The organism is Desulfoconvexum algidum (assembly GCF_055382125.1).
This window is the reverse complement of record NZ_AP042394.1, coordinates 979995-1095337: the sequence shown is the minus strand read 5'-3', so window position 1 is coordinate 1095337 and position 115343 is coordinate 979995. Positions and strand designations below refer to the sequence as shown.

Sequence of the window (115343 nt, the reverse complement as noted above, 5' to 3'; positions counted from 1 at the left end):
TAGCAAAGGCGACTTATAATATAGATACGACCAGGGCACTAATTGACAGGTTGAAGATCAGCCCGCCTTTGCGAAGAATTTGTGGTTGGCAAAAAGCCTGTGACGTTCCTCATGAATCATCATTTTCCAGGGCGTTTAAAGAATTTTCTAAATCAGGTTTGACTCAGATCGCCCATGCCAATGTCATCAAAAAGCATATGGGGGATAAAATTACCGGCCATATATCAAGGGATTCCACATCCATTGATGCCCGAGAGAAGCCGATGAAAAAGATCAAAGCCGTGAAGCAAAAAAAGAAAAGAGGTCGCCCTAAAAAAGGCATCTCCCAATAAACCCAAAACAGGTTTTACCACAAACAAATGTGATAAAACCTGTCAACGGCCCGGATCAGGGCCTTAAAGGATAAGCCCCTGTCAGTGATTTTATTCTTCTATTTTACCTGTCTTTAGTCGTTTTTCAAAAATTGACTTTAATTTGTAAAGATCCTGCTGAACTTCAAATACACCATGCCAATGGGAAGTGCCTTAAATAAAAACCGAACAGCACTCCGATTCGCGGAACAAAAGTTTGGATGGCAAGTTTTTCGCGCAGTTTATCGCCCTCAATTTTTCCGTCGGGTATGGTAATTGCTATGTATATATTCAGATTCTAAATTTTTAGCAGATGTAAACGAGAAATTTATCATTTTTATCGGTTTCGCCATGGCACAGTCAGCAACATGTGGCCTTGGTGTTTATCAGCCACATAATCCTGGAGAAATCCCACCTTGCAAATGTGTTGAGACTCATTTTGGAAAATCGGAAGGCACTTGGGATAACGTGTGTGTCACTGCGGCTTCTGGCGGACATGTGTCATAAAACGACAAATAAATGAGTATGCTAATTATTTGAAAAGGAGTGTTATAATGGCTATTATTACTATTTCACGACAACCTTATAGTTTCGGTGATGAGATTGCGAAAGAAATCTCAAAAAAGTTAAATTACAAACTTATTGATAAGTTTATAATTAACAACAAAGTTAAAGACTTCCATTGCAATTTTTCCGATGAGCTGAAGGATTTGGCAAATGAGAAAGAACCTGGTTTTTTTAAGCATTTTTTTAAAAATCCACAGGTTTACAACTGTCTTGTACAGGCGATTCTTTTTGAAGAAGCCAGTCATGACAACATTGTTATCTTGGGACGGGGCAGTCAGTACATCCTGAACCAGCCCTATGTGTTAAACATTCGAATTATGGCCCCGTTTGATATCAGATGTTCTTATCTTGAAAAAAAAGAAGGTGTCACTCATATCCTTGCTGAAAAACTTCTTCAAAAAAAAGATCATGAGCATGATAATTTTATACGATATCTTTTTAAAACAGATATTTCAGAAGTAAAATCATATAGCCTCGTTTTTACAGGTAAAATCAGTTGTTTTGATCACTATCAGCTTGGCTCGGATCTCATTATTTCAACGATTCTTGATTATGCAAACAAAATTGAAAAAGCACAGCCTTTAACAGATGATGATAAAGATAACTTTAAACGTTTATCCCTTAAAAAAAGGGTCGAAGCAATGATAAGTAAAGAGATCTCCGAGCATATTGATCTAAAGGTTGAATGCAAAAAACTGGGTCACATAAAAATTACCGGTTCTTTTGCCAATGAAATAGAACGAAATAAAATATTCAAGTTAACTCAATTATGTCATGGTGTTAATTCCGTTGACAAATGATTATTGGATATTCATTATACATTCGCTTATTATTAAATGAAACCTTTTGGGTTCTGGCTTGTCCAGGTTAGGGTTGAAGGGGGACATCCCATTTTTTCATATATTTCCATATAGAGGCCCGGCTCAGTCCGACACGCCGTCCGACTTCCGCCTTGTTCCAGTTGCTTTCATGGAGATGATGGAGAAGGACTTCTTTGGTCAATTTCTGGTGTTGGGGCCTGGTATGTTCAGGTTCTAACCAGGGATTGTTGACACCGGATACAGCCATGGCAGATGGCGTTCGAATTTCAAAGGGCAAATCCGAAAGGTAGATCTCCCGATCGGAACATAAAACAAAGGCATGATCGATGGCATTGGCCAGCTCCCTTATATTCCCAGGCCAGGCGTAATCCATGAAGGCTTTTAATGCAGTTTTTGAAATTCCTTTTACATTGACATCTGACTTTGTATTGTTTGTTTTAATAAAATGATGGACCAAAAGCGGGATATCTTCTTTTCGTTCTCTCAGGGGTGGCAGGTAAATGGGGAAAACTTTCAACCGGTAATAAAGATCTTCCCTGAAGGTGCCGGCATCAACCATGGATTTTAGATCTTTGTTTAAAGCCGTGATCACCCGGATATCTATTTTCCGTCTTCTGGATTCGCCCACCCGTTCAATTTCTTTTTGCTGGATCACCCGCAGCAGTTTTACCTGTATATACGGGGTAATTTCTCCGATCTCGTCTAAAAAGACGGTGCCGCCGTCTGCCTGTTCAAATCGACCGACACGATCCTGGCTGGCACCGGTAAAGGCCCCTTTTACATGGCCGAACAATTCGCTTTCCAAAAGCGATTCCGGAAGTGCGCTGCAGTTGATGGTAACCATGGGCTTATCCCGCCGTTCTCCAATGGAATGAATTGCGCCGGCTACCAGCTCTTTTCCAGTACCACTTTCACCCTGTATCAATATGGTGGCATCACAGGCTGCCGAGGCTTTGATAAAGGAAAAAACGTTCTGCATGATTTGGCTTTTTGCGATAATCCCGCCCAGGTGGTTCAACTCGCCCAGGCGGCGAGTGGCTTCTTCCATTTTTAATCGGGCATTTTTTAACTCGGTGAGGTCTGTTACCGCTGCAACAATACCGATGACCTCATCGTCCTTATTCCTGATAACCCGGGCATTTTTTGTAACAGATACATTATGGCCATTTTTATGCTTTAAAAAGCATTCCGTTGGTTCAACGCGGCCCCGCTTTAGAATACCGCAGTCTTGAATCGTGGTGGGGCATTTTTTATCAAAGCATTGACTGAAATGCAAAAATTGGCAGCTCTTGTATTTTATTTCACCCGCCAGATAACCGGTGATTTTTTCCATCGCCGGATTCCAGGCAATGATGGTTCCTTGAGGGTCAAGGACAAAAATACCATCTCCGATGGATTCAAGGAGTGACTTTACAAATTCGTTGGTTTGAATTTCATATTTAATATCAGTCATGACGTCTCCCTGGTAACAGGGTAAGCGTTATAATACCATTATCTATGCTAGGTTATAACAAACCAAATGCTAAGTAAACCCTATCTTTATCCATGAAACCTTCTTTTTTATTGAAAATAACAAAAAAATGTCATATTTGGCATAAATATTGATTGTCATTATGTAAACCATTTTTTTTTGAGGAGGAGACGTGATTGATAACAAACATAACGGGTTAAACGTGTTAAAACCTGAAGATGATTTTTGTTTTGAATGCACCCGTCAACTGGACTGTTTTACACGGTGTTGCCGGAATGTTAACATATTTTTAATGCCCTATGATATTATTCAATTAAAAAATTGTCTGAACATATTGTCCGGACAATTTTTACAAAAATATACATATACCCTTATGGGGGAAAGCGGCTTGCCGGTAGTGGGATTAAAAATGAATGATGATGAACAAACGAGCTGTCCATTTGTGACTGGTTCCGGGTGTGCCGTATATGAAAGCCGTCCCTGGGCATGCCGGGTGTACCCCTTGCAGCCGGAGTCAACCAAGATCACTGAAAAGAAAGGAAAGGTTTATTATTCAATCATGGACGTGCCTTTCTGCCAGGGGTTTAAATCGGATACCTCGTCAACTGTGAAAGGATGGCTTGATCGACAAAATGTCCCGGTTTATCAGGAGATGGAATCATTATTCAAGGATATAACCACCGCTTCATTTTTAAGTGACAAGAAAATTGAAAACAAACAAATTCAAAAAATGTTTTTCATGGCCTGCTATGATATTGATCAATTCAGGAAATTTGTTTTTGAAACCAGTTTTTTAAGACAATTTGATATTGAAGAGCAGGAAATTGCCCGGATTCGTCGAGATGACACGGCTCTTTACAGGTTTGCCATGCGATGGATTGAATTTGGTTTGCTCAAGCAACAAGGGCTGAAGCTCAAGCCAAGCGTCATGCTAGCGAGAAAAGAAAAACTCGGCATTAAATAATCGTGTGGTTTAGGGCCGCAGATGAAATAAGTTGAACCAAAATTCTACGCGATTTTGTTAAGATTATAAAATTTGAGGTCCTTAGTCCATGATATTTTCTTTTAAGGCATCCTCTGACCATGCCGGCAGCGGCATATATTTGCCTGAATCCGGATCAAATTTGCACCGGTATGAGGCATAGGTTTTTTGTGTGTCCCACATATATTGCCACCCTTCTCTAAAATAGGGGCAATCTTCATTAAAACAAACATAGAAGAATTCATTTCCCCAGGTCGATGCGACAGGGACCTTCCATTTTTTCATTTCCCCTTTACAATAGGGGCAAACAGGTATTTTTTCATTTATCATGACCGACTTCCTTTTTGTGTCAGGGTTTTAAAAACTTTTTCACATGAACAGCCAAATCCTCTGGAATATGCCGAAAAATCAAATGAAGAATTTGCCAAGAATCTGTTCAAGATCTGTGCTCTAAAGATATCCCATTGAGCGGGTATGGCCTTTTCTTCAGATATGGCGGCGAGTTCTTCATAATCAGCCTCTTCATGGGCAAAGGTGACGCCATGGGCATAGCCCAGGTCATACCATTTTTGTATATTGTCTGTTGAGTTGTTTTTTTTCATCTGTTTATTATCAATAAATATCATTAGTGTTAATTACAGCCGAACAAAAAAAGGGTTTTTGTTCGGCTGTAATCTGGAGGGATACTGTGAATGGCATTACACAAGTATCTCAGGCGGAAAGAATGTATCACCCGTTTACATCCCTACCACTTTATCGATTTGAACCAAACTGTGTTTGGTTCGTTTAAAAACGCTGAATTCATCTTTTTTCTCATCATAGATTGAATTGACAAACACATCTCCCCAATTCTCCTGATCCATCTTGGGAAAATCTGTTCGATAGAAATATCCGGGCCATCGGGTTTCCTCTCTGAATAATTTATGGCGGGTATGTGCCTCAGCCAGTTGAACTCTTTGTATGTTTTCCCAACACCGCATTAGCTCATGAAGGTTCCTGGCACCAAGTTTAGACAGGTCTTCTTTGAGCCAGTTTAATTCTTTGAGCGCAATATTCAGTGTGACAGCAGAGCAATTGTACTGAGAACCGCAGCCGCCGACATATTCATCCATAATTTTATTGAGACGGAATAATGCCATTTTAGGCGTAATAAAGTTGGGGTTAACCTCTTCCACGGGCATATCATACCGTTTTTTAGCAGCCCCCAGGGTGGTATACCCGGTGTTGTCTTCGTACTGCGCCAATGGCGCTTGGATATCTGCCTTGAGTTTTTCAATAACACCCGTATCCGGTTCTGGTTTATCCCTGTTTTCAACACAAAATTTAATCGCTGCTTTGGCAGCAATTCTGCCTTCTGTAAAGGAACCGGATGAAAATTTGTGACTTGAATTGGCAACACCATCACCCGCAGCAAAAAGGCCCTTAATTGTTGTCATGCGGTTATACCCGAAGAAATAATCACCCTTGGAATCATCGGTTTGAATATCTTCCGGTCCGCTTGTCCAGGCACCTGAAGCCCCTGAATGAGACCCAATAAAATAAGGTTCCGACGGCATAATTTCAGAAGCGCTTTCTTCTGGAAAAACATCCTTTGATGCCCAGAGAACCGCCTGGCTGATGGTCATGTCCAGAAAATCCTCCCATGCTTGAGCTTCAAGCTTTTTCATTTCTTTTTTATAGGTTTTTTTATCCGGTGCTGCTTCTGCGATTTTGGCAATGGCTTTATCCGTATGAATGAATATGGGGCCATCCCCCTTTTCATACATTTCCTTCATCATCAGATGATTTCTCAGGCAGGTTGGAATGGGCTTTACCTCTCCATAAGGCGGCCAGTTATGCAGTTCTCCGCCTTCAGCAAGCCCTTCTCCCATGTAATCAAACCCGGTGGCCGAGGTGGCTGTTGCCTTGAACAATAAAAACCATGCCCCCACGGGTCCATAGCCGTCTTTATATCTCGCAGGAATAAAGACCACTTCCTGGGAACTCATTTCAGCACCGGCTGCTGTGGTGAGATAGGAACTGGACCCGGAATTCCATGGGGGATACCATGCCCGGCCCAATCCTTCGCCAGTGGATCGGGGTTTGAAGACATGTACCGCACCGCCGGCACTGACAATACAGGCATTGCACTTGAATACATAAATTTTATTTTCCCTGACACTGAATCCAATGGCACCACAGACCCGTTCTTTATCATTTTTGTCCAACAATAGTTTAATAATAAAGACACGTTCATAGATGTTATCTATGCCCACAGCTGTTTTGGCAGCTTCAGCGACAATGGCTTTGTAGGATTCCCCGTTGATCATCAACTGCCATCTGCCCTCATGCACATAATTGCCTTCTTTGTCCTTCCAGATTGGCAGACCATATTTTTCAAATAGATGGACACTGCCGTTTACATGCCTGGAAATGTCCATCACAAGGTCATCCCGGCAAAGCCCCATCAAGTCCTGACGGACATAACTTAAATAATCCACGGGTGTATTTTCGCCCTGGTACTGATTTATCGCGGAAAGTCCCATGCCGACGGCACCGCTTCTCTCCATGGCTGCTTTATCCACGACGGTTACTTTTAAATTGTTTTGTTTGGCCCAATGCGCGGCTTCCACGCATGCCCCAGATCCAGCCATACCTGGACCAATGATCAAAAGATCTGTTGATACTTCAACAGTTTCAAAATTCTTCATGATGTATCCTTTAATTTTTAAGGGTCCATAGTTTATCAGCTCTTAAAGAAGCTGGCTCCGTGAACAATAATTGGTCATCCAATGTCCCGGTACCTTCACCAAAATCACCATCGGGTACAACATTTCCCTCAGCCACTGTCCTAATTGGGAATTTAAAACGCTTTACGGTTCCCCCCCTGAAACTGACTGTCCACATAATATCATCGCTGCCTCTTAACGGCACAACATTTGCGCCCAGAGGCGTAAAGTCAGCGTATCCTCTGACTTCGATGGCCTGGGATGGGCAGATCTTAACACAATTATAGCATTCCCAGCACATGTCAGGTTCTGAATTGTAGGCTTTCATCAAGTCTACGTCTAAGGTCATGAGGTCGTTAGGGCATATGTATTCACAAGCGGTTTTATCGCCTCCCTTGCACCCGTCACATTTTTCATTAATGACATAACTTGGCATTTTACCTCCTTATCGTATTTAAACAGATTTAAAACGTTATTATCATTTCAGCTTACCTTATCATGACGCGGGTTGACCTACCTGTCGTATAGATTTTCCCCATTGTTTACTCTGAGCGTGACTGAACTCCTTGTCAAAAAAACAGCCATGGGTGTTGAGAAAGAAAAACTGCTTGCCTGGATGCCGAATGATGAAGTAAGCTGCCTGTCTTCTTTAAAATACAGCAATATACATGCCATATGGCAATGACGCCTGTGCCCCCTGATAAAGTTGATAATTCATTAAAAACAGGTAATTAGGATTGACAATCCGGGGGATCGAAACAGGGTGACTGGATAAGTAGCGCCACCAAGAATATTGTAGCGCCACCAGTTAATTATTATTTAACACTCCCTGGAATCATCTGTTTTGATCGACAGACCTGGGACGATTGAATACGATGTAGCGCTACTTTTGAGTCCTAGGACAAGGAGCCATGAAAGACCGGATAAGAACAAAAGCGATATTATTGCCATGGCACAATTATTGAAGCTCATTTATCAGAACTCATCTGTTGTTTTTCAAATGGGCAATTACAGGAGATAATTGCAACATGTTTCAATCATAAACAAAGGAGATTTAAAATGGGAAAATTAAAAAAATTCGTAATGGTTCATAATACGCCTGGAGTTGACTGCAAAGATGTGCAGGCCAATTGGAGAAAACTGGCAAGGGTGGAAACAGCCACATGGGTGAGAACTTATTTTAATGAAGATAAAGGTGTTCGTTATTGTATCTGGCTGGCCCCCGGGGAAGAAGAGTTGAAAAATATTTTTACAGAAATAGGTATTAGCTGGGATTCTATAACTCCCGTGGAAGAAACGATTCCAGATCTTTGGGGAGAAGGATGGGACGAGCACCTGAAAAAAGATGCAATTGCTGATAACCTTGGGAATTGATAAGTACACAGGCATGCCTATCTATCGGCCAATAGGGGTGCCCCGTTTTCCTGGGATTATTGTGCGTGTTATAGAGGCCTTTTCACAACCTTTCTGATTTTGCAAAGGCCTCTATATTTTTAAACACAATTTTCAATATCTTTTGCATAATTTTCAAAATCGTTTTGCAAAAGAAACCGTGATATTACCTGGCTGACTTTATCTGCAGTATCCACTCGATAAACGCCTTTTGAATTGCGTCCTGTAATTTTTTTAGCATTTTCAACGATTGCCTGAAGCGCTATTGCTGTTATTTCCACATTAACATTAATCACAAGGGTATTTTTTTCATTTGCCATAATTTTTTATCCTTTTTTTGTTTTATCAATAATTGTAAACCCTAAACTACTTGATCATATTGGGTGCTATTAAAGGGGTGTTGAACTAGGCACAAAAAAAATATCAGATTGATAATAACAAAGCAATTGGAAACTGATCATTTCGCGGCAAAAATTATGGATAAAAAAGCACATGAAAATTTTCAAGGCCACCTATTCCTATTCTTTTTTCCAGGATGATCGTTTCGATCTGGCTGCATCGGCGGGGCTTTTTGTAATCCCCATCGATTATAGTATAAAGGCAACAAACTTGCTCGAGGGACATGAAGAAGATTCCGTAACAGCGCCCCTTCCGGTGATTGGCCTTAGGGGAGATTTTGCCATCACCCCTAAACTGTTTCTTAAATCCAATATAGATTTCTTTTATCTCGAATATGATAACTATGAAGGCAGCATAATTGATATACGAATGGCCATAGAGTATAATCTGTTCAAGAATATAGGGTTTGGATTGGGGTTTGAACATCTTCAGGTGGACGTTGAGGCCAAAGGAGACAGCGATTTCCCCGGCGTGAATTTTAACGGAAATATTCTATTTAATTATTCCGGAGTTCTCCTCTATACAAAAATCTATTTTTAATAATTTGTTGAGCCCTAAACCATGGGGATTGAAAAATTCTTCTTTAATCCCCCTTATTGGTTCACGAGCACGAGTATCAGAGATATTAAATAAAAAAAGCGTTCTGTCCATCACCATGATAAGAAAGGTTTAGGAATATCGGCTGAAATCCTTATAAAACCTTACAGTTTACAAAAGAAAGGTGCCGCATGAATAGATTGTGGCGCTGGATTTTATACCTCCTTGACCGGGCCAAAGGCTTGAAATGCCGGGACGACTTCACTCTCATCGGACCCGGCATGTATGCATAATTATCTATAATACATCCCAGTTGCCTTGCTTTCGGAGTTCTTGTGTGATTTGCTTTGCCCTGTCAATAAGTTCCATGACATTGATCTTGCCTGTCTTGTTCATGGGAAACTGTTGGTCAACAGGCCAGAACTCCACATGTATGGGCCGCTTGTAAGATGCTATTCCTTTGCAGTATTCAAGTATGTCTTCTTTGGTGACGGATGAACCCGGTTTCGGCTGCACAAAGGCAAATACACCGTCAACGAAAATTTTGTGCGGCGTTCCAACAACCTGCGCCTGGGTAACTTCCGGGTGCCTGCTGATAAACTCGGTGACCTCGTCAGGGAACACCAGGTATCCCTTGGGCTTAATTACAAATTTCCTCCGGCCTGCGAAGACCAGAGCTTTGTAGGTGCCCATATCCTTCAAGGCTCCCATATCACCTGTGTAGAGGATTCCTTCTTTTGATATGACATTTGCTGTGGCTTCAGGATTGTTGTAGTAGCCAAGGAACACGACATCACCATCCACGCAAATCTCCCCCGGATCGTCCCCCTTGATCTCCTCGCCTGCTGTTCCGTCCTCATTCATGGGTTTGCGAATTGTGACTTTTGCAAGTTCAGGGTAGAACTGGCCCACCTGTCCTGCCAGTTCTTCAACCGAAATGCCCCTGGGTGTACAGGTGAAATATCCGGATGTCTCTGTCATTCCCAGTGCCGTACCGAATGTCGGTGACATCTTCGCCATTTCTTTGAGAAAAGCAGTATCTACCGCACTTCCTCCGTACAGGGAATATTTGAGGTTGCTGAGGTCAAAATCCTTGTAGTTGGGCAGTGCCCATATCATTCTGAACATGGTGGGAACTCCGCCGAAGAAGGTGGCCTTGTATTTTTGAACCGCTTCAAGTGACTTGACAGGCTCGAATATGCTGAGGCTAATAATGGCGCCGCCCTGGTACCAGGCCGTCATGGGGCCCTGGGCTGTCCCGGCAACATGGCTTGTTGGCATGATATTGAGAAAACGGTAATCGGTGCCATAGAGTCCCACTCCGCGTGAGAACACCTCGTTATTTGTCATGATACTGAGGTGAGACATCAGGGCCGGCTTAGGCTCACCTGTCGTTCCTGTAGTGAAGATAATAAGGGCCGGATCACGAGGCGTCAGTTTCTCATAGTCATCAAGGAGCTGCTTTGCAAGTGTGGTATCGGATTTCAGTTCCTCCAGCGCCTTTTCACCAAAGAGGTCGATGAAATCCTTTGCACCGTCTATGGCGCCGTCGGCTGACAACTGTACAATATGGTCAACATAGGGACATTTTTCTTTTATAGTTTGGGCAATTTCCCCAAAATCTCTGATCGGTGTTTTGCCAAGGCAAAAGAAGGCCTTGGCTTCGATCTTGTCAAGGTCTCGAACCACCTCGTGCGGCTGCTCTTTCACGTCAAGAGGAGAGATGATGGCGCCGATCTTAAGGCAGCCGTAAACGAGTAAATAGAACTGAGGAACTGCCAGGAACTGTGTAACGACGATATCTCCCTTGCCTATCCCCATTTTTTTCAAGCGCATCGCATAGAGGTCAGTCAATTCATCAAATTCCTTGTAACTTATGACCTGCCCGTTATCAGCAAACACAATGCAGTCATTATCAGGTGTGAGGTCTGCCCACCTCATGATATGATCAGGCAGGAGCGGTAGCTTATGAGGGCCTTGAAAATCAGCGTCTCTCAGTTTTGTTTTCATGAATAAAGTCTCCGGTTGAATTATCAGTATTAGACTACTGTTCATTTACCTCATAACAAAAGTACTCTATTTTGTATATATATAAGCAAATCAAAAATCCCGGTGAGATGGGTCTCCCCGATCCAGAACGCCGGTTTGCCCTACAACGAGGTCAACTCCATATCAAGCTGCTCTATTTTTTCCATGGCCCTGCCTGATCCCCTCTCGGCTTTGGAGGACAGCCCTGTTCCAATTTCCAGGGCATGCTTTTTATCTATACCGATTCCCAGGAACAAAACATTTTGATACTCTATTTTCAGGCATTTCATCAACAGCTGAACCGGAATATTATGTGTTGCAAAACTGTATCCCGGGTCTTCATCAAGATCAATGAAGTCTGCAGTGCCTTCCCCTATACCCGTTACAGCGTCGATGACCACGATAATATCCGGGGAATAAACGCGAATATTATGAAACTGGTTTTCAGGGGTATCTCCGCCATAGAAGACCTTCCATTGGGAAGCGTCTTCCATCCGTCTGCCGGTAAGGTCAGCAACTCCGTCATCACCACGAAGGGTGTTGCCCATGGTAAGAATGGCCTTTTTCATATCAATCCATCCGAAGGGTAAGAAAACCTTGTTCTAGGTGGTTAAGAAGATCCCTGAATTTTGAATCCGGAATCTCCTTTTTTATCCGTTCTGCGTGTTCCGGATATAGATCAATCTCAAAGTATTTCATAAGATTGCCAAGTTTGAATCGGGTATATTCACCGCCGGAGTTGGCGATCTCTTTATAATCTGTCTCCTCTATTTCCATTATCTGTTCTGCAAAATCAATGGTTCCAAGGCCGTGACCATTCTTCATCACATGAAGTTTTATCTGATCTACGGGATTTTTATAATCCGTATCAGGATCGATATTTCTCTGTTTTAGTCTGAATATCCGTATCATCTAAATCCTTTTTGTGGGATGGGAACAACGTTAAATTTATTCATCAAATTTATTCATCAAATTTATTCATCCATTTGAGATAAACATGCTTGTGAAGCACTTCCATGCACTCTGCAAATCTTGGATCTTCTTCTTTTTTGAGAAAATCATCCACAAGCCCCCCCACCTCTGAAATATTATCCGGCCTGGCAGACTGTCCAAGCAGGGCCATGTATTTATCGTAAAGTTTGCGGCCATGGATATATCCCATGAGTTCTCTTGCGGCAATTTTGACTTGTTTTTCAAACCGGAAATCTCCGAATATGGAAGGGAGATTAGCAGGCGGTTCGCCCTGGTCACCACCATGGGACTGATGCTTGAGCTTTTGTTCAAGGATACCAAGGGCAACACCAAAACCATCCAGAATGGTCGCCGGATGGGGGGGGCATCCGGGGATAAACATGTCCACCGGAATATGGCTGTCAATTCCAGACCATGTTCCATAGGTATCGTGGAAAATACCGCCGGTACACCCACAGGCTCCGACCGCAACAACAATTTTCGGATCTGGCATGGCCTCATAGGCCCTTAAAAGAGGATATCGCATCATTCGTGTGACCGAACCCGTGCAGACAAGGATATCCGCATGTCTCGGTGAGGCAACCAGTTTAAATCCCAGCCGTTCCGGATCCCACCAGGGGGTTAGCACTGAAAAGATCTCAATATCACATCCGTTACAAGAACCTGCATCCACACGGTATACAAAAAAGGAGCGTTTTATGTTCGCCAGGTGTTTGAGCTTTTTCTCAACACTGTTTTCCCGGCTTATCTGTTCAGGAATTTCGTATAGAGGTTTCATCTTTTTCCTCCCATATGGAAAAATTCAACGCTGTTTTCAACGGCTTGTTTTTGTTTACACCCGGGACAGAGCCCGGGATCCGGGTCTGCCTCCTGGGACGGATTAAGGGATTTCAAAAGTGCCTTCTGGTAGTTAAAGAGTCTCTGTGTGGTAAACGCTTTTCCACATTTTATACAATATTTAAGTTTGAATTGACCTTTTACCAGAAGATCCTCCTTGTTAAACAGGACCGCCATCTGAAATTCCTGGGAAAGTCTGATGGCCCCTGTTGGGCAGACTTCGTCGCATCTGCCGCAGAAGATACATCTGCCATAATCAATTTGCCACACCAGCAGATCCTTTTCTTTGTTAAGTTTCAATGATATGGCGTTGGAAGGGCAGGCCACGGAACAGGCGCCGCAACCCAGGCATTTTTCATAAATATATTCCGGTTTTCCCCTGTAATCTTCACCCGGTGTATAGGGTTCAAAGGGGTAGGCAAGTGTTGCGTTGCCTCCCTTTTTAGCAAATTCAAGAAGTTTCATTGGATATCTCCCATCCTATAAATCTTTTATTGGAGAGTTTTTAAGGGTTTTTGCGTAATTTTTCAGTTGATCTTTACCGATAATTTTTGATTTGCCATTGTTGACATTGACAACGGTTATTCTTTCAGTACAAGAATAGCAAGGATCAAGTGAGCAGACGATAAGCGGCGCATCGGATATAGAGTTGCCCCTTAATTGGAACCTCAGTGACGGCCAGTTGTTGTAGGTAGCAGCCCTCACCCTCCACCTGTAAACCTTTTGCGCATTTCCGTGCATGGTGAAGTGGATGTTGGAACCTCTGGGGGCCTCGTCGTGTCCAATTGCAAAGGTATGGGGAACGACAAAGGCCTCTTTATTTATAATAGGGCCTTTGGGCATTAACTCAAGGGTCTGGCGGATGATGGAAACGGACTGGATAAGCTCCTTTGCCCTTACGGTTTCCCTTGAGAGAACATCCCCGTCAGCCCCTACCGGGACTTCAAATTTGACCTTTTTATACCAGTCAAAGGCATGGTCATATCGTGAATCGCGCAAGATTCCAGTTCCCCGGACATTTGGTCCTACCGTAGAAAAATCCCGGGCGATCTGGGGATCAAGGATCCCTGTACCCTTCCATCTTGAAAGAAGGTTTGGCGCATCAAGTACTGCTTCCCAGCACTCTTTAAACCCCGTTTCTATCTGTTTGACAAGGGTGAGCATAATATTGCGCTCCCTGGCCGTAAGATCCCGTCTGACACCGCCCACCATTATCATCCCATAGGTTTTTCGACCTCCGGTGAGATGCTGGGCAAGCTCCATGGCGATCTCTCTGACTTTAAACATCTGGAGAAATGCGGTGAAATTACCCGTAAGCTCGGCCGCTAGACCGATATTGAGCATATGGGAATGAAGTCTCTCCATCTCAAGGCAAACGGTTCTGATGGCCTGGGCCCTCAGGGGAACTTTTACGCCTGCTGCACGTTCAGCACTTTCGATACACGCGACCGCGTGTGCAAAACCGCAGATACCTCAGACCCTTTCGGCAAGATAGCCCATCTGGTCATAATTCATTCTGTTTTCAGCCAGTTTCTCCATGCCCCGGTGGATGTAGAACATCTTATAATCGGCGTCAACAATGGTTTCTCCGTCAACATAAAGCCTGAAGTGCCCCGGTTCATCCGCCGTTATATGCAAGGGTCCCAGGGGAATATCCACAGTTCCTGACCCAATGGGATCATTAAATTTGGTGTCCGGCTCATGGTCCAGATCACAGGGGGCGAACCTTTCTCGGTAATCCATGGCATCTTTTCTCAAGGGATATATCCCTTCAGGAAAGTCATCGGGAAGAACAAGTCTTCGTTTATCGGGAAGTCCCTGGGGGATAATTCCGAACATATCCCTTGCCTCCCTCTCATACCATACGGCTGCCGGCACAAGGGGGGTCACCGAAGGAAACACCGGATCATGCGGGGGGATAAGGGCCTTTACGATTATCCAACATTTTTCGTCCTGAGCGAGTTCGTCGGTCGGATCGAGTTTCCCGCCTTCCATTGAAAGTACGTAATAGACGGCAAAGTTTCCGTTCAGATCCCTTTCATCATTGGCGACCATGGTGGAAAGCCACCCGCCCATCTCATAGTATAAACTCTTCACAACCAAAGGAAGGTCATTTCTGTCCACCAGTATTGTTATCTGGTCTTCCGGCTGGCGGCTGATCTCTTCAACTGAAAATTTCTGCCCGAGGGCATTAATAAATCTATCTCCTTTTCTCAATTTCCTGACCTCCAATATCATGGGTTTTGAAGCACTTGTGCGACGGCATTATTTAAAAGTTCTGTCCAGCAGTCCGGCGGAAAAATTCCGATGGTGCAAATAAGAATGGCAAATACGAACAAGGGCAAGTTAGCCGTTGGACTGACCTCCCCAGAATTTTTTATCTCCTCTGGGGTTTCACCAAAGGCAAGGGTGTTAAAATGGGAAACCAGTCCATAAAAGACAATACCCAGTCCCATCAGCAAGATTGCAACCTCCAGGTACTGGTGTGACCCAATTCCCGCCATGATCGCATAAAATTCACTTGTGAAAATTGCCATGGGCGGAAGACCTGCAAGTGAAAACATGGCAATGGCCAGAAAAACAGCCGAAACCGGGGCAATCTTGAACAGCCCTCCCATCCGGTCCATATCCCTTGTCCCATAAATGTGCTGAAGGTTTCCGGCTGTACAAAAAGCCAGTGCCTTGGTAAGGGAATGGTTCAGCACATGAAAAAACATGGCAAAGAGTCCCAGCTTGCCGCCAAAGGCCATGGCCACGGAGATAATACCCAGATTTTCAGTTGAACTGTATGCAAACATTCTCTTGAGATCCCGTTGTCTGAGGATGAACAGGGCACCGATAAAGATGGAAAGCAGTCCAAGGATCATCAGACAGGTCTTTACAAAGACAAGTGTTTCCGGAGAGTGAACCGCCACCGAATAAAAGCGGATGATGGCTGCAATTGCACATTTGAGTAAAACCGCCGACAGCAGTGCAGATGCAGGTGCAGGACCTTCTGCATGGGCGTCGGGGAGCCAGGTGTGCATGGGGGCAAGTCCCGCCTTGGTTCCATATCCGATGAGGAAAAAAACAAATATGATTTTCATCACCCCTGGATTTAATTGCCTCCCATGGAGTGAAAGTGATGTCCATAGCATGGCGTCGTGGGCATTTCCTATAATTCCCAGGGAAGAAGAGTAGAGAAGAATGGTTCCATAGAGTCCAAAGGCGAGCCCGATACTGCAGATCACGATATATTTCCATCCCCCTTCAACGGCACTTTTTTTCCTGTAAAGGGAGACAAGAAATACTGAGGAGAGGGTGGTTGCCTCGATGGCTATCCACATGAGCACGATGTTATTTGACATAACCGAAAGCAGCATGGTGAAAATAAACAGATGGGACAGGGCAAAAAAAAGTCTGGCGTCCATGAATTCGATCTCCTTTGATTCAAGCTCCCAGGAAATGTATTTCACAGAATAGAGGTTTGTCAAAAGCCCGACAACGGATATGACAACAATAAAAACAGCCCCCACAGGATCGATAAAGATAAAATCGTTGAGGGCCGTGATGGTCTCTTTTTTTAATGCAGACCGCACAGCGGCAAGGCCAATAAAAGAGGTTGTCACGGCTGCCAGGCAGTGGACAAAGTTGAGGATTTTTATTTTTTTCATCCCCCCCGCAAGCCATGTGACCAGTGAAAAAATAAGCGGAACTGCCAACAGTGCTATCAGTAAGAATTCTTTGTTTATATTCATGGATTTATCCTTTCAGCTCCTTTGCCTGTGATGTATCAAGTGATCCAAAAAATCTAAAAAATCTGGATCCCAGGGCCACCATGATGACAACGGCGAATATGGCGTCTGTCATAATTCCGATTTCAACCGTTTCCGGTGCATTGTATGCCGTAAGCGCAAGGGTTAAATGGGCCCCGTTTTCAAACAGACAGTAGGAGAGGATTTGTTTTATGACAGATTTTCTAAAAACCATTCCCAATATTCCCATCATAAATACGAGGATGGATACTGCCAGGGGAATGGCCAGGTTGATAAGGGAAAACTCAAGGAAAACCGGATTGAGAATAAGGGCCACCGAAAGTGCCATACCCAGGGATAAAAATGGATTGTAGACACCGATAAAAGGACCCTCTTCCTGGGTGATTTCGGTTTTTTTGATCAGCCTCAAAATAAGCCATGGCACCAGTACCACTTTTGTGACAAAGGCCGTTGCAGCCCATACAAAAAGTGAATTTATCCCATACTTCAACCCCAGCATAAGAAAAATAAAAGCCAGTGCAAAGGTCTGTAAAGAATAAAGATATGTTGCAAGTTTTAATTTCCTTGTCTCAAAAACCAGGAAAGAGAGCCCAGCCATTATAATGGAGGCGACTGTGATAGTGTTCATGGTCATTATCCTAACCTCCCGACGATTAAAAGAATCAATGCTGCACACGAGACGCTGAAGGCACCAATGGCAGAAGATTTAATTTTGAGGATGGTAAAGCGTGAGCTGAAGTGTTCAATATATGATGTCAAGACAAAGAAGAGGCAGAGCTTTACAAGAAAGAACAGCAGAGCCGCCAGTCGATTGTCAACATATGGCCACGGGCAGAAAATCGAAATAAACAGCCCTGCCATTGCGCATTGTTTTACCAGAAACCCAACCTGGGACAATGCCAGCCTTTTACCGCTGTATTCAGCCAGGAGTCCTTCCTGAAGTTCCTGCTCAGCCTCGGTTACATCGTAGGGTTTTTTCCCGGTTTCGGCATAGGTTGCCCAGAGAAAGGCTAGTCCTGCCAGAATAAAAGAGGGGGTCATTAAATTTACCCCTCCCGATTCAACAAGCATTCTTATTTCCACAAGATTGGTTGTTCCACCGGCAAGGAGCACAACGACCAGTAAAGCCAGAACAAAGGTCGGCTCAACAAACAAGGAGAGGACCTGCTCCCGGCTGGCAGAAATTCCTGCAAAAGGACTTGCGGTATCCAGTGCAGCAATCCCGAAGACAAAACGGAGAAAAGCCAGCAGGTAGACGATGACAAAAAGGTCTGAAACCATACCGTATTGGGCAGAGGTTGCCACCGCTGGAATGACGGCTGCAAGAACACCGGCAATGGCAAAAATCATCCATGGGGCAGATCGAAAAAACCAGGAGGATTGCCCGGGAAGGGTTTCTGATCTTTTAAAAAGTTTTATGATATCCCTGCAGGTCTGAAATGGGTCAGGAGGACCGCTTCTGCTCTGAAACCGGGCCGCCATCATCCTTCCAATTCCGTGGAAGATGGGGGCAACAAGAATAATACTCACTGTCTGTATGATGATGATCATTATTTCCATGCTATCCATAATACCCCCTAAAAATACATTGCTATGATTATAAAAATAGCGAAAACCACAAGAACATAGGAAGCATAAATCTGCATCCTTCCATTCTGTATGATCCCCGCTTTTTCACCGGCCCAGGAAAAGAAAATTCCCAACTTTTTGTAAATCATCTCCCACCAGATTTCCCTTGGGCTATTGCTGTATTTTACCCGGCCAAAGTATTTGTCTGTTTCTTCAAATATGACCTCGCTCTGGTAGAGCCATTTCATGAGTTGCCGGGGGGCGCCAGTAAACGAAGATGCGTTCATCTGCATTCTGGTTGAATACTTGAATCCGCATACCCACGGGTCTGTTCCCCTTGTAATGGTTCCTTTTAACAAAAGCGTCAAAATTACAGGAAGCATCAGCAGGGAAATCATGAGAATAAAAAGAAGGGACGGAGAGACAAGGGCACCCATGGGGGAAAGAACAGACACACCGGCAGTGGCGGTAAAGGATGAGGGGCAGATACTGGTTACAACCCCCATGATTTTTTGCACCACCAGGGGGGCACCCATGCCAAAAAGAACACAACAGATCACAAGAATATACATTCCGCCCACCATGCTCCAGGGAGCCTCACCGGCATTTTCCCATATTTCTTTATTTCTTGGTATTCCGGTGAAGATAATGCCGTACAACTTTACAAAACACATGACAGCAAGTGATCCTGTGAGGGCCAGGGCAAGAATGGCAATGGGAAATAGAATCATCACCGTTATTCCGCCGCCCACGGCACCTGTGACCATTGATTGGAATGTCATCCATTCACTTGCAAAACCGTTTAAGGGCGGCAGTGCACAGATGGCCATTGAGCCGATGAGAAAAGCGACGGCCGTCAGGGGCATTTTTTTTGCGAGCCCTCCCAGGACCTCCATATTATTGGAACCCGTTGAATGGATGACACTTCCGGCGCCAAGAAAAAGAAGTCCCTTGAAGGTTGCGTGGCTCAATACGTGGTAGAGGCCCCCAAGAAAACCTGCGGCCGAAATAAGTGTGTTGCCAATGGCAAGTCCATAGATGCCGGTTCCCACCCCCAGGAGAATAATGCCGATGTTCTCAACAGAGCTGTAGGCCAGAAAAGCCTTTATATCGTTTTGAACAAGGGCGTAGAGCACCCCAAGAAGGGCGGAAAGCCCCCCTATAACAATGATTAAAATTCCCCACCACTCCTGAACGGGCAGCCAGGTGCAGGTTCGGATGATGCCGTATATGGCGGTTTTGATCATTACCGCCGACATCAAAGCAGATACATGGGAGGGCGCTGCCGGGTGTGCCTCGGGCAGCCAGACATGAACAGGAAAGATACCGGCCTTTGCACCGAAACCAATGAAAAAAAGGAGAAAAATAACGGTTGCCATGAAAGGAGAGACAGAGGCGTCGGCAAAGCTTTCAAAATTTAATGACCCTGTGATGGTTGAGAGGAGAAGAAAACCCACAAGTATCAGAGCACCGCCAAGATGGGCCATGATCATGTAAAGATTGGCTGCCTGTTTGGTTTTTGCCGAGTCGTTAAACCAGATGAGAAAATATGAGGTAAGGGTCATGAGTTCCCAGAAGACCATAAACCAGAAAATTTGGGCAGCCGATACAACCAGAAGCATTGAAACGATGAAAAGATTGAAAAAAAATCCCATGGTTCCGGTACCGCCCTTCTGTTTATAGGTCTGTGAATAGTGAAATCCATACAGGGACGCTGCCATGGCAACAAGGCAGATCACAAAAGAGAAAAAGCAGGAGAGCGGGTCAAGTAAAAACCTGGCTGTCATGAGAGGGAACATCAGTTCAAGGGTGGTGCTGCCCTCCATATGGGAAATAAAAAACCAGACCCCCCATGCAGAGACTGCCGAGGGGATGAGAAAACCTGTTATGGATGAAAGCCTGGGGCTTCGGTATAAGGCCAGGGAAATCAGAGCTGCCGCAAAATACATCAGATAAAGTTCAGCCATTTTTGATCTCCCCCATGGATGAAATCAAACTTGCCACCGCCTCATTTGACTTTGACGCAATCTGTAAGGATGAAACGTCATTTGCCTTTATGTGGATGAGTGCATGGACAGGACATACATTAACGCAGGCAGGTCCCTGTTCCGACCCTTGGCACAGATCACACTTGATGGCGACGGTTTTACTGCCGTTCCTTGTTTCAAGGGGCGACACGTAGTATTCAGTGCTGTAGTCAACGGAAGGCATGGGTTCTGATGCAGGTTGAAGGCAGCCAAAGGGACAGGCAAGAATGCACATTTTGCAGCCGATGCATAGCTGTTCATTCACGGCAACCCTGTCTTCGGTGATTTCAAGGGCACCGGTCGGGCAGACCTTTGCACAGGGAGCGTCTTCACACTGGCGACATTGATTGGGCATGGTCCCCCCCATGGTTGTAACCATTGTAAGCCTCGGCTTTGCGACTTTTCCCCTCTCCTTTGCAGATTGATAGCAGGCTGCAAGGCAGGTGTGACATCCAATACATTTACCAGGGTCACAAATTACAAACCCGTTAATTTTTTTGGAAACCGGATGGTTCATTTAATTACCCCTCGGGGCATTGATTTCACCCCTTAATCTGGCATTGATGTCAGGAAAATACTTCGCTCTTTTGTCATCCAAAATGGAAAGATATTCATTTTCAGGAATCTGGGTTATTCTGACCGCAGCTATTTTCAGTTCGGGTATTTTAGAGACAGGATCAAGATGATCGGCCACCGTAAGCTCATTCACATTTGCCTCCCAGTAGTGAAAGGTTCCAAAAATCGTATGTTTGGGAATCCTTTCCATGATTCTTACACTGGTTGCAATCATTCCCCTTTTATTTTCAATCTTTACAAAATCACCCTCTGACAATCCATATTCCATTGCCATCTGCTCACCAATCTCCACGGCATGGCGATATTGGTCCGCTCCATCCATGAGCGGAGGACAGCGCCTTGTCATGGTTCCGGTATGGTATTGGTAAACATAGCGTCCCGTCGTAAGGATACAGGGGTATTCATCTGATCTTTTTTCAATGATAGAACCGGCCATGAAGGGATATCCAGGGGGCAGGCAGAGTTTGGTTTTCCAGATTTCTGCAAGATTTTCTTTTTCTGAAAATTCCGGGGTAAAAACAACCGGAACAAGTACCGCCTTTTTGTCAGGCGTATTGAAGATAGACCCCTTGTAGAGGCAGGGGGTTCCCGGATGATCGGAAGTCGGGCATGGCGCACAGAGCCCATTGGTATCTTTGAGCCGTTTAAAATCCATGCCGCCAAATTGATTCTGGTTGACAACCCTAATCTCATTCCAAACCTCTTCGGCATTTCTATAGTCAAACCCTTTGACGCCACTGTTTTTTGCCATTTGACAGATGATCTCCAGATCACCCATTGCATTCCCCGGAGGGGGGACTGCCCTGTTTACGAGTTGGACCCTTCTTGAGGTATTGACAAAGGTACCGTCTTTTTCTGCGAAACAGGCGGCAGGCAAAACAAGGTCGGCATGGGCTGCGGTTTGTGTCAGGAAGATATCCTGAACAAGCATGAAATCAAGATGCTCCAGGGAATGGAGGAAATGATCTGTCCATGGATCTGAAACAGCAGGGTTTTCGCCCATTATATAGAGAAATTTAATGTCACCTTTCTCCATTTTCTCCGGTGCTTCCGTAAGCACGAACCCCGGTTTTTCCGGTAATTTGCAATCCCAGATTTTTTCAAGCGCGCCGCGGTCTCCATCATTTGTGACGGGTTTTCCGCTTGGCAAGACAGTTGGAAGTGCTCCCAGCATACAGGCGCCCTGTACATTGTTCTGGCCCCGGAGGGGATTTACGCCGGCGCCTTCAATGCCAAGGTTTCCGGTAATTGCGGCAAGGTTTGAAACAGACCATACGTTTCCTGTTCCCGAGGAAAACTGGGTAAGCCCCATTGCATAAAGAATCGCGGATGGTGAATTTGTGGCGTAAAGCCTTGCTGCCGCTACAAAGAGTCCAGGCTCAACACCCGTAAGTTTACCTACAGCTTTGGGCGTGTAGGGTTCAACTGCCATTTTGAGATATTCAAACCCCGTTGTAAATTTTTCTACAAATGTTTTATTATAAAGATTTTCTTCAATGATGACATTCATGATGCAGTTGAGTGTGGGGATATTATACCCCGGTGGAATTTGTAAAAAAACATCTGCCTTTTGTGCCATTTCCGTTCGTTTGGGATCCACAACGATGAGTTTAGCCCCTTTTTCTATCCCCTGTTGAAGGTGCATTGCAATTATGGGGTGATTGTGGCTTGTGTTTGAACCGATGATAAAAAAACAACCGCTCTTACTGGAGAACTCGCTGAAGTCGTTTGTCATTGATCCGTTTCCAAGGCTCTTGGCCAGACCGGCCACAGTTGGCGCATGTCACAGCCTTGCGCAGTGGTCAATATTGTTGGTTCCTATCACTGTTCTGAAAAATTTTTGAAAGATATAATTCTCTTCGTTGGTGCATCTTGCCGAAGATAAGCCCATGAAAGCGTCCGGCCCGAAATCATTTTTAACGCTGGTGATCTTCTCCTTGATAAGAGCAAATGCCTCTTCCCAGGTGGATGCACTAAGCTCGCCTCCCCTTGAATACTGCCCGTTCTTTTTTCTGATAAGGGGCTGTGTAAGTCTTTCGGAAGAATGGACAAATTCCCAGCCATACAATCCTTTCAGGCATAATTCCCCATGGTTTACAGGGTGGCCTGCTGTTGGTTCTGCTTTGATAATTCTGTCGTTTTTAACGATCAGATCTATGTTGCATCCACAGCCACAATAGGGACAGGTCGTCTGGATACGTTTCATGATCCTCTCCTTGATGATTTTTTAGACATGGTCTCCCACCTTTATTCAATTTCAAGTTCACTTCACGCTTAAAATAAATTTTGCTACCCGGCTCTCCTTCGGGAAAGGGGACAATAAAATTTATGACAAAAGGCAAGTTAGCAACATGAATGCCACGCAGCTTAAGCGTTGCGAAAAAAAAGGTGAAATTTGGAGAAAAACAGAAATTTAAAACTAAAGAAATGTTCCTTAAGCCTTGAAAGACAAGGACTAAAGAAAAATATTGATGAGAACCATGGTAGATATTATTACGATTTTATACCCCATAGATAGTGTTTTTTTAAGGGCAATGTGTCAACATCTTTTTCATATTGTAAAACCGGCTGTTGCAACTCGTTTTTCGTCCCAAAAAATAAAATAATATTGGATTCCCATAAAGCGACCCTGATTTTACGCGCCATCATTTTACAGCTATTCCATCATTTCATAGCTGCTTGAGGTTACCGGTGCCCTGAGGTTGGGCAACACCTTTTCTAAAAGCACCCCTTCCCTGCTGGGGTTGCTGTAGCCGAAAGTCGACCGGATCGCCATGGATACAAACTGGACTGCCCGGTCCAGGGCTATGGGCAGACTGTCACCCTGCAGAAGGCTGCCGACAATGACACTGGCAAAGGCATCACCGGTGCCCGGGTAATAGGCCGGGATATAGGTGCAATCCACCTTCCAGAACCGGCCATCTTCCCTGTCATAGGCCACAACCGCCGAAACTTTCTTTCTTCCCGGTTCCGGCACGCTGGTCAGGATCACTTTACCCGGCCCCATTTCACTGAGTCGGATGATCCATTGCTTGACCTGTCTGGCCGTCATACTTTCGGAATAAGGCTCGTCCAGAAGAAAGGCGGCTTCGGTAAAATTAGGCGTGATGATATCGGCCATGCCGACCAATTGCCGCATTTCCCGAATCATCTCCGGTCCCATGGTCTGGTAGACCTTCCCATTATCACCCATTACCGGGTCTACGACCACATATTGCCTGGGCTGAGCAAATGTTTTGATAAAATCAATGACAATATCCACCTGTCGGGGGGATCCCAAAAAACCGCTATAAATTGCATCAAAGGTAATATCAAGGGATTTCCAGTGATCGATGATGGGAATCATCTCTTCGGTCAGGTCCACGAAGTGATAGTCATTGAAACCACCGGTATGGGTGGACAAAACCGCCGTGGGCAGGGGACAGACCTGAACTTCCAAGGTTGAAAGTATCGGTATTATGACGGTCAAGGATGCCCGGCCAAACCCGGAAAGGTCATGGATGGCAGCCACTCTTGGTATGGAATTCTGCATTTTTTCTCCCTGATTAATCTTCATTCATATGTCAACTGGCAAAGCACCCACAATTTATGAATTCATGATATCCCTGACTTTCTTTTCTGTAAGTTCTCTGAGATTTTAGTAAATTCATGGTAAAAACAGCACCACCTAAATTTAAGCTTCCCCCCTCTGATTGTCAATTGGTATCTCACGATTGAAGTTTCAACATGCAGGCCTGAGTTTATGAGCAATGTATGTCATGATGATGCTTTGCAAATACCTGGATTGCACAGATCCTCTTGACACGGGATTTATATTTGTGCAATTACAGTGTATACAAAATCCGACGAGGGTTCTGACGGCCAGTGCCGGGTATGCCTGTCTCTTCAGAAAGGATTGAAAAAACAGAAGACACACTCAACGTTTGAGAGGAGTTGGCATGGCCAAACAGAACATCCTCATTGTGGATGACAGCCAGATGATGCGCAATATCATCAAAGGATTCCTGGCTGAGTTTGACTGCGACACAATGGAAGCCAGTGATGGCAAGATTGGGCTGGAGCTAGCGCGGAACAATCATTTTGACCTGATCATAACCGATGTGGAAATGCCCCATAAAAATGGGATACAACTGTGCCAGGAGCTTAAGGAAAATCATTCCACCAGAGGCATCCCTATCCTGATTATCAGCTCCTTTGATTCTGAAGATGATATCAACAAGGGGTTCCAAAGTGGGGCATCCGCCTACCTGTCAAAAGATGAAATAACCCGTCAGTTGTACACCACTGTAAAAACCATTTTATCCAAATCAAGCTTCAACACGTCCAAACGAATCATGATTGTTGATGATTCAGCCATGATCAGGCACCTGGTGACCACGGAACTCTCCAAGTCAGGCTACCAGATACTGACTGCCAAAAACGGCTCTGATGCCCTGCAGAAAATAGAATCTTCCATCCCGGACCTGATCCTTTCTGATATTGACATGCCGATCATGAACGGGTTTGAATTCTGCGAAGCCGTTCAGAAGGATAACCGGTTCAAAACTATTCCCTTTGTTGTCATGAGTGCCAACAGTGACAGGGGGCACATGCAGAGAATGCTCCAAAGAGGGGCCCAGGCATACCTGGTCAAACCATTTAATATGGACCAGGTCACCATTCTTGTGGACAAAATGCTGTCTGATCATTTTGTCATGCTGCTCAAGGACCGGGAACGCCTTGATTCCGAACGTCGTATGATGTTGTCCACCATCACCAGCCTTGTCAACGCTCTGGAAGCAAGGGACACATACACCAAAGGGCATTCCATAGCCGTGGCAAAGATTGCAGCGGATCTGCTCAAACTTTCCGGGGCCTCCAACCAGGATGTTCAAAACATTCTCATTGGCGGTCACCTCCACGACATCGGCAAAATAGGCATCAGTGATGCCATTTTGTTAAAACCTGGCCGTCTCAATAAACAGGAATTTGACTGCATCAAACAGCACCCGGATATTGGGGCAAATATCCTTGCCCCGATTGAAAGCCTCACCGATATTGTTCCCATGGTTCGCTATCACCACGAACGTATGGACGGAAAAGGATATCCCAGTGGACTCAAAGGGTCAAATATCCCGCTATGGGCGAGAATCACAGCAGTTGCTGATACCTTCCACGCATTAACAAGCAACCGGCCCTATCGTACCGGTATGAAGATGGAAAAAGCCCTGCAGATCATTAAAGATGTCAGGGGAACCCAATTATGCCCCGAGTGTGTGGATCTGTTTTTCACATGGATTGCCCAGGACAACAAGTACCAGGAATGGATTGACGCTGGTGTATTTAACGACCAACTGATGTTTAAAGGGGACTAAATGTTGGGCACCATGATGGAATTTATTAGCGTTTGACGAAAACCACCTGGCTACCTGATTGGGCTCCCCAAAAACCCCCGGCTGCAGTGTTGCAGTTTCTGGCCAGGCCATTAAAATACCAGTGGTATGATGCCGCACCTGGCCAAAAACCATGCCTTGTCTGTTAAAATTTTAGAACAAACACTTTTGTTTATCAGGATTACTTCCCAGGGGGAAGCAATCCAAGTTTTTCAAGGGTCTTGTTGCTGGGGACACCGTTGTTATCCCATCCCTGCACCTTATAATAGTCATCGAGCATTGTCTCCAGATCACACACTTCACCCTTTGCAGGACCTGAGGGAAGGGGCTCATCGGTCAACCGTTTCGGAAGCGAATCGTCTTTCCTGTCAAAGCCGGCATTGACAATAAACATGCGCTCTGCATTGATAATGCGCTCTGCAGCATTGACCAACTCTTCAATGGAGTAATCCGCGCCTGTTGCCCTATTGAGGTATTCCAACATGCCCGTGGGGGACATGGTAGTATCTTTTTCCGCAAGCATTCTGGCGCCAAAAAAGATGCATAACCCTGCGGCATCGACAATGGCGGACAGATCCTGAATTCTCTTTGTCGGGCCTGCTTTTCCCTCGGTGGCCAGAGGATCCATGGCAAAGGTAGTTCCGAAAATCTCAAAATATGCCGGGTCACCGCGCATATGAGATCCCCCTATGGGAGAGGTGGCATAGGCAAGCCCCATGGCCTTTGCCCCACGGGGTTCATAGCCTGGGAATTCCTGTTTTTTGGAGACCATGGCAAGTTCCGGATGCCCACACCCCTCTGCAAGACGATAACTGCCATCGGCCAGTTTATCTCCAAACCCTTCACGATATGCGGTCTGACGCGTAAGTTCTACCAATGCGTCGCCCTCTCCCCATTTCAGGGATCTGCCGACTTCATCTTCGCTCAAATACCCCCGATCGACCAGTTCCATGGCACAGGCCACAGTTGCCCCCATTGTGATGGTATCAAGACCAAGCTCATTGCAAAGATAGTTGGCCTTGGTGATGGCGGCAAGATTATCGATCATGCAATTTGAGCCCATGGCATAGACAGTCTCATATTCAGGCCCTTCCCCTTCACCTTCAAAGCCCGGCTCTGTCACCTTTGTGATTCTGCCACATTTAATGGGACAGCCAAAGCACCCTTGATTCTTGACAAGATACTTTTCGGTGAGTGTTGTCCCCTGAATATCTTCCCATCCGTCAAACTCACCCTGCTGCCAGTTTTTCGTGGGGAGTATCCCCTTTGCCTGGGTAACGGCGACCACGCCTGCCGTGCCATTTATGGTCAGACCCACCGGCGTTTTTTTTGCCTCGCTTGTGTACTGATGGAGAATCTTCTGGTTGAACAACTTAAACCCTTCTGGATCTGCAAGGGGTATTTTACCCTTTCCCAAAATGACAACTGCTTTGAGATTTTTGGAGCCCATCACGGCACCAACGCCTGACCTTCCTGCTGCACGATGTTTTTCGTTCATGATCCCTGCAAAAAGAACCTTGTTTTCTCCGGCAGGCCCAATGCACGCCACGCGTGCCTTGGGATCTGTCTGGGCCAAAAGAAGATCCGTGGTCTCAGGAACGGTCTTTCCCCAGAGATGCTCAGCGTCTTTCAGCACGGCTTTGCCGTTGTCTACAAACAAAAAAACAGGTTTTTCAGATTTGCCTTTAAAAATAATCCCATCATACCCGGCACGCTTCATATCCCGTGGCATCATGCCCCCGGAATTAGAGCATGTAATGGCACCGGTCAAGGGCGACTTGGTCATCACCATATACCGTGCTCCGGTGGGCGCAGCAGTTCCGGTAAGGGGGCCGGTCATCATGACCATGAGGTTTTCTGGCGAAAAAGGATCACACGCTGGATCCATTTCCTTATTCAGGTAATAGATGCCGATCCCTCTGCCGCCAATATAATCTTTGGCAACCTGCGGGTCTATCAATTCATCTTTTATCTCTCCGGTTGTCAAATCAACACGAAGAATTTTCCCCATCCATCCTTTCACAACGTTTTCTCCTTTTTTTATGCAGTTTTGGCTGCAATTTGACCCAAAATTTTTGACAGGGTAATCTGTCTCATTTTCTCTTCTATTTCCACTTGAATTTCACCAAAAAGATCCAGAAAAAAGAAATTAACCTGCCCGGCCTGGGGCATTTCATGTTCTGGATTCTCAGTCACATCAAGATAAAAAGCCTTTCGATCTTCAAGGGCGCAATAAATATCCTGGAGATGAATATCCGAGGGATCCTTTGCCAGCATAAAGCCGCCGGAAGGGCCTTGGACGCTTTGAACAATGTTTACCGTGGCAAGATTAGAAAGCAGCTTTCTGAGCTTTGACGCATTGACACCGGTATGTCTGGAAATTTCAGCGCTATTCCGGGGATTCGGCCCGGATTGTGCCAGAAAACACAATGCTTTAACAGAATGGGAGAGTTTGGTTGATGCGGACATAAAACCGACCCTTTAACTTTATTCTTACCCCGATACACACAGACCCCTATATGTTACAGTCACCGTAGCATATATTCAGCCATAAATTCAATAATTTTTAAAAAATAACAGGTTCAGCCGCTTCATTTGAATTGTTAAACAATCAGGAAACAGATTTACTCAGGCTATTTCAATACGGTCCCTCCCGCTGGACTTTGCCTCGTAGAGCGCTTGATCTGCCCGATTAAATAAGGAAGCCGCGGTTTCATTGGGGATCATCTGGGATACGCCTATACTGATGGACCATTGAAGTTCGAGGTCCACCCGGGGCCTAAAACGAAATGCCTTGAAGCTGTTAGATATTCGACTCCCCACCATCCTGGCATCGTTAATATCTGTGCCTGGCATTATCACAACAAATTCTTCCCCGCCATAACGGCAGGCCCAATCATTATCCCGGATGGATGATAAAATGGCCTGTCCGATACCTGAAATAAGGTGGTCTCCTTCTTGGTGCCCATAGGTGTCATTGTAATGTTTCATATTATCAATGTCGATGACCAATAGGGCTAAGGGCTGCTTCATAAAATGGGATTTTTCGACCTGCCGGGGTAAGAGGCGGTCCAAATAACGACGGTTATACAAACCGCTCAACGCATCACTCGTAGACTCCCTTGACAGTTTTATTTTTTCGGTTTCCAGCAAATTCCTTTCATTTTGCAATATTCGGATTCGGTCGGCCAGGGCAATTGATAAAAGAATTGATTCCAGGGCTGATGCGATCAAAATTGAATAGAAAGTGATCGCATTCGCGGTGAGCAAGCCCAAGCCCCTTAGGGTGAAAATTGCGGCACCAATAAGCATTGTCGACCAGGCAATAATGAAATATAAGGCCGGTTTATATCCTTTCAAGGCAACCCGAATACCGGTGGAGAGCACGATTAGTATTAATAGGATGGCAATAATATGAATGAGTTTATTGGCCAGGAAAGGCAAGCCTGCCCAGGCGATTACTGCGGTTATACATGCAGCGGCCATTACTGCGTTTGACAGCCAGTAATGGACGGGGGCATTTTGTTTGGTGAAGTTAAACTCCCGGGAAAAAAGGGCGGCCATGAAAGTCATGATACTCGCTGATTGAACCAGATTATTGAGCAGCCAATCGCCCAGGCTGACATTTAACATATGGCCTGCACCGGTCAGGGAGATTTGATAAACAACCTGAAAAAACATATACAGCACATAAATGATATAATTGCGGTCTTTTAGAAACAAGCTCAAGCTAATGTTATACAAGATCATGGCTAACAAAATGCCCAGGCATAAGAATACCAGCATCATTAAAAACCAGCTGTGATGCTGAAAAGACTGCATATCGAACAATTGCAACTGAAAAGACATGGTATACGGCGTTTTGACGCGGACATAGATATCTTGGGAAAAATCAGTCGATGGCGAAATACTGAAAGCTGGCATCAGAAAACTGGCGTCCTGTTTCGGATATTTCATATTCCACCCGCCGGACATCTCCATGTAATCCCGGTCATGGTTTTTTAACGGAAGATATAGCGTAACCTCTTTGAGTGTTGCACTATCACAAACAATAATCAGGTTGTTGGATAGAACACTTTTTGCAGGTAATCGGAATCTAATCCAATAAGCCGAAGGTGTCATTCCGAGACTGATGTTGGACCCATTATTGGGCCTAAATCTTTTCTTAAAGGGTTCCTGTGCCACGTCTTCAATCGTAAATATGCCTTGTGGATCTTCCAGGATCTCCGAGTATTGCCCCAAAGAGATTTTTGAAAATCGTTCGTTGGGTTGTATGTTAGCAGATACGGGATTCGCCGAGACAGACATCAGGCAACCGGATATTGCGATGAAAACCATATTCAAAAAAAATACAATAAAAACAAGTTTGGAATGGATATGATTCATTCTTTCAATTTTTTCCTATCGAGTCTGCTTTTGATTAATTTTTTATCTATACTCTTTTATCGGTTCATAAAGGTTATGCTTGATTCAGGAATGTCCAGTTAGTTTTTTCCTTACCCCATGGTGTAAAATGAATTAAACAGGCTCCAAAGGTTGCTTTTTTTATGTCTCGGAGATGCAGAAGTCAAGAAAATTAGTTTTGTTGGTCACGAACAGACCATGGCCATTTACTGAACAAGAAAGGATGCAAAAATTAAAAAAAAATATTGCAAAAAACAGCGATTCAATTATAAACAGGGAGCGGTGACACAATACTGGGAAGAAAGGATCCCATGGACATAAATGGATAAAATAAGCCTGGCAAACTACCCTGCCCTTACATATAAAGACCAACAGGTTTCCATCGAGATAAACTGCCCGGGAGCCCGGGACTATACCAAAATGAGCTACCCCGTTAAATACGGGCTGTTCTCCCGAATAGAAACCCCTGAACTCATATTTGAGTTTAACCTGAACCACGAAATCCGGCATGCCCGCTCCAAAGAAGACGGATGGAGCCACCCGTCGGAGTGGCTCAAACGAACCATGGGCGATGACTGGGTCTATTATTCCACCGGCGGATATGCCGGCGTGGTTGAATCCATTGGTGAATATTATCTGCCCAACCTCATGTACCAGACCAATTCGCTCCTGGGGGGCAAACCCTTTGAAACCCCTGAAGTGGCGAAGATTTTAGGGGACTGGCACACCCTGTTATCCAAGATTGAGGTAAACACCCCTTCCCTGCCGGCAAAGGCTGCCCAGTGGCTTGGGAGTATAAAACAGGTTCTTCCCGAAGATCTTGCCCGAAAAGCCAAAAAGCTGTTTGCCATCTCCGGGGACAGGGCAACGGTTTTGCCGCCGGATGCCCGCCACTCGGACTATGACATCATCCCCATCACCATCCAGGACGGCTGCCTGTACAAATGCCGGTTCTGTAAAGTAAAAAATAAAAAAGTATTCCAGGAAAGAACCCGGCAGGATATACGCAATCAGATCATTGCGCTCAAAGCCTTGTACGGCAAGGACCTTATCAACTATAATGCCATTTTTCTGGGGGAGCACGATGCCCTCAACGCCCCCATGGATCTTATCCTCTATGCCGCCAGGACAGCCCATGAAGAATTGGGATTTTCCGATTCTTATATGCGAGAACCCATGCTCTATTTTTTCGGTAGTGTGGATGCCCTGCTCAACGCCGATGACCGCCTCTTTGACCGCCTGAACCGGCTGCCCTTTCACACCTGCATCAACATCGGCCTTGAATCGGCAGATGATGACACCTTGTCTCTCATCGGAAAACCCATTTCCGCCCGGAAGGTAAGAAGGGCCTTTGAAAAAATGCAGGCCATTAACCAAAAATTTGCCCGGGTTGAAATGACCGGCAACTTTGTCATGGACAGAGGACTTTCCGAGGCCCACACCTTAGCCATGCTGGATCTTGTCAGGGGCAGCATAAACCACACCAGGCCCAAGGGAAGCGTTTACCTGTCCCCTCTGAAGTTCGGTAGCCCTTCCAGGGAAGTTTTGTTTGACTTTTACCACCTTAAAACCCAGAGCCGCCTGCCCATGTTCCTGTATATCATCCAAAGATTGTGACCCCTTGATTTTACCAGGGGGTTAGTGGTAAATATGGGCCATGACATCACCATCACTTATATCCCTCCACGGAGGACATTCAGGACAATTTTGCTGCCATGCCAAGGACCGGCTGGAAGAGATCGTCTGCGCCTATATTGAAAAAGGATTCAAGAGAGTTGGCATCACCGAACACATACCGCCTGTCAGCGATCAGATGCGATACCCGGATGAAATAAAACAGGGGCTGACCGCCCGGGATCTGTACCAGCGGTTTTCCCGGTATATGACGGAAGTAAAGCGGTTAAAAGCCGCGTACCAATCTAAGATCCACATCCACGCAGGCATGGAGACAGAAACCTATACAGGATACCTTCCCCATGTAACAAAGCTGATCCAGGAGTTTAAGCCCGAGTATATTGTGGGCTCGGTGCACCATGTGGACGATATCTGTTTTGACTATTCCAGACAAGAATATGACCGGGCTGTCCGCCATTGCGGTTCCCATGAACAAATGTATCTGCATTATTTTGACCTTCAATTTGAGATGATCAATAATCTGCACCCCTTTGTGGTGGGCCATTTTGACCTGATCCGAATCCATGACCTGGAAGGATATGAACAGCGCCTGTTATCCCCTGTTATCCAGGAAAAAATCTTAAGGAACCTCCATCTTATCAAAGACTTGGGCCTGGTCATGGATTTTAATCTCAGGCCCCTGACCCGGGGGGAAAAAGAACCCTATATTACCCCCTCCCTTCTTAAAATGATCAAAACCCTGGACATCCCTGTGGTGCCGGGGGACGATTCCCACGGGCAAGACCAGGCCGGCGGCCATGTGGCCCATGCCATTGAGATTTTAGAAACCATGGGGTTTGATACCCGTTGGCCCGAACCAAGGCTCTTGCCCCTAAATATTGAATGACCCTAGGATATTTAAATGAAAGCAGTAGTGCAACGGGTAAAAAGTGCCCATGTAGCGGTTGACAACACCATTATTTCCAACATCGGAAACGGCCTGATGGTCCTTTTGGGGATCCAGGACGGAGATACGGAACGAGAAGCTGATTTTCTGGTGGAAAAAATTATTCATCTAAGAATTTTTGAAGACGACCGGGGAAAGATGAATCTTTCCCTGAAAGACCTTAAATCAGAGCTGCTGGTCATCTCCCAGTTTACCCTGGTGGGAGACTGTAAAAAGGGACGCCGCCCTTCGTTTACACGGGCAGCCGCCCCGGACAGGGCCAACGCCCTGTATGAATATTTCATCGGCCGGGCCATTGAGTCAGGCGTGGTCACCAAATCCGGACAATTCCAGGCCAACATGGATGTTTCCCTTGTCAACCAGGGACCGGTCACCCTGGTTCTGGACACCCGGGAAACCTAATGAGATCACCCATCGCCCCCGGGCTGGAACAAACTTGGAAACGAGACAAAAATGAAATTTGAAGATCTAACCATGATCCTGGTGAAACCCCAGGGCCCCCTTAATATAGGATCCGTCTGCCGGTCCATGATGAACTTTGGTTTTTCCCGCCTTCGCCTGGTAGCCCCCTGCCAGGAGTACAGATCCCTTGATGCCAAAAAAATGGCCATGGGCGCCTTTTCAATTCTGGAGCAGGCAGAACTTTTTGATGACCTGCCCTCGGCCCTCCATGACATCCAGATTGCCTTTGGCACCACACGAAGGTTCGGCAAATACCGGAAAAATTTTTACACCCCTTCCACTGCCGCCACCCAGATCAATGCCTTAGATGACGGGACCCGTGCAGCCCTTGTCATGGGAACTGAAGATTCCGGGCTTGAGACAAAGGATCTGGAACTCTGCCAGCACTTTATCACCATTCCCACCCATGCCGCTTACCCGTCCATGAACCTGAGCCATTCTCTTTCCATCCTGGTATATGAGATTGCTATGAAATCGGATGCCGGGAAAAAATTCCATGACCCCATTCCCCAGCAGCTGGCCCCGGGAAAAGAGATAGAACACATGTTTGCCCATATGCGCAGGACACTCCAGGATATTGATTTCCTGGACCCCAAAAACCCGGATCACATTTTAAGAACCTTCCGGCGGCTCTTTGGCAGCGCAGGTCTTACCCCCCGGGACATCCAAATCATCCGGGGGCTCATGAGCCGGATCGACTGGACGGAAAGTCAACGACGCAAAAACAACGACACCAATGAATAAACCAGATTAATCCAATTATCGAGAATACGCCGATTTTCACAACGCAGCAGGACAGAATGAATCGGCTACCAAAATGTGAAGTTATTTTTGAGTGAGCCCTAACCAAAGGCGACGGTTCTGAGGGTCTCCACCTCCTTTACGCTCTTGGGTTTGGGTTTGCCCAGGAGACGGTGGCCGGTTTCTGTGATGAGAAAATTTTCCTCGTTTCGGATGCCACCAAACTCCCTGTAGTCGTCAAGCTTCGCGTAGTTTATAAAGTCAGTGAATCTCTTTTCTTTTCGCCACAGGTCCATGAGTTCGGGAATAAAGTAGATGCCGGGTTCAATGGTCAACACAAAGCCTGGTTCAAGTTTCCTTGCAAGGCGAAGGGATTTGAGGCCGAACTGCTCACTCTTGGGGGATCCGTCATACCCCACCCACACCTCGCCCAGGTTTTCCATGTCGTGGACATCAAGGCCCATCATATGTCCGAGGCCTGATGGAAAAAACATGGCATGGGCCCCGGCCTCAACGGCGCTCTCCGGGTTTCCCTTCATCAGCCCTAACTCTTTCATCCCTTTGGCAATTTCAAGGCTTGCGGCAAGATGGACCTCCTTGAAGGGAATGCCCGGTGCAAGCATTTCGACCGCCTTGGCATGGGCCGTAAGAGCGATTTCGTAAACCTGGCGTTGTTTTTTGGTAAAGGTGGGGGAGACGGGAAAGGTGCTTGAAAGATCACCGGCATAGCCCATGGCGTTTTCGGCTCCGGCATCCAGAAGAAAGAGCTGTCCCTCCCTGAGGGTGTTCCCATGGTAGTGGTTGTGGAGGGTCTGGCCGTTGATGGTGGCAATGATGGGAAAGGAGAGATGGTGGTCAAAGGCTTTTGCCACCCGTTCCACCTCTGCCGCCACCCGGGCTTCGGTCATGCCCGGCATAGCCGTTGTCATGGCCATGGCGTGCATGCCAACGCTTGTGTTGACGGCCTTCTCGATTTCGGCCACCTCAAGGTTAGACTTGTATATTCGCTGGTCAACCACGGCCCGGATCAGCTCCAGGGAGGCCATGCTCTCCATTGAGCAGAGGGGAACACCCATTAACTCCATCATTCGCATCGTATGGTGATGCCGGTAGGGGGGCAGGAAATGGACCGGCCGGCCCTGGTCTTTTGCACTGTTGAGAACCTCCTTGAGGTTACCAAGGGGTTGGGCATCGGTAATGGCGCTTTGGGATGCCCGCTTGGCAATGGTGGGTTGGGGGCCCATCCAGACAATCTGGTCCATGGTGTAGTCATTGCCGAACAGGATCTCGTGGCCGGTATCGCAGTCGATCACCATGGCAAGGTCGGGATGGCTGATGCCCGAATAGTAGAGAAAGGTGCTGTCCTGGCGGAAGCGGTAGCAGTTGTCCGCAAAATTTATGGGACTCTCTGAGTGGCCCAACAGCAGGACAACTCCCCTGCCGATCCTCTGTTTCAATGTATTTCTTCGAATTTGGTAAATTTCTTTGTTGAACATAGTCGTTTTTTTATTCCTTTATTGGTTCTTCCATTCCGTGGTCTTTTTTTCAAGAAAGGCCGTGATACCGCCCTGGGCATCTTCAGAACAGTTGTTCATTACAATTGTATTTTTGGCATAGTGAAATGCCTGGGCATCCGACATGTCAGCCTGGGCATAAAACCCCTGTTTTCCCACTGAAAGGGCAAACCCGCTGGCCCCTGAATAATTAAAAACCCTTAAAGGATATTGATTTTCTGGACCACAACAACCCGGATCACACGTTAAGAACCTTCCGGTGGCTCTTTGGCAGCACATGTCTTACCCCCCCGGGACATCCAAATCATCCGGGGGCTCATGAACCGGATCGACTGGACGGAAAGTCAGCGGCGCAAAAACAGCGACAATAGATGAATAAAACTGCTTTCATACCCCAATGCGTTAAGGATGGGGCCTTGGGGTATGAAACAATTTTCCCAGAAAGTTACAGATTTCAAGGGCGTCATCCATAAAATACCGGCCGGTTGAAAAACTTTTTTTGACCATTTTTGGCAGGTCACAGCCTTCGCCCAGGACCAGAACCGGAGACCCCTGATTTTCTACGCCCAGGGCCTCAACGATAGGGGGTCGGGGCCTTTGATAGTCCACAGGGATGATATCAATCAAGCCTCTTACTTCAGGGCAATAGGCCAAAAACCCTTCCACAACGCCACAGTCCGGACAATAAAAAGGACCCTGGCCATCAGCATCCTGCCAGGGATTGAGCATATAAAGACGATGTTTTTCCATATTTTTCTCCTTTCCACAATTAAATTACAGATAGACTCTAATCGCTCAACGACACGCTGTCAAGACAGGGAGCATTGAAAAAAAGGGTAATGACACCCAAGGGTGAACCCCCTTTTTTTTTGCTTATTTTATATACTTTTGAAGGCCTTTGTTGTATTCTTTTGATCATCAACGTTCCATATACTCCAGACCAACGCTCCGATCAAGATGACGAACCAAACAAACCAGTATGAAGAATCCATACACTTTTTAAAAAGGGGGAGATTATGTTTTGTCACCAATGCCAGGAAACAATGAAAAACACAGGCTGCAACATGAAGCAGGGGATGTGCGGTAAAACCGCTGAAGTTGCCGATCTTCAGGACTTGTTTATCTGGGGGCTAAAGGGTATTTCGGTATGGGGAGTTAAGGCGAAAAACCTGGGCATCTATGATGACCAGGTCGGTTTTTTTGTCGCCAAGGGACTGTTTGCCACCATTACCAATGCCAATTTTGACCGGGAAGATTTTATCCGGGATATCAAACAAGGGGTGGCCATCAGAGACAAGCTAAAAGATCAATTCCTTGATGCCTACAAACAAAAAAACGGCAGTGCCTTTCTTTCTCCGGTCCCAGAGTGCGCCACCTGGATGCCCGGCAATGACCAGGATCTGTTGGCAAAAGCTGCCAGCGGCGCCGGGGGCTGGCTGGAGATAGCAGATGAAGATGAACGCTCGTTGAAAGCCCTGACCTTGTATGGACTCAAGGGCATGTCTGCCTATGCAGAACATGCCTACCAGATCACAAAATCCTGCCGGGAAATTTTTGAGTTTTTAATGGAAGCCCTGGATGCCCTGGTGGATGACACGAAATCCCAGGATGAGTTGTTTAATCTGGTGATAAAAACAGGAGAGATGGGGGTTAAGACCATGGCCCTTCTGGATGCGGCCAACACCAAAGGCTATGGGACCCCTGAAATCACACAGGTAAATATCGGTGTGGGAAAAAATCCCGGGATCCTTGTCACCGGCCACGACCTGGTTGATCTTGAAGATCTGCTCAAACAGACCCAAGACCAGGGGGTTGACGTGTATACCCATAGCGAAATGCTGCCGGCCCATTACTATCCCAAGCTCAAACAATATTCCCATCTTGTTGGCAATTACGGCTCTGCCTGGTGGCGCCAAAAAGAGGATATGGCAAACTTCAACGGGCCCTCCTTGTTTACCTCCAACTGCCTTGTGCCCACAAAGGCCGATTATAAGGACAAATTGTTTACCACCGGTGCGGTCGGCTTTGACGGGGTTCCCCATATTCCCGACAGAAAAGAAGGCGGACAAAAAGATTTCTCGGCCATCATTGCAATGGCCAAAACCTGTGCCCCTCCCCAGGAACTTGAAACAGGACACATCACGGGCGGATTTGGCCATAGCCAGGTCATGGCCCTTGCCGACAAAGTGATTGAAGCGGTTAAATCAGGTGCCATCAAACGCTTCATCGTCATGGGGGGATGCGACGGCCGGCACAAAACCCGTGATTATTACACCCAGGTTGCAAAAGAGTTGCCAATGGATGCGGTCATTCTGACCGCCGGCTGTGCAAAATATAAATATAACAAACTGGATATGGGTGATATCGGCGGTATCCCCAGGGTATTGGATGCCGGCCAATGCAATGATTCATATTCCCTTGCGGTGATTGCCATGGAACTTCAGAAGGCCTTTGGCCTCGATGATATCAATGACCTGCCCATTTCATTTGATATTGCATGGTATGAACAAAAAGCCGTACTGGTTCTTCTGGCACTGCTGTCATTGGGCATCAAAGGGATCCGCCTTGGGCCGACACTTCCGGGATTTTTGTCTCCGGGAATTGCCGCTGCCCTCATTGAAAAATTTGACATTAAACCCATAACAACCGCCAAAGCGGACGTGGCGGCCATGATGGCCGGCAATTAAAACAAATCTGATCTAATCTTGGACCACCCCCGGTTCATTTAAAAAGGCCCTCACAAAAGTGAGGGCCTTTTTAAATGAACCGGGGAATCCAGACAAAAAGCTAGCGGCAGATGTTCTCTATTATTTTGATCAGCGCCTCTTTTTTGATGGGTTTGGCAAGGTATTCATCCATACCCGCGGCCAGGCATATCTCCCGGTCCCCTTTCATGGCATTTGCCGTCAGGGCAACAATAGGGGTATGGGTGTTTCTGTTCGTTTCAAATGTCCTGATTTTTTGGGCGGCCTCAATTCCCCCCATTACCGGCATCTGAATATCCATCAACACCAGATCGAAGGGATTTTTTTCAAACATTTCTATTGATTGCACCCCATTGACGGCTGTGGCCACATCGTATCCCTCCTTTGAAAGCATATACAAAATAACCTTCTGGTTTACGATATTATCCTCAACCAGCAAGATACGAAGTGCTTTCTTTTGAGAACCATGGGCAGGGAGGGCCGTGTTCTTTGATCCCCCTGAAACCTGTGATTGGCTTGCCGGCCCTGAACTTTTACCAAAATCAATGCCAAGGACCCTTTCCAGGCAGTCAAAAAGCGGTTGTTTTTTAAGGGGTTTGGACAGATGTCCATCAAAGCGCATGTTTTTAAGGGTGGCCGCTTTAGCCGCCATGGCATTGGGAGAGACGAGAACAAAAGCGGTTTGTTTAAGGGTATCTGTTGAATAAATCCGTTGCGGCCAGGTTTTATCCAGGGTATCAGCCACATTTTCATCCATCAATACCAGGTGAAAGGGGTCTTTTTTCCCGTTGGCATCGTTAAGGAGTTCACACACCTGATCGGGGGTATCGGCTGCCGTATGGCGGCACGACCATTCCCGGAAATATTCCCTGTAAATTTCAAGACTTGTCGGATGGGAATCTGCAACAAGAACCTTCCTACCGTTAAACCGATCCCTGAAATTATCAGGCAGGGTGGCCGGTGGGGTCTGTTTTTGAACCCTGAGGGTGAACCAGAATCGGGACCCTTTATCCACATCACTTTCCACACCGATCTTACCCCCCATGGCCTCCACCAATTGTTTGGCAATGGCCAGCCCAAGGCCGGTCCCCCCATAGAGACGTGTGGTGGAGGCATCCACCTGGGTGAAAGAATCAAACAAGGTGTTTATTTTATCTTTCGGGATGCCGATACCGGTATCTGTCACCTCAAACAAAAGGATGGCCTCATTTCTGATTTCCTTTTCAAGGGAAACCCTGACAAAAACCTCTCCCTTTGATACAAATTTAATTGAATTTTTAATCAGATTGGTGAGAATCTGCCGAAGCCGTCCCGGGTCTGATTTTAAAAGAAGGGGCACCTCGTTTAAAATCAAACAGCCAAAGTCAACACCATTCTCGTAGGCTGCCACCGACAATGCATCGCAGATGGAATCCATGACTGCCCGGAGATTAAACTCAATGGTTTCAATTTCTATCTGCCCAGACTCGACCTTTGAGAAATCCAGAATATCGCTGATAACCCCCAGCAAAGAGGCAGAGCTCTGCCGGGCAATTTCAATAAATTCATGCTGTTCCCTGGTCAATTGGGTCTCTTTTAAAATATCCAGCATCCCAATCACCCCGTTCATGGGGGTTCGGATTTCATGGGACATATTGGCCAAAAACTCTCCCTTGGCCTTATTTGCCGCCTCTGCTTCCTTTCTGGTCTGATCAATATTTCTCATCTGCTCGGCCTGGACGCTGCGAAGGTCAAGCAAATCATTTTGAACCATTGACAGGGTTTCCGACAATTCAACCAAGGGGTTATCCTGAGAAATATGGACAGACGCCCCGTTCCCTATTTCCTCCTCCGGCCAAACCATCATTCCGCACAAGTCATTTATTTCATCGATATCTTTCTGGGTGACCAGAATCCGGGTCTCTTTTTCTATCTCATTTTCCTTTTGGGAATTAATGGCGTCAAAGGCATCGGAAACAGACGCCACAAAGCAAAATTTCTGATTCAAAACGCCGGAAAAAAGTTTAATAGCAGAGCGGGTAAATAAGCTGGCCCCACATACATAGGTTGAACTCGGATGGGCATCATAGGTATTGTACAGCCGGTTTAAGGCCAGGGCATAGGCTTGCCTTCCCCTTAGGGAAAGCTTTTTAACCCCTGTATAATCCGCAATTCTAATATAGGTTGATCCTTTCAGCACCCCGTCCTTAAAAACCTGCTCCAGAAAAGGCAGGGCTGCTTGTACATCTTCACTGTGTAATTGCGGGGTGCGGATTTGGGAATAAAAAATCTTTTGCGGAATCACTCCGCTCTTGTAGGAGAGTCCTATTGTGGGATATTCGCATTGCCATTCAGGCCTGAACTCAAGCTGTTCAAAACTCACTTTGCCAGTTTTTTCTTGCTCAATATCAGGTGGTCCGAGACGATTTTCCAGAATACCGATTGCACGGCGAACAGCCGCTTCATAATTTTTACAGACGGAAAATTGGGTGGAGACCTTATAGGTTTTAAACCCTACCTTGACGATGCCCCGCCCCCAGAAGGGCAAATCACAAAAAATGATCCCGGCCAAATCATCCTGGTTTTTCAGGATATACGCCTTTGTCTGTGCAAGCTGCAGGGGGGTTCCCCGGCCCTGTAAGTTTTCACAATCACGTATTTCAACATAGGGTTTCTTGATGTGGGTCTCTTTGACAAACCGTCGCATAAAGCCCTCATGGAGGTCCGGATCAAAATGTTTTACCATACCTGAATTTTGAACATAAACGATGGAATCACCAATTTTTGTATAGGAATAGATATACCCTTCCTTTTTGATACGGATCCACGGATCGGCCTTCAATACGGCCAATCCTGAAACAGGGCATGTGCTCAATTTTCCGGTATTTTTCATAAATGTCATCAATGTTTTTTTTAAAAAGATGATACATATTACCTCTTTCCCAGGGAAATGTAAAATAATCAAAAATATAGAGTTTTTGATCCCACAGGATATTGTGAAGGCCATGTGGACTCATTGACGATAAAGGGTTACCCCCCCCTATTGACCTGGCATGGCATCATGCGCTGATGCCTGCAACTGGCCATGCCCCATCCATTGGTGGATATCTTCGATGAACAGATACAAGCAGGGCACCAGAATCAGGGTAATCACTGTGGCAAAGAGAATACCGAACCCCAGTGACAGGGCCATGGGAATCATGAACCGAGCCTGACGGGAGGTTTCAAAAATCATCGGTGCCAGACCCCCGAAGGTGGTCAGGGTGGTCAGGATAATGGGCCGGAAACGCCGCAGGCCTGCCATGTGAATCGCTTCCGCAGGACCCGTGCCGTCACGCCGCTGCCGGTTGGCGTAATCAATGAGCACCAGAGAGTCGTTGACCACCACCCCGGCCAGTGCCACGATCCCCATCATGCTCATAAGGCTTAAATTGTATCCCATCAGCAGATGGCCCAGCACCGCCCCGACGATGCCGAAGGGAATGGCGATCATGACGATCAGGGGCTGGCTGTAGCTGCGAAAGGGAATCGCCAGCAGAAAGTAAATAGCCAGCATGGACAAGACAAATCCGCCGATCAGGCTCTGCATGCTCTCTTTCATGTCGGCCTGCCGCCCCTGGTAGCCATAGGTGAGACCGGGATACTCACGGACCAGTTCAGGCAACAGGGTGCTGTTGAGGGCAGTCTGAACCTGGCCGGTTTCCCCCATGGGTTCCACGTTGGCGCTCACCGTCACCGTGCGCCGGGCGTCCCGGCGACTGATGCTGGTGTAGGCCCGGCCCCGTTCAACCGTGGAGATCTCGGCCAGGGGCACAAATATTCCCGCCGGTGTCTGGATCATCAGATGCTCTATATGGTATTCACTCGTACGCTCATTTTCGGGCAGCCGCACGCGCACGGTCACCTCATTTCGGCCCCGCTGCTGGCTGAGGGCCTCGGCACCGGAGAAGGCGTTGCGCACCTGGCGGGCCACCTCGGCAGATGTCAGGCCCAAGCTCTGACCTTCGGGTTTGATGGAAAAGTCCAGCTGTTGTTTTCCCGGTGTGTAGCCATCGTCAATATCCTTGACGTTGGAAAACTCGGCCAGGCCTTCCGCCAGGGCAGCACTGGCTTGATCAAGCACATGGATATCAGAATGGGAGAGCTCAATGGTCAACGCCGCCCCGGAGCCGGGCCCGCCCCCGTCCGACTCAAAGCGCAAAGATTCCAGGCCGACCACAGGTCCCAGCTTTTCCCGCCACAGCCGGGTCACTTCACTGGTGTTCAACGGCCGCACCCCGACATCGGTCAGGTAGGCTCCTACCTCCACCTGGTTTTCTTCGATCTTGGTAAAGATCCCCTTGAGCAGCTGGTCACCGCCGTTTTCACTCGCCACAGTATTCATGGCAGCGGATAGTTTTTCCTGAACGGCCACCACCTTGTCCATGGGACTGCCCACGGGAAGGACAGCGGTTACATCGGCATGGTCCGACTCGACCCGTGGCATCAAAATTATGCCGATGCGGCCGCTGAGGGCGTAGCTGAGCACGACGACCAGCACCGTCAGGCAGAGGGCCACGGTCAGGATCCGCCAACGGATGCACAGGTTCAAAAAAGGACCGTAAACCCGATTGATAAATTGGGTCACCCGCCCTGTAAACGCCTGCTGCCAACGTTGCAACCGGGAAGTGGAACCGCCGGCCAGACCGCGCTTGAGGTGTGCCAGGTGGCTCGGCAGGATCAGCAACGATTCCACCCAGGAGATGAGAAAAACCGTGATGACCACCAGGGGAATGACCTTCCAGATCTTACCCATGGTCCCGGGAATAAAGGAAAGGGGCAAAAAAGCCACCACATTGGTAAGAATGGAAAAGGTGATGGGGATGGCCACATCCCGGGCGCCCAGAACCGCGGCCCGGGCAAACCCCATGCCCTGCTGCTGGTATTCGTATATATTTTCACCGGCAACAATGGCGTCGTCCACCACGATCCCCAGGGCAATGATAAAGGCAAACATGGAAATCATGTTGATGGACACCCCCACAACCGGCAGGAAGAGCAGGCTGCCGAGAAAGGCGGTGGGAATCCCCATGGTGACCCAGAAGGCCAGCTTGAACTCCAGAGACAACCCGAGCACGACCAGTACCAGGGCCAACCCCATGAAGGCGTTTTTCATCAGCAATTCCAGGCGCTGCTGGTATACTTCGGACTGGTCGCGGCTGATGTGCCAGTGGATGCCGGCGGGCAGGTCCTGTTCGATCTCTTCCATGGCGGTGCGTACGGCCCCGGCCACCCCAATGGGGGTCTGATCCCCGACCCTATAAATATCAACTCCGATGGCCCGCTGCCCGTTGTAGGTGGCGGATTGGTCCGTGTCCGCGAAACCTTCGCGCACGGTGGCAATCTCTTCGAGATATACCACGCTGCCGTCGGCCGTTGTTACAATGGGGATTCGGGCGAACTCATGGGCCCAGTCCCGGCGGTCTTTTATCCGCAGCAGGATATCCCCACCGGCCGTATCCACCGAGCCACCGGGAATCTCAGTGGAAGCGCTGTTAATGGTAGCGGCGATCCCGGCCAGGGTCAGGCCGTAGGCCCGCAATCGCTCCTGGGGCACTTCCACCAGGATTTCATAGTCCCGGATCCCGGCCAGGTCGACCTGGGTGATCTGGGACTTTTGCAGTAACCGATCCCGTACCTGGTCGGCCGTCTCCCGCAAGGCCATTTCCGTCACATCTCCGTAGAGGTCGATGGCAAGCACCTCCCGAAGATGGGTGGTAAGGGAGACCTCGGGTTCATCCGCATCTTCGGGAAAGGTGGTAATCCGATCGATCTCCTGTTTGATCTCCTGGTAGATTTTCTGCTGGTCGGCGCCTTCCGTAAGTTCTGCAGCCACCGTCCCGTTGCCCTCGGTTGCACTTGCGGTCAACTCTTTAACCCCATCAATCGACCGGATGGCTTCTTCCACCACCAGGATAATACCCTGTTCCACCTCCTCGGGGCTGGCCCCGGAATAGCTGACACTGACCGTCACAATGTCCAGGTCGAACTCGGGAAAGACCTCCTGCTTGATACGGGTGGTCATAAATAGGCCGCCCAGCAATAGAAAAATCATGAGCAGGTTGGGGGTGACCCGGTTATGCACCATCCAGGAAATGGGACCGCGTGCCTCTTGACACGGCTGGTTGGGGCTCATGACTGACCTCCCTTGCTGGCCGGTTCTCTTGTTGCCGTCTGGCCGGCGGTGTCGTCCACCGTTCTCAGGGACATCCCTTCAACCGGGGCTGCAATGTCTGTGATGATCAGTTGTTCCCCTGATGTTATCCCGCCGGTGACCAGCAGTTGCTCAGCTCCCCGGAAGGCAATCTCCACCGGGCGGATGGCAAGGTTTCCTTCAGGTGTCATGACCCAGACGCTGTTGCCGTTGCGGATGAACTCACGCTGGATGGCCGCGGCCGAGGCCACTGCATTCCCCTGAATCTCCACCCGCACATAGGAACCGATCAGCATCCGGGGCTGATCCTGGCCCGGCTCAAGGCTCAAAGGATCCTCCACCTGGATCAGCAGCCGCGCCATGCGCCCCTGGGACTCCAGGTCCGATTTCAACCGAATCACCCGGCCCTGGCGAAAAACCTTGTCGCCCCAGGCAGCCGTGTCGTAAATCCGAACCAGGGCTCCCGGGTCCTTGCCGGTCTGGGGAATTTGAATCCAACGCAATTGGCTAACCGGCACGCAGACTTCCACCCAATAGGCATCCGTATCCACCAGGGTTGCCAGTGCAGAGGATTCGCTGACCCGGGTGCCAAGGTTGACCTCCCGGGACTGAATCACTGCATTGAAGGGAGCCTTGATTTCGGTGCGCCCAAGATCAACCTGGGCCTTGTCGAACTTGGCCCGGGCCGCTTCAAGGGTGGCCTGGAGGTTTTCCAGCTGGGGCCTTCGCAGCATCAACGCCCTTTCCTGGTCGCTGACCGTTTCTCCCAGAAGGGTGTATTCTTTTTTGGCAATGAGCTGGTTGCCCTGCTCAAGCTGAAGGTCTGACTCGGCTTTGGCCACATCCGCGGCCCGCTCCCGAACTGTCAGACGGTAGTCTGTGGGGTCTATCTTAAGCAGGGTTTCACCTTTTTTGAAATGACCGCCGGGCACCAGGTTGGGATTTAATGAGATGATCTCGCCACTGACCTGGGGTTTGAGTTCCACATTACAGGCGGCGGCAACGGTCCCCATGCCTGAAATAAGGGTTTTCTGGGAACTGTAATCAACTGCTCTGACCGCAACCAGGGTCGCATTGCGTGTTATAGTGTGCGGTTTTGCCTGGGGACCGGTCTCCATCATCCAGACGGAGAGAAACCCACCTGCCAGGATTACCGCCAGGGGCAAAAGCCCACGAAAAACAACGGTTTTCCAGAGCCGCTGATGACGAATCTTTGTCCCTGCAGCAGATACGGCTGGGGTGTTGGAAATTGATATTTTTTGCTCTGACAACATCTGTTTCACCTTTTATTTTTCCTCTTTATCCCGATGTCCTGCTACCAGGTAAAAAGATATTTTTGTCTGTAATGGGGGGTGTATTGAACAAATTTTGTTCCGGTTTTGCCAAGGTCCACCCCGTGCCAAGGGCAAGGCATAGATCGATTCGGTACTGCACCAGATTTTGCCGGGCGGTCAGCAAACTGCGCTGCAGCTCCTGGAAGGAAAGCTGTGCATCGAGCACCCGCTGATAATCCACCGACCCTTGAAGGTATCTGTCCCGCAACCGTTCAATCACCTGCCCGGCCAGGGTCAGCTGTTTGTCGATGCTGACAATGAAATCGCGCTGACGATGTTCCTGAACAAGGGCGGTTTCCACCTCTCCCAGGGCCTCGAGAATGATTTGCCCGTATGCGTTCAGTGCTTCGGCAGCAGCAGCACGGGTCCGATCAACTTCGGCCTTGCGCAACCCGCCGTCAATGATGGGGGTCACCAGATTGGCGGCCAGTGTTGCCAGCCAGTTGCTGAACAGGTCTCTGGTATGAACCCCTGTGGTCGCAAGATCGGCGGAAAAGCTCAACTGGGGAAAACGATCGGCAATGGCCGCTGCCAGGTCACTGTTGGCCGACCGGACACTAAACAAAGCGCTGCGGATATCCGGACGGCCTTGTATCAATTCAGCCGGCAAACCCAATTGCGGTATGGGCGGCAGATCGATCAATTGCCCAATCCGTGGGGCCACATTCTGCTGGGGGGGATATCCGAGCAATATTGCCAGTTGCTGTTCCAAAACTCCGGCCTGGGCCAATGCCAGGTCTCTTTCTCCCTGGTTGGACTCAATCAGCTGTTGCTGCTGCAGCATGTCTGAAATGCCGACCTGGCCGGTGCGCAGCTGCAAGTTCACCAGTTCAAGCCCCTTTTTATTGTTGACCATCTGCTCGTCCAGTATATCCAATTGACCGTACTGTTCGACCAGCTGATACCAGGTACCAGCCACCTGGGCCGAGAGGGTCAGGGCTGTGGCCTGCAGGTCTTGTTCACTGGCTTGTGCTTCAAATGCGGCAGCATCGCGGCTGGATTGGATGCGGCCCCACAGGTCCAGCTCATAACTTACGGCAAGCCCCAGGGAATAGCTGTGACCTTCAGTGGTCTCACCGGATTCGAATAACCTGTTTTGTGAGGTTTCAACCTCGGCATCAAGAACAGGAAAAAGATCGGCCCCGGCACTTTTTGCCAGGGCTTTGGCCTGGCTGAGCCGGTTCCATGCGGTTTTTAAACTAAAGTTGTTCACAAGGGCCTGATCCATGAGCCCGCTGAGCACCGGATCCTCAAAGGACACCCACCATTGGTCCGGCAGGGGTGAATGGCCGGATTCGGAGAACCGGACCGGGACGGACAGCGGCGCCTTGACATCGTGATTTGCCGTGCTGCAGCCTGAGAGCAACATCGCCAATATCGCAAATAATAGCGCCCGGGATCGCGAACGTCCAGCCAACGCCTGAAAACCCTTAAATAAATTATTGTAATGAATTATCATTTTGCTTCCTCATTAAGAAGGTTTCCATTTGTCTCTTAATTTCCTTCTTCATTAATCATGGACGAAATCTAACCTAGGATGCGTGAACAGGCCGTGAAAAGGATGTGAAAAAAATGTGAAATTTCAAAAATTATGTGGAAGAGCCGGACAGACTTTCAATACCAGGCGTTGAATCTCTATATTTAAACCTGTTTTCATAACGGTCTCATCATAATTTAATGTCATTTTATCTCCAAAAAGCGAATACAAAAATATAGGGTAGGGTTCATGCTAAACAACAAAAATTATCTGAAGCATATTTTGACAATGGTATTGCTGATCTGGAGTGGTTACACCGGTACAGGGTATGCCAATTTTTTTTCCAATGCGGCTGTATCAGAAACAGATAAAAAATCGTCCGAGGGAAATTTTTCCGGTCTTATTTCCATGACCACTGAATTGCAGAACCCTTCCATTCTAATGGAAAATAAACTCATTGATTTGTTTGATATAGAGGCGGCCTCAAACTGCTTGAACTATCTGGCCAAAGAAACTAAAAAAAATACCAGGAGTCTAAACGCCTTAAACAACAACTCAAAGTACGGCTATGACCGACTTTTTGATCTCAAAGCTCAAATTGCCTTGAAAGAGGCTGTTCTAAATGAGTTAATTCAATCCATCAATGAGGCAATTTCCCAGGCTGAGTCCTGGAGAAAAGAGTGGACCGAAGAAGACGTACATTGGGAACACTTGGAATCCTTGGTTTCAAAACAGAGCTCTGCAGAATCCCTCAGGCCTACTTTTGAAAAGGTTCGACAGATCACAACCCGATCCCAGGACCTGATCTCGCTGACCATAACACCTCTAATCTCCCAGCTGCAGGCTGCAGAATTGATTCGAGCATCCCAGTTGGCACTTGAACTTGAGATAGAGGAACGCGTCACAGTTCTCAATGGCAGCCTTATGCACAAGACCGATCGCTCCATGTTTTCGTCTAAGTACTATGCCCTGCTGAAAAGAGGCTTGTTACTTGAATTGCCGAAACGCCTGCAACGCATTTCAAAACCGGATATTGAGTTTGTCTTGCAAAAGAGAGGGCTGATTATTGTCCAGGTTCTATTCTTTTTAGCCTTAAGCATCGGGATCATACAGAGACGTGAACCTCTGATGGAAATGAATCAATGGCGGTTTATTGCACGAAGGCCGTTTGAAACCGGTATTTTTTTTACGGCTATCACCACCTCTTTTTTTTATGGTGCGATTCCAGGCGTCTGGCGACTTATTGCCCAGGGGATTATTCTTATCCTCCTTGCACGTCTGGTGGACGCCTTTTTTGAGAGTGCCCATAAAAAAATAAAATGGCTTGTTTATTGGCTGCCTGTGTACTTTATCGTTACCCGTCTGTTTGGGGTGTTTAACCTGCCATTTTCACTTTTTAGATTGTATATTTTTTCTACATCCCTGATTGGACTGCCGTTATTTCTCAGTTTTTCCAAAATCAGTGTCCGCCATAAAAATTTGCCTTTATCTCCACGGATTTTTCAATTGGGTGCCCTGCTTTTTTTGATCATTCTTATCATGGAAATGGGCGGGTACAGCACCCTGTCAGCCCATTTACTTGAATCCTCCCTTAAGACAACCTTTATTTCTCTGACAGCCTGGATGTTAATGGTCATACTCAGAGGCTTTTTGTATTGGATCATGCACAGCCCGCCCCTCGGTAAAATACCTTTTGTGAAGGTTAAAACCCATTTTATCATCAGCAGGTCTGCATTTTTGATAAATATTCTGGTCATTCTTCTTGCCGGTGCCTTTGTCCTTGTGACATGGCGGATTTACAGCAACCCGATAGAAGCGATTCATGCGGTTCTGACCTTTGGCATCACACTAGGTGCCAGGCAGATTACCGTTGCACTGGTTCTAATGGCCGGGGGGACTCTTTACACCTCTTTTTTAATTTCCTGGGTAGTTCAAACCATACTTATGGAAGATGTGTTCTCCAAGCGCCAGCTTCAGGTTGGCGTGAGGATTTCAATGGCCAGGCTGGTTCATTACGGCTTTGTTTTTATCGGATTTTTACTGGCCTTGATGACACTGGGAGTTCAGTTTCGGGAATTGAGCATCATTGCCGGTGCATTGGGCGTCGGTATTGGATTCGGTCTTCAGGGTATCATCAATAATTTTGTCTCAGGTCTGATCCTGCTTTTTGAAAGACCCATTAAAGTAGGAGATTATATTGAGCTGGGTGAACAACGGGCTGAAATTAAAAAAATTGGTCTTCGGGCCACAGTGATGCAAACGCCCCAACGATCAGAGATCGTGGTACCCAATAGTGACCTTATTTCAAATCAGGTCACCAACTGGACCCTATCTGATCAATATGTCGGGATCAGAATACCGGTAAAGGTTGCCCATGATTCTAATGTACCTATTGTAACCCAAGCCCTTTTGGACTGCGCCCATGAACACGCGCAGGTGGTGGAATATCCAGCCCCTCAAGCATTGTTCAGGGAATTCGGGGACTATTCTCTGAGTTTTGAATTAAGGGGATGGATTTGCGAGGTGGATGACTGGGATTTGATCAAAAGTGAACTCAATCATAAAATTCAACGAAAATTTAAAACACTTAAAATTCAGATACCTTTTCCCAAACAGGACCTGAATTTACACCTGATGAAAAGTGCTGTTTTTTCCCTTATGTTTATAGTGTTGCCCTCTCAAACTATCTGTACATATTTTTTATAATTTTTCCACTAATGTCTGCGGTCCTTCTACCCCCATGAAACCATCGGCTTCATGCATGTCTCCGGTGCGACGGTAATCACATCATCGCTGACCGGGCAGAACAACCGGCACAGATGGCAGCTCTGGCAGTCTTCGGGGTATGTTATTTTGGCTATCCCTGTTTTTTTATCCATTCGAATAACATCAGCAGGGCAGGTTTCAACACAGGTGCCGCAGCCGATACATAATTTGGTATCAATATTTGCTATCGTCATATTTTTACTCCTATATCTAATTGCCCTGCGCCATGCTTCTTAAAATATTCTGCTTCCCCGGGAAACCGGACTGTATATCTCTTTTCATAGGTCAGACTTGAAAGGGATTCTGGTATCCACTCTTTTGGGATATTCCATTTTCTTACACCCATTTTATCCCCGTCCTTTTGAAGGATCACAAAAGAGAGCCAGTTCTTATCATCCCTGTAGGGGAAGTCTTCCCTGAAGTGACTGTACCTGCTCTCTTTCCTGAACATGGATGCCCTCAGCTTCATTTCAGGTTACTTTAGCGCCCTGTTCCGCAGCCTTAATTGCTGCAAAGGTTGCTGCAACACCGCCCCCGATAATCAGGACCTCCGAATCAAGCTCATCTGAACTTACACTTGAGATGGAGGCGGCACCCGCATTGGACGACATCATCATTCCGCCAACGGAAAAAGCTGCAACACCCATTCCCGCATACTTGATGAAGTCCCTGCGGTTACAATTTAATGGGTTGTTGTTTTGAGGGGTATCCATACTATATCTCCTTGTACTTTACTTTGGCACAGTTCACTTTCTTCATTTTAACAGATTAACTCTTTGCCGTCGGCCAGCTGCCAAAAGGCTGTTTCTCAAATTTCATTGCGCCGTCACGGCCCTTGTAAATATTGATCCAGGCATTCCAATTTTTTGTGTCCATTTCAGGATAATCCAGTCGATAATGGCTGCAACGGCTTTCCTTTCGCATGAGGGATGCCTTGAGCTTCATTTCAGCGCTGATAATCATGTTTCTGGTTTCAAAGGCCAACCGCAATTCATGTAAATCCCCAGCACGAAGCAGTGGCATGTGATGATCCCTCAACTCTTCAACATAGGCCAGTGCGGCCTTTAGGAGATTTTCTTTTTTTATGTAGATAATGAAATTGGGAATCATGATGCCTTGCAGGGTTTGGGTCACCCAGGCGGGACCATACCCTGTTTTTCTCTTCAGAGGCGCAAGGATCTCTTGTTTGACCGCATTCCGTTTGGCTGTTGAAATAACCGGCATTGCAAGTCCCGGGCAGTATTCAGCAGCAGCCTTGCCGGCAATGGCCCCCTGAACAGCAGAACCGGCCAGAGAGGATCCTACCTGGGTATAAATAGCGCCGGCCATATAAGACCCCAATGCATCACCGGCAGCATACAGCCCCGGGATGTTTGATTCACATTTCTCATTGATGGGAACCAGGCCTTCGGACTTGTGAATCGACATGCCGGCTGAGGAACCGCCCACCAGTGTTCCTGCCATTCCCGGAGGTGCGCCCCCTCGTTTTTTAGGTCCCCCTGACTTGCCCCCTGGCTTACCCCCTGGACCGGCCCCCGGTTCACCCTGGGGCGGGCCATTTCGTTTAAATTCATCGGGAACATAGGGTCCGCCTTTGGCCTCTTTGCCATCTGCCATCCCGGGAGGCCCCATCTTAATGGGATTTCCTGTCATGTAAGCTTTGTAATTTTGATCAACCCCCAGATCATGGTGTACTTCAACCCCCGTTATACCAGGTTTCCTTTCAAACATACCATGCCATCCGTCAAAGCAGGCTGCCGCGTTTTTTGCCTGGCCGGGGTGTCCGTCGTTCCATTCCTTGCCGGTCACCTTGGCGCCAATATTATAGGCCATGACAGAGCCGTCGTGGGTGAGATCACAAATGGGAAATCCATTGGGCTTGAAACCACCGGCCCCGGTGCACAGAATCACACTTTTAGCCTTAAAAAAAAGAATTTTTTCTTCATCCAGGCTGAAACCCGCCGCACCGGCAATCTGTCCTTTTTCCTTGATCAAATGGGTAATGACAATTCTTTCTTTGACAGGAATATTTCTTTGGTTGATGGGGGTGTTAAAACTTTTGTTATACAAAGGAGAGTTAAAAAATCCCCATTCTTTGAGTTCATTGACACGGGCCAGGGAATGGGCTGCCATTTGCCGGGTATAAACCGAATTATTAGTGCCCAGGGCAGAACGCGAAACCGTATCCACAAATTCATCCAGACTTATTTTTGAAGAATCGGGATCAAATACAAATATTCCTTTTGCAAACGGCGTTTGTCCCGATGATCCCATACGACCCTTGGAGACAATCATCACCTTGGCACCGGCATCATGAGCCTTGACAGCTGCAAATAACCCTGCCATTCCGCCGCCGATAACCAACACATCTGTTTCATTTTCGGCGTCGATTATTTTATCCGCATCAATTTTAGAGATATTGGGGCTGCACTCTCCCCGTGGGGAGAATCCCATGGCGGCCATTGTTGCCAGCCCTGCAGCACCACCTGCAATTGTCATGAACTTGCGGCGGGACATATCTTTTGGTGTTTGAGAAGGTGTCATTTATACCTCACTGATTTTTTTATGTTTTTTGAACATATCGGTTTTTAAAAGGAGCAAGATTCCGCCCGTTGTCAGAAATAAAATCAAAATTGACATGGCAAGGTTAAAATGGTGGCCAAGATCAATGGCGTGCCATGCGGCAACCGCAATAAATACCACTGCCAGAATACCATGGAAAACCCGCCAGGTTTTGTACTTCATGGGCAACTTTTCCCGTACAAATGCGGTAATTCCCAATACCAGCATCAAACACCATGCAATGATGCCAAGCACAACCCCAAGGTTCATGGTTGTGATGAGGGTTATAAACGCGTCAACCGGGGAGACCCCTGACTCAAAAGACCGCGGAACCACCAGAAAAAGCGGATGGAACAACAGAAGGATGACCAAGGCATATCCGATGATTTTATGATATTTTGTCACTTTGCTCATTTTAAGTTCTGCAACAGCGGATCTATTCCCCCTTGCCCAGAAAAACTGGCCGATCATCTGGCAAAAGGCCAGAATAGTAATGACGGAAAGTGATTCTTTCAACACCGAACGCTCCGGATAATTCCCCATTGCCCAGATCAGCAGCGGCATGCCTGTAAAAACCAGTACGAACTGCTTAAAAAAATTGCTTTTGATATATGTACCCATTTTTACCCCCATGAAACCACCACCGGAATAGATTTTTCCGGTGAAATTGTAATGGCGTCCACGGGACAATACATCCTGCACAAATGACATATCTGGCAATCCGCCGGGTATGCGATGAACGCCTTTTTTGTCGTTGGATCCTGACGGATCACATCTGTGGGGCAGGTTTTAACGCATATCCCGCAACCGATACACCCTCGAATAGATTGGATGGTCATTTTCTTTCCCCTTTTATATGAAACTCCGGCCATGCCGATTTATTAATAAGCACGGGTCTTTTTTTTTGTTAATCATGTTTGGAATTATGGCGATGCCGGCGTGAACCTGCCGTGAAAAGAATGTGAAAAAGATGTGAAATTTAAAAAGTTATTTTAGCCATTGGAAACTGGAATCCGGGTTTCAGGTGTCCTGCCACAGAATTTTGACACCGGTGCCTTGCCCTGCCTGGCTTTCAATGATCAGGTGCCAGCCAAAGCGTTTGCACAGACGTGAGACGATATTCAGCCCCAAACCAAAGCCCTGACTCGTCGCTCCTTTAACATGGGAGTGGGTGACCGATTCAAGCTGGCCTGGTTCAATGCCCATGCCTGTATCCTGGACGCCGATGTGGACATCGTCAAGGGTGATGGTGACCGATCCTTTGGCTGTAAAATAAAAGGCATTGCGGATCAGGTTTGTCACCGCGATATAAAGGATTTCTTCCCTGGCCCTGACCGTCTTGTCGCAAAACACCTCCAGGTGAAGCTGGATATCCTTGTTTTCGATGAGGTGTTGGTTGTCTTTGATGGCCCGTCTGACCACCGGTTCCACCTGACAGAGATCATCTGTCCCGCCCTCTTCTCTGGCAAGCCAGAGAAAGGTTTCAATTGTGGTTTCCATGTCTTTTACCGACCGTGAAATCCGCTTCAAAGGTTTTTTCAACAAAGGGTTGGTCAAAAGCTCCGGCTGGGTCTCCATGATTTCCACCGCCCCTTTGACAATGGTCAGCGGGGTCCGAAGTTCGTGGCTGGCATCCCGGGTGAATTGTTTTTCCCGCTGGATAAAATTGTTGATCCGATTCATGGTTGCTTCGATGGTTCGGGTGAGCATTCCGAATTCATTGTTGGCATTCTTATGGGAAAACCGGACCGGTATATTTTCAGGGTTCAGCCCCTTGATTTGCGCCATGAGGGTCACCACCGGTGCAAACAGCATCCGGGAGGTGATATAACCAATAATGATGCCGGGGATGAGCAACAGAGCCAGGGAAATCATCAGGATCTGTCTGGGATGCAGCCAGGAATTTTCATCGAAAAATTCCCTGCCGTGAAAAAACATGAAATAGGGAATTTCCTTGTCCGGTAATTGGATCACCCCCACGCTGAGCGGGTGCTTCTTTTCAGGATCATCAATGGTGTGAACACCAGGTGGCAGCGATTTTACCAACTCCCTGAAATGTCCCGGCATTTTTTCAAACCCTTCATACATATCAATATATTTGGAATGGGGCAGTGGCGTTGTCCGGTCCTTTTCGTATTTATAGATAAAGGCATCCATCTCCGTATCGATGAGATTGGCGACCATCTTGGTCATGTTGTTGCCCATCACAAAAAAAGTGATGCCGGCATTGAGGGTGATGAGCAGAGTGCCAAACAATAGGATGCTGGCAACGATTCTGAACCGGATGCTTTGATAAAATTTCATGCCTGTTTTTCCTTGAGCCTGAACCCTTTGCCATGGACCGTTTCGATCATGGCCGTTTCAAAGGGTTTGTCGATTTTTTTGCGCAGGGAATACATGTGGCTACGCAGCACATCGCTGCCCGGCGGCATATCGCCCCAGAGGTGGTTTTCAAGGTCCTGGCGGGACACCACATTGGGGGCCGACTCCATGAGCAGCTTCAAGATGGCGGAGCAGGTATTGTTCAGGTCAATTTTTTCCCCCTGGCGGGTAATTTCAAAGGTGCCAAGATCCATCCGAAGGTCATCCACCGCCAGTATCTTGTTGGTGCTCACCCGTCTTTTGGCCAGCGCCTTTATGCGGGCGTTCAGCTCTTTTAAGGCAAAGGGCTTGACCAGGTAATCGTCAGCCCCGGATTCAAAGCCGAGCAGTTTATCGTCCAGGGTATCCCTGGCCGTGAGCATGATCACCGGAACCTGTTTGTCGGCCTCCTGGCGCAATTTTTTGCACAGTGTTATGCCGTCCATGCCCGGCAGCATGAGGTCCAGTACAATGACGTCATACGCCTGGGTCAATGCCAGGTGCAGACCGCCGATACCGTCCATGGCAAAATCCAGAGTATAGCCTTTGGATTCCAGAAAATCGGTCATGTTTTCCACGATGGCCGGATTATCCTCAATGATGAGCAATCTGATATTGGGTGTCATGGGACTCCTTAAAGGGTATCTTTTATAGACTCAACAGTATAATGGCCAACCCCTTCCAAGGCAAGGATAAGATACTCCCCGGCAATGGCCCGACTTTTTATGGAACAGGAGGGAATCCAGTCAAAAGGCACCTTCCCAGCCCTCGGATCCATTTTTTTTTGGGTTAACATTGTTGAACCTTAGACCCAGGCGTGTGAACCCGCCGTGAAGATAAGGTGAAAAAAATGTGAAATCTTAACCTTTATGCAAGTTTTTTTATTGAATACTTTTCATGACAATTTTTTTAGAATCAATTAATTTACAGGGTCATTTAATGGGTCTGGGAAATACAATTCCCCCCTCAGGAACCCGCTGCCACTTCAATTTGACCGGGAAGGGTTTTACATTCCAAATTTTTTGGGCATAGTCGCTGACAGAACGATCTGAAGAAAATTTACCCATACGGGCAACATTAAGGATCGACATCCGGGTCCAGAGATCCTTATCCTCAAACGTCCGGCTGACCCTCGCCTGGCAGTCAACATAGTCCTGATAGTCGGCAAGACAAAGATACCTGTCATCATACAGCAATGAGTCCACGATGGGTTTGAACAATTCCGGGTCACCATGGGCAAAATGACCGGACTTTAACAAATCAATCACCCCCCGCAACTCATCATTTTTCTGATAATATTCTTCTGGCCTGTATCCTGCAATCTTCTTTTCATGAACACGTTGTTCATCCATGCCGAAAAGAAAGAAATTTTCAGCCCCCACCTCATTTCGAATCTCTACATTTGCACCGTCCAGCGTGCCGATTGTCAAAGCGCCGTTCATGGAAAATTTCATGTTTCCAGTTCCGGATGCCTCCATGCCAGCCAGGGAAATCTGTTCGGAAAGATCGGCCATGGGATAAACTATCTGCCCGATTTTGACATTATAATTGGGAACAAAAAAAATCTTGAGCCGGTCTCGCACATCAGGATCGTGGTTAACCACCTCGGCCACAGAATTGATCAGCTTGATAATACGCTTTGCCATAAAATAGCTCGGGGCAGCCTTGCCGCCAAAAACGAACACCCTGGGCGTGATATCTGTGTTGGGATTTGCCTTGATACGATTGTACAGGGTAATGATATGAAGCAGGTTGAGATGCTGCCGCTTGTATTCATGAATGCGCTTGACCTGGACATCAAACATTGATTCAGGATCAATAACAATACCTTCTCTTTGAAAGACCAGGTTTGTCACATCCTTTTTATTATCTTGCTTGACTTTGCGCCAGGCATCTTTAAAGGCGGTATCCTCTGCAAATTTTTCAATCTGCTTTAAATCATCCAGATGGGTAATCCAGTTTTCACCGATGGCATCCACCAAGAGCCTTGTCAACCTCGGATTGCTCAGCGCTATCCATCGCCGTGGCGTTACGCCGTTGGTGACATTGCGTATCTTGCCCGGATACATTTCATTAAAATCTTTGAGGGTATGCCGGCGCAGCAGGTCCGTATGCATGGCAGCAACCCCGTTGATTGTCTTGCTGCCAAAACAGGCAAGATTGACCATTCGTATGTATCTGGGGCCTGATTCATCAATAATCGACATACGGGCGATCCTGGCATCGTCACCGGGGTATCGGGCTTTTACCTGTTCAAGAAGATGATAATTAATATCTAATATAATCTCCAGGTGTCTGGGCAGAACATGTTTGAACAGGTCAATCTGCCATTTTTCCATGGCTTCGGGCAGCAGGGTATGGTTGGTATAGCACAATGTTTTACAAGTAATGTCCCAGGCCTTGTCCCAGTCATAATGATAAAGATCCACCAGCAGCCGCATCAGCTCCGGCACGGCAACGGCCGGATGGGTGTCATTGAGCTGGGCCTGGAAATAATCGTAAAAATTATCCAGGCTGTTATTATTGAGCAGATGGGTTCGGATCATATCCTGCAGAGAGCAACAAACAAAAAAATACTGCTGTGCAAGGCGCAGCCGTTTTCCCTTGAACTGCTCATCATTCGGATATAGAACCTTGGTAATATTTTCGGCCGCTATCTTTTCTTCAACAGCGCCAAAATAATCCCCCACATTAAAATCCTCAAAATCAAAGGACTTTGGCGCCTCTGCACTCCACAGCCGCAGACAGTTTACGGTGTTGACCTTGAATCCTGGCACCGGCGTATCATAGGGCATACCGATGACTGCCAGATCGGGAATCCACCTGACCCGCTGCTTGCCGTTTTCATCATTGTAGATTTCCGTATAACCGCCAAATCCCACCTCACAGCTCAAGTCCAGTTTTTTTATCTCCCAGGGATTGCCCGGGTGCAGCCACCTGTCGCTGATCTCCTTTTGCCATCCATCTTCTATCTCCTGGTCAAACATGCCAAACTCGTAGCGAAGACCATAGCCAATTGCCGGTATCTGCAAGGTTGCCAGGGAATCGAGGTAACAGGCAGCCAGACGCCCAAGCCCGCCATTGCCAAGCCCTGGCTCCTCCTCATGATCCAAGATTTCCTGGAGATCAAGACCCGTCTCCCGGGTAGCCCGGGCCACATCATCATAGAGCCCAAGATTGATAAGCGTGTTTCCCAGATGCGGGCCCATGAGAAATTCTGCAGACAGATAACAGACAACCTTGGTCTCCTTTTCCGACAAGGCCTCGATGGAGTTAATAAACAGATGCTGCATACGGTCACGCACTGTCTGGGCAACCGCCAGGTAGTAATCATTTAACGTCGCAGAACGAATTGTTTTGCCCTGTTTGTAAAAAAGGTTGTAGGCAAAGGCTCGTTTGAGTTTGTTGATCGAATCCGTATCTTTTTTCTGTATTTTTTTCCCCTGTTCTGCAGACCCCATAGTGATCTCCTAATATTGACACGCTTTGTTTTATGACGTCTCCATACCATCAAAGAAAACACGAACCCTTGTTGTGTTTGAGTTTTAAAGCAGACAAAATGTTTATTCAGCCCAAAAACTCCTATCATTTTGAACTTTTGACCCAGATTAATCAAACACTATTTTTTAGGCACAAAGATAAAAAAACGATTCGCATTTGTGGGTACCCAGTATTAAAAAGGCCCGTCGCCCGTGAGATTTTTTTCTTAATATTATTGTCGCAAAGACGCCACAAGCCGGTTGGGTCGTTCAAAATATGCAAACAAATCCAGAATATGGTGTACCAAAAGATCCGATGCTGCCAGGGTTTTGGTTGCCAGGCCCTCGTTTCCCAGCACGGCAACTCCCAATATGGCTTCTCGAAGCATCTGCTCGTCATTGGCCCCGTTTCCCACACCAATGGTGTGTTGGGATCCAAGTTCCCCAAGATAGACAAGCTTGGCTGCAGCCTGATTTCCTTCGGGTATGATGTGCAGGGTACATTTTATCCCTTCAAGTTCTCGTTTGACCGACCCAAAGGTATCTGCGGTGATCACGTGGAACGCCATCCTTTCTGCATGTTGATTGATCTTTTCTTTCACCCCGGCAATCAAATGGCCGTCAACGGCAATGGTGCCGTTAAAATCCAATAACATATTTTCAATCCGAAGATCTGGGGCTCCGGGAATCTGAATCTGAATCATATTGTCTTTCCTTTTTGTTTCTTGTAGAGTTTCTCTCCGATCATCGGAAAGTTACCATTCTTGTATCATCTGTCCCTGGGACAGACGCATCCCTGTGTCGGCAATCCGTTTCACCTGGTCCAGGTAATGGGAAACCAAAAGAATTGTACACTCTTTTTTCACTTCAACAAGGAGTTCTTCGATCATCTGGCAGGCGTTGTCGTCCAGAGAGGAGGTGGGTTCGTCCAGCAGCAGCACCTGGGGGTTCAGGATCAAGGCCCTGGCAATACACAACCGCTGCTGTTGACCACCGGACAATGTTCTGGCATCTTCATTCAACCGATCCTTTACCTCCTCCCATAAAAAACAGCGTTTTAATGCCGTCTCCACCCGAAAGGGGGTATCTGCTTGTTTGTCTTCTCCTTTGAGCTTTAAAGGAAACACAACATTTTTATAAATGCTCATGGGCAAAGGGTTCGGCATCTGGAAAACCATGCCCACCCGGCGCCGCAAGGTTGACACGCTGAATCCGGGATCATAAATATTTTGAAATTTTTCGCCAAACAAGATTTCAATCTGGCCGGTCACCCTTGCCCCTTCCATGGTTTCCCAAAGCCTATTCAAGGTGAACAAAAGGGTGGATTTGCCCTGACCCGAGGGCCCGGTAACAGCGGTGATGGTGTTTTTTACAATCTCCATGGAAATATTTTTCAGCACCGGGTGGGCGTTATAATAAAATCCAAGATTTTTAATTTTTATTTTTGTCTGCATATCAGGACCTGTACAATATTTTTTGAGCCAACCGTTGTTTTATCCAATGGGCAAGAACAAACAAAATCATACAAATAAAGATCAATACAAGGCAAGCCCCATATCCTTTCATCAGCTCTGAATGATCCGCATACTGGGAGGAAATATAGTAAATATAAAAGGGCAATGCTTCAAAACTTGAGAACACAGACCTGGGAATTCCGGCGGTGGCCACGGCACCGGTCAGCATTATAACGGCCGTGTCTTCGGCGCATCTGCCGATGGACAGGATAATCCCGCTGACGATTATCGATAAAGAGGCGGGCAACAGCACATAAAAAATATTTTGAAACTTGGTCGCCCCCAGGCAAGGAGCGGTCATCCTCACATCCATAGGCAGATTTTCCAGGGCCATCTGTGTGGTTCTAATCATATAGGGAAGCACCAGAAACGCCAGGGAAAGCGCAGATATCAGCAGACAGGGATAAAGCCTGTCAAAAAAATAATGGTGCAAAAACAGGGTGATGCTGAATCCAAAAAGACCCACCACAATGGAGGGAATACCGGCCAGGATATCAAAGACCAGGGAAAAAAACCATTTCACCTTAGGCGAAGCGTATTCAGCCAGGAAAATACCGGTAAAAAGGCCCAGGGGAATGGCAAATACAATTGCCAGCACGATCAAACACAGGGTGCCTATCATGGCCGGAAAAAGGCCGTCAAACACCTGGCGCCTTAAAAGCAGGGCCTCCCAAAAGGGGGTGTCCCCGAAAATAAGGGAGGGGACAAGGGTGTGGTATCCTTTGACGACTAAAAAACCCAGGATAATTAAAACAGCGGCCACCAGGGCCAGACTGCACCCCCAGGCAAACAGGTGAAACGCTTTATCCCAAAACGATGATTTCATTTCACCCTGCCCTTCCCGGCCAGAAACCGGACCAGTATCACCATGATTCCAGTCATGGCATAGAGACAAATACCGCAGACAAACAGGGTCTTAAATTCAATACTGTCAAAGTCAGCAGCAATGATCAGGCCGATATGGGCGGTGAGGGTTCGGGCCGAATCCAGGAGGGACCCTGGAAACCCGACCGCATTCCCGCTGATCATCAAGGCAATCAGGGTATCGCCCATGGCCCGGCCAAAGGAAAGAATGAGGCCTGTGGCCATTGATCTCCAGGCATAGGGCAGCACGATATAAAAAAATTTCTGAACGGTGTTGGCCCCCAGGGCATCTGCGGCATTTAAATAAGGTTGGGGGACCAGGGTAAAACTTTGGATAAAAAAAAGAATCATGGTGGGGGAAATTAAAATGCCCAGCATGATCCCTGCGGAAAGGATGCACATCCCTGACCCTTCGGCAAAAAGCGACCTCACCAGGGGAACCAGCAAAAAAATACCCACAAACCCGTAAATTACCGTGGGAATTGCCGTCATCGCCTCAACCATCTGCCGAAGGGTACGCCCCTTTCCCCGTGGGTGTACGATCCCTGCAAAACAAGCAACCCCGCAACTGATGGGAAAGCTGATGCAAACCGCCAGGGAGGAGATGGCCAGGGTTCCGACAATCATGGGCCCCAGACCGAACAGGCCCTGGTCCGGAGACCAGGGCTGGATAAGCATCTTCCAGAACATCCCCCGGGCAAACAAAGGATAGGCCAGGAGCACCATAAATCCCAATATGGCCAGGGTAATACCGACGCTTAAGAGGGAGGCGCCCAGAAAAACAAATTTTGGAAATCGTTCTCGCACCATCAGTTCACAGAAATAAATCCTTTGGCTGCTGCCAGGGCTTGGCCGTCGGGCCCCAGGAGATAGTCAATAAATTTTTTGGCAAGGCCTTTGGCCTCTCCCTTTGTGTTGGAAAAAAGGCCCCTTGCAACCTTGTATTGACCTGACTTAACCGCGTCCATGGTGGGGGAAATCCCATCCAGGGCAAGGGGGGCAACCCCTGCATCAATAAACCCCACAGACACATATCCAATGCTGTAGGGATCATTGTTCACGGCAGTTTTCATGGCACCATTGGAAACAACCACATTGGCTTTGGCTGTGATCTCAGACTTTTTCAATGCCTTTTTCCAGAACACGGAACGGGTTCCGCTTGCCGTATCCCGGGTATAAACATTAATGGCTTTATCTTCCCCGCCCACCTCTTTCCAGGAAACTATTTTCCCGGAGAATATGTCCTGGAGCTGCTGGGTGGAAAGTGCTTTAACCTGGTTTTTAGGATTGGTAACAGCGGCCACCCCGTCAATGGCCCATTTGTACAGTTTCAATCCGTATTTATTGACTTCACCTTCAGTGGCCTGTCTGCCCGAGTTTCCAATATCCACCAACCCCTCTCCCACCTGTTTGATGCCGGCCCCGGACCCCCCGCCTGCAATGGTGATCTGAATTTTGGGATTAAAGGTCATTATTTTTTTTGCCGCAGCTTTCATCACAGGGATGTGGGCGGTTCCGCCAGAAATCCGTAACACCTGGTTTTCCCCGGCAAACACATCCAGTTCGCCAGCCGCACAAAGGCCGGTGAATCCGGCCATGCACAGAACAAGTATGCCGCCCCACACCAATTTATTCTTTAATTTATTCTTTAATTTATTAACTTTCATTTTGTTCACCTTTTTTTAAGGGTTGTTTAATCAATTTGCCATAAAATTTCAACACCTGCCTATCCTTTTTAAACCACTCGTTCAGATGCTTTTTCCGCCAGAATCAAGGCAGCCCCCAATGCCCCCATCATCTGGGGTGTTTCTGGAACCAGCACCTGTCTGCCAAGTTTTTGAGATATCAACTCTTGTATGCAGGGATTGTTTGCCACCCCGCCGGAAAAAACAATGGGCCCCTGGGACGAAACCCGGTTGATCATGCCGCCGGCCCGCTTGACCACACTTAAATGCAGTCCCCTGGCAATTTCTTTACGGTCGGCCCCCCTGGCGATCAGGGTGGTGACCTCGGATTCGGCAAAAACCGTACACATGCTGTTGATACTCAAATCATTTTGGGCGGCAAGAGCGGCCAATCCAAATTCTTCCATGGAAAACCCCAGATTCTTAGCCATAATTTCCAGAAACTTCCCGGTTCCTGCGGCACAGCGGTCATTCATCTCAAATTTTTTAACCCGGCCCCGGTCATTGAGAGCAATGGCCTTGGAATCCTGACCACCGATATCTAAAATGGTGGTTGCCTCGGGAAAAAAGCAAACAACCCCCCTTGCATGGGCCTTGATTTCCGTAACCGTCTGGGCATCATCAAAGGCGGTTTCAAAAAGTCCCCGCCCATATCCCGTGGCCATGATCTGGTCATAGGCCACCCCCCTAAGAATCCGGTTTGCTTCGGAGATGGGATCAAACCCGGTATCGGCCTGGAAAAAGTCCATGAGCGTCCCCTGTTCATCCACCACCACCAGCTCAATGCTCCTGGAGCCGATATCAATTCCTGCATATAATTTCATTGTGTATCCTTAGGTTTGACATTAAAAATCAACCTCAAGTTTTCTTAATTTCTTGATTTTAATATGCCCACGCACAAAATCCCCCATCATTAATAAAAATTCAGGGGGTAATCAAATCGTTAATACCTCTTGGAAACGGTAACTTTATAGAGAAAAACTATACAAACGAGACAAACCGCCCCTATTTAAGTTGCTCCACAAAGGCCTCTATCCGGGTTTTCAATTGCCCCACATCCTCCATTCCGTAATCGGTTTCGATACGCAGACAGGGAATATCCTTTTTTTCCAGGGCATTTTCAACGGGAATGGCCTCCATTGTGTACGGCTGACAGAACTGAAGGCCGTAATGGATGACCCCGTCTGCCTTATAGGCCTTTACCATCTCTTGGATATGATCCAGCCGCTCCTGATTGGGGGTAAAAATGGCACAATCCACATCAAAATACCTGTCGGTAATGGCATCCATCAGTTCATCAATGGTAGTGCCCGTATCTTGGGTAAGATTTCGGGCGCCCCGCTCTCCCACACAGGATTCCTCCCCCACGATCACGGCCCCGGAAGTTTCAATGATCCAGGGTAATTTCCAATTGGGTACGGCCATGGGACAACCGGAGATCAGGATCCGGGGGGTCTTGACCGGGAAAATTCCCTGATTTGCCTGGATTCTTTTTTCCAGTTCATCACACATTTTATGGACCGACTCGGTAAACCGTTTCGGGTTATCGTAAAAGGAAACCTGGTTTGCCAACAGCCCATCCAGTCCGGAAATGACAATAGGATCTGCCGAACGAAGTTTCGCCAGCCGGTGGAGAGCCGACCGTTTGGCATTGACAATCTTGATGGCTTGTGTCAGGGACTCATGGGTAATGACAACCCCGGTCAATTCTTCCACAGCCGTTTTAAACCGGTCGTATTCGGATCTGAGAAGGTCACGGCCCAGGTCCGATTTCATTTGGGGCAAATCCATGACATAAAGGTTGTCCATCAAGGTTCCCAGGGACTCATAGGCTTTTTTCTTGCCGTCACAGGTATTTTCTCCCACAACCATGTCCGCCGCCTCAAGGTAGGGGCAGACCTGACCCAACTTGAATCCAAAGGCAGACTTAATCAGGGCACAGGTGTTTCTGGGCAAATACCTTTCAACCTCTTCAAGGGCGAAATCCGCACCGGAACACAGGCCCACCAGGGTGGCATTGGCGGCCAGGGCAATTTCTTCGGGGACAAAAACGCAATAGGAACCGATTATTTTCCGGCCCTGTTCTTTTTCATCCACCAGCTCCTTGATTCTCAAGCCGTGAACCTCGCTCATCACAAAATCAAAATATCCCATCCCTTCGGGCCGATCCTTCTGGGCGAGATAAATATCGGTATACCCTTTTCCCAGGACCTCCAACAGGGCGTCATGGGATGCAAGGTTCAGTCCCAACCCCTTCCACATGGATTCATATTCATTACTCATTTCAAGTGCTCCTTTTTTTTATCCTAAAATCACAAACCAGCCTATCCCTAATCGGAATGGCCAGGAGAATCAAATTCAAAATTTGAGTAAACAACAGGGATTGGGATTGAAAAAAACTATACAAATATTTTATAGGACATCATAGTTCCTATTTTAGTGATAGTCCCCTTAAAAGCCATAACGAAAACAATAATCACCTATAAATTCGAATGTTTATATTATGTGGCATAGTTAATGCGAAAGGTATAACCGCGAAATATATAAATACGAAATATCCATTTGAATTGCCCCGTTTTTATTGAGGAGACCCATTATGCAAGGGAACCCCATAAAGAAAAGCCCCTGTGAGTCATGTGGTGCCTGTTGTGCATTTTTTCGGGTTTCCTTCCCCACTGCCGAAACCAATGATTTCCCAGGTGGCCTGGTCCCCGTTGACATGACCTTGTTTTCAGACAAGACCCACAGGTGCATGAAAGGAACACAAACAACAAGCCCGCGATGTATTGCCCTGGAAGGAGACGTGGGCTTTCATGTCAGATGCAGGATCTATGAAAATCGGCCCTCCACCTGTCGAAACTTCAACATGTCCTGGGAAAATAATATTGGAAACCGCCTGTGCGACAGGGCAAGAATAATTTTTGGCCTCCAAGCCTTTTCCCGGTATTGAGGCACTCCCCCACAGCTATCAAAACTCTTTTTTATTTTTTTTAAAGTTTTTTTTGTTCAATCCATGCTTGGTGAGAAGCCGGCTTAACTGCCGGGTTGTAATGCCTGCTTTCCGGGCAGAAAGATTTATTTTTCCCTGGGTCTGTTCTAAAATTGTGGTGAGGTAGACTAGCTCAAACGCATCAACCGCAATCTGCCTTGCCTGGGACAGCGGAAAAGTCCTGCTGACTGGCAGGGCTTTTATTTCCGGGTCCAGCACTATTTCAGGGGGGAAATTGGGGGGGGTCAGTTCAAAAGAACTTTCAAGGATGTATGCCCTTTCAAGGATGTTTTCAAGTTCACGGATATTGCCCGGCCACTCGTATCGCGCAAAGCCCGCAATGACGGAAGGATGGAGGATGTGAATTTTTTTTCCATATTTGGCATTCAAGTTATTTAAAAACATGTCTGTCAAGGTCGGTAAATCTTCCAGTCGATCTCTGAGACGCGGAATTTCAATGGGAAAAATGTTGAACCGGTAGAAGAGATCTTTGCGAAATTTGCCCTCGTCAACCAATTTCCCCAGGTCGGCATTGGTGGCGGTAATAATCCGAACATCTGCTCTCAAAATGGATTCTCCGCCAACCCGGCTGAAAGTGCCGTCCTGGAGTACCTGGAGAAGCTTAATCTGGGCAGAGGCGGTAATGGTTCCGATTTCATCTAAAAAGATAGTGCCCCCCCTGGCCATTTCAAACTTTCCGGGCTTCCTTTTATTGGCACCGGTGAAGGCCCCTTTTTCATGCCCGAATAGTTCACTTTCAATCAATGTGTCAGGAATTGCGCCGCAATGAACCGCAATAAACGGCTGTTCACACCGCTGGCTGTGCCAGTGGACAAGCCTTGCCAACATGCCCTTGCCGGTACCGGTATCCCCGAGAAGCAACACAGTTGCAATGGTGGGGGATACAGACCGGATGCTTTCATAAATTTTTTTCATCCTGGGATTTTTAGATCGAATAATTTCAAGCCATTCTGTTTTCCAAAAATGATCCCGTAAATAATCCAGTTCCAAATCCCTGATCAGGGTTTTTCCCGCCGACTCCACCAACAGCTGGATTTCTTTTTCTTCAATGGGATAGGTAAGGTATCCAAAGGCCCCTTCTTTTACGATCTTTACAGCCCTTTGAACCGCCTTGCGGCCACAGAGGACAACCAGCTGAACAAAAGGGTTTATTCGCATAAACGAATTGTCCGGAATAATAGAAATCCTGTCGTTTAAATTCTGTTCCAGAAGCATGATGTCTGATATAATCATGTCAAAAGGGGAAAGGATGTGCAACGCCCTGGCCGTTTCAAAATCAGGTGCATACTTCACCGTATAGGAATTTGAAAGCACCTGTGAAACCAGGTAAAAATCCTTTTTCCGGGTGGATAGAACCAGAATATCTTTCATATCACCTTTTTAAAAAACGCATTTATTTGGATTCTTTGACATCATAAGAACGAATCGCCAACCATAAACCGGGTATCAACACAGACCCGAAGCTACCAAATAAACGCCCTCTCTACCCATGGATGGTGTCGAGAGAGCGTGGTGGATCACCGCTATTTTTTTTATTCGAGAAGTCCTGCTTTTACCTTCTTTTTCTCCTGTTTCTCTTTTTTCTTTTCCTTCATACTTTTTTCCGGTTTCTTTTTGGTCGCTTTTTTAGAATCTTGTCCCTTTGACATTTGCGTCTCCTTAATTTAATGCATCATAGATCTAAAACCGACAGAGGTCAGCCTGATCTTGATTACATATATATCACAAATTTAAAACTTTGTCAGCCAGGATACCGGACAAAAACCAAGACATAAGGATTCCTATATTTATTTTTTTAGGAATTACGATGTCTTGTTTTTCACCCATCACTAAAATCCAGCCGCCAATATCTGAGCATACAACCGTCATGAATCTATTATTAATTCAGAGGGTTCTGATCTACCTGATTTTACACACCTCTTTTGGCATCCATCCTGCAATATTTTGGGGCTTTATTTACCATAGAGGCAGGCGCTCACAATGACAATTGATATTTCGGAACTTATCCGCCAAACCCGGCGAGTGTATTCAGATTCCTATGATGCAATGAACTGGCTCACCCCTGCAACAGCTGACACGGCATCCCGTTTAAGGCAATCCCTTCTCAAAGAAATTGAGACCCATGCCGTTGGACCTGGGTGGCAGTTCTCCGGGACAAAACTTTTTACCCATGAGCTTTCCCCGGGGTGTTCCCTGTGCGGCCGTGGTGACTGGTCCTGCCTTTTTATCAATGGTATCTGCAATGCCCGCTGTTTTTACTGCCCTTCCGCCCAGAAAGAGAAAGGACAGCCAATGACCAGCACCCTGGAATTTAGCAACCCCCGGGATTATGCCGATTATGTCCGGCATTTTAATATAAAAGGGGTCAGTTTCAGCGGTGGAGAGCCATTTCTGACCTTTGAACGGGTCCTGCTTTTTTTAAAGACCCTTAGATCCAAGGTTTCCCATCCCCTCTATATATGGATGTATACCAATGGCCTTCTGGTCACCGAAGACAAATTAAAGGCATTAAGAGATAGCGGTCTTGATGAAATCCGCTTTGACATCAGCGCCAATCATTACCACCTGGAGGGTCTGAAAAAGGCCATAGGAATCATTCCCAGGGTAACCGTGGAGATCCCAGCCATCCCCGAAGACATTGAACTGACAAAACAGGTCATAAAAAAACTCCATGGGTTGGGAGTCAATCATTTGAATCTCCACCAGATCAGGTGCACCGCATTTAACAGGGAGCGGCTGGCCAAACGAGGATATACCTTTTTACACGGCCCCGGGGTCACGGTTCTGGAAACCGAGTTAACTGCATTGGAGCTGATCCGCTATTCCCTGGAACAAAAGATCTGTCTGCCCATCAATTATTGTTCCTTCACCTTTCGCAACCAGTTTCAACGAGCAGGCGGCGGCACAAGAAATGCCCTGGAGATAAAAGCTGCCCATGAAGACGTCACCCCCACCGGCCATATCCGAACCATGAGTGTCAATGGCAGCAAAGAATCCATTGGGTCTCTCAACCGACACCTTATCTCCCGGAATATTGATCCCTCTTCATGGCAGCTATCCAAAGCCTGTGATCAACTTTTTTTCACGGCTGACCTGTGGCCCCTGATTGATTTTACCGATGCCCGCCTCAAGGTCAGCTACAGCAATACCGCTTTAAAATCATCTGTCTCCTTTCAAAATCCCTTCAAGGAAGTGATCTTAAACAAGAAAAAAAAGGTGGTGGTCGAAAGACAGACCGTGCAACCGGGCCTTTGGTTTGAAGGGAATCAAATCCCCCAGTTTGGCCAGAGGTTTATCCAGCAAGACATTAAGCACCCCCGGGAAATCCCTGAAAATAGTCCTCCGGATCTGATGGAGGGGGCCCTGGCATTTGAAACCTTTCGCCAGGGCCTTGGAAAATATTTTTAATAGCAGCCTTTTTTATAGGGCAAATCGGACATCCCCGATTTCATTGGTACGGGCATGCTGTTTTGCCCGCTGCTCTTTTTCTTTGCAGGCCGATATCACCTTGTTTTCCGCATGGGTGATGGCCTTTATATCTTCCCGATGCTGCCAGGGAGTCAACACCTTTTCCATGGCAAGGGCCATGACGGCTTTTCCTGTGGGAGTCCGGGTAATAGCCGTTGTCCAGCCCTGCTCCGCACCCAGGCCGCCAAAGGAGATATCTGCATATTCAGCGGAAAAGTCCCTGCAAAATTCACAGGCACCCCGTTTCAAATCCCTAAGATCATCAAGGGGAACCTCAATCTGACGGCCAGATGCCAAGCTGAAAATAAAGGTTTCCTTGATATTTATTTTCTCAACATCGGCATACTCAAATTGATATTTTTCTTCAATCAGCTTAAATGCCTTGCTGTCAAAGGAAAAATTCCCAGAACAAAAAAGTCCGAAACAATAGTCGATGGAATCCGATGGAACAATCCCCAAAGCCTGCATTTTTCGCATTGCATTGATCTGGCACGGGGTTCCCACAAAAGCAATCCGCCCCGGCATTTCTGCACGAAGCTTGCCCAGAGCTTTAATGGAAGGAGAAAAGGTGGTGTATGCCTCGGACAATTGGGTCATGCCATGGGAATGGTTGAAACAGGACCCTGCCGATTCGACCAGCTCCTGGGAAGTGGTTGCCAAGAAAGGAACCCTGCCCTGTTCGGTATTTTTTGAAACAATGGCCCCGTTAATCCGTCCGGTATCTAAAAGATGGGTCAAAATGGCGGTCACACTCCCCCCATCGGTTCCCTTCTCCCAAATTTTTTCGTCCCTGGCCCGGGAAACAGAGACGCCGATCATTTTTCCAAAAGGCGCTTCCCAACCCATGTTTTCCCTGATTTCCTGGTTAAGTTCATTTGTTTCCGGGCAGATGGGATAACAAAGCCCGCACTCGATACATTTTTCAATCGTACCAAACCGTGGTTTGCCGTCGTCATCTAACTCAAGCGCCCCGTAATTTATGGCGGAGCAGAATGTAACGCAACCGCCGCAATGATGACATCTACCCTCTTTTTGAACGTCCTGAATCAGATTAAAAAAGGTTTTGTTCATACGCCCTCCTATGCCGGTTAAGTGTCCATATCAAATATCGGCTTTACCAAATCGCTGGAATGCAAAAACAAATTATAAAATAAAAACTGTTTTTTATATCCATTATTTTAGAATACATTTCAATGGATTGCAAAGGAAAAAGCAGGACAACCAGATATCAATAATAACCATAACACTATTGTCCTTTGCAGGAATTGCTTTTGTTACCCTGGAACCCTGGCCAATCCTATATAAGATCAGGGGAAACCGAAGGAAACCTTGACCGGTCCGTATGGGGATAAAACTTAGCCCCGGAAAACATGTTCATGAATTCCTGGTTCACGTTAAGCTCAATATAGGTGATGGACTGCCGAATCTCCATAATCCTGTCAAAAACCGAAGGGTCCCGGAGCAGCATGGCGGCCCCACCCAGAGAAGAGTTGCCCAGCACCTTGAACCGGGAGCGATCAATATCCGGGAGCATGCCAATGGATATGGCTGAGTCAGGGTTAATAAATGACCCGAAGGTGCCGGCCACATAAAAGGTTTCCAAGTCTTCAAATTCAAGACCGGCCGTATTTTTAACAATCACCTCCAGGATGGTGTACATGGCGGCCTTGGAACTGGTCAATGAGTTGAGGTCCACCTGGCTTAAGCAGATGTCTTGGCCCGTCCCGGAATGGGCCCTGTCCACCAGGACGAAGGAAAGAATTTCCTCTATTTCTTTGAGCCGGTTGCCACAGGCCTGTCTTGAAAACTTTCCCCTGATGTCAATCATACCCGATAAAAACAGCGCCGCCGCCAGATCAATCATGCCGGACCCGCAGATCCCAACAGGCGGTTTCTCGTCAATGGTGTGAATTTCCACCTTCCGGCTAAGGGGGTCAATCATCACCGTGTCAATCACTCCCGGCCCTGCGGTCATACCCATTTTACTGACCCCGCCTTCGAGAGCGGGTCCAGCAGCGCCTGCACAGGCCATAAGCCAGTCTCGGCTACCCACAACAATTTCGGCATTGGTGCCCACATCCACCATGAGACAGGTGCCCTCTTTTTTATCCAGATCTGCAAATAAAATCCCGGCAATAAGATCCCCGCCAAAATAGGACCCGATATTGGGGAAAAGAAACAGCAGGCCGTGGTCATTGATCTCCAGTCCCACCTCAATGGCCTTCAGGGTATCGGGAATATTCACACAGGGGATATAGGGTTCGCGGATGATCTCGAAGGCCTCGATACCCAGAAACAAATGGGTCATGGCCGTATTGCCCGCCCCAATAACCAGGTAAATATCGTCCAGGGCACACCCCTTCGCCCGGCATAACTTGTTCAGATTATCATTCACCCCATCCATTAAAAGCCTCTGGAGTTGTTCAAGTCCACCGGTCTTATGGGAATGATGAATCCGGGCCAGAACATCCGGCGCAATCACCACCTGGGGATTGTCAAACCCGATTTCCCCCAAGGTCTCGCCAGATTCAAGATCCAACAGCTGAATCACCACCCGGGTGGTGCCAAGGTCAATAGCCGCACCCAGCAACGGTCGTACCGGACCCGACTCTGCCAGACAGGGTCCAAGACCCGAAGGACAACCGGATTCAGACAAACCCGCCGTCAGATGGGGAGGGACCAGATCCACCAGGCGCCAGGACTGGCGGTCCTTGAACAGAACCGCCCTGGCCTTGTAATCCCACCTCCTCAAAAAGGAGGGAAGATTTTTAAGCAGATGCCAGGGGACCGTTACCCCTTTGTTGCCACCCTCTCGTCCCAATTCTCTGGTTAAGGCCTGCTCCAGACGCTGGGCATCGGCTGTATTGTTTCCCAGGACCGGTTTTTCAATTTCTATATACCGGACACACCCCTGGCAGTCCCTTTCTTTGAATCCCGGGCTCATTTACGCAATCCTTCCAGGCGGGCCTTGACCTTGGGAAAATAATTGAGCTCTGTATGGGGCATGAACAAGGCTCCCATATAATGGTCCATATAAGAAGGGGTGGATGCCAGCTCAAAATTGGTCATCATGTTCACCACCTCCCCCACGTTCCGGCGAAGGGAGTTGGTCAGACAATTAATCCGGCAACCCAGCAGGGACCCATTGCCAAGGTAGGTCACCTTGGAAGGATCAAGCTCCGGTAAAAGGCCAATGGTAATGGCAGACTCAAGATCCACAAACGATCCAAAGCCCCCAGCCAGAATAATTCTCTCGATGTCCTTGATCCCAAGGCCGATCTCTTCTAAAAGGGTCAGAGCAGCCGAAAACATGGCCCCCTTTGCCCGGATCAAATTGTCCAGATCCGGCTCTGTGATGGCAATGTCCCGGTCAATCTGGGTATTTTCCTTATAGACCAGGACATATTCCCAGATGTCATCGGTTTTCCGGATCCTAGGGGTAGAAAGCGTCTGGTTAAATTTTCCTCTGGAATCGATCACCCCGGTTTCCAGAAGTTTGGCGGCAAGGGTTATGAGCCCTGACCCGCAAATCCCCTTGGCCTTGGCATTGCCCACGGTGATAATCATGGGTTCAAAGGTGGAAGGATTGATGGAAAAATCCTCAATGGCCCCCTTGATGGCCCGCATGCCAAATTTCACCCCGCCCCCTTCAAAGGCGGGACCGGCCGAAGCCGCCGTGCAGACCATCCAATCCTTGTGGCCAATGGCGATTTCCGCATTGGTTCCAATATCCATATACAGGGTCAGTTTATCTGACAAATACATGCCCGATGCCATGATGCCCGAAATGATATCCCCGCCCACATAGGAGGAAACCCCGGGATAAACCAGTGCAATGGCATGATCGGCAAGAGCAAGATTAATCTTTGTGGCACGAAAAGGGGGATACATGATCGAGGCCGGCACATAGGGCTCTTTCCGGATATAGCTAGGATTAATTTTTAACAGCAGCTGGGTCATGGTGGAGTTACCGGCCAGGGTAATGGTGGAAACCTCATGGATTCCTATACCGGCTTTTTTAACAATTTTTTCGATAACTTTGTTAATGGTCTCCACCACTTTTTGATGAAGCACCTCAAGCCCGTCGCCTTTGTCCGCAAACACAATCCGGGAAATCACATCCTCCCCATAGGAAAGCTGGCTGTTAAACTCCCCGTGCTGGGCCAACACTTCCCCGGTGTGCACATCCAGGGCCTGGCCATATACGGTGGTGGTGCCGATATCCATGGCAATGGCAAAATTTCTGTCACTGGTGTCCGAGGGTTCGATATTGATGATTCTGTTTTTCCCGTCTTCTCTAACCGGCCGGACAATGGTGGCGGTTACCTTAAAATTTGCCTGCCGGATAATATCCGGAACTTTCCGGATCAACCCAAGCCCCATGGTCAGGCGGTGCTCATCGTGCTTAAGACGCAAATGGTTGATAATCCGTGCCACATCTGCCTGGTTATCCCCTTCACTTGGCGGATCCAGCTCCAGATAAATTTTTTCCACTGGCGGAATAAACAGCCCGTTTTCCCTGAGTTCATCCAAATTGGGGAAAATGGCCTTGGCCGTGTGCCGGCCCTTGGACGTCTGGTTGAGACGACTGGTCTCCATCTGGGATTCCACCGGAACTCTCACCACAAGATCTGAACAAACCGTGGACAAACAGGCCAGACGATATCCCTGATCCCGGTCTTCGGGGGAAAGATGCTCTGAAATACCCCCCTCCACCTCTCCTTGTTCAATCAGCACCCGGCATTTTCCACAAACCCCGGTTCCACCGCAGGAAGCATTGATATGCACCCCTGCTTCCATGGCCGCCCGAAGAAGGTTTTCATTCTCTTTGACTTCAATGGTACTATTCTGGGGTAAAAATTTAATGGTATAGGTCATATTATATCCTCTTATAGTAAGGTCCTTTGAACAAGGGTACACTCATTCTACCAGCGGCACCTTCTTGGTCAAAACCCAAAAGGTCGAAATTTTGGAATTATACCCCCTGGAAACCGGTTTGCCAAGGCATGAGTTTTTTATTCCTTAAAGAGAAAACGAATTGCATTGAATTTTTTTTAGGTTTATGGAATTATGAAAAAATTATCAATAATTAGAGAGATAAAAATCAAAATGATTTATCAGATTTTATTATCAGATTTTATAACCAGATTTTATAAGAAGGGGGACCTGCAATGAAATCGGTTGACGAACCCAGATTAAGAGAAATTGTCGGGGAGAAAAACATCAAGTCGGATCCGTCAGATCTGTATGTATATGGTTCTGATGCCTCTGTTCACCATGCCATGCCATGGGTGATTGTAAAACCGGATACCACCCTACAGGTTCAAAAAATAATGGAATATGCCAACCAGGAGTGTATTCCGGTGACCCCAAGGGGCGGCGGGTCCGGCATGTGTGGCCAGACCGTGCCGATCCATGGCGGCATCATCCTGGACATGAAGGGAATGAACAGGATTTTGGAAATCAATTTGCCCGATGTCTACTGCCGGGTGGAACCAGGGGTTGTGGATGATGATCTCAACATGGCCCTTAAACAATATGGGGTCTTTTATCCGCCAACACCTGCCTCCTCCAGGATTGCGACCATTGGCGGAGAAATAGCCAATAACGCCAGCGGGGTTCGGTCCGTAAAGTACGGGGCAACCCGGGATGCCGTCATGGGGATGAAGGTGGTCATGCCCAACGGCGAGCTGGTAACCCTGGGCGCCCATACCCGGGTGGAAGCCTCGGGGTATCAACTCCACAAACTCATGGTCGGGTCCGAAGGGACCCTGGGGGTTGTGGTGGAAGCCACCTTGAGCTTTGTGCCCATCCCGGAATTTAGGTGCATGGGAATTGCCAATTTTGATTCCCTCCAGGATGCAGGGGAAGCCATCGGATCCATCATGTCCTCGGGGGCCAACCCTTCCATGCTGGAACTGATGGATTCCATTGCCATCAAAGCGGTCAATAAAACCATGAATCTGGGATTAAAGGAAGTGGCCGCCGCCCTTATGTATGAGGCCGACGGCATGGTCAAAGAAGCCGTTGACTATGAAATTAATAAAATGAAAAAAATCTGTGCACAGCACCATGGCAAAGATCTTCATTCAAGCTATGATCCCAAGGAAAGGGCAAAAATTTTCATGGGCCGGAAAAAACTTTTTCCCGCCCTGTCCAAATATGATGAAAACCTCTCGTCCACCTCCCTGGCCGATGACATGGCAGTCCCCTACTCTAAGATGGCGGAAATGGCCGGTAAGATCCATGAGGTTGCCAAGAAAAATAATATTATCATGACGGCCTACGGCCATTGCGGGTCCGGCTGCATGCACACCAAAATATTAATGGACACAAGGCGGGAAGACCAGTGGCAGTCTGCCCGAAAAGCCATTACAGAAATCTATGAATATGTACGATCGGTTAACGGCACCACCAGTGCGGAACACGGCATCGGACTTTCCAAAGCAGCATCCTTCAAAGTTGAAAAGGCAGATTCCTTGGGACTGCTCCAGACCATTAAACGAGCTTTGGACCCCAACAACATACTCAATCCGGGAAAACTCATGCAAGCGCCTGAAAACTGGGTAACGGCCACCAACCTGCGATATTCTGTGAACAGCTAATATATGAGGATATTTGAATGAAACCCATGGAAAAAAAATTCACCCACTTAAAAAAATGGGAAAGCACCCTGGCAGCCTGTATCAGATGTGGATATTGTTTTGAACATTGTCCCATGTTTAAATTCACCGGATGGGAATCCGATGCACCCCGGGCCAAAATCATCACAGCCTTCGGCCTTTTATCCGGAGAGGTTGCCCCAACGCCTGCAGCGGCTGAAAAATTATTCAATTGTTTTTATTGCAAACGGTGTGAGGCGGCCTGTTCCTCGGGCGTCGCCCTGACAGAGATTTTTACCGATGCAAAAAAAGACCTGCAAGAAATGGGGTTCAAGGGGCCCGGCACCACCTCCATCACCCAGCCAAATTGTGCCCACTGCCTTTTGTGTGTGAGCGCTTGCCCCCATGAAGCCCGCTCCATCCAGGAAACTGGTATTGAGGTTGATCCTGCCAAATGCCAGTCCTGCGGCATCTGTGTGGAAGTCTGCCCGGCAGGAGCAGCCAAAATGGGGAATACCTTTGGCACCAGTCGTGAAGAACTAACCCACGAGGCCAATAGTTTTTTAAACTCCCATCCATCGGCACGAGCCGTTGTCTTTGCCTGTAACTGGTCCTATTATCCGGATCTCCAGGCATCCCAATTGCCGGAATCGGAAACAAAGGACAAGGCCTATAGAATACTGGTGAATATGTGCGCCGGACGACTGGAGGCACAACTTCTCATAGCCCCCTTACTAAACAATGCATCGGGAGTCCTTGTGGCCTGTTGTCCCGAAGGGGATTGCGATCACAACGGCAATGTACGTGCAAAAAGAATGATCACCAATCTTAAAAAAACCCTTGAAGAGGTGAATATTAATCCGGAAAGAGTTCACCTGGTGGAAATTCCCGCCGGCGACAAATCCCTTTTCCAGGCAGAAATAGACACCTTTGTTGACAAAATAACAACCCTGGGCCCCATACGATAGAGGAGAGAATGAATGCAGATAGATGTACCCTATGGACGAGAGGGCAGTATGTCTGCCGTTATCGGTGATGACATTCAGGTCAGCTTTCTTGAAGCCAATGATGTTGAGATTAAAAATGAAGAACAAACAATAATAGATGCCATTGCCGCCCCCATTAACAGCAAAAACTTTAAAGATTTTTTAGCGGATGCTCGACAGGTGCTGGTGATTGTCAATGATGCCACACGACCCACCCCCACCCCAAAAGTGCTGGAGGTTATTTTTAACGACCTGAAAAAAACCCAGTATAACGTCATCATTGCCACCGGGGTCCACAGGGCACCCACCGAAGAAGAGTATTTACAAATTTTGGGTCCCTATTATGAACAAATAAAGGACCGTATCATTGTCCATGATGCCCACAAAAAAGAGGACCAGGTCTTTTTGGGCACCTCCTCCAACGGGACAGATATGTACGTTAACAAGGCTGCAGCTGCAGCCGATAAATTTATTATTATCTCTTCGGTGGAGCCCCATTATTTTGCCGGCTACACCGGTGGCAGAAAATCCTTTTTACCGGGAATTGCCGGATATGACACCATTGAACAGAACCATAAACTGGCATTGGTCCCGGAAGCCTGCGCCCTGTCGCTTAAGGGCAACCCGGTCCATGAAGACATGATGGACGCCATAAAAACCGTTAAACAGGAAATTTTTTCCATCATGACGGTCCTGGACAAGCACCACAAGGTCTATGCCACCTGCACAGGTCACATCCATGATTCCTTTTATGCCGCCATTGAAAAGGCCAATGAAGTATTTGCAGCCCCCTTAAAAGAAAAAGCAGACATTGTGGTCTCGGTGGTGAAATTCCCCCAGGATATCAACCTGTACCAGGCCCAGAAGGGAATTGACAATGCCAAACTGGCCCTGAAAGAAAACGGGATCATGATTTTGGTGGCCAAATGCCGGGACGGTATTGGAGGCAAAGCTTTTGCCGATCTTCTAGGCTCCTGCGACACCCCAAGGCAAGCATTGGATAAAATTGAGCAGGGCTATGTCCTGGGCTACCACAAGGCCGCTAAAATGGCGGAGATAGGAGTATGGGCCCAGATGTGGGGCGTGACAGATGTGGCCCCCGATGTGATTTCAAAATTATTTATCACCCCTTTTTCCGATCTCCAGACTGCTGTTGACAAGGCCCTGGAAGAAAAAGGGAAAAATGCATCTATCCTCTTTTTAATGGACGGCGGCCTGACCGTCCCCATGGTCAGGAAATCCATATGAAAATAATAGAACAAACCCACGAAATTTTGAGCCTCCCGGACCAGGGTCTTCAACTGCTGGAACGAGCAGGAAGGACCTGTTACAAATCCGAGGATAAAATCACCCCGGACTCTGCTGAACGCTTTGTGGAGATGTTGGTAAGAAAAGGACACCACGCCATGATTGAGTTTGGCGACATCATGGTTAAATTGGTTACCAACCGAGGAGTTACCCATGAACTGGTGCGACACCGCCATTGCAGTTTTGCCCAGGAATCCACCCGGTATGTAAAATATGACGGTCAAATGGAATTTATCAAACCCGTCTGGTGCAGCAACCATCTCTTAGGTACCTGGCCGAAACAACCCCCTGTTCCCCCCGACGCTCACCCCGATATTCCTGGGGAAAAACTATGGATGGCGGCCATGGAACGCGCAGAACAAGACTATAAACTCTTGTTGCACGCTGGATGGAAAGCCCAGCAGGCAAGGGAAATACTTCCCAATAGTCTTAAGACCGAAATTGTGATGAAGGCCAACATCAGGGAATGGCGGCATATCTTCAACCTGCGGTGCGCAAAGGCCTCCCACCCCCAGATGGTCGAACTCATGCGCCCCTTACTCAAAGAGGTGCAGGGAAAAATCCCCATTGTTTTTGATGATCTGATCTTTTAGAAATTACTGGGCCACCACTTTTTTCAACAATAAAAAAAGAGCCCTGCAATCCTCAGCAGGGCTCTTTTTATTTGAACTATATTTATGTATACTTATAGACTTGAAACTGCCTCGGTCAATTCTGGCATGAACTCAAGGATATCTGTTACAATCCCCACGTCCGCCACCTGGAAGATAGGGGCTTTGGGGTTCTTGTTAACGGCCACAATAAAGGGATTGCCCTTTACGCCGCCCATGTGCTGAAACGATCCGGAAATACCCATTGCCATATACACCTTGGGTTTAACCGTCTGACCCGAGGTGCCGACCTGGCGAGATTTTTCAAGCCATTTGGCATCCACAATGGGTCTGGAGCAGGAAACAACCGCTTTCATGGCATCTGCCAATTCCTGGGCCACTTCAATATTCTCTTCATCCTCAATACCCCGGCCAATGGAAACCAGCACATCGGATTTGGTAATATCCACATCCCCGGCTTCTGCCTCAACTATCTCAAGAAATTTTCTTGTGCTGGCAAGGTCACCGGCATCTGCCGATTTATCCGTGATGGTTCCGCCGGCAGAATCGCCGTCAACTGGCGCAAAGGCACCCGGTCTGACAGTGATGACAGCGCCTGATGCAATATCAGCCGTCACATGGGTACTGACAGCGCCGCCCAATTCCTGGCGAATCATTTTAAGGGTTGTTCCTTCGATCCCTTCAAAATTAATGATATCGGCTGCATAGGCAGCATCCATTTTCACGGAAAGACCCGGTCCAATGTCCATGCCAAAGGTAGTATGGGCCACCAGCAAAACAGCATCATTAGGAATAATGTTGACCAGGGCTTTTCTCACAACCTCTGCATTGGGATATGCAAGGGCTTCATTATCCACCTTGATAACTTGTCCATAAATTTTGGCCATTTCGGTGGCAACGGAATCAAGGTCGCTACCGGCACCGGTGACAACCGCTGTGAGAGTTGCGCCGGCATCAATTTTTTGGGCCGCTGCAGGGAATTCTAACGCCACATCTTCTGCCTGGCCGTTAGTAAAGGGGATATATGCAAAAATCTGTGTCATGATTAGAGTCCTCCGTTGGCTTTAAGCTTTTCAATCAATTTTCCAATAATCTCATCTGTGGAGCCTTCGAGCATTTCAGCACCGTCTCCCATATCCGGTACAAAATAATCCACCCGGCGTGTTTTAGCACCGGCATCGCCAACGTTGCCGGCATCAAGCCCCAGGTCAGCGGCACCCTTTACCGGGATTTCCACCTTGGCCACTTTTCGGATACCCCGAATCCCCACATAACGGGGTTCATTGATACCGGTCTGGATGGAAAGCACACAGGGAAGCGCAATTTCATTCATTTCCTGGTTGCCGCCTTCGATCTCCCGGCCGACCTTGATGTTTTTGTCATCAATTACATCAATTTTATTGACCAGGGAGGCATAGGGATAATCCAGCATGGCAGCCACCATACCCCCTACCTGTCCTGCCCCTTCATCTGCCTGGGCACCGGTAAGGATCAAATCATAACTGCCTTTTTCTATTTCTGCCTTTAAAATGGCGGCAATTCCCCGTCCATCGGAACCTTCAAAGGCATCATCGGAAAGCAGAACCCCATTATTGGCGCCCATGGCCATTTCTCGACGGAGCACTTCTTCGGATTCATCATCCCCAACCGTAATAACGGTGACGTTGCCGCCAGCATTATCCACCATCTGAATGGCTTCTTCAACCGCATAGTTATCCCATTCATTCACCGAATAGACCAGATCATCCCGGTCAAGATCATTGCCGGCACCATTGAGTTCAAATTCGTTCTCGGCAGTATCCGGGACTCGCTTGACGCATACCAAAATCTCCATTATCGTCTCCTTTAAAAAAATAGTTTTATATTAAATGCCGCATTATATCAAATGCTGTTCTATGAGTTCCGTAAAATCCAACGCTACTATCTGCCCTTCTTTTCCTGCAACCTTGATGGCATCCTGGAGATTCACCAGGCAAAAAGGACACGCTGTTACAATAACAGTTGCGCCGGCCTCGGCAGCCATATTCACTCTCAAAACACCCATTCTTGTATCTTCTTCCGGTTCATAGAAAAGCATGAGACCGCCGCCACCGCAGCAAAAAGACCTGTCCCGACTCTTTTCAAGCTCAACCCGGGTCAATCCGTTTATGGCATCAAGGGCCTGCCGTGGATCTTCATAGACCCCGTTGTGCCTTCCCAGGTAACAAGGATCATGGTAGACATAGACCTGGTCCGGATCCTGACAGTCTTTAAGCATCAACTCACCCGTGGCTATTTTTTCAGCCACCACCTGGCTGATATGCCGAACAGGGGGGAGGCCTACATAATCATTTTTCAAGGCGTTGTAGGCATGGGGATCTGCGGTGATGATCTCTTTGACCCCGGATGCCAAAATAGCCTCTGTGTTCTGTGCTTTCAGGTCCTGGTAGAGCATTTCCTCGCCAAACCGAAGCACCTCATTGCCGCTGTCCTTTTCATCCTTGCCCAGGATTCCGAAATCGATCCCTGCCTTCTCAAGAATGATGGAGGTTCTTCTGGCAATCTCCTGGATATTGTCATCATAGGAGGTGATACTGTCTACAAAAAACAGGGTATCGGCAGTATCCTTTCCCAAATCCTTAATGGTATGATGGGCTTTAAATTCCTTTTCATTGGCCCAGTCTGCCCGTTTCTTTTCCATTTTACCATAGGGATTGCCACGTTTTTCCAGGGCCTTTAATGGTTTTTGCAGTGACTGGGGAACCATGCCCTCATCCACCATGCCACGGCGCAGGTCCACTATTTTATCGATGTATTCAATTCCCAGGGGACATTCTTCCTCACAGGCCCCGCAGGTGGTGCAGGACCAGATTTCATCTGGCGTGAAAATATCTTCCACCAACAGCTTGCTCTTGTATATTTCACCGGATAAGGGATAATTTTTAAACATCAGATCCCTGGCCTTAATGGAAATAAACCTTGGGGAAAGAGGCCTTCCCACGGCATTGGCGGGACATTGATCCGAACACCTGCCGCAATCGGCACAGGTATAAAAATCGAGCATATGCTTCCAGGTAAAATCTTCCAGTCGTTTAACACCAAAAGATTCCAGGCTGTCCAGCTCTTCGTCTTTAATTCCATGCTGAACCGGTTTGATATTTCCTTTTTTAATTCTCATGAAAAAGACGTTAAAAACAGAGGTGATAACATGGAAATGTTTGCCCATGGGCAAAAAGCAGAGAAAAAAGAAAAAGGTCAGATCATGGACATAATACATGAAAATATGCGTTCCCTGAAGAAATTCCAGGGAAACCGACGAGAGCATGGCCTTGAAAATCCAAACCAGGGAAAGGGGTGCTAAAAAATGAGTTTGACCGGTTGCCTGAAAGGCATAGGCAACTTCCGAAGCCTCGAACAGACTTTCAGATATCATCAGGGTCGAAATGAGCCCCAGTACGAACACCGCTTCTGCCGTATGATCTTTACCTAATTTTTCCGGAACTGCATACCGTTTGGGTTTATAGATCCCCCTGCGGATGGCAGCGATGATACAAGCGACCAATACAAAGGTAGCGGCATAATCTTTTAAAAAATTGTACACAGACCCGAACAATCCGCCGAATCCGGGCAAAACAAACCCATCGGCGAGACCTATGACCACCAAGGATGTGGAACGAATGGACAGAACCAGAAAGCCTCCAAAAATAAAAATATGCAAAACACCTGCCAACATATATCGAGGATGGCGGAACTGCCCCAGCCAGATGACCAGAAGGTTTTTGATGCGCAAATCAATCCGATCAAAACGATTGTCCGGAGCAGCCCTTACAAGAGGCGCAATTCGCCGTGCTATGATATAAACGAACAAACCGATACCAACAACCGGCACAATAAACGAAAGAATGGCGGTCGGGAAAAACCCGAACAATTTATAACTCGCCGGACCAATGATGGATGACATCTACACTACCTCCCCAATATTTTCTTTTCAAAAATGAATTTAAACTCATTAGCTTTAATAAACATGGCCATTGCCGTCAAGTAAAAAGCCTAATTCACTAAACTTTTACCATTTATATACTGTATGATATTTATCCCCCTTTGACACCGGTCAGATAGAGATCCACAAGGGGATCTGCCATGGCCACCAAATCATAGCGACCATCGGCGGAAACCCAGGTACTGATAACCCCTTCCACAGCTCCCAGGATAAACCGCTTTACAAGCCCGACAAAAAGATCCTGACGCATGGATCCTTCAACCTGACCTTGATCAATGATATCTGACAAAAGATCCAGGTACATTTTTGAGATATCTTTTATCTGGGATTCTATATCCCGGAGGTATCGGACCTCGGACTGAAAAATAATGGCCATGTTTCTATCATTTTGAAACTCCTGCAAATGGCACCTGATTAAATTCCTCAGTTTGGTTTCTGCATTCCGGCCCTCCACAACTGCAGCGTTCATTTTCTTAAAAACATCCTGGGTTTTAAAACTGATAAATTGATACAGAATATCGTCTTTATTTTTAAAATACAGGTACAATGTACCGTCAGCAACCCCTGCTTTCCCTGCTATCTGGGAGATAGTGGCCTTATGAAATCCGAATTCTGCAAACACGGCTCCAGCACTGTTGAGTATCTTATGATATTTTTCAGATTTATTTTTTTGCAATTTTTGCAAGCTGATTCCACCTCTCCTGGCTCGAATGAATAATAATTCATTATTTAACTAAAGATTTTATCAAAAGTCAAGGCCATAATATTTTCTCAAAAAAAGAAAATCTTAGAATAAATATCTTGTTTTTACATGCGGTTATATATAATGAGGCTTTAGAACAAAAAAATAACACCCTGGGATTATCAGAAAAAAATCTTTATGAATTGAAATTCATTATTTGAATTTTCTTGATTTTAACCCCCTTTCATGACAAAAAAGAAGGACATCATTTAAAAAAAATACCAGGAGGAAAAAATGACCACTTCAAACAAATATTCAGACACGTTTGAAACCGCCCTTGACACTGGCAGGCCCCCAAACATAAAAAAATTATTCCCCAATTCAAAAGCCCTTATTGTCAGCGGGAAATACATTGACCAGGCCATGCAAAAAAAAGGGAACTGCATGACCATTGCCGCAAATGCCAGGAGTTCCTTTGTCCTGAGGGGAACCCTTGCTGCTGCACAGAGAGCCAATGCAGCCGTCATTATCGAAATTGCAAGATCAGAAGGCGGCACCAATGCATATTGCCCCATAAGCCTATGGAATTTGGCCCAGCAAACCGATGCCATCATGAATGAACTGGGAATTACCATCCCGGTGGCCATCCACACCGATCACTTCGGCATCAAAAAACCAGAAGATATTGAACCGGCAAAGACAGAAATTGAGTCCCTGTTTGATGCCGGTATCACCTCCATTGCCATTGATGCTTCCCATATGCAAGACGACCAGAACCTGCTGGCAAACATTGAACTGAATCCCTTTGTTCCCGATTGGGCCGGCCTTGAAACAGAGGTGGGTGAAATCAAGGGAGCACAGGGTCTTTCCACGGCTCAAGAGGCTTTGTTTCTCATCCAGGGGCTCAATGCCCACGATATCTTCCCGGACTGGATAGCATTGAACAACGGGACCACCCACGGGATTGAACAAAGCGGCACCGGCATTGACGTAGAGCTCACTGCCCATATCCATGAAGCCCTTTCGCCCTATGGGATATCCGGGGCCCAGCACGGGACCTCGGGCAACAATTCCGACAAACTGCGGGCCATTGCATCAGACACCCGCACCACAAAAGCAAATGTTGCCACAGCCCTTCAGATGGTTTCCTGGGGTATTAAGGTCAATGATTATGGCAATGCCATCCTGGACGACAAAGGGAACTTTATCAAGGAAAAGGAGAATGGGGTTACTGAAGAGATGTGGTCTAAAATGTTAGCCTATGCAAATAAAAATGGGTTAAAGGGCGGGGACGTTAAAAAACTGAACCTTCCCTTCGAAAATCATTTATCGGCCCTACCCCGTGAAATCCGTCAAAGGATGGCAAAAAATGTTGAAAACTTTGTTTATACCCTGCTGACAACGGTATTCAATGCCACAGATACGGCCGATATTCTGATTGCACAAATTTTAGAAAAAAAATCCCACACCCCTGGTCAAAAAGCAAAAAAAATTGAATCCAAAGCAGATTGGACCAAAGAAAAACTAATTGAAAGAGCTTGCAGCATCATATCTGACAAGGGTCCTGACGGCAATTTTGATGATTAAAAAAAAATCTAAAGTTTTGGTTTTCCCCTTCCGATATAGTTTTTAAGGAGAAAATTAAATGCAGATACCTTCATATCAAATACAAAATGTCCTGAAGGTGTACTCAAAACAATTGAGTCAGGGCAAAATGTTGAGCAGAAACAACAAATTCGGCGTTGCCAATAAAGTATCTGCTGACAGCGTTACCATCTCCTCTGAAGGAAAGCGACAGGCAATTATAGATAAGGTTGCCGCCAACATTGTCGATCGGATCATCACTGAAGGGCCTAAGGAAGAAAATGAAGCCCAGATCACAGATCAGATTGAACAGGAATTGGGGAAAAAAATAAATTTTTCCAAGGACAAAACTCAGTTCACCTACACCACCATTGATGATAACAACAACAAAACCACCAAGACACTGTCTGTTGAAGATTCGAAGTTTGTTGTAAAAAGAATGACAGAATTGGCACGCCAGGTCGCTGACAACAATATGGAAGCTTAAAGGAGGCACCTCTCATGAAAATATCCAATTCCACACAAAATTATATAAATCAAACCTATGCAAACCAGACAACCCCAGCTGTCAATAGCCCCTCCAAATTGGAAAACCCTGTTGATGAACTGGCAGGGGATAGTTTAAATATTTCTCCAACCACAAGGGATCTCCAGAAGATTTCAGCAGCCATGGATACGGAACCCACAGATAGAACAGCGCTGGTGGCAGATTTAAAGCAGCAAGTCCAGGCAGGCCAATACACCGTTGATGCAGAACAGGTTGCGGAAAAAATGGTCGGTTCCATCATGAATGACCTGGCCTAAAAGAGAATTTTTTTCCCGGTTCTCTTTTTCCCAAATCCGTTATTCCAGGCAAATCTCTTCAAACCCATTGAAATATTAGCCTTTTTCGTAGAAACAACATCATATTTAATTTTGGCACGTCTTTTGCTAACTTAATCCTAAGAAGAAAGATGTTTTGAACGAAAAGGAGGCCCGTATGGTAAATATCAATCACATAAATGAACTGACACAATCAAAGGCTGTGAGCGCTGTTGGCACACCCAAGGCAGAGAAAACAGGTGGTTTCGAAAATGTTATGACCCAGGCCCTGGGTCAAAATCAAGCGGGTCAAACCGACGAAACGGAGCCGCCTGGGATGGAAACGACAACAGCATCTGCTTTAGGGGAAATACCCTCAACCGGTCTTTATCTTCAGGACCAATCCGCCATTGTATCCGAAAAAACAGATGCACTTTTGGGATTGCTGGATGCCTATTCAAACAAACTCGAAAATCCAGGCGTCTCTCTTAAAAGCATTGCTCCTATTTTGGAACAGATCAATCAAAAGGCTGACAGCCTGCTCAAGGAATCCGCATCCCTTGGCCCAGGGAATACGGATCTCAAAGAGATTGCAACCCAGACAGTGGTTGCTGCCCAGACCGAATATCAACGATTCCAGAGGGGAGATTATGTGTCATAGCGCAGCTTTGCTTGCTGCCAATGCAACTCTTTTTCTTCGGGAGACAGCCGCTTAAGGTCTATTTTCTTCTGAGCGAGGCTCTTTTCCATCAACCTGAACCGCCCTTCAAACTTGGCCGTAGCGCTTGAAAGAGCGGTTTCCGGATGGAAACCGGCAAACCTTGCCACATTCACCAAAGAAAACAGGATATCACCAAATTCCATCATGGCCTCATCCTGGCTTTGTGTCTCCAATGCTGTTTCAAACTCCTGAATTTCTTCTTTTACCGTATCCAATACCTGGTGGATATTCTCCCAGTCAAACCCTTCTTTAACCGCAGATTTGGACACTTTCAACGCCCTCAATAACCCGGGCATTCCTTTGGGCACTGAATCCAGGGCAGAACCGACCTCCTTCGTCTGTTCCTTTTGAACAAAATCCTTGGATCTGCCACCTGCATCATTTTTGAGGACATCATTTTTGAGGGCATTTTTTTTCCTGGCATTTTCTTTTTCACCGGCCTTAATCTGGTCCCATTGCCAGTTTAATTCTTCGTCTGTGTTAACAATGGCGGTATCATATACATGGGGATGACGCCGAATCATTTTTTCGGCAACCCCATGGATCACATCAGAAAACTCAAACCGGTGGTTTTTATTAAATATTTCAAGAATAAACAAAAGCTGAAATAAAACATCCCCCAATTCTTCACAGATATTATCCGTGTCATCATTAACAATAGCTTCTTCCAGTTCATACAATTCTTCTGCCAGGCATTTCCACATGGTCAAGGGAGTCTGTTTTTGGTCCCAGGCACACCCGTTTTTACCCCTGAGCCTGCGGATAATTTCCAAAAGAGGGTCTATATTTTCCAATTTGTTTTAATTCCTTCCAAATGTTTAAAAAAATCTGTTTTCATGCTTTGAGATAGAAACAATGTCATGGCGTTTGCGACCCTTGAAACATAGGGAGCGGTTTGGGAACCGGATAAAAACTGCGCATTGTCCGGGATAAAGGTCATCATCATGATAAATAAGACCGAGACGATCAACCCCCCCTTGGCAGTACCAAAAACCAGCCCAAAAAACCGGTCCACCCATCCAAGAAAAACAAGGCTTAAAAACTTACGGATCAAAGCGGCAAGTAAACCGATTAAAATGAGGATACCACAAAAGAGCACAAGAAAACAAATCAGGCTCCTGGCAGCCGGGGTTTTAATTAAAGTTTCAAGGTATGGCGTTAATAATTGATAATAGGTATTCGCACCATAAAAACCCACAACAACCCCGATAATACCGGATATTTCCCGGATCAACCCCTTAAAGTAACCCCGGATCATACAAAACGAAATAATCACCAGGACAATCACATCAAAACCGTTCATTTTTCCCCTTATATACAACTCATATGGACTTGGTTCAAAGAGTCAACAGATACCAATTTACCGGTTTTTTAGTCAAGTTTTTTATTGACCTTTATACAAATAAAATGCACCCTAGGCCCCATGAGAAATATTGAATTTCAAAACATTGAGCTGACCCGGCTTGGATATGGGTCCAAAGCCATTGTAACCGGCGACATCACCCAAATTGACCTGGCCACCGGAAAAAAGTCCGGCCTAGTCGAGGCAAAAAAACTTCTCACCCGAATAAAGGGGATTGCGTTTGTAACCTTTACCAAGGAGGATGTGGTAAGACATCCCCTTGTTTCCAACATCATAGATGCGTATGAAAAAAACAAAAACTGATAACTGGTTAAAACGAACCAGGGGATATCTTTTATCCACCCCACACCTATTATGGTTCATGCTCATTGCCATTACAGTTGCATTCACTGCGTTTCAGACACCGGACCAAAATAAAATTTCCTATTCCTACCAGATAGGGGATGTGGCCCAGAGAGATATCAAAGCACCTAAAAATTTCTTCCTCGAAGATAAAGAGGTGACATCGGCCCGGAAAAATCAGGTAAAAGATGTTGTAAAAACCGTTTATGATTTTGATGAAAACCTGGCAGTAGATATTTCCTCCCGCATTGAAACCGCCATGGACTTTGCCCGGCAGTTATTTGAAAAACCGGAAAGTTCTGACGCTCCGGATCCTACATTGGCAATGGCCCTGGCAGTAAAACCCGAGTTTGAAAAGAAACTTGGCATGGAAATCAGCAACGGGGCATACACAATTCTTTATAAATCCCAATTTGAAATGAATATCACCCTAAAAATAAAGAATATTCTGGACAAAATTCTTTCCAATGGTGTGGTTGCCAATAAAGAAATCCTCCTTGAAGAAGAGGGCAAAGGCATCATCCTTAGAACCATTCAATCCAATGAGGAACGGGCCGTAAATAACCTGAAAGCAGTTTACGGCCCTGACCAGGCCAAGGCCATGGTCAGGATAGAAGGCCAGCCCCTGCTCAAAAAACTCAATTACAACCTGTCCAATCTCATCGTGGATATCTGTCAGCGGCTGTTACAACCCAATATCACCCTGAATAAAAATGAAACGGAAAACCGAATCCAGGACGCCCAGTCCAAAATCATGCCCATTCTCTATCAGATAAAAGCCGGAGAAATGATTGTCAGGGAAGGGGAACGGGTGGATAAGATCAAACTCATAAAGCTAACCGCCCTAAAAGAGCAGGTAGTGGAAAAAGATATCTATATGTCCGGTACGGGAACGGCTATGCTCACCTGTTTTTTAATTCTTGTGGTCTACTATCTTTTCCTGAAAGATCACAAAAGATTGAAGACTGACCATAACACCCATATGATCTTTCTGGCACTGGGCCTTGTCCTCTATCTGATTTTCGCAAAGATTGTTATTTATGTTGCCCAGTCAGCCCACCCGGAAATGGCATGGCAGATAGCGGCCTCTTCCTTTTATATGGTTGTTCCCATTCAGGCCGGGGCAATGATCACCTGCCTGTTTTTAGGATTTGACATTGCCGTTTTTTTTACCATCGTCCTTTCCGTGCTGGCGAGCCTGGCATTCGGCGGCAGTTTTCAGGTCTTTTTCTTCTTTTTCTTCAGCAGTATCACCGCTGCCTACTGGATTGATCAACGGCAGGCACGCAAAAATTTTATTATTGCAGGCGTTAAGCTTGCAATCTTTAATTCCATATTGGCCATTGCCCTGGGGTTCTATTCCCTCGCCCATCCGGATCCCATGCTCCTGGCAAAGGAAGTCATTTTTGCTTTCTGCGGCGGACTATTTGCTGCCACCCTGACCATTGGCTTTACCCCCTTGATCGAAATCCTTTTTAATTATACCACAGCAGCAAAGCTGCTGGAATTTGCAAACCTGGACCAGCCCTTGATCAAAAAACTGATGATTGAAGCGCCGGGGACCTATAATCACTCTGTGATTGTGGCCACCCTGGCCGAGGCAGCCGCATCAGCCGTATCCGCCAATAGTCTCCAGGCCAAGGTAATGGGATACTACCATGACATTGGAAAATTGGACAAGACCATGTATTTCATTGAGAACCAGGCAGACGGCAAAAACCGACATGACAAGCTGTCCCCTTCCATGTCTGCATTGATCCTGATCCAGCATGTCAAAAAAGGGGTGGAGCTGGCAAAAAAATACAAGCTGGGCAATGAAATTGTACAGGGCATTAGCCAACACCACGGGACTTCTTTAATTAAATACTTTTATAATAAAAGCCTCAACAGCGGCAATGAGAACGTTAATGAAGAAGATTTCAGATATCCCGGCCCCAAACCCCAGACCCGGGAAGCCGGTATCGTCATGCTGGCGGATGTGGTTGAAGCCGCGGTAAGAGCCCTTGAACGCCCCACCCCGTCTAAAATCAAAGGCCGGGTAAAAGAATTGATCAACGATATCTTTGCAGACGGTCAACTTGAGGAGTGCGAACTCACCCTGAAGGATCTGCACCAGATTGCCAAAAGCTTTAACAACATTCTGACCAGTATCTATCACAGCCGCATCGAATATACCGATAAAACACAGGAAAAGAAAAAAGAAAAAAATGGAACAGCAAAAGATTCTGATAGACAATCAGCAAAAAACGAAAATCCAAACGCGCCTAATATCGCAAAAGACAGAACTGATCTTAAACGCCTTGGGCTGTAACGCCCACGAAATCTCCATTGTTATCCTGGATGATCAAAAGATGGCACAGCTCAACAAAACTTACAGGGGAATCAGTAAACCCACCAATGTTCTGGCATTTCCCATGCAGGAAGGGCAATTTTCAGAGATCACCCCGGGGCTGCTTGGAGATGTGGTCATTTCCATAGAAACGGCAGAAAGGGAGGCGGCAACAGCGATGATTTCCCTTGAAGAAAGAACATCCCAACTGCTGATCCACGGAATACTCCATTTACTGGGATTTGATCATGAACGGGGTGACAAAGATGCTGATGCCATGGACGAGAAAAGTCTTGAACTGATTCGTATCGTTGAAAAAAACATTGATTTAACTGCATTTTAATATAGGGAGGAAGAACAAATGGCAGAATTAGCCGTAAACGTTGACCATGTAGCCACCTTGAGACAGGCCCGGGGAAGTCACTATCCAGACCCCATTGCAGCGGCCATTGCAGCGGAGACTGCCGGTGCCGATGCCATTGTGGTCCATTTAAGAGAGGATCGCCGCCATATACAGGAAAGGGATGTTCGATTATTGCGCCAGGTGGTGCAGTCACGGCTCATACTTGAGATGGCGGCCACCAGCAAAATGCTGGGGATTGCATTGGATATTAAACCAGAATGCGTTACCCTTGTACCTGAGAAAAGGGAAGAATTGACCACCGAGGGCGGGCTGGATTTGATCACCCACCAGGATGCCATCAGGGAAGCTGTCAGCACACTCAAAAATGCCCATATCAAAGTCTGCATTTTCATTGACCCTGACCTGGACCAGATCAAAATTGCCCATAAAATCGATGCAGACATGATTGAAATTCATACGGGTGCTTTTTGTGATGCAACCACACAAACAAAGAAACAAAAGGAATTTAATCGAATCGTGGATGCTGCGAAAATTGGCAGCAAATTAAACCTGGGGGTAAATGCCGGCCATGGTATCTGCTACAACACCATCAAGGCCTTTGCAGGGCTTACAGAAATAAGTGAATTCAGTATCGGTCACAGCATCATAGGAAGAGCAGTTCTTACGGGTATTGACCAGGCTGTCAGGGATATGAAACAATTGATTAAAGCGCTTTAACTTTTATTGCAGACCTGATATAATTCACTACAGTTTAAATTTTCGATATCATTCACCCGATATTATTCAACTGGTATTATCCAATGAAGAACGCCATGAAACAAGAAACCATATTAATCATTGATGATGAACTCTCCGTCCGTGAAAGCCTGGCCTATTTTTTCCAGGATGAGGGGTATCGTGTATTTACGGCTGAAAACGGCGAAACAGGACTGGAACTCTTTTCCAGGGAAAGGGTGGATGTTGTCCTCACCGATTTAAGAATGCCCCGAAAAGACGGCATTGAGGTGATGACCGCCATTCATGAACACAGCCCGGATACCCCCATGGTGGTTGTTTCCGGTGCCGGTGGAAAAGAGGATATTATCAAAGCACTTCGCATGGGGGCCAAGGATTATATCACCAAGCCCATCCAAGATCTGGAAATGATTCACCATGTCATTCGAAAAGCCCTTGAAAATAAACATCTTATTGAAGATAACAAACGATATAGGAAACAACTTGAAAAGAGTGAAATCCGTTACCGGACCATTACCGAACAGATTGCAGAAGGTGTTTTCACCGTAGATGCACAGGAAAACATGACCTTCACGAACCTTGCCTTCTGCAACATATTGGGGTATTCTTCAAAAGACTTAAGCTCTATGAACCTAAAGGAGCTCACCTCCCGGGACAGCTTCAATATCATCAAGCAGCAGACAAACTCCCGCAAACAAGGACTTACCGACCGGTACGAAATTCAAATGATTAGCAAAGAAAAAAATATTGTCCATGTGGAGTTTGCCTGCAGCCCCCTGCTGGACGATAACAACCAATACAATGGTGCCATAACCGTTGTGAGAGACATCACAAAACTCATTGAACTTCGGCAGCAGTATCAGAAATTTTTAAAGAAACAGGAAAACAAGGGAAAAGATATGCTGGCCATCTGTGCCAATTGTAAAAGTGTCCGGGATAAAAAGGCCGGCTGGATTCAGGTGGAAGATTTTTTTGCGGAAATTGTTTTTTCCCATGGCATCTGCCCAGACTGCTGTAAAAAACTCTATCCTGAATTTGATCTCTCTGAACTGGATGAAGATGATTTTGACAGCTAACTGTTTACCAGGCCAGCAAATCTGATTCCAGGGCCGCCTGGCTGACCCCGCAATGGTTATTGGAAGCAACCGTTTTGAAATAGGGCTTCAAGTCCTTTGCAGCATTGGCAACCAGATACCCCTTACCAGACCATTCCAAAAGATCCTGATCATTATAATCATTGCCCACGGAAATCACATCTGATTGTTGAATATCCAGTGCTGATGCCAACCAGGAAGCTGCCATACTTTTGGAAACCTGTTTATTAAAGACCTCAATCCAGGAAGAACAATGATCCAAAGGTGAGGTCGCAGGGATCACGCTGTAATCAACAAGATCCGCCCGGATCGCCGCCATCCTTGATGGGGAAACTTTTCCAGGGACAATCGCCAAAACCTGGGTGGCTGAACCATACAAGGCCCGGCCATTGTTCAAGGGGGCACAAAACGCTCGATACAATTGAATTCGTTTTTGGAAATCACTATTTTCTCGGCCATGGGATTTGTACAAAAAATATCGGGTGTCGGGGATGGCTTTATGGACCATATAGTCCCATTTATTCAAATCAAAACAGGCTATAATTTTTCGGATATCCCTTGCTATAATTGCATGGGATCGTATAAGGAGACCCTCTTGAAGCGCCATAATACCCGCCCCCGTGGAAAAAATTAGATAATCCACCGGCAGTTCATTTACCGCAAGATCTATCTGTTTCAATGCCCTTTGAAAGGAATACAGGCTTCTTCCCGTGGCAATGGCAGTGATGGTATTATTTTGTCTCAACCGGGAAAGGATGGCAAGATCTTCTCGGGCAATGCTCTTTTCATCGGTCAGCAGGGTACCGTCAAAATCAGTGATAAACAGGTTCTTTTTCATATGTATCCAGGCAGGGACTCACTCCTTTGACTTGGCAAGGACCCCCCGGACCGTTTTGATGAGTTCTTCCATATCAAAGGGCTTCATCAGTATTTTTGAGATACAGGTCGTCTTGGAAATCACAGAAGACAATTCAACACCGGTACACATGATAACAGGCAATTGGGGCCGCAGGGCATGTATCTTTTCAACCAGCTGATTTCCGGTCATCTCGGGCATGGTATAGTCAGTGATCAACAAATCATATTGATCTGGATTCTTTTCAAACCACTCCAAGGCTTCCCTGGAACTTGTCATGGTGTCGACACAATATCCATAGTCCTCAAGCATTTCCCTGCCCACCTCAGCCAGATAGATTTCATCATCCACGAACAGAATGGATTCATTGCCCTGGTAAATTGGTCCCGGCTCAGGAGAAGCATCCCTATTCGGGATTAATCCTTTTGCCGACGGGTTTTCTTTAGGGGTCATACCATAACACTCCTTATATAAGACTGAGATCTTTATTACCTAATCATCACTTATTGGGTTGTTTTCGCAATATCAAATTTAGGGCAATTGCGTGACAACTCCGTAAAATCAATCCCAAAATATCGCCACAGCTTGATCACCACCCTGGGACCACAATGGTGAGCCCAATAAATTTTGTTACCGGGCATGCCTGTTCAATTTCATCACAAAACAGAATATACCATTTTTTTGGGTTCGCCATCCACTTGTCCCATTGGGTATTTGCCAGAATAATCGTTATTCTGGCACAATATCAAAAGACCCGGTATTTTGGAAAGGATTTATTTTATAGGGGGGATTGGATAGAGGCTATGAATCCATATGAATGTACAAATATTCTGACATCTATCCTGGCTCAAAATCCAAACTCTAACAATATCACATTGCTGATTATAGATGGGGATGTCCTTTATTCTGTGTGGATACTATTTTTGGATTAAATATCATAATTTCTCCCACATTCTATTCAGATTAAAACGCTACCACATGATGCCAGCATGGTATATATTTTCCTACCTAATCAATTAAAACTTATAATTTGCAATACTTATACCAAGAAAGAAAAATTTAATCTTCTCCCAAAAAGTTACTGCGAATTTCTGGTGAGGGATCCAAAGTTGTCATCCCCGACGAAATGCCGGAAAAACCTTGATATCCCATGAAACACAGCCTATTATCTGACCTTTATTGTGACCTGATATTTTATTGAGATCCGGCCGGACGTTAAAAGAAGAGGGGTAGATTGCAACACAAAAAAATTCTCATCATTGCCGATATAGAAGGCAGTTCAGGCTGTTTTGATTATCCTTCCGCCTCCTTCATGGGCAGAGGATGGCCCCAGGCATGCCTGGAGATGAGCCGTGATATCAATGCCATTGTCGTGGCCCTGTTCGCTGCCGGGATTCAACAGGTTTATGTGAAAGATTTCCACAGAACAGGTTACAACCTGCTTCCCCAGCATATTGATCCCAGGGCGATCCTGATGCAAGGGTATTCAAAAGGACCTGTTCCGGGCATTGGAAATCCCCCGGATGCCACCGGTATCTTCATGGTGGGGATGCATGCGCCTTCCGGGGCCAAGGGATTTTTACCCCATACATTAACCTCCAGAATATCCAGGCTCATGGTCAATGGACAGTTGATGACCGAGGCCCAGCTTTTTTCAGCATCCCTGGCACCCTTTGGAATGACGCCACTCTTCTTTTCAGGATGCCCCGTTGCCTGCCGGTATGCTGCCGCAGCCATTACAGGAATCTTATGCCTTGACATTGATAAATTTGGAGAGAAGCCCTTTGATGCTATTTTCTGGCGAAAGGAACTGGCGTTCCTGGCGGTGAAGGCAATCGAAACGCCAAAATCCCGGGTCTATGATCCCCCGGGCCCCTTCCATGCCGTTGTCACCCTGCGCGACGGGAAAAAAGCGGCCCGGACCATTGCTGGCAGATGGAAACTTACCCAAAAGGGAGCAGATCTTCACCTTTATGCATTAACCCTCCAGGAATTGTATGGGATGTTCATCAGGCTTGCCTACCTGACCCCCTTTTCCCAAAGGCTTCTCCCCCTGGGTCTGCCCCTGTATAACCTGATGGGAAGAATAGGCCGCATCTGGGCAGAAAAGCAACCGCCCCTTTCAAACAAAAAGGGGCGGTAAGACAAATAAAAGCACCCCTGCCCCGGTATTGGGCTTTAAATTCCGGAGAAAGGCAAAGGGCTTATTTTTTCTTGTTCATGGCCTCGCGAAAAAGGCTTTCCATGGTACCCATGGTCTCTTTTTTCGGATCCGGGGCAAAGGATTTCCAATCGTCAGACTCTTTTTGCTCCGGAGATCCCAGGGTGATTCTTCTGTTATCTTCGTCAACCGCCTGGACGAGCACGGGGATCGAATCACCGGGTTTCAGTCGTTCATAATCGCTTGAAGAAGCGGCATTGCGGATATTTGATATGGGCATCAGCCCGGTGATTCCAGGTTCCAGGTTCATAAAAAAACCAAAGGTCTCTTTCTTTTCAAGGGTCACATCCACCACCGCTCCTGGAATATATTTGGTGGTGATCCCTGTCCAGGGATCTCCCAGTCCATCCTTGATACTCAAAGAAATCCGCTTGCTGTCCTGGTCAATGGCCTTGATCACCACCTGGACTTGTTCTCCCTGCTGCACCACATCTTCGGGCCTGAGGACTCGTTTGGTATGGCTCATTTCACTGATGTGAACAAGACCGTCAACCCCGGGAGCAAGCTCCACAAAGGCACCAAAGGCAGCCAGACGGACCACTTTCCCCATCACCTGGTCTCCGGGTTTAAATGCACTTCCCATATTATCCCAGGGGTTGGCATCCACCTGTTTGATGGAAAGAGAAATTTTGGGGGTATCCCCTTCCCGGGTCTCAATCTTCAGCAATTTAACCGTCACCATATCCCCGGCCTGGACAATTTCATCAGCTTTTTCCACCCGGGACCAGCTTAACTCTGAAATATGGGCCATGCCTTCAACCCCCGGTGCAACCTCGATAAAGGCACCAAAGGGCATGAGCTTGGTCACGCATCCCTGGACGATATCGCCTTCAGAAACCTTTGCCAAAAATAATTTTTGTTCCTCTTTGATCTGTTCGTTGAGGAGGTCTCTTCGGGAGACCACAATATTTCGACCCTTTTCTTCAAACCGGGAAATCAAAAAATGATGGGTCTGCCCCACATAGTCTTCCGGATTTTCCACATACCGGACATCCATCTGACTGACAGGACAAAAGGCCCTTTTCCCCAGGATATCCACATCAAATCCCCCTTTGATAACACCGGTCACCTTTCCTTCAACAGGGGTCTGGTTTCTTGCGGCATCTTCCAGCATGGTGACTTTTCCGGCACCGGAAATTGCCTTGGACAGGATTACTTCACTTTCGCTCAGGGAAACCACATATAATTTTAGGATATCATTGGCCTGAAAAGGCAGTTCTCCGTTCTCATCCAGAAGCTCAATTTTATCCACCACCCCATCGCTTTTAGTGCCCGTGTCAATATAAACACTGGACTTACCAATGGAAATGATCTTTCCCTCAACCATATCTCCTTGTTTGAGTTCTTGACCAATCTTTGCATCATAGGAATTAAAAAGCTCCTCAAAGCTCATCTCATCCATATCTTCTGGATCATTGCCTTCAAATTTCTCTGTCATCTTCCTTCTCCCGGACCAATAGTGTTATATTCTGATTGAGTACTATACTTTACCGGTTCTGGTGTAAAGCGAAAAAAAAGCCTTTTAAAAAAAGACTTTTGCAAATTTTCCCATAAAAGCGTAAGATTAAAGGAATTTATATATACCTTTCATGGGAGCCTGTGATTTTCTTCTTGGATATGTAAGTTGCCCCGGATACAGACAAACTCGTTTTAAAGGATTTTCAAATGAACACTCAAAATCCCTTTCCAGAAGTCCCTTTGGCCAAGGATAGACTGCAGGACAAAGCAGATATTCTTGAAAACAATCTATTTAGTGCCGTGTCTAAACAGAAGGATAAGATCAAGCTCCAATTTAAAATCAGCAGGGAACAATTTCCAGATGCCGTCATTTTAAAGGCTCTATCCCAACTATTCCCACGTATTAATATCAAGGGAAATACAATTTTATTAATACTCAAAAAAATGCTGTCCCGGACTATCCCGAAAGATAACCATTTGAAAATAAAAAAACAATTACTGAATTTGGCTAAAACAGAGAACCCAGACCTATCCCGCCTCGAGCTGACCCTGGAAATCATATTTACCTGCAAACTTCTCAGCTTGGCACTCAAGGGAACCCCGGAAATCCCCAGCCGGGACGGGGTCATTGCCAAGGCTTTTTTTGACCATGCCTCCTGCCCGGGGATGCTGTTGAAAAACGGCGGAATTGATTATCGGGAAATCAACCGCTATCCCATTGTCAAAGAAGGGAATAACCTGTTTTTCATTGCCCCGGAATCCCAGGGTAAACCCGGTATGGGATATGAAGGTCAGATCATCCAGGTCCCCAAAGCCCTTCCCCTTGAATTAAATATAAACGGCGGGGTTGATCGGGTGGACACGCTGGATACAGAGAAAAACCCGGGTTATTTTCTTAAAGCCAGCAAAACAGGGGTTGTATTGTTGACCCGGACCGACAGTCTCATAACGGGTATTGAAATCAGCGATGAACTGGATGTAAACCGCCTGGACTACTCCACCGGAAATATCGGGACCCATTTTATCTGCCCCATCAGCATGAAAATTGATACCATCTGTGGCGGGTTCAAGATCAGAGCCAGGGGAATGGTGACAGCCAATGTCCTGGAAGGCGGTGATATTGAAACAGATAGCCAGGCACAAGTCCATACCATAGAACCGGGAAGCAAGGTCACGGCCCAGGAGGACATTGTTTTTCATTTTGCAAGAAATGCGATGCTGACCTCGAAAACAGGTTGCATTACGATTCTGGAAGAACTAATGGATTCCACTCTTTTTTCAAGAGGTATTTCCTTTGAAAAAAACAGGGGAACCCTTATTGGCAATACCCTGGACGCAGAGACCATCCTGCTAAAAAACATCTATTTTTGTGGTGAGAACACCCTCTATTTTGGCCGCAGACTCTTTGCCGAACGGCAAGGCCTATTTGACTCCCGGGAAAAGCTCGAACAAAAAATACTCTCTTCCGATGGAAAAGAAAAAGAGTTGATGGAGCACTTTCTTCATGAACTCAAACGGCTCACAAAAGCCACTAAAAGTAATCCCATGCTGAAGGAAAATATCAAAAATCTTATCCTGGCAACCCGGACAATGGATTTTGATGTCCTTGACAGAGAACTTGAAATCATTGGCAAATTGATGAACACAAAAGAAGTCTCTGCCATTCAAAATCGGATAGAGGCCCTAAAAGGAATTAAGAACAAACCGTTTAAAGAACAGGCGAAAGAACTCAATGGAAAAATTGATAAAACAAACCAAAGGATGTCAGTAATGACCCTTACGATTGAGGGCCTTCTCAGACGGGCTGGCACCCTCAAAATATATACCGGGGCAGTGGAAAATGACCTTCCTCAAAAACCGGAAGTGTTCGTTGAATCGGAAAAAGATGGGGATACATTCATAAAAATAGACTGCACCTACACCCCCCGCCAGGGTTTCAAGATCACCCGAAATTAAATCGGGCAAAAGTACCGGGGTCGCTTATCCAGCATTTAATTCCCTTAACAGGCGTTTGGCCAAGTCCCAGGTTATCCCCGGCAAAGCGGATAACTCTTCCAAGGAGGCTTTTTTCATATTTCCAATCCCCTTGTACCGGGTGAGCAGCATTTTTTTCTTTTTCGGGCCAAGGCCGTGGATGGAATCCAGAATGGAAAGAGCGCCTCGTTTTTCCCGTCGTTTTCGCTGGAAGGTAATGGCAAACCTGTGGGCCTCATCCCTTACCCGCTCCAAAAGATAGAGGGCCTTTCTGGCCTGGCCGATATTTAACGGATTTGACCGCCCCGGCACATAGATTTTATCAAAGGCCTCCCCCTTTGTCTTGTCTCGTTTGGCAAGACCGGCCAGGGAAAAAGACCGGTCCAGGCCAAGATCCGTCAACACGGCCAGGGCCATTCCCAACTGACCCTTTCCCCCATCCACCACCAAAAGGTCCGGCCAGGCAATCTCTTCTTTTGTTTTGGAAAACCGCCGTTCAAGGACCTGGTACATATAGGCATAATCATCCTGGAACTCGATGCCCTTTATAATATACTTTCGATAGGCAGCCTTATCCGGTCTGCCGTTTGTAAAGACCACCATGGAGGACACCGGGTCCTGGCCGGATATATTCGAATTGTCAAAGCACTCTATGCGGCGGGGCAGATTTTCCATTCCCATGAGGGATTTAAGCAACACCAGGGATGCCTGCTCCTCTTCCTCCCTGAGCAGAATCTTTTCAAGTTCCTGGGATGCATTGACCAGGGCCATGTTCACCAAGCGTTTTTTCTCTCCCCGCTCCGGAGAATGGACCATCACTCGGTTCCCCAGGCTTTGGGTGAGCCGCTCCTCAATTTCGCTGCTATTTTCAATCCGTTGACTCAGCAAAACCGAGGCCGGCAAAAAACGGGTCTTTCCATAATATTGGTCCACAAAGGCGGCAAGGACCTCATCGGGCTCTTTAAACCCGAGATCCAGGGGATAATGAACCGTATCAATCAAAAGGCCGGACCGGACCATCATAACCGTGACCACGGCCTTTCCCTTGTCCCATGCAAGCCCCATGACATCCCGGTCTCGCATGTCCGGGCACACCACCACCTGTTTTTCCATTATATTTTCAATGGCAAAAATCGCATCTCTTTTCTCGGCAGCCTTTTCAAACTCCTGAACACCTGCATGGACCTTCATTTCAGCGCTTAACCGTTTTACCACCTGCCTGGATTTCCCCCTTAGAAACAGGATGGCGTCCTTTACCTGTTTTTTATACTCCAATGGATCAACCTCGTTGCAGCACGGTCCCAAACAGGCTTTCATTTGATAATTGAGGCAAGGCCTGGAACGATTTTTAAACTGGGTATTCTGGCATTTCCTGAGTTTAAAAATCTTTTGAATCTGTTTTAAAGTCCTTTTGACACTCAGGGAAGAAGAATAGGGCCCAAAATAAAGGGCATGGTCATTCTTGATGTTGCGTACCCGCTGAATCGCCGGATAGGATTCATTCATATCAATGCGCAGCAGGGGATAATTTTTCCCGTCCTTTAAGATCACATTGTATTTCGGGTTGTGCTCCTTGATGAGATTGGCTTCAAGGATAAAGGCTTCATGGTCCGATGCAGTGATGACCAGATCAAAAGAAGTGATCATCTCAATAAGGGCTGCGGTTTTGGTATCGGGTTGCTGCTTTGAGATAAAATAGGAGGACAGCCTTTTTTTAAGGTCCTTGGCCTTGCCCACATAGATAATTTTCCCCCTGGCATCCTTCATCAAATAAACACCGGGGCTATGGGGGGATTGGCTATATTTTTCCTGGAGGGTCTGGTCTATTGGATTATTCACCGCTTAATTAAGCCTTATCTTGTTAAATTCCCTGATTTTATCCCGATATTCAGCGGCCTTTTCAAATTCCAGGTTTTCAGCGGCTTTTTTCATCTTATATTCCAGGTCTTTGATGATCTCTTCAAGATCCAGCTCTTCTCCCCCATAGGCCCGGATCTCTTCATTAACCGCATCCGATGTCTTCTTCTCCCGGCTGTCTCCCATTCCATAATCAAGGGGATTGATCTTTTTTTGGATGGTGGCCGGCACAATATGGTGCTCAAGATTATGCTGCCGTTGAATTTCCCGACGGCGGTCGGTTTCAAACAGGGCTTTTGTCATGGATTTGGTCTCTTTTTCCGCATACATGATCACCCGGCCGAACACATTCCGTGCAGCCCGGCCAAAGATCTGAATAAAGGACCGAAAGGATCGCAAAAACCCTTCCTTGTCCGCATCCAGAATGGCCACCAGAGAAACTTCGGGAATATCCAGTCCTTCCCTGAGCAAATTGATGCCGATGAGCACATCAAAGAGCCCCCGACGAAGATCCTGGATAATATCAATCCTTTCCATGGTCCCGATATCGGAATGCAGGTACTTCACCTTAATCCCCAGGTCGGCATAATAATCGGTCAGGTCTTCGGCCATCCGCTTTGTCAGGGTGGTGACCAATACCCGTTCATGGGCTTCCACCCGTTTGATGATCTCTTCATATAAATCATCCACCTGGGTCTTGGCACTCCTGATCTCAATTTCTGGGTCCAGAAGGCCTGTGGGACGGACGATCTGTTCTGCCACCCGCTGCCCTGCCCGCTCCATTTCATAATCTGCCGGTGTGGCCGACACATAGATAACCTGGGGGACCAGGGCCCTGAATTCTTCAAATTGAAGGGGCCGGTTGTCAATGGCCGAAGGGAGTCTGAACCCATGCTCCACAAGGGTGGTTTTCCTGGACCGGTCCGCCTTGTACATAGCCCCCAGCTGGGATACGGAGATATGGCTTTCATCAAAAAAGAGCAAAAAACCATCATCGATATAATCCAGCAAGGTGGGGGGCGGTTGGCCGGGTGCACGACCCGTGAGGTGTCTCGAATAATTTTCAATCCCGTTGCAATACCCGATTTCATTGAGCATTTCAATATCATACTGGGTCCTCTCTTCCAGACGCTGGGCCTCCACCAGGCGATTCTCCGATCGTAAAAATTCCAACCGCTGTTTCAATTCAACAATGATGCTTTCAACCGCTTTTTTCCGGGTCTGTTTTTTGGTCACATAATGGGAGGCCGGATAGATCACCATCTGGTCATATGATTTTAAAATATCTCCTTTGAGGGGATTGATCTCTGAAATTTGCTCAATGGTATCCCCGAAAAAATCGATGCGCACTGCCTTGTCCTCCTCATAGGCGGGGAAAATCTCCAGCCTATCCCCCCGGACCCGGAAAACCCCCCGATGGAAATCCATATCATTTCGGGTATACTGAATCTCCACAAACCGGGCGATGACATCTTCCCTTGAAATTTCCATATCCTTTGTCAGGGTTATTCTCAAGTCCAGATAGTCTTCCGGTGCTCCCAGGCCGTAAATACATGAGACCGAGGCCACCACAATGACATCTTTTCTGGCAAGGACCGAGCGGGTGGCCGAATGACGCATCTTGTCGATGACTTCGTTAATGGAGGAATCCTTCTGAATATAGGTATCACTTGACGGAAGATAGGCTTCGGGCTGATAATAGTCATAATAACTGACAAAATACTCAACACAATTATCAGGAAACAGCATTTTAAATTCATTGTACAACTGGGCCGCCAGTGTCTTGTTCGGGGCAATGATCAGGCTGGGTTTTTCAACCTGTTCTATGACATTGGCCATGGTAAATGTTTTGCCCGAACCTGTCACCCCCAGGAGCACCTGGTGCTGTTCATTGTCCAGAACGCCCTTTGTTAGGTATTCGATGGCGGCGGGCTGATCCCCGGTGGGTGAAAACTCCGATACCAGATTAAATAGGCCCATATGATCTTTTATCCCCTGTTCTCATTGTCTGCAAACCATTTAACGCACTATCGCGCGGGCTTTTAGCATTTAGGCATTAGCTGTTAGCTAAAAACCTAACAGCTAGCGGCGATACAATTAAATTAAGACTTTATTTCTTGTTATCAATTTCTTATTATCAATTTTTTAGTGTCACAATGGATTTAGCCTTAGATTATAGCATTCCCAGGACAAATGACCAAGGAGAGAAAAATGGAAACCGTAGCCGTCATCGGCGCAAGCCCAAACCAAGACAGATATGCCAACAAAGCCATACGGCTCCTGGTCGACCATGGCCACACTGTCATTCCCGTGGCCCCAAGGTATGAAACCATAGAAGGCAGGAAGGTCTACCCCAGCCTGGCACAAATTTCGGGAAAAATTGACACCGTGACCCTGTATGTGGGCCCGGCCCGCCAGGATGGAATCATCCAGGAAATAATCCAGACTGCCCCCAGGCGAGTAATCTTCAACCCGGACACAGAAAACCCAACAGCCTATGACAAACTAAAGGCTGCAGGAATTGAGGTGATCGAGGCCTGCACCCTGGTGCTCCTGAAAACAAATCAGTATTAACCGTGCGGAAATAAATCCCCCCTTTGGTTTCCATGCACTCAGACACTTGATGTCCTCCCTGCTTGATGATGATCCAAAGGTGTCGACAAACACCATTCAAAAGATATTAGGTCATGCCAGTCAGAGGACAACAGAAATTTATTTGCATGAACTTGACGGTGCTGTAGACACTGCTATGGATTCGATCTCTGGCAGGTTCACAAAGACAATTTCACAAAAAACCGCAACCCAAACCCGCAACCCAAAACAAAAAAAAGACTTTCAGAAACTCTGATGATCAGCGTCAGTTATAATTCCCGCCTAACGACAATTAAAATTCCCGAAAGGTAAAACCTTAAAAAAATGGTACGACTATCCAAATCACACTCAAAAGGAGAAATTTGGATGGTAACGGACCAACAAGTGAGGAGGTTATTCAAATTGATTCAAACAGAAAAGAATTTCGGGATGGCGGCAATGAAGGCGGGGGTGGATGAAAAAACCGCTCGCAAGTATCGTAATCAAGGCAAATTACCCAGTGAACTCACGGGGGAGCACACATGGAGAACACGCAAAGATTCATTTGAAGAAGTCTGGGATGGCATTAAATCAATGATAGAGATTAATCCGGGACTGGAAGCTAAGACCCTGTTTGAAGATCTTCAGAGAAGGCTTCCAGGTATGTTTGCCGATGGCCAACTGAGGACCCTACAACGCCGCATAAAACACTGGAAAGCCGTAGAAGGCCCACCTAAAGAAATATTCTTCAGTCAAATACATAAACCCGGAGAGTTATGCCAGTCGGACTTTACCCATATGGACAAACTGGGGGTAACCATAAACGGGATTCCCTTTAACCATATGATTTATCATTTTGTTTTGACCTATTCCAATTGGGAAACCGGGACTGTTTGTTTTTCAGAAAGCTTTGAGAGTTTGAGTCAGGGAGTTCAAAATGCTTTATGGGAGCTGGGAGGTGTGCCCGGAAACCATCGCACAGATCGTTTAACTACAGCAGTAAATAAGGCGGATAACCCTGAAGAATTTACCCGAAGATACCAAGATCTTGTCGATCACTATGGAATAATCCCCTGCAAAACAAACCCGAATAGCCCACATGAAAATGGAGATGTGGAACAACGCAATTATCGTTTTAAAAAGGCGGTTGATCAAACCCTGCTTTTAAGGGGTAGCCGGGACTTTGAAGATCGAGGCGCATATGAATGTCTTTTACACAAATTGTTTGCACAGTTAAATGCCGGTCGCATAAAACGTTTTATAGATGATCAGGCTGTTTTGCGCAGATTACCCAAACGCCGGATTGACTCATGTAAAAAAAAGGATATGAAAGTCGGTCCCAGCAGCACTATCCGGGTAAACAATAATGTGTATTCTGTAAACAGCAGACTTATTGGTGAGGGTGTGCAGGCTCGTCTGTACATGGAACGGTTAGAAATATGGTACGGCCAAAAAAAAGTTGATACCTTGCCAAGGCAACGTGGTGAAGGAAAACACATCATCAATTATCGACATATCATTGACAGCCTGATCCGAAAGCCGGGGGCATTCGAGAATTATCGTTATCGGGATGAACTGTTTCCCACCAGCAGATTCAGAATTGCGTATGACAATCTGGAAAAGCGTTATACAGCCAGGAGTGCTTCTAAACGATATCTGGCTATTTTATACCTGGCTGCTAAAGAAAGCGAAACTGCGGTAGACAATGCACTGAGAATTTTAATTGATACAAATGCGGATATTAGCAAGGCGCAGGTTCAAGCCCTTATGCTGTCCAACGTACCAGTTTTTAAGACTGATATCCACATCCAGGAAGTTGATTTAACATGCTATGACCAACTGCTTGAGGGGGTGATCTGATGCTAAGTGATCAGGATCAGATCGTTGAAAACCTCAAACAACTTCATATGCCAACCATACGCCGGAGTTATGAGGAGGTTGCAGGGCAGGCACGGGCAGAAACATGGAGCTACGAACAGTATCTTTTAGAACTGTTGAACCTCGAATGTGAAACAAGGCGGCAGAACCGGATATCCCGCAATCTCCATCTGTCCAAACTTCCACCATCAAAAACTTTTGAAAACTTTGATAAAAAACGCCTTCCCCCAAAGGTGGCCAACCATTTGAATGTTCTGATCAACGGCTCTTTTTTAAATCGATCCGAGAACATATTGGCCTTTGGTAATCCGGGCAGCGGCAAGACACACCTGTTATGTGCCATTGGCCATGCTCTTATTGAAAGAGGGAAACAGGTTCTTTTCATTTCATGCAGTCAGCTTGTTCAGGATTTATTGATCGCCAAAAAAGAGCTTGAAATGACCAAAAAACTAAAAAAACTGTCCAGATTTGATGCGGTCATCATTGATGATATCGGATATGTCCAACAAAGCCGGGAAGAGATGGAAGTGTTGTTTACCTTCCTGGCAGATCGTTATGAAAACAGCAGTCTGATGATTACCAGCAATCTGCCATTCTCCAAATGGGAAAAAATATTTAAAGATCCCATGACTACGGCAGCCGCTATTGACAGGCTTGTTCATCACAGTGTCATTCTGGAATTGAACATAGACAGTTATCGAATGGAACAAGCAAAAAATAAATAAAAGGAATGTCTAATGATATCAAATGAACAGAATTTGATTGCAGAATATACAAAATGTGAAATTGAAGAGATTATCAAAATGGTACGTTTAGAATTATATAATCAGGGGATTGGATGTGGTTCCAGGGCAATCAAAAAAAGACTGGAAAAATTTTACCAGATTGAGCCGTTGCCATCTGAAAGCACCATTGGGCGTGTCTTATCAAATCATGGTTTAACACATGGCAGAACCGGTTTTTATTAACGAAAGGACTTTTTACCAATTTTAAAGGGGGCCAGCCCCCAAACCCCCGGAGTTTATCGCATTGAGGACCAAAGTATGAGAGAAGACAAAAACCAAGAGATTAAAAAAGATGAGGCCGCACAATATCGTGCGGCCCTCATACTTCGGTCACCTTCTCGGCGCTCGGGTTGCTCTCCAGCATTACCCTATCCTCCGGAAGGATAAACATAAAAAACATAATCAGAGGGTGTTTGCAAGTATTTTTTAGTTAAATTAGTTGGTTATATAGAGGAGAAAACGGGAATTCTAATTGTCGTCGCAGGGAAAAAATAATTGTCGTTGATCACTCTGAAAACCCTTGATATACCGATCGGTATGCCAGGTGGTGTGGGAGGGCTCTTCAGTAATGGGAAGTCCAATCCCGATAGGCTCTCCGCCTTTATCATTCTTATATATTGTTTATATTTTTCAACACTTGTTGTATTTTTTCAACAAAACCTCTATACTATACAACCATATTTAATTTTCAAATGAAATATATTGAAAATCTTACCATTATTTCAGGTTTAATATGGCACAATCATCACCATATGTTTTTGATGTTTATCAGCCTCGCAATCCCAAAGCAAGCGCTTACTATAAGTGCGTTGAAAATCACTTTGAAGAATTAGAACAAGCATGGGATGATATGTATAAATCCCGCTATGGCTATTGGCGGACATATATCATGACTGTAATTTACAAATATTTGGATTGCGGTGATCTTCATTTCGGATTTGCCAGGGTCAAATGCGAAGATTGCGGTCATGAGCATTTATTGGCGTTCTCTTGTAAGCGCAGGCAATTTTGTCCATCTTGCCATCAGAAAAGGGTTGTAGAATATAGCGGCTGCTTACCAATGTTTTAAAGGATGTTTCCCACCGACAATGGGCCCGTTTTATATAATGTGGCAGTATTCCCAAAAGATTACGGATCTATTTTCTCTATGACCGCAAATTACTGGCAAAGCTCAGCATCTGTGGATGGAAGGTGCTCAGTGCCTATCTAAAATCAGCTGTTCCATATGATGGTGCTGTTCCCGGAGCCAGCATTGCTGTGCAGACTTACGGTGATTTTCAAAATTTCAATCCTCATCTCCACGCCATAGTTTCTGACGGCTGTTTTATGGATGATGACAGTTTTCAAATGGCACCAGGTTTTATATTAGAAAACCTTGAGGAAGCCTTTCAGTATGAAGTATTAAAAATGCTCAAAAAAGAGGAAAAAATAAATGATGCTGTTATCGAAAACATGCTTTCCTGGCATCATACTGGTTTCCATGTATATATTGGTGACCGGATTTATCCAGATGACAAAGCTGGTCTTGGCAATCTGGCCAATTACATTATCCGTGCCTGTTTCTCCCAGGAAAGAATGATCTATATTCCAGCAGAAGAATCAACTGACGGTATTGCCAAAGTGGTTTATACCTCCAAGGACAGAAAGTCCCGGAAAGTTTTTAATGCTCTGGACTGGCTGGCTCAACTGGTGACTCACATTCCCAATAGATACGAACAAACGGTTCGCTATTACGGTTTCTATTCAAACAAATCAAGAGGTTTAAGAAAAAAGGCTGATACTGATGATAATATCCCGGCCATTATACCCAATGAGCTATCTTCCAAAGAATTCCGGCAAAATTGGGCTCGGTTCATAGCGCTAAAGCTTCACTTCGTGCCAGAAAGTGTATGAATTTGATCCTTTGATTTGCCCAAAATGTCAGGGGCCTATGAGAATTATCAGTTTTATTGAAGAAATCGAAATTATAGAAATAATTATACGACACCTTGGGCTTTGGGATATACGCAATCATGACCCACCACAGCCTGATCCGGTTTATATCTCTGAATTGATTTACGATAATTAAGACTCCCAGATTCCAGCCTTTGACTATTGGAGTTGATTTTTTTTGAAATTGAATTGTGGAATTACTGGTGAATTATGCCCAAAATCATCAGAGATTTGATAATTTTCGATCTTTTTCAATAAAATCCAGACTATTTCCATCCCCCCACTTAATGCCTATGTTTTATTTCAGGAATGTTAAGACTCAACCAGGTACTGGCACAACATGTTGTGCCAGTACCTGGTTGAGTGCATATTTCAACTCTTAAATAATTTTTCATACTTTTCTTGACTAAAAGCATCTTCCTATCTGTTTAAGCGTACCAGCGGACTCGCTGAACTCAACGTTATTCACTAAATGGAAAAGAAAAATTATGGTACCAAAAGTTTTTATTTCGTATAGCTGGAGCGACCAACAACATCAAGAACTGGTTAAAAATTGGGCCGACAGACTAATCGCAGATGGAATTGATATTGTACTTGATAATCACTTTAATTACAACGTGATTTATCATAAAACTGTGTTTTACCAAGGTATTTGTCGGCATGTTTCGCTATATCATACTTACGCCATGTTTCTGGTTGTAAGAATCCGCCTCCAGAGGTTTGTTTAACACCGTAATCGTTTATAACTACTTCAACTTTTTCACCAACAAACCCCCTCACAACTCCTTCATATACAACAATGAACTCTTCTTTGGTTGCTGCTCCAAATAAGCTGTCTGCAATAATGTTTCCTGAGGATGTCGTAGTCTTCCATCTTTCCCGGTGATATACGGTACTGCCTGTCTTACAAAAACCTAACATTCCAAATTCACGTTCAGCTTTCTCTTTTGCAATTTGAGCTAACCGTTGTTTTTTTGCCTTTTCGGCAACTTTCCTTTCTTTAGCTAACTTATTTTCATTTGCTATACGGATTAACCGTTCTGATTCTATTTTTTCTTGTTTGATTAAGGTTACTAATTTTGTTTTGGCTTTATCTGTGAAAGGCGAGTCCGGGTATGTGCTTATAAATTGACGTATTTTTTTCGAACTTGAACTAGATAGCTTATACTCTTTTTCAATCACTAAATATTCAGGGTCTTTAAGCTCAGTGATAGCTTGAAATTTGAGCTTTCCATCAATAATTTCAAACTCAATTGTAGGTTCAAATCTTTTATCAGTAAGCATTTTTTTGAATTTTCTAGCATATTTAAGCTTGACTGGGATATAAACTGTTTCATGAAAATCGAATTGAAATAGATTAGCCGAATTGGATTTAATTACAGGATTAAAATTAATTTTGTCGATTGAAGTATCCCCTGTACTATAAAAAGCATCGCCAATAGAGAATGTTGAACCTTCAACTCTGTCTATACACAAATAAATAACATCGTTTTTTTTGATATTGAGGCCAGTTTTAGCATTTAATTCTGTAGACTCATTTAGATAAAGATTGTCTTTGTAGATGACATAGTTTGCCTTGAATCTGTTCATTTTTATCCCTTTAAGGTTAGTAAGGGACTTTATTTTGAGTAGCATCTCATTATTAAAGACGTATATCGCTTCCAAAATCATACGACCGCCCTTTGTTTTCATTGGCTTAGATAGAGCATTATTTAAACCTTGCACACTTCTAATTGGCTTAGATAAAGAAATTTTTTGAGATGTGACTTCTACGGTGAATAGCTCCTTATCCGCATCATATTGAACATCTTTTAGTGAAGGACTTCCATATAATATATGAACCGCTTTTTCTATTGCTTTTAAAGTATTAGCATTTTTATTTTCATTAAAACTTTTTATTTTCTGTTTTTTTTGCTGCTTTAATTTATCAACTTCAAGCTTCCATTCTTTTACCAAGTTAATATTCTGTTGGTCGATTATACTTTTATTTTCATCGTGTTTTTCTTTTTCTAATTGTTGTCTAAACTCGAAGTCAGAAGTTGTTTCAAATTCACCTTTAATAAGTTTAGGCTTAGTGAGATAAGGCTTTGTTATCGGTTTGTTAGGCAGATCGAGCTTTTCGTAACTAATTTTCTGTTGTTTTAGCAATTGAGCAACCAATGGCTCTATCCCACCCTTTTTATATGTATATTCACTGACACACACCGCTTTGAAATAGAAGTTATCATAAGATTTTTTTATGTCAGACTGTCTGAATCTTTCTTTGTATGCTAATCTTTGGTTGGGGTTGTAGTTGTATTTTACATGCGAATTTTCAGGTGATGATGACCAATACCGACTGTTCCAATCTTTTGCTGGATAGTTAACTAAGCCTATGTTTTTATCAAGTGTTTTAAATTCTTTTACAGTAGGTAGTCGCCATTTAACATTTCCTGTAGACATGTTTGAGCAATATTGTTCTGATTGTTCGTAGCGCGCTCTGCTCAAATATTTCTTACTCCATAGCTTTCCTTTAATTAAATATACATCTTTATTTAAATAAATGGCCGGATTATATTTTTTGTTTGTTTCGTCTATTTTGTAATCACTCTGCCATATGATATTCCCAGTGGTATTAGCCTTAACTTCTGGTGTGGTTACGCAGCCAATTGAAAATAAAACGAGAGATAAAATACCAATTATTCGTATCATCATTTATCCTTTTTGTGTATAAAATAACCTTTATAGCATACAATTAAAAATATTTATCAAAGACCTATAATGGATAGGAAGACGCTTTTCGTAACAAAAATCGTCTTCCTAAAGGTGTTAAAACCACTCGATTTGTCATAGCATTATAGCCGTCCTATTTTTTTAAAATTCTCTTTTCCAGGCCCTATTGATCAATTTTTATCGCAGTAAGATCTGATTTCGTTTTTTACCGCTTAAATTTAATTTCAGATAGCGGCCTCTTTTATAATTCAGATATACCGGTACTTACCGACTAATCGACTCAAAACATATTAGAACATTAGCTTTACAAACCCAATGTTCATCGCCATTTTTATTACTCATTTCGTTACCTCTTAATTGGTATTTAATCAGTTTTTTTTAAAAACGCAAGCTTACATATTTTCCACACATTTTCCACACATTTTCGATCTTCTATGCTTAGAGCCACGTCGGAAGTGATAAAATGGATGCTATTCCGTTTTTCGATGAATACAACCCGAGTTTTAATTCTCCGTTTTCTAAAATTGTTTTTTATCCCCACAATTCCCTCTTTTCTCCGGACGTTGAATATGGTGATTGTTTAGGGCATGCCTATCCGGATTGTGCACACAAACTGGATTAATCCATTGATTTCATAAAGAAAAATGTCCCAACAGTCATTTCTGGCCGAACATTTTAAAATTGCTTCTGATTATAACGGATTTGGGGGACGACTTCGTATGCCTTGCAATGAAGCGCTCGTCAATAGATTCTAAAGCCAGTTGTCATGGTAACGAAATTTATTGACACGTTCTGCAGGACACCGTAGCCCATCATGTTTTTTGATAGTCCAAGGATTTGAGGGGGCGAAATTATTGATAAGTACCCAACCCCGAATGCTCAATTCCGCTGCTGCTAAGGTGCCGTGGAAATATTGCGTTGAAAAAAGGTGTCGATGCATTCGTTGCATCAATCGGTCTATCATGTTACTGGTCCTGTGAGCTCCTGGAAAATCATATGCGTTTGAAAAGTTAGTAATATTTTTATGTAATTTCGATATAGGACACTCAATAACTTCGGGAACTTTTTCTTTGATTGCCCATTCGTGAAGCCTTCTTACACGTTGAGCAAAAGTTGCTTTAGATAGAGACCGGTAACAATCCCATAACTTTTCTGCGGCTTGAAAAAATTTATCCTTATATTTCTTTTTCGCTCGTTCTCGAATTTTGATATATATATGGAGAAAGCAATTAATTACAATGATGCTGGAAAAAATAGCTTTCCAGGTATTTTGGGTCGATTTCCAACCATCTGTATTTACAGTTTCGGGTTTATACTCTGGACTAACGCTCTGAGTTTCTTCCTTGAAAACACCGTATGCCATAGTTAAGTCCTTCTCATTAGCATTTTCAGCAATAGAAGCGCCAAGGATACATCCGTTACCTGATGTGGTAGCCACGTAAACCTTATTTCCCAAAATCCGTGAATGTTTTTCATCAGCAGCAACATGATTAGGCAAATATTCATTTTTTTTTACTGTCGTGCCAACAATACTGTTTCGACCAAGGGATTCTTCCATACGGAACCAATACATGGCATCTTTACTGAGATCTTCCGTGCCCGGATAGTCTCCTATGCCGATGATTTTGTTATTTTAACCAGGGGTAAAGCAAATGAAGCTTTGCAGCTGACCGGCGCAGTCATGGAACAACTTGAACTGAAGCTGAATCAGGATAAAACTATCGTCATGGATGCCCGCAACGGCAACTTTGACTTTCTTGGTTATACCTTTGGTCGTATATGGTTTCGGAAAACAGGAAAATGTTACATGGGAGCCAGTCCATCGAAGAAGAGCGTAAAACGGTTGAAGCAAAAGGTAAAAACAATACTAAGACCCGGTGAAAAAGGAGCATGGCCAGATGTTCGAGATCGGCTGAATGCCTTATTGCAGGGATGGAGTACTTACTTTTGCTATGGCACGACTCAGATAGCCTATCGTGCTGCTGAGCGTAATGTATATGACCAAGTGAGACGCTTTCTGGTTAGTCGGCATAAGGTGCGTTCGCGAGGCATACATCGGTTTCCATCGGAAAGAGTATTCGGAGAGCTTGGGGTACTGTTGCCGAGACCGAGGAAAAGAGCTGTACGGCTTGTGCCTTAAGGTGAAGTCAGTCGGTAAGCCGGATGCGGTAGCTCCGCAAGTCCGGTTTGATGAGCAGGGACAGGAAACGGAGCAATTTTGCCACCGCGCCTGTCCTTGACTCTACTGCCCGTTCTGGGCTGGGTCAAAAGATTCTTGGGAATAAAATGTAGGTTTTAAAGTGTCCCCCTTTATTTATTGAGGTGGATATATCTCACTCATTTTGATCCACTTTTCAATAGGTGCTGTTACCCAGTTTTTACAATTACCATCGTAGTCACGTTGTGTACATTGAGATTTTTCCTCTTGTATTTTAACGAGTTTTCCTTTGATCTCAATAACCATTCCATTGCTTGCTATACTTCCTGCTTCTAAATTTTTCCGAAATGTTTTTGTTTTTCTTTCATAAGCAAGCCTTTTGTTTCTTTCTTCTTGTCTTTTTTGCTCTTTTACCTTGTCACTTTCTCTCATTATTTGAAATTTATTTTTTCCACCCCAAATAGTAGGCTTTTGCCATATTTCACCATTAGCTTTCCACCAAGAATTAATACAGTCCTTCCGCGTCATGTGTTTACTTACTAATTCAGCTTTGTCTAAATACTTCCAATTTTTTAAAGACTCATTTCTTTTAGCTTTGACCGTAGAAACCAGAGTATTGACGTCTGGCCAATAAATTGCGTGCAGTTTGCCAGATTTTGTATAAAACTCAACTTGTGGATAGCCACCTAACTTACCTTTTTCATTACAATAAGACATTTGCTTCCATCCGGATTTACATCCAGCTAAACACTGATTCCATCTTTTTCCATTACGCAACACTGCATTATCTATTAGGCTATAATCTGCAAAAGGATAATTAGCTTTACAAGTTTTACCTTCTTCATCAGTTACTGTAAACGAGTGCTTTTCATATTTTGCTTCAGCGTAAGACATCTGTAAATTAAGACAGAGTAACGTCATTAAATTAAAACAAAGTAACGTCATTAAAAAAATAAATTTTTTCATTTTTCTCCTATTAACATGTGCGGTAGTTGGTAAACTTCAGCAAGACCGTATTGACCCGCTTGTTCAAGTAAGCCGCTACGCGGCAGTAATTCCAATTCAATCGACACTATTTTAATTCGATGAAAAAATTAAAATTTTATATATTTTTATACTCCAAGATCCCAATAATTCAAGATCTGGATTTATTCCACATATTTTCCACACATTTTTCACAGAAAGTTTGGTTCTATACCGGGTTGCCCTGGCTGAAAACCCCGCCATTTATCTTAAAAAGCATCTTCCTATCTGTCATCTGCCCCCATCTCCTTTGCCTTTACTGCGGCAAAAAACCCGGTGAAACCGCCGCCAATTACCAGGACATCTGTTTCAACAACATCCTGGTCCGTATTGGTCATGGATGTACCAGCCATTCAGGACTTTGACCTCATCGATATTGATTTCTCCATCCATCGCAATTCCTTTGAGCAGCCCCTCCAGACTGTGCATTGCCTTGGTGACTCGTAGCGGTTTAGTCAACATAAAATTGCCCTTCAAATCCTGATTGATAATTTGTTCTTTTACCATTATTGTTCTCTGTTCTCTAAAATCTATCGGAAGAAGGTCATACTTTTCTTGACTAAAAGCATCTTCCTATCTGTGTTCAACCCTTCCAGCACAGTGCCATTTCACGGTCATCATAAACCATTCATCAATCACGTAGTGGGCAAAAATATTTGCCAAAACAGGGCTGCAAGGGCTTCCCTGAGGAACCCCATCCTCGCTGACAGTCAGTTCGCCTTCCGCCAGTACCCCGGCTTTGAACATCCTGATGAGATATCGGATAAACTTCTCATCTTCAATCTTCTCCCTCAAAACGTTTTCTAAAATTTTATGATTGATCGTTCCAAAGTAGTTGGCAAGATCCACATCAATAATCGTTTGAATTTCATATTTGTAAAGTTGTTGATGCAGGGCTCTGATGGCATCGTGGCACCCCATGCCTGGCCTAAATCCGTATGAGCATTCGTAAAAC

Annotated in this window: 103 protein-coding genes and 3 pseudogenes (2 of these 106 cut by a window edge); 38 read left to right on the top strand and 68 right to left on the bottom strand. The window is 46.2% G+C overall.

Going from position 1 to position 115343, the window contains the following annotated elements; all coding sequences use genetic code 11:
• Both ACZ45G_RS05005 and ACZ45G_RS05000 read left to right on the top strand, forming a co-directional pair.
• Positions 1–332: the 3' portion of a transposase gene (locus tag ACZ45G_RS05005; protein WP_464175612.1), read on the top strand. It extends 40 nt beyond the left edge of the window; the window shows 332 of its 372 coding nt (coding positions 41–372); its start codon lies off the left edge, out of view; its stop codon occupies positions 330–332.
• 572 nt (positions 333–904) lie between these two features.
• Positions 905–1717 (top strand): cytidylate kinase-like family protein, encoded by an 813-nt coding sequence (locus ACZ45G_RS05000; protein WP_464175610.1) that lies wholly within the window; start codon positions 905–907, stop codon positions 1715–1717.
• Between the two features lie 67 nt (positions 1718–1784).
• Here ACZ45G_RS05000 and ACZ45G_RS04995 read toward each other — a convergent pair whose 3' ends face one another.
• Positions 1785–3191 carry a sigma-54 interaction domain-containing protein gene (locus tag ACZ45G_RS04995; RefSeq protein WP_464175608.1) on the bottom strand — a complete coding sequence of 469 codons (1407 nt, stop codon included), beginning with the start codon at positions 3189–3191 and terminating at the stop codon, positions 1785–1787.
• 190 nt (positions 3192–3381) lie between these two features.
• On the opposite strand from ACZ45G_RS04995, the gene ACZ45G_RS04990 reads away from it, so the two are divergent.
• Positions 3382–4173 (top strand): YkgJ family cysteine cluster protein, encoded by a 792-nt coding sequence (locus tag ACZ45G_RS04990; RefSeq protein ID WP_464175605.1) that lies wholly within the window; start codon positions 3382–3384, stop codon positions 4171–4173.
• A gap of 81 nt (positions 4174–4254) precedes the next feature.
• Here the strand turns inward: ACZ45G_RS04990 and ACZ45G_RS04985 are convergent, their stop codons facing one another.
• The 4 genes from ACZ45G_RS04985 to aprB form a co-directional block, all read right to left on the bottom strand.
• Positions 4255–4521, bottom strand: a complete 267-nt coding sequence (locus tag ACZ45G_RS04985) for an ogr/Delta-like zinc finger family protein (protein WP_464175603.1) — start codon at positions 4519–4521, stop codon at positions 4255–4257.
• Positions 4518–4793 carry a hypothetical protein gene (locus tag ACZ45G_RS04980; RefSeq protein WP_464175601.1) on the bottom strand — a complete coding sequence of 92 codons (276 nt, stop codon included), beginning with the start codon at positions 4791–4793 and terminating at the stop codon, positions 4518–4520. Before ACZ45G_RS04980 ends, ACZ45G_RS04985 begins: the two co-directional genes overlap by 4 nt.
• Positions 4794–4928: 135 nt before the next feature.
• Positions 4929–6881: an adenylyl-sulfate reductase subunit alpha gene (gene aprA, locus ACZ45G_RS04975; protein WP_464175599.1), complete on the bottom strand. Its 1953-nt coding sequence runs from the start codon at positions 6879–6881 to the stop codon at positions 4929–4931.
• A 10-nt stretch (positions 6882–6891) separates the two neighbouring features.
• Positions 6892–7335 (bottom strand): adenylyl-sulfate reductase subunit beta, encoded by a 444-nt coding sequence (gene aprB, locus ACZ45G_RS04970; protein ID WP_464175597.1) that lies wholly within the window; start codon positions 7333–7335, stop codon positions 6892–6894.
• 623 nt (positions 7336–7958) lie between these two features.
• On the opposite strand from aprB, the gene ACZ45G_RS04965 reads away from it, so the two are divergent.
• A complete protein-coding gene (locus ACZ45G_RS04965) occupies positions 7959–8273 on the top strand; it encodes a DUF4242 domain-containing protein (RefSeq protein ID WP_464175595.1) in 315 nt (104 codons plus the stop codon).
• Between the two features lie 119 nt (positions 8274–8392).
• Here ACZ45G_RS04965 and ACZ45G_RS04960 read toward each other — a convergent pair whose 3' ends face one another.
• Positions 8393–8611, bottom strand: a complete 219-nt coding sequence (locus ACZ45G_RS04960; RefSeq protein WP_464175593.1) for a hypothetical protein — start codon at positions 8609–8611, stop codon at positions 8393–8395.
• A gap of 172 nt (positions 8612–8783) precedes the next feature.
• On the opposite strand from ACZ45G_RS04960, the gene ACZ45G_RS04955 reads away from it, so the two are divergent.
• On the top strand, positions 8784–9230 hold the full coding sequence (locus ACZ45G_RS04955; RefSeq protein WP_464175591.1) for a hypothetical protein: 447 nt from the start codon (positions 8784–8786) through the stop codon (positions 9228–9230).
• A gap of 294 nt (positions 9231–9524) precedes the next feature.
• Here ACZ45G_RS04955 and ACZ45G_RS04950 read toward each other — a convergent pair whose 3' ends face one another.
• The 15 genes and pseudogenes from ACZ45G_RS04950 to ACZ45G_RS04880 all read right to left on the bottom strand — a co-directional run bounded on the left by ACZ45G_RS04950 (position 9525) and on the right by ACZ45G_RS04880 (position 24523).
• Complete coding sequence (locus ACZ45G_RS04950; protein ID WP_464175589.1) at positions 9525–11237, bottom strand: class I adenylate-forming enzyme family protein; 1713 nt, start codon at positions 11235–11237, stop codon at positions 9525–9527.
• Positions 11238–11377: 140 nt separating this feature from the next.
• Positions 11378–11824, bottom strand: coding sequence for a hydrogenase maturation protease (locus ACZ45G_RS04945; protein ID WP_464175587.1), 447 nt, complete (start codon positions 11822–11824; stop codon positions 11378–11380).
• Between the two features lies 1 nt (position 11825).
• Entirely contained in the window at positions 11826–12167 is a 342-nt protein-coding gene (locus ACZ45G_RS04940) for a formate hydrogenlyase maturation HycH family protein (protein ID WP_464175585.1), read from the bottom strand.
• A 49-nt stretch (positions 12168–12216) separates the two neighbouring features.
• Entirely contained in the window at positions 12217–13005 is a 789-nt protein-coding gene (locus ACZ45G_RS04935; protein WP_464175582.1) for an NADH-quinone oxidoreductase subunit B family protein, read from the bottom strand.
• Positions 13002–13529: a formate hydrogenlyase complex iron-sulfur subunit gene (locus ACZ45G_RS04930; RefSeq protein WP_464175580.1), complete on the bottom strand. Its 528-nt coding sequence runs from the start codon at positions 13527–13529 to the stop codon at positions 13002–13004. The genes ACZ45G_RS04935 and ACZ45G_RS04930 overlap by 4 nt, the downstream gene beginning before the upstream one ends.
• A gap of 15 nt (positions 13530–13544) precedes the next feature.
• Entirely contained in the window at positions 13545–14408 is an 864-nt protein-coding gene (locus ACZ45G_RS04925) for a hydrogenase large subunit (protein ID WP_464175578.1), read from the bottom strand.
• A 129-nt stretch (positions 14409–14537) separates the two neighbouring features.
• Positions 14538–15281 carry an NADH-quinone oxidoreductase subunit C gene (locus tag ACZ45G_RS04920; RefSeq protein WP_464175576.1) on the bottom strand — a complete coding sequence of 248 codons (744 nt, stop codon included), beginning with the start codon at positions 15279–15281 and terminating at the stop codon, positions 14538–14540.
• Positions 15282–15298: 17 nt separating this feature from the next.
• The gene (locus tag ACZ45G_RS04915; protein WP_464175574.1) at positions 15299–16801 is read right to left on the bottom strand and encodes a hydrogenase 4 subunit F; all 1503 of its coding nucleotides are present in this window, start codon (positions 16799–16801) and stop codon (positions 15299–15301) included.
• Positions 16802–16805: 4 nt separating this feature from the next.
• A complete protein-coding gene (gene hyfE, locus ACZ45G_RS04910; RefSeq protein WP_464175572.1) occupies positions 16806–17447 on the bottom strand; it encodes a hydrogenase 4 membrane subunit in 642 nt (213 codons plus the stop codon).
• Between the two features lie 5 nt (positions 17448–17452).
• Positions 17453–18388: a respiratory chain complex I subunit 1 family protein gene (locus ACZ45G_RS04905; RefSeq protein WP_464175570.1), complete on the bottom strand. Its 936-nt coding sequence runs from the start codon at positions 18386–18388 to the stop codon at positions 17453–17455.
• An 8-nt stretch (positions 18389–18396) separates the two neighbouring features.
• Positions 18397–20355, bottom strand: coding sequence for a proton-conducting transporter transmembrane domain-containing protein (locus ACZ45G_RS04900; protein ID WP_464175568.1), 1959 nt, complete (start codon positions 20353–20355; stop codon positions 18397–18399).
• Positions 20348–20932, bottom strand: coding sequence for a 4Fe-4S dicluster domain-containing protein (locus ACZ45G_RS04895; protein ID WP_464175566.1), 585 nt, complete (start codon positions 20930–20932; stop codon positions 20348–20350). Before ACZ45G_RS04895 ends, ACZ45G_RS04900 begins: the two co-directional genes overlap by 8 nt.
• A complete protein-coding gene (locus ACZ45G_RS04890) occupies positions 20933–23059 on the bottom strand; it encodes a molybdopterin oxidoreductase family protein (protein WP_464179875.1) in 2127 nt (708 codons plus the stop codon).
• A pseudogene (locus ACZ45G_RS04885) lies at positions 23045–23197 on the bottom strand (hypothetical protein); the annotation flags it as partial. The gene ACZ45G_RS04890 and the pseudogene ACZ45G_RS04885, both read right to left, overlap by 15 nt.
• A gap of 450 nt (positions 23198–23647) precedes the next feature.
• Complete coding sequence (locus tag ACZ45G_RS04880; RefSeq protein WP_464175564.1) at positions 23648–24523, bottom strand: pyridoxamine kinase; 876 nt, start codon at positions 24521–24523, stop codon at positions 23648–23650.
• A gap of 406 nt (positions 24524–24929) precedes the next feature.
• Between ACZ45G_RS04880 and ACZ45G_RS04875 the strand changes: the two genes are divergently transcribed.
• The gene (locus ACZ45G_RS04875) at positions 24930–26345 is read left to right on the top strand and encodes a response regulator (RefSeq protein ID WP_464175562.1); all 1416 of its coding nucleotides are present in this window, start codon (positions 24930–24932) and stop codon (positions 26343–26345) included.
• A gap of 199 nt (positions 26346–26544) precedes the next feature.
• Here ACZ45G_RS04875 and ACZ45G_RS04870 read toward each other — a convergent pair whose 3' ends face one another.
• The 3 genes from ACZ45G_RS04870 to ACZ45G_RS04860 form a co-directional block, all read right to left on the bottom strand.
• The gene (locus ACZ45G_RS04870) at positions 26545–28386 is read right to left on the bottom strand and encodes an aldehyde ferredoxin oxidoreductase family protein (protein WP_464175560.1); all 1842 of its coding nucleotides are present in this window, start codon (positions 28384–28386) and stop codon (positions 26545–26547) included.
• 17 nt (positions 28387–28403) lie between these two features.
• Positions 28404–28832 carry an RrF2 family transcriptional regulator gene (locus ACZ45G_RS04865; RefSeq protein WP_464175558.1) on the bottom strand — a complete coding sequence of 143 codons (429 nt, stop codon included), beginning with the start codon at positions 28830–28832 and terminating at the stop codon, positions 28404–28406.
• Positions 28833–28991: 159 nt separating this feature from the next.
• Positions 28992–30749, bottom strand: coding sequence for a sensor domain-containing diguanylate cyclase (locus ACZ45G_RS04860; protein ID WP_464175556.1), 1758 nt, complete (start codon positions 30747–30749; stop codon positions 28992–28994).
• Between the two features lie 339 nt (positions 30750–31088).
• Here ACZ45G_RS04860 and ACZ45G_RS04855 point away from each other — a divergent pair, with 339 nt between their 5' ends.
• Genes ACZ45G_RS04855 through ACZ45G_RS04840 form a run of 4 tightly spaced genes read left to right on the top strand, consistent with a single transcriptional unit; the run spans position 31089 to position 34554 of the window.
• The gene (locus tag ACZ45G_RS04855) at positions 31089–32384 is read left to right on the top strand and encodes a radical SAM protein (RefSeq protein ID WP_464175554.1); all 1296 of its coding nucleotides are present in this window, start codon (positions 31089–31091) and stop codon (positions 32382–32384) included.
• Between the two features lie 40 nt (positions 32385–32424).
• Entirely contained in the window at positions 32425–33288 is an 864-nt protein-coding gene (locus ACZ45G_RS04850; protein WP_464175552.1) for a histidinol-phosphatase, read from the top strand.
• A gap of 15 nt (positions 33289–33303) precedes the next feature.
• A complete protein-coding gene (gene dtd, locus ACZ45G_RS04845) occupies positions 33304–33750 on the top strand; it encodes a D-aminoacyl-tRNA deacylase (protein ID WP_464175550.1) in 447 nt (148 codons plus the stop codon).
• Positions 33751–33801: 51 nt separating this feature from the next.
• A complete protein-coding gene (locus ACZ45G_RS04840; RefSeq protein ID WP_464175548.1) occupies positions 33802–34554 on the top strand; it encodes an RNA methyltransferase in 753 nt (250 codons plus the stop codon).
• A gap of 98 nt (positions 34555–34652) precedes the next feature.
• Here the strand turns inward: ACZ45G_RS04840 and ACZ45G_RS04835 are convergent, their stop codons facing one another.
• The 3 genes from ACZ45G_RS04835 to ACZ45G_RS04825 all read right to left on the bottom strand — a co-directional run bounded on the left by ACZ45G_RS04835 (position 34653) and on the right by ACZ45G_RS04825 (position 36815).
• Entirely contained in the window at positions 34653–36047 is a 1395-nt protein-coding gene (locus ACZ45G_RS04835) for an aminopeptidase P family protein (RefSeq protein WP_464175546.1), read from the bottom strand.
• Between the two features lie 18 nt (positions 36048–36065).
• Positions 36066–36344: a hypothetical protein gene (locus tag ACZ45G_RS04830; protein ID WP_464175544.1), complete on the bottom strand. Its 279-nt coding sequence runs from the start codon at positions 36342–36344 to the stop codon at positions 36066–36068.
• Positions 36345–36467: 123 nt separating this feature from the next.
• Positions 36468–36815: a DUF3088 family protein gene (locus ACZ45G_RS04825; RefSeq protein ID WP_464175543.1), complete on the bottom strand. Its 348-nt coding sequence runs from the start codon at positions 36813–36815 to the stop codon at positions 36468–36470.
• Between the two features lie 266 nt (positions 36816–37081).
• Between ACZ45G_RS04825 and hcp the strand changes: the two genes are divergently transcribed.
• Positions 37082–38752, top strand: coding sequence for a hydroxylamine reductase (gene hcp, locus ACZ45G_RS04820; protein WP_464175542.1), 1671 nt, complete (start codon positions 37082–37084; stop codon positions 38750–38752).
• A 100-nt stretch (positions 38753–38852) separates the two neighbouring features.
• Here hcp and ACZ45G_RS04815 read toward each other — a convergent pair whose 3' ends face one another.
• The 4 genes from ACZ45G_RS04815 to ACZ45G_RS04800 form a co-directional block, all read right to left on the bottom strand.
• Positions 38853–41642 (bottom strand): response regulator, encoded by a 2790-nt coding sequence (locus tag ACZ45G_RS04815; RefSeq protein WP_464175540.1) that lies wholly within the window; start codon positions 41640–41642, stop codon positions 38853–38855.
• Positions 41643–41789: 147 nt separating this feature from the next.
• Complete coding sequence (locus tag ACZ45G_RS04810; protein ID WP_464175539.1) at positions 41790–44924, bottom strand: efflux RND transporter permease subunit; 3135 nt, start codon at positions 44922–44924, stop codon at positions 41790–41792.
• Positions 44921–46216 (bottom strand): efflux RND transporter periplasmic adaptor subunit, encoded by a 1296-nt coding sequence (locus ACZ45G_RS04805; RefSeq protein ID WP_464179873.1) that lies wholly within the window; start codon positions 46214–46216, stop codon positions 44921–44923. Before ACZ45G_RS04805 ends, ACZ45G_RS04810 begins: the two co-directional genes overlap by 4 nt.
• 25 nt (positions 46217–46241) lie before the next feature.
• On the bottom strand, positions 46242–47735 hold the full coding sequence (locus ACZ45G_RS04800; RefSeq protein WP_464175538.1) for an efflux transporter outer membrane subunit: 1494 nt from the start codon (positions 47733–47735) through the stop codon (positions 46242–46244).
• Between the two features lie 267 nt (positions 47736–48002).
• On the opposite strand from ACZ45G_RS04800, the gene ACZ45G_RS04795 reads away from it, so the two are divergent.
• A complete protein-coding gene (locus ACZ45G_RS04795) occupies positions 48003–50459 on the top strand; it encodes a mechanosensitive ion channel family protein (protein WP_464175537.1) in 2457 nt (818 codons plus the stop codon).
• A 26-nt stretch (positions 50460–50485) separates the two neighbouring features.
• Here ACZ45G_RS04795 and ACZ45G_RS04790 read toward each other — a convergent pair whose 3' ends face one another.
• From ACZ45G_RS04790 to ACZ45G_RS04710, 17 genes are all read right to left on the bottom strand, one after another.
• Positions 50486–50713 carry a 4Fe-4S dicluster domain-containing protein gene (locus tag ACZ45G_RS04790; RefSeq protein WP_464175536.1) on the bottom strand — a complete coding sequence of 76 codons (228 nt, stop codon included), beginning with the start codon at positions 50711–50713 and terminating at the stop codon, positions 50486–50488.
• The gene (locus ACZ45G_RS04785) at positions 50710–50988 is read right to left on the bottom strand and encodes a hypothetical protein (protein WP_464175535.1); all 279 of its coding nucleotides are present in this window, start codon (positions 50986–50988) and stop codon (positions 50710–50712) included. The genes ACZ45G_RS04790 and ACZ45G_RS04785 overlap by 4 nt, the downstream gene beginning before the upstream one ends.
• 1 nt (position 50989) lies before the next feature.
• Positions 50990–51232, bottom strand: a complete 243-nt coding sequence (locus ACZ45G_RS04780) for a twin-arginine translocation signal domain-containing protein (RefSeq protein WP_464175534.1) — start codon at positions 51230–51232, stop codon at positions 50990–50992.
• A 55-nt stretch (positions 51233–51287) separates the two neighbouring features.
• Positions 51288–53063, bottom strand: a complete 1776-nt coding sequence (locus ACZ45G_RS04775) for an FAD-binding protein (protein WP_464175533.1) — start codon at positions 53061–53063, stop codon at positions 51288–51290.
• Positions 53064–53702: a ferric reductase-like transmembrane domain-containing protein gene (locus ACZ45G_RS04770; RefSeq protein WP_464175532.1), complete on the bottom strand. Its 639-nt coding sequence runs from the start codon at positions 53700–53702 to the stop codon at positions 53064–53066.
• 2 nt (positions 53703–53704) lie between these two features.
• The gene (locus tag ACZ45G_RS04765; RefSeq protein WP_464175531.1) at positions 53705–53920 is read right to left on the bottom strand and encodes a 4Fe-4S dicluster domain-containing protein; all 216 of its coding nucleotides are present in this window, start codon (positions 53918–53920) and stop codon (positions 53705–53707) included.
• A gap of 181 nt (positions 53921–54101) precedes the next feature.
• A complete protein-coding gene (locus tag ACZ45G_RS04760) occupies positions 54102–55385 on the bottom strand; it encodes a sensor histidine kinase (RefSeq protein ID WP_464175530.1) in 1284 nt (427 codons plus the stop codon).
• On the bottom strand, positions 55382–56068 hold the full coding sequence (locus tag ACZ45G_RS04755) for a response regulator transcription factor (RefSeq protein ID WP_464175529.1): 687 nt from the start codon (positions 56066–56068) through the stop codon (positions 55382–55384). Before ACZ45G_RS04755 ends, ACZ45G_RS04760 begins: the two co-directional genes overlap by 4 nt.
• 8 nt (positions 56069–56076) lie before the next feature.
• Positions 56077–56238 (bottom strand): hypothetical protein, encoded by a 162-nt coding sequence (locus ACZ45G_RS04750; RefSeq protein ID WP_464175528.1) that lies wholly within the window; start codon positions 56236–56238, stop codon positions 56077–56079.
• Positions 56239–56374: 136 nt separating this feature from the next.
• Positions 56375–58903 carry a glycogen/starch/alpha-glucan phosphorylase gene (locus tag ACZ45G_RS04745; protein ID WP_464175527.1) on the bottom strand — a complete coding sequence of 843 codons (2529 nt, stop codon included), beginning with the start codon at positions 58901–58903 and terminating at the stop codon, positions 56375–56377.
• Positions 58904–59154: 251 nt separating this feature from the next.
• On the bottom strand, positions 59155–59625 hold the full coding sequence (locus ACZ45G_RS04740; protein ID WP_464175526.1) for an HAD family hydrolase: 471 nt from the start codon (positions 59623–59625) through the stop codon (positions 59155–59157).
• A gap of 51 nt (positions 59626–59676) precedes the next feature.
• Positions 59677–60375, bottom strand: a complete 699-nt coding sequence (locus ACZ45G_RS04735; RefSeq protein WP_464175525.1) for a phosphate ABC transporter ATP-binding protein — start codon at positions 60373–60375, stop codon at positions 59677–59679.
• Position 60376: 1 nt separating this feature from the next.
• Positions 60377–61261, bottom strand: coding sequence for a phosphate ABC transporter permease PstA (gene pstA, locus ACZ45G_RS04730; RefSeq protein WP_464175524.1), 885 nt, complete (start codon positions 61259–61261; stop codon positions 60377–60379).
• On the bottom strand, positions 61258–62109 hold the full coding sequence (locus ACZ45G_RS04725) for a PstC family ABC transporter permease (RefSeq protein ID WP_464175523.1): 852 nt from the start codon (positions 62107–62109) through the stop codon (positions 61258–61260). Before ACZ45G_RS04725 ends, pstA begins: the two co-directional genes overlap by 4 nt.
• Positions 62109–62966: a phosphate ABC transporter substrate-binding protein gene (locus ACZ45G_RS04720; protein WP_464175522.1), complete on the bottom strand. Its 858-nt coding sequence runs from the start codon at positions 62964–62966 to the stop codon at positions 62109–62111. The genes ACZ45G_RS04725 and ACZ45G_RS04720 overlap by 1 nt, the downstream gene beginning before the upstream one ends.
• 68 nt (positions 62967–63034) lie before the next feature.
• Complete coding sequence (locus ACZ45G_RS04715; RefSeq protein WP_464175521.1) at positions 63035–63808, bottom strand: acyl-CoA dehydratase activase; 774 nt, start codon at positions 63806–63808, stop codon at positions 63035–63037.
• Positions 63809–63989: 181 nt separating this feature from the next.
• Positions 63990–65267 (bottom strand): double-cubane-cluster-containing anaerobic reductase, encoded by a 1278-nt coding sequence (locus tag ACZ45G_RS04710; RefSeq protein ID WP_464175520.1) that lies wholly within the window; start codon positions 65265–65267, stop codon positions 63990–63992.
• Positions 65268–65580: 313 nt separating this feature from the next.
• On the opposite strand from ACZ45G_RS04710, the gene ACZ45G_RS04705 reads away from it, so the two are divergent.
• A complete protein-coding gene (locus ACZ45G_RS04705) occupies positions 65581–65934 on the top strand; it encodes a YkgJ family cysteine cluster protein (protein WP_464175519.1) in 354 nt (117 codons plus the stop codon).
• 18 nt (positions 65935–65952) lie between these two features.
• On the opposite strand, the gene ACZ45G_RS04700 is transcribed toward ACZ45G_RS04705, so the two are convergent.
• The gene (locus tag ACZ45G_RS04700) at positions 65953–67365 is read right to left on the bottom strand and encodes a sigma-54-dependent transcriptional regulator (protein ID WP_464175518.1); all 1413 of its coding nucleotides are present in this window, start codon (positions 67363–67365) and stop codon (positions 65953–65955) included.
• A 609-nt stretch (positions 67366–67974) separates the two neighbouring features.
• On the opposite strand from ACZ45G_RS04700, the gene ACZ45G_RS04695 reads away from it, so the two are divergent.
• Positions 67975–69402: a radical SAM protein gene (locus tag ACZ45G_RS04695; protein WP_464175517.1), complete on the top strand. Its 1428-nt coding sequence runs from the start codon at positions 67975–67977 to the stop codon at positions 69400–69402.
• A gap of 12 nt (positions 69403–69414) precedes the next feature.
• On the opposite strand, the gene ACZ45G_RS04690 is transcribed toward ACZ45G_RS04695, so the two are convergent.
• From ACZ45G_RS04690 to ACZ45G_RS04680, 3 genes are all read right to left on the bottom strand, one after another.
• Positions 69415–70533: a Coenzyme F420 hydrogenase/dehydrogenase, beta subunit C-terminal domain gene (locus tag ACZ45G_RS04690; RefSeq protein WP_464175516.1), complete on the bottom strand. Its 1119-nt coding sequence runs from the start codon at positions 70531–70533 to the stop codon at positions 69415–69417.
• 226 nt (positions 70534–70759) lie between these two features.
• On the bottom strand, positions 70760–72406 hold the full coding sequence (locus tag ACZ45G_RS04685; RefSeq protein WP_464175515.1) for an ASKHA domain-containing protein: 1647 nt from the start codon (positions 72404–72406) through the stop codon (positions 70760–70762).
• Positions 72403–74340 carry an ASKHA domain-containing protein gene (locus tag ACZ45G_RS04680; protein WP_464175514.1) on the bottom strand — a complete coding sequence of 646 codons (1938 nt, stop codon included), beginning with the start codon at positions 74338–74340 and terminating at the stop codon, positions 72403–72405. The genes ACZ45G_RS04685 and ACZ45G_RS04680 overlap by 4 nt, the downstream gene beginning before the upstream one ends.
• 293 nt (positions 74341–74633) lie before the next feature.
• On the opposite strand from ACZ45G_RS04680, the gene ACZ45G_RS04675 reads away from it, so the two are divergent.
• The 4 genes from ACZ45G_RS04675 to thyX are packed head-to-tail and all read left to right on the top strand — an operon-like array spanning position 74634 to position 78951.
• Complete coding sequence (locus ACZ45G_RS04675; protein WP_464175513.1) at positions 74634–76067, top strand: FAD-binding oxidoreductase; 1434 nt, start codon at positions 74634–74636, stop codon at positions 76065–76067.
• Between the two features lie 17 nt (positions 76068–76084).
• Positions 76085–77032, top strand: coding sequence for a hydrogenase iron-sulfur subunit (locus ACZ45G_RS04670; protein ID WP_464175512.1), 948 nt, complete (start codon positions 76085–76087; stop codon positions 77030–77032).
• A gap of 12 nt (positions 77033–77044) precedes the next feature.
• On the top strand, positions 77045–78298 hold the full coding sequence (locus tag ACZ45G_RS04665; protein WP_464175511.1) for a nickel-dependent lactate racemase family protein: 1254 nt from the start codon (positions 77045–77047) through the stop codon (positions 78296–78298).
• Positions 78295–78951, top strand: coding sequence for an FAD-dependent thymidylate synthase (gene thyX / locus ACZ45G_RS04660; RefSeq protein ID WP_464175510.1), 657 nt, complete (start codon positions 78295–78297; stop codon positions 78949–78951). Before ACZ45G_RS04665 ends, thyX begins: the two co-directional genes overlap by 4 nt.
• A 92-nt stretch (positions 78952–79043) precedes the next feature.
• Here thyX and ACZ45G_RS04655 read toward each other — a convergent pair whose 3' ends face one another.
• From ACZ45G_RS04655 to ACZ45G_RS04640, 4 genes are all read right to left on the bottom strand, one after another.
• Entirely contained in the window at positions 79044–80012 is a 969-nt protein-coding gene (locus ACZ45G_RS04655) for an electron transfer flavoprotein subunit alpha/FixB family protein (RefSeq protein WP_464175509.1), read from the bottom strand.
• A 2-nt stretch (positions 80013–80014) separates the two neighbouring features.
• Positions 80015–80803, bottom strand: coding sequence for an electron transfer flavoprotein subunit beta/FixA family protein (locus ACZ45G_RS04650; RefSeq protein ID WP_464175508.1), 789 nt, complete (start codon positions 80801–80803; stop codon positions 80015–80017).
• Positions 80804–80845: 42 nt separating this feature from the next.
• Positions 80846–82909, bottom strand: a complete 2064-nt coding sequence (locus tag ACZ45G_RS04645; protein WP_464175507.1) for a (Fe-S)-binding protein — start codon at positions 82907–82909, stop codon at positions 80846–80848.
• Positions 82910–83039: 130 nt separating this feature from the next.
• Complete coding sequence (locus ACZ45G_RS04640; RefSeq protein ID WP_464179871.1) at positions 83040–83624, bottom strand: TetR/AcrR family transcriptional regulator; 585 nt, start codon at positions 83622–83624, stop codon at positions 83040–83042.
• A gap of 300 nt (positions 83625–83924) precedes the next feature.
• Here ACZ45G_RS04640 and ACZ45G_RS04635 point away from each other — a divergent pair, with 300 nt between their 5' ends.
• The 4 genes from ACZ45G_RS04635 to ACZ45G_RS04620 all read left to right on the top strand — a co-directional run bounded on the left by ACZ45G_RS04635 (position 83925) and on the right by ACZ45G_RS04620 (position 86676).
• Positions 83925–85217 carry a class II fructose-bisphosphate aldolase gene (locus ACZ45G_RS04635; RefSeq protein ID WP_464175506.1) on the top strand — a complete coding sequence of 431 codons (1293 nt, stop codon included), beginning with the start codon at positions 83925–83927 and terminating at the stop codon, positions 85215–85217.
• 58 nt (positions 85218–85275) lie between these two features.
• Positions 85276–85701 carry a DVU0524 family FlgM-associated protein gene (locus ACZ45G_RS04630; protein ID WP_464175505.1) on the top strand — a complete coding sequence of 142 codons (426 nt, stop codon included), beginning with the start codon at positions 85276–85278 and terminating at the stop codon, positions 85699–85701.
• 14 nt (positions 85702–85715) lie between these two features.
• Positions 85716–86018, top strand: coding sequence for a flagellar biosynthesis anti-sigma factor FlgM (flgM, locus tag ACZ45G_RS04625; protein ID WP_464175504.1), 303 nt, complete (start codon positions 85716–85718; stop codon positions 86016–86018).
• 175 nt (positions 86019–86193) lie between these two features.
• Entirely contained in the window at positions 86194–86676 is a 483-nt protein-coding gene (locus ACZ45G_RS04620) for a hypothetical protein (protein ID WP_464175503.1), read from the top strand.
• Here the strand turns inward: ACZ45G_RS04620 and mazG are convergent.
• Entirely contained in the window at positions 86664–87530 is an 867-nt protein-coding gene (mazG, locus tag ACZ45G_RS04615) for a nucleoside triphosphate pyrophosphohydrolase (protein ID WP_464175502.1), read from the bottom strand. The genes ACZ45G_RS04620 and mazG overlap by 13 nt on opposite strands.
• Positions 87518–88039 carry a CvpA family protein gene (locus ACZ45G_RS04610; RefSeq protein ID WP_464175501.1) on the bottom strand — a complete coding sequence of 174 codons (522 nt, stop codon included), beginning with the start codon at positions 88037–88039 and terminating at the stop codon, positions 87518–87520. Before ACZ45G_RS04610 ends, mazG begins: the two co-directional genes overlap by 13 nt.
• A 150-nt stretch (positions 88040–88189) precedes the next feature.
• Here ACZ45G_RS04610 and ACZ45G_RS04605 point away from each other — a divergent pair.
• From ACZ45G_RS04605 to ACZ45G_RS04585, 5 genes and pseudogenes are all read left to right on the top strand, one after another.
• Positions 88190–88402: pseudogene (locus tag ACZ45G_RS04605) on the top strand (PhoH family protein); the annotation flags it as partial.
• Positions 88383–90752, top strand: coding sequence for an HD family phosphohydrolase (locus ACZ45G_RS04600; RefSeq protein WP_464175500.1), 2370 nt, complete (start codon positions 88383–88385; stop codon positions 90750–90752). The pseudogene ACZ45G_RS04605 and the gene ACZ45G_RS04600, both read left to right, overlap by 20 nt.
• Positions 90649–91113, top strand: coding sequence for an rRNA maturation RNase YbeY (gene ybeY / locus ACZ45G_RS04595; RefSeq protein ID WP_464175499.1), 465 nt, complete (start codon positions 90649–90651; stop codon positions 91111–91113). Before ACZ45G_RS04600 ends, ybeY begins: the two co-directional genes overlap by 104 nt.
• 18 nt (positions 91114–91131) lie before the next feature.
• On the top strand, positions 91132–91851 hold the full coding sequence (locus ACZ45G_RS04590; RefSeq protein ID WP_464175498.1) for a pyridoxine 5'-phosphate synthase: 720 nt from the start codon (positions 91132–91134) through the stop codon (positions 91849–91851).
• Between the two features lie 95 nt (positions 91852–91946).
• A complete protein-coding gene (locus tag ACZ45G_RS04585) occupies positions 91947–92945 on the top strand; it encodes a response regulator (protein ID WP_464175497.1) in 999 nt (332 codons plus the stop codon).
• 4 nt (positions 92946–92949) lie between these two features.
• Here the strand turns inward: ACZ45G_RS04585 and ACZ45G_RS04580 are convergent, their stop codons facing one another.
• Positions 92950–93801, bottom strand: a complete 852-nt coding sequence (locus tag ACZ45G_RS04580; RefSeq protein WP_464175496.1) for an HAD family hydrolase — start codon at positions 93799–93801, stop codon at positions 92950–92952.
• Positions 93802–93819: 18 nt separating this feature from the next.
• A complete protein-coding gene (locus ACZ45G_RS04575; protein WP_464175495.1) occupies positions 93820–94272 on the bottom strand; it encodes a response regulator in 453 nt (150 codons plus the stop codon).
• A 781-nt stretch (positions 94273–95053) separates the two neighbouring features.
• Here ACZ45G_RS04575 and ACZ45G_RS04570 point away from each other — a divergent pair.
• Entirely contained in the window at positions 95054–95962 is a 909-nt protein-coding gene (locus ACZ45G_RS04570; RefSeq protein WP_464175494.1) for a M55 family metallopeptidase, read from the top strand.
• Positions 95963–96023: 61 nt separating this feature from the next.
• Here ACZ45G_RS04570 and ACZ45G_RS04565 read toward each other — a convergent pair whose 3' ends face one another.
• Positions 96024–97478 (bottom strand): 30S ribosomal protein S1, encoded by a 1455-nt coding sequence (locus ACZ45G_RS04565; RefSeq protein WP_464175493.1) that lies wholly within the window; start codon positions 97476–97478, stop codon positions 96024–96026.
• Between the two features lie 227 nt (positions 97479–97705).
• On the opposite strand from ACZ45G_RS04565, the gene ACZ45G_RS04560 reads away from it, so the two are divergent.
• Complete coding sequence (locus ACZ45G_RS04560) at positions 97706–99454, top strand: flagellar assembly protein A (protein ID WP_464175492.1); 1749 nt, start codon at positions 97706–97708, stop codon at positions 99452–99454.
• Between the two features lie 24 nt (positions 99455–99478).
• On the opposite strand, the gene uvrC is transcribed toward ACZ45G_RS04560, so the two are convergent.
• Both uvrC and uvrB read right to left on the bottom strand, forming a co-directional pair.
• Entirely contained in the window at positions 99479–101311 is a 1833-nt protein-coding gene (uvrC, locus tag ACZ45G_RS04555) for an excinuclease ABC subunit UvrC (protein ID WP_464175491.1), read from the bottom strand.
• A 3-nt stretch (positions 101312–101314) separates the two neighbouring features.
• The gene (uvrB, locus tag ACZ45G_RS04550; RefSeq protein ID WP_464175490.1) at positions 101315–103309 is read right to left on the bottom strand and encodes an excinuclease ABC subunit UvrB; all 1995 of its coding nucleotides are present in this window, start codon (positions 103307–103309) and stop codon (positions 101315–101317) included.
• Between the two features lie 231 nt (positions 103310–103540).
• Between uvrB and ACZ45G_RS04545 the strand changes: the two genes are divergently transcribed.
• From ACZ45G_RS04545 to ACZ45G_RS04510, 8 genes and pseudogenes are all read left to right on the top strand, one after another.
• The gene (locus tag ACZ45G_RS04545) at positions 103541–103903 is read left to right on the top strand and encodes a CoA-binding protein (RefSeq protein ID WP_464175489.1); all 363 of its coding nucleotides are present in this window, start codon (positions 103541–103543) and stop codon (positions 103901–103903) included.
• Between the two features lie 49 nt (positions 103904–103952).
• Positions 103953–104177 (top strand): hypothetical protein, encoded by a 225-nt coding sequence (locus ACZ45G_RS04540; protein ID WP_464175488.1) that lies wholly within the window; start codon positions 103953–103955, stop codon positions 104175–104177.
• 149 nt (positions 104178–104326) lie between these two features.
• Positions 104327–105760: an IS21 family transposase gene (istA, locus tag ACZ45G_RS04535; protein WP_464179869.1), complete on the top strand. Its 1434-nt coding sequence runs from the start codon at positions 104327–104329 to the stop codon at positions 105758–105760.
• Positions 105760–106503 (top strand): IS21-like element helper ATPase IstB, encoded by a 744-nt coding sequence (istB, locus tag ACZ45G_RS04530; protein WP_464175487.1) that lies wholly within the window; start codon positions 105760–105762, stop codon positions 106501–106503. Before istA ends, istB begins: the two co-directional genes overlap by 1 nt.
• Before the next feature lie 12 nt (positions 106504–106515).
• Positions 106516–106746, top strand: a complete 231-nt coding sequence (locus tag ACZ45G_RS04525; RefSeq protein WP_464175486.1) for a hypothetical protein — start codon at positions 106516–106518, stop codon at positions 106744–106746.
• Positions 106747–107296: 550 nt separating this feature from the next.
• On the top strand, positions 107297–107632 hold the full coding sequence (locus tag ACZ45G_RS04520; protein WP_464175485.1) for a transposase zinc-binding domain-containing protein: 336 nt from the start codon (positions 107297–107299) through the stop codon (positions 107630–107632).
• A gap of 122 nt (positions 107633–107754) precedes the next feature.
• Positions 107755–108456 (top strand): transposase, encoded by a 702-nt coding sequence (locus tag ACZ45G_RS04515; RefSeq protein WP_464175484.1) that lies wholly within the window; start codon positions 107755–107757, stop codon positions 108454–108456.
• A 527-nt stretch (positions 108457–108983) separates the two neighbouring features.
• Positions 108984–109085, top strand: a pseudogene (locus ACZ45G_RS04510) (hypothetical protein); the annotation flags it as partial.
• 16 nt (positions 109086–109101) lie between these two features.
• Here the strand turns inward: ACZ45G_RS04510 and ACZ45G_RS04505 are convergent.
• Positions 109102–111189: an Lcl C-terminal domain-containing protein gene (locus ACZ45G_RS04505; RefSeq protein ID WP_464175483.1), complete on the bottom strand. Its 2088-nt coding sequence runs from the start codon at positions 111187–111189 to the stop codon at positions 109102–109104.
• Between the two features lie 769 nt (positions 111190–111958).
• Entirely contained in the window at positions 111959–112765 is an 807-nt protein-coding gene (locus tag ACZ45G_RS04500) for a transposase (protein ID WP_464175482.1), read from the bottom strand.
• A 123-nt stretch (positions 112766–112888) separates the two neighbouring features.
• Here ACZ45G_RS04500 and ACZ45G_RS04495 point away from each other — a divergent pair, with 123 nt between their 5' ends.
• Entirely contained in the window at positions 112889–113347 is a 459-nt protein-coding gene (locus ACZ45G_RS04495) for a group II intron maturase-specific domain-containing protein (protein ID WP_464175481.1), read from the top strand.
• 174 nt (positions 113348–113521) lie between these two features.
• Here the strand turns inward: ACZ45G_RS04495 and ACZ45G_RS04490 are convergent, their stop codons facing one another.
• The 3 genes from ACZ45G_RS04490 to ACZ45G_RS04480 form a co-directional block, all read right to left on the bottom strand.
• A complete protein-coding gene (locus tag ACZ45G_RS04490) occupies positions 113522–114331 on the bottom strand; it encodes a hypothetical protein (protein WP_464175480.1) in 810 nt (269 codons plus the stop codon).
• Positions 114332–114612: 281 nt separating this feature from the next.
• Positions 114613–114741: a hypothetical protein gene (locus tag ACZ45G_RS04485; RefSeq protein ID WP_464175479.1), complete on the bottom strand. Its 129-nt coding sequence runs from the start codon at positions 114739–114741 to the stop codon at positions 114613–114615.
• 220 nt (positions 114742–114961) lie between these two features.
• Positions 114962–115343 carry the end of a reverse transcriptase domain-containing protein gene (locus ACZ45G_RS04480; RefSeq protein WP_464175478.1) on the bottom strand. 392 nt of this gene lie beyond the right edge of the window, so 382 of the gene's 774 nt are visible here — the last part of the coding sequence; its start codon lies beyond the right edge, outside the window; it ends in the stop codon at positions 114962–114964.

What these genes read in the sequence shown, in the direction of transcription:
- ACZ45G_RS04860 (WP_464175556.1), bottom strand. Translation starts at nt 30,749, where the DNA reads ATGAATCATATCCATTCCAAACTTGTTTTTATTGTATTTTTTTTGAAT.
- ACZ45G_RS04965 (WP_464175595.1), top strand. Translation starts at nt 7,959, where the DNA reads ATGGGAAAATTAAAAAAATTCGTAATGGTTCATAATACGCCTGGAGTT.
- ACZ45G_RS04980 (WP_464175601.1), bottom strand. Translation starts at nt 4,793, where the DNA reads ATGAAAAAAAACAACTCAACAGACAATATACAAAAATGGTATGACCTG.
- ACZ45G_RS04765 (WP_464175531.1), bottom strand. Translation starts at nt 53,920, where the DNA reads ATGACCATCCAATCTATTCGAGGGTGTATCGGTTGCGGGATATGCGTT.
- ACZ45G_RS04770 (WP_464175532.1), bottom strand. Translation starts at nt 53,702, where the DNA reads ATGGGTACATATATCAAAAGCAATTTTTTTAAGCAGTTCGTACTGGTT.
- ACZ45G_RS04735 (WP_464175525.1), bottom strand. Translation starts at nt 60,375, where the DNA reads ATGCAGACAAAAATAAAAATTAAAAATCTTGGATTTTATTATAACGCC.
- ACZ45G_RS04650 (WP_464175508.1), bottom strand. Translation starts at nt 80,803, where the DNA reads ATGGAGATTTTGGTATGCGTCAAGCGAGTCCCGGATACTGCCGAGAAC.
- ACZ45G_RS04575 (WP_464175495.1), bottom strand. Translation starts at nt 94,272, where the DNA reads ATGACCCCTAAAGAAAACCCGTCGGCAAAAGGATTAATCCCGAATAGG.
- ACZ45G_RS04590 (WP_464175498.1), top strand. Translation starts at nt 91,132, where the DNA reads ATGGCAGAATTAGCCGTAAACGTTGACCATGTAGCCACCTTGAGACAG.
- ACZ45G_RS04630 (WP_464175505.1), top strand. Translation starts at nt 85,276, where the DNA reads ATGCAGATACCTTCATATCAAATACAAAATGTCCTGAAGGTGTACTCA.
- ACZ45G_RS04560 (WP_464175492.1), top strand. Translation starts at nt 97,706, where the DNA reads ATGAACACTCAAAATCCCTTTCCAGAAGTCCCTTTGGCCAAGGATAGA.
- pstA (WP_464175524.1), bottom strand. Translation starts at nt 61,261, where the DNA reads ATGAAATCATCGTTTTGGGATAAAGCGTTTCACCTGTTTGCCTGGGGG.
- ACZ45G_RS04545 (WP_464175489.1), top strand. Translation starts at nt 103,541, where the DNA reads ATGGAAACCGTAGCCGTCATCGGCGCAAGCCCAAACCAAGACAGATAT.
- ACZ45G_RS04895 (WP_464175566.1), bottom strand. Translation starts at nt 20,932, where the DNA reads ATGAACCATCCGGTTTCCAAAAAAATTAACGGGTTTGTAATTTGTGAC.
- ACZ45G_RS04580 (WP_464175496.1), bottom strand. Translation starts at nt 93,801, where the DNA reads ATGAAAAAGAACCTGTTTATCACTGATTTTGACGGTACCCTGCTGACC.
- ACZ45G_RS04750 (WP_464175528.1), bottom strand. Translation starts at nt 56,238, where the DNA reads ATGTTAACCCAAAAAAAAATGGATCCGAGGGCTGGGAAGGTGCCTTTT.
- ACZ45G_RS05000 (WP_464175610.1), top strand. Translation starts at nt 905, where the DNA reads ATGGCTATTATTACTATTTCACGACAACCTTATAGTTTCGGTGATGAG.
- ACZ45G_RS04775 (WP_464175533.1), bottom strand. Translation starts at nt 53,063, where the DNA reads ATGACACCTTCTCAAACACCAAAAGATATGTCCCGCCGCAAGTTCATG.
- ACZ45G_RS04705 (WP_464175519.1), top strand. Translation starts at nt 65,581, where the DNA reads ATGCAAGGGAACCCCATAAAGAAAAGCCCCTGTGAGTCATGTGGTGCC.
- ACZ45G_RS04655 (WP_464175509.1), bottom strand. Translation starts at nt 80,012, where the DNA reads ATGACACAGATTTTTGCATATATCCCCTTTACTAACGGCCAGGCAGAA.
- ACZ45G_RS04620 (WP_464175503.1), top strand. Translation starts at nt 86,194, where the DNA reads ATGGTAAATATCAATCACATAAATGAACTGACACAATCAAAGGCTGTG.
- ACZ45G_RS04825 (WP_464175543.1), bottom strand. Translation starts at nt 36,815, where the DNA reads ATGGAAAAACATCGTCTTTATATGCTCAATCCCTGGCAGGATGCTGAT.
- ACZ45G_RS04785 (WP_464175535.1), bottom strand. Translation starts at nt 50,988, where the DNA reads ATGAAGCTGAGGGCATCCATGTTCAGGAAAGAGAGCAGGTACAGTCAC.
- ACZ45G_RS04500 (WP_464175482.1), bottom strand. Translation starts at nt 112,765, where the DNA reads ATGGAAGAATCCCTTGGTCGAAACAGTATTGTTGGCACGACAGTAAAA.
- aprB (WP_464175597.1), bottom strand. Translation starts at nt 7,335, where the DNA reads ATGCCAAGTTATGTCATTAATGAAAAATGTGACGGGTGCAAGGGAGGC.
- ACZ45G_RS04635 (WP_464175506.1), top strand. Translation starts at nt 83,925, where the DNA reads ATGACCACTTCAAACAAATATTCAGACACGTTTGAAACCGCCCTTGAC.
- ACZ45G_RS04800 (WP_464175538.1), bottom strand. Translation starts at nt 47,735, where the DNA reads ATGATAATTCATTACAATAATTTATTTAAGGGTTTTCAGGCGTTGGCT.
- ACZ45G_RS04525 (WP_464175486.1), top strand. Translation starts at nt 106,516, where the DNA reads ATGATATCAAATGAACAGAATTTGATTGCAGAATATACAAAATGTGAA.
- ACZ45G_RS04540 (WP_464175488.1), top strand. Translation starts at nt 103,953, where the DNA reads ATGTCCTCCCTGCTTGATGATGATCCAAAGGTGTCGACAAACACCATT.
- ACZ45G_RS04715 (WP_464175521.1), bottom strand. Translation starts at nt 63,808, where the DNA reads ATGAAATTATATGCAGGAATTGATATCGGCTCCAGGAGCATTGAGCTG.
- ACZ45G_RS04665 (WP_464175511.1), top strand. Translation starts at nt 77,045, where the DNA reads ATGCAGATAGATGTACCCTATGGACGAGAGGGCAGTATGTCTGCCGTT.
- hyfE (WP_464175572.1), bottom strand. Translation starts at nt 17,447, where the DNA reads ATGAACACTATCACAGTCGCCTCCATTATAATGGCTGGGCTCTCTTTC.
- ACZ45G_RS04940 (WP_464175585.1), bottom strand. Translation starts at nt 12,167, where the DNA reads ATGATACGGATATTCAGACTAAAACAGAGAAATATCGATCCTGATACG.
- ACZ45G_RS04835 (WP_464175546.1), bottom strand. Translation starts at nt 36,047, where the DNA reads ATGTTCAACAAAGAAATTTACCAAATTCGAAGAAATACATTGAAACAG.
- istB (WP_464175487.1), top strand. Translation starts at nt 105,760, where the DNA reads ATGCTAAGTGATCAGGATCAGATCGTTGAAAACCTCAAACAACTTCAT.
- ACZ45G_RS04490 (WP_464175480.1), bottom strand. Translation starts at nt 114,331, where the DNA reads ATGAAAAAATTTATTTTTTTAATGACGTTACTTTGTTTTAATTTAATG.
- ACZ45G_RS04790 (WP_464175536.1), bottom strand. Translation starts at nt 50,713, where the DNA reads ATGACGATAGCAAATATTGATACCAAATTATGTATCGGCTGCGGCACC.
- ACZ45G_RS04700 (WP_464175518.1), bottom strand. Translation starts at nt 67,365, where the DNA reads ATGAAAGATATTCTGGTTCTATCCACCCGGAAAAAGGATTTTTACCTG.
- ACZ45G_RS04760 (WP_464175530.1), bottom strand. Translation starts at nt 55,385, where the DNA reads ATGAAATTTTATCAAAGCATCCGGTTCAGAATCGTTGCCAGCATCCTA.
- ACZ45G_RS04505 (WP_464175483.1), bottom strand. Translation starts at nt 111,189, where the DNA reads ATGATGATACGAATAATTGGTATTTTATCTCTCGTTTTATTTTCAATT.
- dtd (WP_464175550.1), top strand. Translation starts at nt 33,304, where the DNA reads ATGAAAGCAGTAGTGCAACGGGTAAAAAGTGCCCATGTAGCGGTTGAC.
- ACZ45G_RS04680 (WP_464175514.1), bottom strand. Translation starts at nt 74,340, where the DNA reads ATGACCTATACCATTAAATTTTTACCCCAGAATAGTACCATTGAAGTC.
- flgM (WP_464175504.1), top strand. Translation starts at nt 85,716, where the DNA reads ATGAAAATATCCAATTCCACACAAAATTATATAAATCAAACCTATGCA.
- ACZ45G_RS04710 (WP_464175520.1), bottom strand. Translation starts at nt 65,267, where the DNA reads ATGAGTAATGAATATGAATCCATGTGGAAGGGGTTGGGACTGAACCTT.
- ACZ45G_RS04485 (WP_464175479.1), bottom strand. Translation starts at nt 114,741, where the DNA reads ATGGCTGGTACATCCATGACCAATACGGACCAGGATGTTGTTGAAACA.
- ACZ45G_RS04495 (WP_464175481.1), top strand. Translation starts at nt 112,889, where the DNA reads ATGGAACAACTTGAACTGAAGCTGAATCAGGATAAAACTATCGTCATG.
- ACZ45G_RS04915 (WP_464175574.1), bottom strand. Translation starts at nt 16,801, where the DNA reads ATGAATATAAACAAAGAATTCTTACTGATAGCACTGTTGGCAGTTCCG.
- ACZ45G_RS04565 (WP_464175493.1), bottom strand. Translation starts at nt 97,478, where the DNA reads ATGACAGAGAAATTTGAAGGCAATGATCCAGAAGATATGGATGAGATG.
- ACZ45G_RS04925 (WP_464175578.1), bottom strand. Translation starts at nt 14,408, where the DNA reads ATGCTCAATATCGGTCTAGCGGCCGAGCTTACGGGTAATTTCACCGCA.
- hcp (WP_464175542.1), top strand. Translation starts at nt 37,082, where the DNA reads ATGTTTTGTCACCAATGCCAGGAAACAATGAAAAACACAGGCTGCAAC.
- ACZ45G_RS04645 (WP_464175507.1), bottom strand. Translation starts at nt 82,909, where the DNA reads ATGTCATCCATCATTGGTCCGGCGAGTTATAAATTGTTCGGGTTTTTC.
- ACZ45G_RS04945 (WP_464175587.1), bottom strand. Translation starts at nt 11,824, where the DNA reads ATGAAAAAGGCCATTCTTACCATGGGCAACACCCTTCGTGGTGATGAC.
- ACZ45G_RS04520 (WP_464175485.1), top strand. Translation starts at nt 107,297, where the DNA reads ATGGCACAATCATCACCATATGTTTTTGATGTTTATCAGCCTCGCAAT.
- ACZ45G_RS04585 (WP_464175497.1), top strand. Translation starts at nt 91,947, where the DNA reads ATGAAACAAGAAACCATATTAATCATTGATGATGAACTCTCCGTCCGT.
- ACZ45G_RS04935 (WP_464175582.1), bottom strand. Translation starts at nt 13,005, where the DNA reads ATGAAACCTCTATACGAAATTCCTGAACAGATAAGCCGGGAAAACAGT.
- ACZ45G_RS04850 (WP_464175552.1), top strand. Translation starts at nt 32,425, where the DNA reads ATGACATCACCATCACTTATATCCCTCCACGGAGGACATTCAGGACAA.
- ACZ45G_RS04880 (WP_464175564.1), bottom strand. Translation starts at nt 24,523, where the DNA reads ATGCAGAATTCCATACCAAGAGTGGCTGCCATCCATGACCTTTCCGGG.
- ACZ45G_RS04610 (WP_464175501.1), bottom strand. Translation starts at nt 88,039, where the DNA reads ATGAACGGTTTTGATGTGATTGTCCTGGTGATTATTTCGTTTTGTATG.
- ACZ45G_RS04795 (WP_464175537.1), top strand. Translation starts at nt 48,003, where the DNA reads ATGCTAAACAACAAAAATTATCTGAAGCATATTTTGACAATGGTATTG.
- ACZ45G_RS04840 (WP_464175548.1), top strand. Translation starts at nt 33,802, where the DNA reads ATGAAATTTGAAGATCTAACCATGATCCTGGTGAAACCCCAGGGCCCC.
- ybeY (WP_464175499.1), top strand. Translation starts at nt 90,649, where the DNA reads ATGGAACAGCAAAAGATTCTGATAGACAATCAGCAAAAAACGAAAATC.
- ACZ45G_RS04950 (WP_464175589.1), bottom strand. Translation starts at nt 11,237, where the DNA reads ATGAAAACAAAACTGAGAGACGCTGATTTTCAAGGCCCTCATAAGCTA.
- ACZ45G_RS04995 (WP_464175608.1), bottom strand. Translation starts at nt 3,191, where the DNA reads ATGACTGATATTAAATATGAAATTCAAACCAACGAATTTGTAAAGTCA.
- ACZ45G_RS04930 (WP_464175580.1), bottom strand. Translation starts at nt 13,529, where the DNA reads ATGAAACTTCTTGAATTTGCTAAAAAGGGAGGCAACGCAACACTTGCC.
- ACZ45G_RS04755 (WP_464175529.1), bottom strand. Translation starts at nt 56,068, where the DNA reads ATGACACCCAATATCAGATTGCTCATCATTGAGGATAATCCGGCCATC.
- ACZ45G_RS04875 (WP_464175562.1), top strand. Translation starts at nt 24,930, where the DNA reads ATGGCCAAACAGAACATCCTCATTGTGGATGACAGCCAGATGATGCGC.
- thyX (WP_464175510.1), top strand. Translation starts at nt 78,295, where the DNA reads ATGAAAATAATAGAACAAACCCACGAAATTTTGAGCCTCCCGGACCAG.
- ACZ45G_RS04675 (WP_464175513.1), top strand. Translation starts at nt 74,634, where the DNA reads ATGAAATCGGTTGACGAACCCAGATTAAGAGAAATTGTCGGGGAGAAA.
- ACZ45G_RS04855 (WP_464175554.1), top strand. Translation starts at nt 31,089, where the DNA reads ATGGATAAAATAAGCCTGGCAAACTACCCTGCCCTTACATATAAAGAC.
- ACZ45G_RS04780 (WP_464175534.1), bottom strand. Translation starts at nt 51,232, where the DNA reads ATGGATACCCCTCAAAACAACAACCCATTAAATTGTAACCGCAGGGAC.
- ACZ45G_RS04725 (WP_464175523.1), bottom strand. Translation starts at nt 62,109, where the DNA reads ATGGTGCGAGAACGATTTCCAAAATTTGTTTTTCTGGGCGCCTCCCTC.
- uvrB (WP_464175490.1), bottom strand. Translation starts at nt 103,309, where the DNA reads ATGGGCCTATTTAATCTGGTATCGGAGTTTTCACCCACCGGGGATCAG.
- ACZ45G_RS04695 (WP_464175517.1), top strand. Translation starts at nt 67,975, where the DNA reads ATGACAATTGATATTTCGGAACTTATCCGCCAAACCCGGCGAGTGTAT.
- ACZ45G_RS04900 (WP_464175568.1), bottom strand. Translation starts at nt 20,355, where the DNA reads ATGGCTGAACTTTATCTGATGTATTTTGCGGCAGCTCTGATTTCCCTG.
- ACZ45G_RS04955 (WP_464175591.1), top strand. Translation starts at nt 8,784, where the DNA reads ATGAAAATTTTCAAGGCCACCTATTCCTATTCTTTTTTCCAGGATGAT.
- ACZ45G_RS04830 (WP_464175544.1), bottom strand. Translation starts at nt 36,344, where the DNA reads ATGTGCTGCCAAAGAGCCACCGGAAGGTTCTTAACGTGTGATCCGGGT.
- ACZ45G_RS04740 (WP_464175526.1), bottom strand. Translation starts at nt 59,625, where the DNA reads ATGATTCAGATTCAGATTCCCGGAGCCCCAGATCTTCGGATTGAAAAT.
- ACZ45G_RS04670 (WP_464175512.1), top strand. Translation starts at nt 76,085, where the DNA reads ATGAAACCCATGGAAAAAAAATTCACCCACTTAAAAAAATGGGAAAGC.
- ACZ45G_RS04805 (WP_464179873.1), bottom strand. Translation starts at nt 46,216, where the DNA reads ATGTTGTCAGAGCAAAAAATATCAATTTCCAACACCCCAGCCGTATCT.
- ACZ45G_RS04810 (WP_464175539.1), bottom strand. Translation starts at nt 44,924, where the DNA reads ATGAGCCCCAACCAGCCGTGTCAAGAGGCACGCGGTCCCATTTCCTGG.
- ACZ45G_RS04720 (WP_464175522.1), bottom strand. Translation starts at nt 62,966, where the DNA reads ATGAAAGTTAATAAATTAAAGAATAAATTAAAGAATAAATTGGTGTGG.
- ACZ45G_RS04685 (WP_464175515.1), bottom strand. Translation starts at nt 72,406, where the DNA reads ATGAGCCCGGGATTCAAAGAAAGGGACTGCCAGGGGTGTGTCCGGTAT.
- ACZ45G_RS04690 (WP_464175516.1), bottom strand. Translation starts at nt 70,533, where the DNA reads ATGAACAAAACCTTTTTTAATCTGATTCAGGACGTTCAAAAAGAGGGT.
- ACZ45G_RS04865 (WP_464175558.1), bottom strand. Translation starts at nt 28,832, where the DNA reads ATGTCCGCATCAACCAAACTCTCCCATTCTGTTAAAGCATTGTGTTTT.
- aprA (WP_464175599.1), bottom strand. Translation starts at nt 6,881, where the DNA reads ATGAAGAATTTTGAAACTGTTGAAGTATCAACAGATCTTTTGATCATT.
- ACZ45G_RS04815 (WP_464175540.1), bottom strand. Translation starts at nt 41,642, where the DNA reads ATGAAAAATACCGGAAAATTGAGCACATGCCCTGTTTCAGGATTGGCC.
- ACZ45G_RS04905 (WP_464175570.1), bottom strand. Translation starts at nt 18,388, where the DNA reads ATGGATAGCATGGAAATAATGATCATCATCATACAGACAGTGAGTATT.
- ACZ45G_RS04745 (WP_464175527.1), bottom strand. Translation starts at nt 58,903, where the DNA reads ATGGGGTCTGCAGAACAGGGGAAAAAAATACAGAAAAAAGATACGGAT.
- ACZ45G_RS04600 (WP_464175500.1), top strand. Translation starts at nt 88,383, where the DNA reads ATGAAAAAAACAAAAACTGATAACTGGTTAAAACGAACCAGGGGATAT.
- ACZ45G_RS04985 (WP_464175603.1), bottom strand. Translation starts at nt 4,521, where the DNA reads ATGATAAATGAAAAAATACCTGTTTGCCCCTATTGTAAAGGGGAAATG.
- ACZ45G_RS04960 (WP_464175593.1), bottom strand. Translation starts at nt 8,611, where the DNA reads ATGGCAAATGAAAAAAATACCCTTGTGATTAATGTTAATGTGGAAATA.